We start from the raw sequence: 108,170 nt of genomic DNA, 5'->3' as shown, positions 1-108,170 counted from the left end.
GCCCTGTGCGTGAAAAGCTCACGGCCCAAGTGGCTGCTCTCGGCAACACCAAGGCCTACGACTTCCAGGCGCCCCTGATTGCGCTGAAAGCAGAAGACAGCAGCAACCGCTGGAAGCATCTGCGCGAGGTGGATGCAAGTGATCGCACCTATCCCCTGCTCAGCGCCGATGGCGTGGATGGATTCCGCAGAGAAGCGCACCGCGATATTCAAGAGGTGATCCGCAACACATTCCCTTCTTTGGCGGAAACCGACAAACCCGAGCTCTCTGACGACTAGAACTGGGGCAGTGGCCCCGCCGAAGACCATGTCTCACCGCTTCGAGACCCTGCAGCTGCACGCCGGGCAGTCCCCGGATAGTGCAACCAACGCGCGGGCGGTTCCCATTTATCAGACCAGCTCCTACGTCTTCAATGACGCCGAACACGGAGCCAACCTCTTCGGTCTGAAGGAATTCGGGAACATCTACACCCGCCTGATGAACCCCACCACCGACGTGTTTGAAAAACGCGTCGCCGCCCTTGAAGGCGGGGTGGCCGCACTGGCGACAGCCTCAGGCCAGTCGGCTCAGTTCCTGGCGATCACCAACTGCATGCAGGCGGGAGACAACTTCGTTTCAACGTCTTACCTGTACGGCGGCACTTACAACCAGTTCAAGGTGCAGTTCCCTCGCTTGGGAATCGACGTGCGCTTTGCCGAAGGCGACGACGTCGCGAGCTTTGCAGCGCAAATCGACGACAACACCAAGGCGCTCTACGTGGAAGCGATGGGAAATCCCCGCTTCAACATCCCCGACTTTGATGGTCTTTCAGCGCTTGCCAAAGAGAAAGGTATCCCCTTAATCGTCGACAACACCCTGGGAGCCTGTGGAGCTCTGCTGCGACCAATTGACCACGGCGCTGATGTGGTCGTTGAAAGTGCGACCAAGTGGATCGGGGGCCACGGCACCAGCCTGGGGGGCGTGATCGTGGACGCCGGCACCTTCAACTGGGGCAATGGTAAGTTCCCGTTGATGAGCCAGCCCAGCGCGGCTTATCACGGCTTGGTGCACTGGGATGCCTTTGGCTTCGGCAGTGACGTTTGCAAAATGCTTGGCTTGCCCGATGACCGCAACATCGCCTTCGCCCTGCGGGCCCGGGTGGAGGGCCTGCGGGATTGGGGGCCGGCCGTCAGTCCGTTCAACAGCTTCCTGCTGCTGCAGGGTCTGGAAACCCTGAGCCTGCGCGTTGAGCGCCACACCGAAAACGCCATGGCGCTGGCCACCTGGCTGCAGGACCATCCCGCCATCGCCCATGTGAGCTATCCCGGTCTGGCCAGTGATCCTTACAACGCTGCCGCGAAGAAATACCTGACAGGCCGTGGCATGGGATGCATGCTGATGTTCTCCCTCAACGGTGGCTATGACGATGCGGTTCGCTTCATCGACAGCCTCAAGCTGGCCAGCCACCTCGCCAACGTGGGCGATGCCAAAACGCTGGTGATTCACCCCGCGTCCACGACACACCAACAACTCAGTGAGGCGGAACAAGCTTCGGCTGGCGTGACCCCCACGATGGTGCGGGTCTCCGTGGGACTCGAGCACATCGACGACATCAAGGCCGACTTCGAACAGGCCCTCGCCGTTCTCAGCTGAATGACGTCCCAGCTTCCATGGCGCTGATCCTTCCTGGCAATTACCACAAAATTGCGGAGGTTGAACGCAACCGGATTTCCTGGATTGAGCCCGAACAGGCTGAACGCCAGGACATCCGGCCCCTGCGGATCGGCATCTTGAACATCATGCCGCTGGGCAAGCAGTACGAGTTCAACCTGCTGCATCCGCTGGGCCTATCGGTTCTGCAGATCGAACCGATATGGATTCGGCTCAACTCCCACGCCTACAAGAGTTGGGATCAGAACCATCTCGAGCAGCTCTATGTGAGCTGGGATGAAGCCTTGTCCCAGGGTCCCCTGGATGGCTTGATCATCACCGGTGCCCCCGTGGAACACCTGCCCTTTGAACAGGTCAGTTACTGGAACGAACTGGTCCAGTTGATCGAGGAAGCGCGCAGCACCTGTGCCAGCACCCTCGGACTTTGCTGGGCCGGTTTCGCCCTCGCTTACCTTGCGGGCGTCGACAAGGTGGCCTTCCAGCAGAAGCTGTTCGGGATCTACCCGATGCGCAGCCTTGTCCCGGGGCATCCATTGATGGGAACCCAGGACGACCATTTCGTCTGCCCCCAGAGCCGTCATGCCGGACTACCGGATGCCGCGATGGAAGCCGCCGAACGGGACGGACGTCTTCGCTTGCTCGCCCATGGCGAACAGGTGGGCTACACCATTTTCGAGACACCGGATCAGCGGCAGCTGATGCACCTCGGCCACCCCGAGTACAACGTGGGGCGGATCCTCGGAGAAATGGAACGCGACCGAGCCCGCGGAGATGTTCCGCCGCCCGAAAATTTCGATGCGGCCCAACCCCAGACCCTCTGGCGCTCCCACCGGAACCTTCTTTTCCAGCAGTGGCTCTGGTTCTGCTATCAGCGGGTCAGCCTCAAAGCCTGATCAGGCTTGGTTGCAGCAACACCCCCTTAGCTGTGTCGTTTCGGAGTGGGTTCCAGATTGGCCGAAGGCTCCTGAGCGACGGCCTCTGGACGCTCAGCGGATTTGCGATTGAGTTCCCGCTCCAGCGAGGCGATGCGTCTCTCGCGAAGGCAATGACGGCATCCACCCAGGGTTTGCAGATGCTTCTCCGGTGTGATCGTGATTGGTTGAACCGGATGGGCGTTGCAACGGATTTGAACAGGACTCTTGTAACTCCGCCAGCGGATCAAGCTGTAATCGAATTGATCACCGAAGCGCTGCACGGCGCGCTTGAGAAATTCGTCTTGGGTGATTCGGGCTCCCATGCCACCGAATGTATGGGACAGTCTCGGGACCGAACCGACCTCGTCATCCGACGTCACGAATGACCATCCATCCAGCTGCAGCTGAAACGGACTGGTCCCTGCATGAGGGTTGGCTGAAGCCAGAGCTTGCCAGGTACTGGCAAACACAGCTTGAACACCAGCTCCAGTGGGAGCAGCCCGTGGTTCAGGTCTATGGGAAGCGCCACCCGGTGCCCCGACTGACGGTGTTTCTTGCCAATGAAGGAATTCACTACCGCTACAGCGGTGCCATTCACACCGGTGATGGCTGGCCTGCATGGTTCAAGCCATTGCTGCACCAGGTGAATGAAGCCTGTGAGACCAACTTCAACGGATGCCTGCTCAATTGGTATCGCCATGGCGATGACCGCATGGGTTGGCACGCCGATGACGAACCGGAAATTGATCAGCGGGCTCCAATTGCCTCCCTTTCACTCGGGGCAACGCGGGATTTTCAGCTCCGCCACCGCAAAACTGCACACCTAAAAATGTCTCTGCCATTGGCCGATGGTGACCTTCTGGTGATGCACCCGGGCTGTCAGAGCCGATGGATGCACAGTGTTCCTCAGCGGCGCAAAGTGCAGAGCACCCGCATCAACCTCACCTTTCGCCGTTTTCAGAACTGAGATCGCAGCAGCACACCCCATGCAGGCGCTGAAATTAGGGCCAGCAACGTGCTCCAAAACACCAGCCCTGCGGCCCGCTCCTGATCAGCACCCACTGATTCTGCAATGAGCAAAAGAGAGATTGCCGTCGGCGCGGCGCCTTGCAGAGCAACCGCCTGAACCATCAAAGGCTTGAACTGCAGCAGAGACGCCAGAAGCCAAAGCAGCAACGGGTAGAGCAGCAGCTTGGCCACCAGTGGCTTAAGAAGCTTCAGGGGACGTGCTTCCGGCGCAATGCCCTGGCGATGAATGCTGCCCAGGCGCATGCCCACCACCATCAGAGCCAGCACAATCACGCAGCGTGAAGGCCACCACAGCGCATCGGCCACCGACGCAGACCATGGGGTCGCCTGAACCAGCAAAACGCCGATGAGCCCGCGGGTTGCCGGACTCCCAGCAACGCTGCTCAGCAACCCTCGCAACCGCTGAGATCCATCGACCTGCCCCCCAATCAGCAGCGGTCCCAGGCTCCAGACCAGCAGAGTCGCCCCGAGGTCGTAGCCAATGCTGATGGGCAGAGCCTCATCGGGAAGGAAAGCCAGGGCGAGAGGAACCCCGAAATAGGCCGTATTTCCGGTGCAGCTACCAAGCCGCAGCGTGGGAGACGCCAGCTCAGCCAATCCCGGCAGGCGCGCGGCACCCACAAGAACAAGACCCATGGCAAACACCGCAAGGCCTGCGGCCTGCAACATGTCGCTGCTGAGGCCACCCTTCAACAGCAGGCCCATCACACTGATCGGCACACCGAACCTCACCAGCGGTGCGGCCAAGCGAGTGGACAGGGTTTCATGGCGACGACCAGCCCAGAACCCAATCAGAAGGGAGGGCACAAGCTCCAGCAAGAACCGAAGAATGGACACCTCCATCAGATCAATCGACCCTAGAAAGCTGTGGTGACTGATGCCTCAGCCCCAGGCTTAATCTGACTTTTGATTGGCCGCGTGGATTCAGCTGATGCAACCAGCTTCACGCCATCGCATCGTGCGCAGTGATCAATCAGAGGATCAGCTGACAAGGCTGCGCTTTGACAGCTACAACGCTGCCTACGATGAACTCGAGCGTTACTACGGGGATTTTTGCTGCTCTGATGATGATCGTGTCGAGTACACGATCGTTTGTGAACCCTCAGACAGTGCTGAGGTTTAAACCACTGAGGACGCCTCAACATCAGCCCGCAAGCTTCATCGCAGGAGAGCAGTCTCAAAAGCCAGACCACAGAGACGCATCCCTAGATACAAACCTTTCAAAGCACTGAGCCTTGGCAATATCGGCTCGATTGATTGACATCCAGCCAGCCAACCAGTTATGAACTATGTATCCATTGAGACGCATTTAAAATGCTGACCGGTTCCGAGCTGCTTGCCAAGGTCAAAGAACTTGGAGATGTTTCCAAATCCGATCTGGTAAGAGCTTGCGGATACGTCTCTGACAAGAAAGATGGTGGCGATCGCCTGAATTTCACAGCGTTCTACGAGGCCCTGCTCGAGGCCAAGGGCGTGAATCTGAGCAGCGGTGGTGCTGCGATTGGCAAAGGTGGTCGCAAACTGAGCTACATCGCCAAAGTTCAGGGCAATGGCAATCTGCTGATCGGCAAGGCTTACACCGCCATGCTGAACCTCGAACCCGGCGACGAGTTCGAAATCAAGCTCGGAAAGAAAGCCATCCGTCTGATCCCTACGGGTGCAGCTGCGGAGCACAGCGAAGCTGCCGACCAGGTTGACGAGTGATCAACTGATCCATCACCCCAAGCCGAATTCCTTACAGCCCCTCCCCTACCCGGAGGGGCTTTTTTTTGCGCAACGAAGCAACCGAGGCCCTGAGGCAACCACACTGGGGCTGCCATCACAATTGTTGCTCGGTAATGTGAGTCGGATTGGCGCGACAGAGTTGAAATCCTTCAAGGCAACCGTCGCTTCGTTCCTGAGCAATACGTTTCTGTTGGGGGGCTCAGTCGCCCTGTCCATCCATGTCGTGCTGACCTTCTTTCGGATGCACGGATTAGCGCTGACCCTTGCTTTTGTGGCGTTTTGGCTGATCTGCGTAACGGCCTACTTCCGTTGGCAGGGCAAGCAGTCGATGCCTCGGACGGTCAGCAAAAATTCAACGCAGGGCAAGCGCAGCCGAAAGCCCACTGAGGCTTGGAGAGAACGACAATCGGCCTGAAGCACGTCACACGGTTGGGCAAACCATTCAGTGCTGCATCTGATTGAGGAACCTGCGGCTGCGTTCCTCCCTGGCATTGCTGAAAAAGGTCTCTGGATCGGAGGTCTCCACCACCTGGCCCCGATCCATGAACATCACCCGATCCGCCACCTCACGGGCAAAGCCCAGTTCGTGGGTGACCACCACCATCGTCATGCCGCCTTTCGCCAGCTGGCGCATCGCATCCAACACCTCCTTCACCCGCTCCGGATCCAAGGCACTGGTGGGCTCATCGAACAGCATCACCTCAGGATCCAGGGCCAGAGCCCGGGAGATCGCCACCCGCTGCTGCTGACCACCGCTGAGCTGCGCCGGGTACTTGTGGGCCTGCTCGCGAATGCCCATCTGATCAAGGAGATCCATTGCCCGCTGCTCGGCAGCCGCCTTGGCATGCTGTTGCACCTTGATCGGGGCAAGGGTGATGTTGTCGAGGATGGAAAGGTGAGGGAAAAGGTTGAACTGCTGAAACACCATCCCCACGCGCTTGCGGATCTCCCGCACCTGACGTTCTGCATGGGTGGCGTCCAAGCGAACCCCAAGCACATCCAAGGCGCCGCCATCCAACGACTCCAGACCGTTGAACGTACGGATCAGCGTGCTCTTGCCGGAGCCGGAAGGCCCCATCACCACCAGCACTTCGCCGCTGTTCACCTCCAGGGTGACGCCATCGAGAGCTCGAACCCCTTGGGAATAGCTCTTGACCAGATCAGTGGCACGAATGGCGACAGTCATGAAGCGGAGCGAGCAGGGTCAAGCTGAACTTCCAGGTGGCGGGCCAGCAGCGCCATGGCGGTACACGCCAGCCAGTAAACCGCAGCAAGCCAGAGGTAGACCTCCAGATAGCGGCCGATGAAAGCAGGATTCGCCAACAGGCTGCGGCTGATGCCCAGCAATTCCACCAAACCGAGAATGGCCATCAGGCTTGTGTTTTGCAGCAGACCCACCGCCTGATTGGTGAGCGATGGAAGTGCAACCCGCAGCGCCTGAGGCAGCACCACCAATTGCAGCACTTGGCGTGGCGACAGCCCCAGCACGGCTGCAGCTTCCCGCTGGGTGGGCGGAATCGCCTGCAGGCCTCCGCGAACATCCTCTGCGATGTAGGCCGCTGCAAACAAGGCGAAGGCCACAACCGCCCGCAGAACTCGATTGATCTCAAGCCCTGGAGGCAGAAACAACGGGATCAGCAGTTGTCCAAAGAACAGAACCGCAATCAAGGGCACAGCCCGCATCAACTCGATGTAAGCGGCGCTGCTCCAACGCAGCACCGGCAGCTCACTGCGCCGGCCGAGGGCCAGGAGGATCCCCAACGGAAGCGCCAAAGCTCCACTGCCTCCAGTGAGCAGCAGCGTGAGCGTCAGACCACCCCAACTGCGCGTCCCCACCGGCAGCAGACCCAAACCTCCGGCCAACAGCCAGAGCCCCAGCGGTGCCATCGCGATCCAAACCAACGGCAACCAACGGCGAACCCAGCCACGCTTCGGACCAGTGAGGGTCAGCAGCGTCAGCGTGATCAGTGCTGCCATCCACAGCAACGGACGCCAGCATTGATCCGCAGGGAAACTGCCCACCGCATACAGCGGGAGATTGGTGGTCACCACAGACCAGTCGGCTGCCACCAGCAGCCAATGCAGCATGGACCAGCCAGCCCATCCGAGCAGAGCCAACAGCAGCAGGGTGATCCCGCGATCCAACCAACGGTTCATCAGCGGCTCCTGTTCAGACGACCCAGCACGGCACGGTTGAAGGCAGCCATGCCGCCGCTGATCAACAGATTCAGTAGCAGAAAGCTGAGCAACAACAGCAGGAAGCCCTCAATGGCGCGGCCGGTTTGGGTGATGGTGGTGTCACTGACGGCGTAAAGATCGGCGTAGCCCACGGCAATGGCCAGGGTGCTGTTCTTGGCGAGATTGAGGTACTGGCTCGTGAGCGCAGGAAGAATCGCCGGCAGGGCCTGAGGCAACACAATCCGACGCAGCCCAAGCCCTTCTCCAAGCCCAAGGCTCCGGAAGGCCTCCCACTGGCCCCGCGGCACCGCATTGATGCCACCGCGCACGATCTCGGCAATCGATGCACCCGTGAACACCGTCAGCCCCACAAGAACCGCACAAAATTCAACGCTGAGGTTCAGGCCCAACAGCTGAATGCCCTGATTCGAAAGCCGGATCAACCCACCGATCGGCACCGAGGGAAGGCCAAGGAAGGCAACGAAATACCAAAACAGCAACTGCAGCAGCAGAGGAATCTGACGAATCAAGGCCACGTAGCTTCCGGCCAGGCTGCGCAGCAGACGGTTGTTGCTACCGCGGGCTGCACCGGCAGCCACACCCAGGCCGGTAGCCAAGACCAGGCCAGCCGCGATCACCTTGAGGCTGTTCAGCCAACCAATGGTCAGGGCCCAGAGGTAGCTGTCAGATGGGGCATAGGGGAGAGCTGTTTCCGCCAGAGCAAAACCAGCGGGTCGGCCCAGCCAGCCAAAACCCAGTCCCAAGCCCGTTCGAATCAGGTTGACCGCCAGATTGTTGACCAGCAGAGCCACAAGGCCCAGCAGTACGGCGGCGACAGCAACCTGAACCAGAAGACGATGCTGCCGCATCAGGTGAACGGTGGAGAAATCATCAAACCACCTTCACCGGACAGCCGGTTCGCCCCCCGGGGAATCGCCACGGCACTGTCGGGTCCGAGATGACGGTTGTAGATCTCGCCATAATTGCCGGTGGCGCGGATCACCTGAACAACAAAGTCATCGGCGAGTCCGAGTTTGCGACCCAGACCTGGGTCCACCCCCAGGAAACGCCGCAGAGCGGTCTGGGAGGGGTCAGCTGCGGCTTGCTTCACCACCGCATCAACATTGGCTTGGGTGATACCCCGTTCCTCGGCTTCGATTAGAGCGTTGATCACCCAGGTCATGGCATCACCCATGGGCTGATCCCCACCCACCACAGCTGGAGCCAGAGGCTCCTTGCTGATCCGGTCGTCGAGGATCTGATGCGCCTGGGGATCACTGAACCCTGAGCGTGCCGCCGCCAGTTGCGAGCGATCAGACGTCATGGCTGCGCAGCGCCCCTGGAGGTAGCCGCCCACCACCTGATTGAGATCTTGATATTTGATCGGTGTGTAGGGAAGCCCCTCGGAGGCGAAGGCGTCGTTGAGGTTTTGCTCGGTTGTGGTGCCCGATCCCACGCAAATGGACTTACCGCTCAAGTCAGCCAGCGAACGCACTCCGCTGGCGGCATTCACCATCAAGCCCTGTCCGTCATGGAACACCACAGGTCCAAAGCGCAGCCCATTGCCCCCCACAGCATCGCGGCTGAGGGTGTGGGTGGTGTTGCGAGACAACAGATCGATCTCGCCCGATCGCAAGGCCGTGAACCGCTCGGGCGCGGTTAAAGGCCGGTATTGAACCTTCTCGGCATCACCAACGAAAGCGGCAGCCATGGCACGGCAGATGTCGATATCCAGGCCGGTGTAACGACCATCAGGACTGAGAAAACTGAAGCCTGGAATCTTGCCGCTCACCCCACAAAGCAACTCACCACGCGCTTTGACCAGATCCAGACGCGAGCCAGCTGCACTGTCCAGTGACGCGCAGGACGCCAGGAACGAAGACAACCCGGCCAACGCAACGATCAGAACACGTGAACTTGATCGGAACATCAGCGTTGGTACGGATCGGGTGGGATTGTCCCAGATCCCCAGCACATCCCCCACATCCGACCTACGTTCATGGCAATCAGCCTGGCTGCAATGAAGGTCTGGGCCTGCCTTTTGGCCGGACTGATCGCTGGAAGCACGACTCTCTGTGCTGTCGCGGGGGACGAGCACGACCGTGGGACCTACAACAACAAGATGGCGCTGTTGGGCTTCCTTCTAGAGAGTGCTCAGCAACGGGCCGGACGTGATGTTCAAACCCTTTGCCTGTTGATGAGCATCAGCAACGACGTCACCGAGCAGTACGTGGAAACCAACCCTGAGGACGTGCAGATCAAGCAGCGGCTCATGGCGATGCGCCAAGACCTCAGGGCCTGTCTTGCCAACCAAGCCGATGCTCATGCATGGGCTGATTCCTGACCACCGATCCGCTCGAACAGATCAAGGCTTTCCTCGTTCAGGCCAATCACGCTGACCACAGATCCACCGCTGCGGTATTTGCGGATGACCTGATCCAGCGCAGCCACGCCGCTCTGGTCCCAGATGTGGGCTTGGGAGAGGTCAACCGTGATGCGCTCGGGATGGTCATGAAGATCAAATCCCTGGAGGAAGTACACCTTGCTCACAAAAAACAGCTGCCCCTGCACCCGGTACAACCGCTCCTGATCGCTGATCTCGACGGCCTCCACCTGAATCACCTTGGCCACCTTGCGACTGAACAGAATTCCTGCCAGCGCCACGCCTGCCAACACGCCAAGGGCGAGGTTGTGCGGGGTGGTGAGCATGGTGACGGCAAAGGTCATCAGCATCACCGAGGTGTCGCTCTTGGGGATGCGACGCAGGTTGCGCAGACCGTTGATGTCAGCAGTGCTGACAGCGATGCTGATCATCACGGCCACAAGAGCCGCCATCGGAATTTGCTTGAGCCAGGGCCCAGCCAGCAGGATCATCGCCAGCAGGCTCACCCCCGAGAACAGGGTGGACAGTCGCGTGCGGCCGCCGTTGTCCACATTCATCACGGACTGACCCACCAGGGCACAACCGGCCATGCCACCGAACAGGGAGGAAACGATGTTGGCGATGCCCTGGCCCCGGGCCTCAACGTTTTTGTTGGTGGTGGTGTCGGTCTTGTCGTCGAGGATGTCCTGGGTCAGGAAGGTTTCCATCAGACCCACCAAAGAGATGGCCAAGGCGGTGGGAAGCACCAAGCCAAGGGTGTCCAGACTGAAGGGAACACCACCTTCACCAAAGGGAAGGCTGAAGGAGGGCAGACCTGCAGGAAGGGTGCCGAGGCTGCTGACCGTGGGGATGTCGAAGCTGAATCCCACGCTGATGGCGGTCAACACGATGATGGCCACCAGCTGTGAAGGCACCACCCGGGTAATCCGGGGAAGGCCATAGATGATCACCAGGCCCAGCAGGACCAAGCCCCAGACGACGGGGATTTGGCCGCCGTGGGGGAGCAACGACGAGGCCCCATGGTCACCATCTCCAGCATGAAGGTTGAGACCGAGCTGGGGCAGCTGGGCCTGAAAAATCAGCAAAGCCAGCGCATTAACGAAGCCGCTCAGCACCCCTTGGGGAACAAAGCGCATCTGATAGGCAAGACGCAGATACCCCCAGAGGATCTGCAGCAGACCCGTCACCAGCCCCGCCACCATCAGGTACTGGACCCCCAGGCCTGGCCCCCGGGCTTCACCGGTGGCCACAAGGCCTGTCATCAACAGGGCGGTGGAGCCCGTGGCTGAGGTAATCATGGCCATGCGACCACCCACGACGGCGATGGTCAGCGACAGGCAGAAGGCTCCGAACAGGCCCACTTTGGGGTCCACCCCAGCGATCCCAGAGAAGGCAATGGCCTCGGGAATCATCGCGAAAGCCACCACCAGACCCGAGAGCAGATCTTTGCTGGGGTTGGCCAACCACTGATTCATCAGGGTTGGGCTGGATCGTTTGGCCATCAAAGGATGCCGATTAGGGGCGACCGTAAATCAGAGCGTCGGCAGGGTGCCTGCTGGATCCAAGCGCTGTTTCAGCTTTCGCAACTCGGGCAACCAGGGGCCGAACGCCGCCTCCAACTCCTTGTGATGGAAGGGCAGATGGTCATGAAACTGCGCCAGATGCACACCAGGGCAGACCGACTGAAGGACCTGCCAGACCTCCTCCAACCAAGCAAGACTGCGTCTCTGGCCCGGGGCATCTCCAGGAGTCCAGGCGGCGGTGATCCAGGGCTTCCACTCGGCAGTGCGATGCACGAACGAGCTGGCCTCCGCGGCAACCTGTTGCGTTGCCGCCCCCAGCTGCTGACAGGCCAGGCTGCAGAAGGGATGAGGACGATGCTGCAGCAAACGGCATAAATCCGGCATCACGGCCCTCCAGAGCTCAGCAGCTGCCGGCCCCAGCAAGCCAACCACCTCCGTGTGAGATCGCGAAGGCATCGGAGCCGATCCCCGCAAGGGTGGGAGCTGGTGCAACCCTTCGATCTTCTGCGCACCGGTCCAGGGGGCATCGGCAATCCGGAGCAACTGCACAGCGTCAGCCCTCTCCCAATGCCACTGCAGGCTGGTGCTGGCGTTTGATGCTTCGGCCCTGAGCATGAGCTCTGGCAGTTGATCCGGAGACACCACGCACTGCTCCAACCACAGCGGCAGGAGCGGCTGGGTGGCCATGCGCAGCGCGCTCACCACCCCCAGAAACGGGGCTGCACCGCAGAGGCCTCTCCACTCCAGCGAACCGGCATGGTCAACCCGAGACAGGGCAAAGGGGCTGCCATCACCCCAGACCCCATGGATCTCGAGCACTTGATCCACAGCAAGCCCCACCTGCCGGCTCAGCGGTCCCATGCCACCCGTGAGCACATAGCCAAGCCCAGGCAGACCCGACAAACCAGCCGCCACGGTTCGGCCGTGGGGAAGCAAGGCCTCCAGCACGTCCCCCATGCGGCAGCCTGCGCCAATCCAGACCGACTGATCCTCGGACTGCCACTCCACACGTTGGAAATGGGTTTGAAGGTCCAGGGTCCAGTGGTCGGCCACGGCAGCCCGAGATGTGGTGCCCCCGCCACAGAGACGCAGCGGCCGCGGGCCGGTCCAGTTCTGTACCAAGGCCGCCAACTCCGCTGGTCGAGGGGAGACCAGACCGGATCGCCTCGCATCAGCCGCCTGCGCGCTGAAGAAAACGGGACGGTCTGAATCCATTGCGATGCGACCGATATCGTCAAACCATTGGAACAGCAGAGCGACCTTTTGGCCGAACAGCACGCGGAAACCGGCAACGAGCGTCTTGGCGTTCTGATCTGCGGCCACGGGAGTCGCAACCGACTGGCCGTGGAAGAGTTCGCCCAGATGGTGGACGCCCTGCGGCCTCGGCTGGCCCCGATGCCGGTGGAACACGGCTACCTGGAATTTGCCCGCCCCATCCTTCGGGATGGTCTTGAAGCGCTCCGCGAGAAAGGCGTCACCAAGGTGCTGGCCATTCCCGCCATGCTTTTCGCAGCGGGGCATGCCAAGAACGACATCCCCTCCGTTCTGAACACGTACACGGCCGAAACGGGGTTACCGATCGATTACGGCCGGGAGCTGGGGGTGGACCGGTTGATGGTGTCGGCCGCCGGGGCTCGCGTTCAGGAGTGCCTGAATGCCGCTGAGCACGACGTTCCCCTGGCCGAAACTCTCTTGGTGGTGGTGGGTCGAGGCTCCTCGGATCCAGACGCCAACTCCAACGTGGCCAAGGTGACGCGGCTGCTGGTGGAAGGATTTGGTTTCGGCTGGGGAGAAACGGTGTATTCCGGTGTGACCTTCCCCCTGGTGGAACCGGGGCTGCGTCACGCCGTAAAACTGGGCTTCCGCCGGGTGGTGGTGGTGCCCTATTTCCTCTTTTCAGGGGTTCTGGTGAGCCGAATCCGCCAACACACCCAGCTTGTGGCTGCCGATCACCCCGAGGTGGAGTTTCTCTCTGCGGGCTATCTGGGCGACCACACACTCGTGGTGGACACCTTCAAGGAACGGGTCGAGGAGGTGCTGCGGGGGGACACCGCCATGAACTGCTCGCTCTGCAAGTACCGCGCCCAGGTGCTGGGCTTCGAACAGGACGTGGGACGCGCCCAGGAAAGCCACCACCACCATGTGGAAGGCCTTGCGGAAAGCTGCACGCTTTGCGAACTGGAGTGCACGGGTGCCTGCCAACCCGACGGCATCCCGATTGCCCATGACCACAGCCACTCTTCAGATCACAGCCATGGCTCAGACCACAGCCATGACCACCATCACCCCCCTTATCCCCACGCCGACCATCCCCTGGGCCCTACCACGTTGAAGCGCAACAACGGCGCGCCTAAAGATTGATTCCATGGATCCAAAGAGAACCTGCTGATGGCTTGTCGCCAATGACACGGTTCTCGAAAGCGACAGCAGCGACGAAGCAAAGATCAGGTTTTCTTATCGAAATTGCTTCGCCAGGGTTCACCCCCTTTTTCCACACAAAAAAACGTCGTTTTCCACAGGCTGAAGTTGGCTCGCCGGCTGTGACGGTCAACCTGTGAATTTCCGAGGGAATCGCACCACCGGGTTGACAGACCGTCTATTCGGCCTAAAGCAACCGCGCCTCGTCACTTCCCGTACTCCCAAACCCAGTCACTGACGGCTGTCTCATCTCGTCTCACCCGCAATTCAACAAATGGCGACGGCTTTGACGCAAGCGCCGGTTGTGTGGCTTTCTTGGTGGGCGTTGAACAGGGACAAGCTGGACGGAATGGATCGAAATCACCTCGAGCGATGTCATGAAATGGGAACCACGGAGCGCGGAACTGCTTCAAAAGCCAGCTACGTGAGCCTTGAGACGGAAATCCCCGAGGTGCTCTATCGAGGCATGAAGGATTTCATCGGAGAGCACCCCAACTGGGACCAATACCGCGTGATGAGTTCTGCTCTTGCCCACTTCCTGTTTCAGAACGGCTGTGACGACCGCGCCGTGACCGAGCGCTATCTCGACGATCTGTTCATCCGCCCCGACCACTGAGGGCCAGCAGGCAGGCCCGACGGCTCAAGGCCATCATCGTCAGCGTTGGGCTCTGCCAGGCCGACGTCGGCCAACAGGCGCCATCCACCACAAGAACGTTGGGCGCACGCCAAAGACGGTTGGAGGAATCAACGACGCTGCTGGTCTCGCTTCCCCCCATCGCAGCCCCTCCCACCTCATGGATGTAGTACCCAGGGGGGGCTGCACCTTCAGACAGCGCAACAGCACCCTCCAGGAAAGGTTCAACCAAGGGGAGGTGAAAGAGGTCTTTGATCGATTTGGCTTCGCCTCCGGCGGCAGCGATGCAGGCCTGGATCGAGGTACGCATGTGCCTGACCATGGCCAGTTCATTGCTGCTCCAACGGCAGGCAATCGAGGGAACACGCACACCCCAGCGATCCGTGCGCTCACTCAGGGTCACCCTGTTGTCAGCCCTGGGAAGAACTTCGCCATGACCAATCAGAAACCCGGTGATGCTTGAAGGGCGACGACGTAACCATCGCGGCGGATCAAACCGTCCAATGCCACCCCAGAGGCCATAGCCGCCCTGAAAATCAGCCGATGGCAGGTGTCGGCCAAACGGAACGAAAAAACTTCCAGCGCCCGTGAGCATGGGCTGTTCCCCCTGAACAGGCTCGGGGAAGGCAAAAAACTGCGATGTGGAGACATGGTCCATCAAGCGTGTGCCCAGTCGTCCTGAAGGGTCGTCCAAACCGTTGCTCTGTTCACCACGACGGGAGCGCAACAGGATGGAGACGGTCTGAATCGTGGAAGCGGCCAAGACCACGAGATCCGCCTTCAACTCCCTGCGGTTGCCATTGGATTGGTCAACGGCAACCACACCAATGGCTTTGTCTCCGCCGGCATCCATCAAGAGATGCTCCACCAGATGAGCAGAGAGCAGCTGGGTGCGTCCTGTGGCCATGGCGCGAGGAAGGCTGCTGCCGCGACTGCTGGAGCGGGGCCAGGCGGGATCTTCTCCCTGCGGCGCCGGACCAAACCCCCTCGAGGGGATCACGGGATAGCCCAACCGTTGCCGCACAGCATCAGCAAAACGCTTTTCCGCCGGCGTCGCCGCCAGAGCCGGTTGCGTTTCACCGTCCGGCAGATGCTGCAAACCATCGCGCCCACCACGAACGCCCAGCCAGCGCTCCAGTTCGGCGTAGTGCGGTGTCAGCTCACCGCTGCGCAACGGCCAACGGACCTGTTCACCCTCCACATCCACACCGGCCAGATCCTCATCCGAGAGACGCAGGGTGATGCCACCCCAGGTGAGGCTGCGGCCGCCAACCTGCAGGCCTCGCGTCCACAGAAACGGCTGATCCGCCGGGTGCTCATAGGGATGCAGACGCTCGTCGGCATACAGACGAGGGTTGGCTTTCCAGTAGCCGGGATGCTGGGACTGCTGGAGATGGCTGCCGCTGGTCAGGCCCACGATCCGACGCAGCAGATTTCCCGGTTCAGCCCCGAAGGCTTGCGTGCTGTTGAGGTCAGGTCCTGCCTCCACCACAAGCACCCGAGCTCCTGCTTCAGCCAGGGTCATGGCGGCCACGCCGCCACTCGCTCCCGAGCCAACAACAATGGCGTCCCAGGGGCCATAGCAGTTCATGGAGCGACTGCTCATGGAGGTACGACAGACAAAAAAAAATCTCCCGAAAGGGAGATTATTGATTCAATCAGAGTTGGTGGCGGGGGGGAGATTTGAACTCCCGACCTTCGGGTTATGAGCCCGACGAGCTACCAGACTGCTCTACCCCGCGGCGACCCAAAAATCATACATGTCGGTGTCGCAGGTGACAGCAAAGTCACGACTGCAAGGCGCCGGACACGCTGAGCTTGACGCTCGGGTTCACGACCAGCACCTGCTCATCGAGCTCGTCTAGCCCCATGGGTGTGAGCCACTCGAGTTGACGCAAGAGATGCAGTGCAACCGCTTGCTTGGCACGACGGGAGCCGTCTTCCACCTTGATGGCTACTCCAAGACCTTCACCCACGCGGCTGAGGCATTGAATGCCCTCTGCACCGCCCTTGCTCAGGACCTGACCGTGGCTGCGCCGCATCAGCTCGGTGTCGAAACGACCCTCACCAGCCACAAGGTCGGGGTGACTAAGCATCGCCCGACTGATCTGCTCGAGTTCAGCATGTTGTGAGGCACCGAGATGGGCATAGAGCAAGGCCATCTGAGCCAACTGCAACACCAGGGTGGGAGCGCCACAGTCATCCCGTTCGGCAACCAATTCCTCAGCAGGCAAGCCGATCAGTTCAGCGACCCTGCGGTTCACTTCGACCTGCAGCGGGTGGTCTTGCTGGAGATAGGTCTCGATCGACCAGCCCATCTTTCGGCTGGTGGCCAGGAAGGCAGCGTGCTTGCCGGAACAATTGTGCTGAAGCGGACTGTCAGCCCCATTCGGCACAGGGCATTGAAGTGATGCGCTGTCCAACTCCGCTTTCCAGAGCAACCGAAAGGCTTCCCGGGCGTGAGCATTGGTGCCCGCATGGGACGCGCAGCTGATGGCGATGCCCCGTTCATCAACATCCAGCTGGTCAGCGGTGCCACTGCTGAGAAACGGCAGGGCCTGAAAGGGCTTCAGAGCCGAACGAATGAAGCTTTCCATGCCTGGATGTCCTGCCGACATCAACACCCGTCCTCGGCCATCACAGACCACGGCATGAACACGGTGCACCGATTCCATGATCGATCCGCGCCGCAAGCAGACCTCAAGAGGGGCTGACCCGGACCGGGCTGCAGGGCTGAAGCCCGAGGGCAAAGTCATCGGAACCCCGATTGGTTCAGAGAGCCTGACAGAGACTGGCACCGGCCAGCATCAAACCCGCTGAGGTAGCCATGGCCCGTCCCAGACGACCCAGGATCGGACGAACCTCATGCCGGGCCACCAGCAGGTCGCGTTCCCGCCAAGACAGAGGCTTTTCCCAGGTCTGCCCGTCGTACCAGCCGGATTCCTCGTAGTCGACGGACTCACGCAGAAGCCGCTGCATGACGTAGGTCCAGCCCAGCCATTGCCGCACCAGCAACAGCAGGGGAAGCACAAGAGCGGCCACAGCGGCTGCGGCCAGGAGCCGGGGCGGATCCTGCTTCAAGGTCCAACTACCACTGGCGATCAGGCTGCACACCGGCAACATCAGCAGCCAGAAGCCTGCTAGGCGTTGGCTCAGGCGAGGTTCCTGACCCGCTGGCCAGGAGAAGAACCACGACTCGCAGAGCTGTTGAAACTCCTCAAGAGGCCGCTGCTCCGGTGGAACCGGGCAGGACACCGCTTCTGGCATGGATCAAGCGGCTACTTCACCGACGGTAAGAAGGTTCTGCTTTCGCCGTGACTCCAGAACGCCTCAAGGTCGTAGTAGCCGCGCTCATCGGGCATCAGCACGTGAACGATCACATCGCCGTAATCAAGAAGCGCCCAGCGCCCCTCATTCAGCCCTTCCTTACGCAAGGGGAGCAGGTCTGCCTCAGTTTCCAGGCGGTCTTCAACCGACCGGGCAATGGCACGCACCTGAACGTCGGACTGACCGCCTGCGATCACCATCCAATCCGCCAGGCTGGACACCTCATCCACACGAATCAGACGGATGTCGGTGGCCTTGCGGTCATCGCAGGCATCGGCCACCAGTTCAGCAAGCTTTTCGCTATCCATAAACGTTCTCGCTGGTAACGGAGCTGCGTGAGCCCTCCTGTTGGGCCATTTCAGCTCTGGCCTTACTGGCACTCTTGCGCAGCGCCTCAAGCCGGTCTTCGTAGTAGCTGCGGCGGCGCTTCTTACGGGTCTTTTCGACCAGCTCCTTCAACGCGCCCCCAAGACTGCGATAGGCATTCGGCACGCTGTAACCAAATCGGCAGGCCAGATCGATAGCGCGCTCGTCTGCACTGATGGCGTCCTGCAGGCGTTTTTCGGAATTGTTCTTCAGATAAAGCCGATACCCCGCAAAACCGGACAGGCCCAGGGCCATCAACAGCAGCAGGCCGTCCTGAACCCACAATTCACCGATGGCACCTCCGAGGCCGATGGCCAGAGCAGCCATCTCCCAACCGTCCCGGGGAATTGTGTCGTTCTGGATCCGACCAACTTCATGCCAAAAAAGCAAATTGCGGTGATCCAACGCCAGGGCATCCCATTCCTCGAGATCCACCTGGATCTCCACTTCATCCCGGCCGATTTCCTCAAGGGTGATCAATGGAGGATCGACTGCAGCAGCTGATTCCACAAACACCCAGCTCTGCATTTCCGGTGGCAGCAGCCCCTTCAGGCGCTGGAGCTCACTCATTGCAACTCTGGTGCTGATCTCCCTTCACCGTAGCGAGGCCAAGTCCCCCAGTTGGGGCGAGGCCGCGTGAGAGGCTTGATCTGTTTGGCCAAGGACGATTTCCCATGCCGAGGCGGTCTGATCTGCGTCGCATTCTCTTGCTGGGATCTGGTCCGATCGTGATCGGCCAGGCCTGTGAGTTCGATTACTCCGGAACCCAGGCCTGCAAGGCCCTCAGAGCCGAGGGATATGAAGTCATCCTGATCAACTCCAATCCGGCGTCGATCATGACCGACCCGGAAATGGCCGATCGCACCTACATCGAGCCGCTCACGCCGGACGTAGTGACACGGGTGATCGAGCAGGAGCGCCCGGATGCTCTGCTGCCGACCATGGGGGGGCAGACCGCCCTCAACCTGGCGGTCACCCTGGCGGAAAACGGCACCCTCGAACGCTTTGGCGTTGAGTTGATCGGTGCCGATCTCAAAGCGATCCAGAAGGCGGAAGACCGTCTGCTGTTCAAGCAGGCCATGGAGCGCATCGGGGTGAAGGTCTGCCCTTCGGGCATCGCCTCATCTCAAGAAGAAGCTGAAGCCGTCGGTGCCGCGATCGGAAGCTTCCCCCGGATCATCCGGCCCGCCTTCACGCTGGGGGGAAGTGGCGGGGGCATTGCCTACAACCCCGAGGAATACGCAGCAATCTGCAAGAGCGGGCTTGAAGCGAGTCCGGTATCTCAGATTCTGATCGAGCAATCGCTTCTGGGCTGGAAGGAATTCGAGCTTGAGGTGATGCGTGATCTGGCGGACAACGTCGTGATCGTCTGCAGCATCGAAAACCTCGACCCCATGGGGGTGCACACCGGGGATTCGATCACGGTGGCTCCGGCCCAGACCCTCACGGATCGGGAATACCAACGGTTGCGGGACCAATCGATCGCCATCATTCGGGAGATCGGTGTCGCGACGGGCGGCAGCAACATCCAGTTCGCGATCAATCCCGACAACGGCGACGTCGTGGTGATCGAGATGAATCCCAGGGTGAGCCGATCGTCGGCCTTGGCCAGCAAGGCCACCGGCTTCCCGATCGCCAAGATCGCCGCTCGCCTCGCCGTCGGTTACACCCTCGACGAAATCCTCAACGACATCACCGGCAAGACGCCTGCCTGCTTCGAACCGACGATCGATTACGTCGTCACCAAAATCCCGCGCTTCGCCTTCGAAAAATTCCGAGGCAGTCCGGCGGTGCTCACCACCTCAATGAAATCGGTGGGCGAAGCGATGGCCATCGGCCGTTGTTTCGAAGAGTCGTTCCAGAAAGCCATGCGTTCCCTGGAAACCGGGTTCTCGGGCTGGGGAGGCGACCGGGAGGAACCGGAACTCACGGATGCTGAGCTGGAACGTCAGCTGAGGACCCCCTCTCCGGAGCGCATCCTCAGCGTGCGAACGGCGATGGTGCGCGGACGCAGCGATGAGGAGATTCATCGGATCAGCAGGATTGACCCCTGGTTCCTGGCCAAACTGCGGCGGATCATTGAGGCGGAGGCCAGGCTGATCAAGGGCAAAAGCCTGGATCAGCTGGATGCCGACAGCTTGTTTGAAGCCAAGCAGCTCGGTTTTTCAGACCGACAGATCGCCTGGCACACCAAAAGCGACGAATTGTCGGTGCGTCAGCGGCGCCATCAGCTCGATGTGCGCGCCGTCTTCAAAACCGTCGACACCTGCGCGGCGGAGTTCGCTTCCTCCACTCCTTATCACTATTCGACCTACGAGCGTCCCTTGCAGACCCTGCAGGCCGACGGATCTCTCAAGCCCCTTCCCGCTTCATCCGAGGTGAGTCGTCGCGAGGACGGCCGCAAGATGATGATCCTCGGCGGTGGACCCAACCGAATCGGGCAGGGCATCGAATTTGACTACTGCTGCTGCCATGCCTCCTTTGCCGGGCAGGATCAAGGGATCACAACGGTGATGGTGAACAGCAATCCGGAAACGGTGTCCACCGATTACGACACAAGCGACAGCCTCTACTTCGAACCGCTCACGCTGGAGGACGTTCTCAATGTGATCGAAGCGGAGCGTCCCGATGGCGTGGTGGTCCAATTCGGTGGACAAACGCCTCTGAAACTCGCGATTCCTCTGCTGCACTGGCTGGACAGCGATGAAGGACGCGCCACGGGCACCAGCATCTGGGGCACCTCCCCTGAATCAATCGACCGGGCCGAAGACCGCGAACAGTTCGAAGCCATCCTCCGCGATCTGAACATCCGCCAACCCCGCAACGGCTTGGCACGCAGCGAAGAGGAAGCACGGGCCGTGGCCACACGAGTGGGCTACCCGGTCGTCGTGCGTCCCTCTTACGTCCTTGGCGGACGGGCCATGGAAGTGGTGTTCGACGAAGAGGAACTCAACCGCTACATGCGCGAAGCCGTCCAGGTGGAGCCCGACCATCCGGTGCTGATTGACCAGTACCTCGAAAACGCTGTTGAGGTGGACGTGGACGCCCTCTGCGATCACACCGGTGCTGTGATCGTGGGTGGGCTGATGGAGCACATCGAACCGGCGGGAATCCATTCCGGCGACTCGGCCTGCTGCTTGCCGTCGGTTTCCCTCGGCGAGGCGGCACTGAACACGATTCGCGAGTGGAGTCGCTCCCTGGCGCAAACGCTCCAGGTGCGGGGTCTGATCAACCTCCAGTTCGCCGTGCAGCGCAACACTGATGGCTCGGAAGTGGTTTACATCATCGAAGCCAACCCCCGCGCCTCCAGGACGGTCCCCTTCGTAGCCAAGGCCACAGGTCAACCTCTCGCTCGCCTGGCAACCCGACTGATGGCGGGCGAAACCCTGGCCGACATCGGCATGACCAGCGAGCCGAAGCCGCCGCTTCAGTCGATCAAGGAGGCGGTGCTGCCGTTCCGGCGCTTCCCGGGGGCCGACACGGTGCTGGGGCCGGAAATGCGCTCCACGGGGGAGGTGATGGGATCCGCCGACAGTTTCGGCATGGCCTATGCCAAGGCTGAGCTCGGTGCTGGAGAAGCGCTGCCCACCCAGGGGACGGTGTTCCTTTCCACCCACGACCGCGACAAACAGGCGCTGGTGCCCATCGCCGCTCGGCTGATCGAACTCGGGTTCGATGTGACGGCCACATCAGGCACGGCTCAGGCGCTCGCCAACGCGGGATTGAAGGTGCAATCGGTGCTCAAGGTGCACGAGGGGCGCCCCAACATCGAGGATCAGATCCGCTCCAATCAGGTGCAGTTGGTGATCAACACACCGATTGGCCGCCAAGCTGCCCATGACGACAAGTACCTGCGTCGGGCAGCGCTCGATTACGCCGTTCCAACGGTGACGACCCTCGCGGGAGCACGGGCAGCGGTGGAGGCGATCTCAGCTCTCCAGCAACAGCCGAGGCTCAGCATCCATGCCCTGCAGGACGTGCACGCCATGCAGCGTTAGGCCACCGGTAGGGTTGCGGGAGCCACCTCAACGCTGTGACAGCCTCCGTTCCCGTCAAGCCTGGAAGCGACCTGCGTGATGACTTCCGTCGCGCCTACGAGAACCGCTACACCTGGGCGCCTGGATTCTCCGGCTATCGCGGCCGCTGCATCTGGCAACAGGGCGATCAACGAGTCGAGGGCACGTTTGAGATCGGTGCCGATCTCAAATCCAAAGTGGACGGCATTGAAAACGAAGAGATCCTCAAGGCGGTGACTTCCCAGCTCTGGGAAGTCGCGATCCATCGCGTGCGTCGCAGCTTCGAGCAGACCCACGGTGAGAACACCTTCACCGCCGGTGACACCAACGAAGTGGGAACCGAAGTGCTCGTCGGCGGCAAGGGTGAAGGGGACAAGTACCGCATCAAAGATGACGTGGTGACCATGGTTCACCGCCACATCCACGGCACCGTCGTGACGATCTACACCACTGATGTCACCGACACGGGTGCGGGCTACCTCAGCCACACCTACACCAGTCAGTACGCCGACCCGGCAACGGGAGAAGCCCGGGGCGGCCGCAGCAGCTTCAAAGACAGCTTCGCTGCTCTTCCTGGAGATGGCCCCTGGGTGCTGACCGAGCGGGTTGTGACCACCGAGGCCCATGGCGATACCCCCGCCGGCAGCCAGACCTTCCGTTTTGAAGATCTCGAATCGCTCTGAGTTGATTGCCGGTGCAGGCCGGCTATGAGACCATCCGCCCAAACCTGTTGAAAGGCATGGGCGGAGTCGAGTCGACCATTCAGGCCATCAATGGCCCGATCAACAGCATCGTCTGGGGATGGCCCACCGTTCTTTTGATTGCCGCGACGGGCATTCTTCTAATGGTGGGCCTGCGGTTCATGCCGCTACATCGGCTGGGCTATGGCATCTCGATGATGCTTCGGCCGGCTGCATCACAAACGGAAGGGGAGATCACCCCCTTCCAAGCGCTGATGACGTCGTTGTCGGCCACGATCGGCACGGGAAACATTGCCGGCGTGGCGGGGGCCATCGCCGTTGGTGGACCTGGTGCCGTCTTTTGGATGTGGATCATCGCGATCTTCGGCATCGCAACCAAGTACGCCGAAGCGGTGCTCGCGGTTCAGTTCCGCGAAACCGATGGAGACGGCAACCACGTGGGTGGGCCGATGTACTACATCCGCAACGGGCTGGGCAGCGGCTGGAGCTGGATGGCTGGCCTGTTTGCCCTCTTCGGCATGCTGGCGGGATTCGGCATCGGCAATGGGGTTCAGGCCTTTGAGGTGTCGTCTGCCTTGAGCCTGATCGGCATCCCGAAGCTGGCGACCGGAGTCGTTTTGGCGGCCCTGGTCTTCGCTGTTGTGATCGGGGGCATCAAACGCATTGCCCAGGCGGCCTCCGCCATTGTTCCGTTGATGTCGATCCTCTACGTCGCGGCATGCCTTCTGGTGTTGCTGGCCAATCTGGGCAGCGTGCCTGAAGCCTTCGCCACGATTTTCTCCAACGCCTTCACCGGCCAAGCAGCTGCCGGTGGGGCCCTCGGTCAGGTGGTGCTGATGGGCTTCAAACGGGGCATCTTCTCCAATGAAGCGGGCCTGGGCAGTGCTCCGATCGCCCACGCGGCTGCCAAAACCGACGATCCCGTTCGTCAGGGCACGGTAGCCATGCTGGGCACCTTCATCGACACACTGATCATCTGCACGATGACCGCCCTGGTGATCATCACCACCAAAGCCAATCTGATCCTGGATGCAGCCGGCGACAAACTCAGCGGCGCAGACCTCTCCATCGCTGCCTTCAACACCGGCATCGCCGGCAGCGGCGTGGTGGTCACCCTGGGATTGGTGGTCTTTGCCTTCACCACCATCCTCGGTTGGAGCTTCTACGGCGAACGCTGCACCACCTACCTGTTCGGTGATTCCGCCGTGCTGCCCTTTCGTCTGACCTGGGTGGCTGTGGTCGTGATCGGTGCTGTCGCCGGAGACCGCGGCGTGATCTGGTCGATTGCCGACACCCTCAATGGCCTGATGGCTCTCCCCAACCTCGTGGCCTTGATCCTGCTTTCCGGAACCGTGTTCAAACTCACCAAGGCCTACAGCTTCAGCGACTGAGCAGAACGAAGAGCACTAAAAAAAGGGGGGGGCTGTTGAGCCCCCCTTTTTTGTTGGCAGTCAATCAACCCTGATCGGGCAACGGAGTCACAGACTTGAGCCTTTCATTGAGCTGAGTCGCCAAGCTCTGACGACCCACCGCCAGAACCTTGAGGGTGTCTTCATGCATCCGCAGTTGAGCATCAGCAACCTGCATGCCACGCACGAGCTCCTTGAGCTCATCGGGAAGCGTATTGAGGTCGTAGCGCTTACCCTCAAAGGTCAAAACAGGGTTGTCGGTTTGCACTGAACTGCTCATTGCTGCTGAAGGACTAATCAAACCTCTAAAGACTAGCCCTGATCTGAAGCACCGGAGCCTGAAACCTTTTTCTCTTGCAACCCTGACTGACTGGATGCAATTGGCTTCAGCCGCTTAAAGAAAAACATCTGAAGAGGACCTAATTCACTAATATTGATTAATTCCCAGGAACTCCTCCCCATCTCGCTCAAAAAATCCTGAAGTTGCTCAGCTGGATGGCGTGGCTGACGAGATTGACGCTAATTTTTATAGAGATCTGGAAATTCTTTTTTAATAAATTCCGGGCTAAGCGAACCTTGTAGTTTTTTTACTCGCCGCTTCTGGATTGGCTTGCCCAGGAGAATCCGCTTGTTTTACGGGATTCATGTTGATATGTATTAACCTGTACTCCCAGACTGACGACAAAGAGGTATCAGCCTGCGGCTTAAAGGGCTTGGAAATATTTTTTTCAGGAATGGATTCTGTCAAGAGTCCTCAACTCCCCGAATAATTTGACGCTCACAGAAATCACGATAACGACCTTTGGAGAGCATTAAGTCCTTATGGGAACCTAACTCAACGATCTGACCACGCTCGAGAACAACGATCTGATCAGCCTCTTGAACTGTCGCCAGACGATGAGCGATCACGATGACGGTGCGATCAGCCATCGCCAGCTTTAGGCCCAACTGAACCGACGCCTCAGCCTCGGCATCGAGTGCGCTCGTGGCTTCATCCAACAACAGCACTGCTGGGTCACCCAAGACCGCTCGTGCGATCGCGATGCGCTGCAGTTGTCCTCCAGACAAGTTGCTTCCACGCTCTTCCAGCAGCGTGTTGAAGCCGTCCGGCAGCGATTGGATGAAGTCGTAAGCATTGGCAAGCCTTGCAGCGTCAGCCACCTGTTCATCGGTGGCGTGACGACCAAAACGGATCGCTTCAGCGACCGTGCCTGAGAACACGGTGGTGCGCTGAGGTACCACCGCAACCCTCTGGCGTAGATCTCGAGCCCTCATGCAGCTGAGGTCGACCCCGTCCAGCAAGATCCGCCCCTGCTGAGCACTGTTGAATCGCAGCAGCAAAGAGAAGAGGGTGCTCTTACCAGCACCAGAGGGTCCCACCAAGGCCAGGACAGATCCAGCCGGAACATTCAGATTCAGTTGATCAAGAACAGGCTGACCAGGGAGATAGGAAAAAGTGAGCGCCTCAAGACGCAAGTCGCCTTTCACATGTCCGAGGGGCACTGCATCGAGCGGATCACTCGGTTCTTGGGGTTGATGCTCGATCTCCCGCAGACGTCGCAGTGATGCCTGACCCTGCTGAAATTCGTTGAAGTTGTTGGTGACGTGGGCGATGGGATCGATCAGCACGATCAGCCCCGTCAGGTAGCTGCTCAGCCCGGCAATACTCAGATCACCGCTCTGGATTCGCCAGGCTCCGAGGGCCAGCACGGCAAACAGACCCACCACCTCGATGGTGCCCACCACCGGATGCTGGAGCGCCACAAGGCTGTAGGTGCGGTGGCGGGCCTGCCGGTGTTGATCGATTTCCGTCTCGAAACGGTCCTGCAGCCAGGGCTCGGCGGCAAAAGCACGCACCAGGGGCAAACCTTCGATGGCCTCACCCAGCAGACCGGCCAGTTCACTCACCTTTTTCTGACTGCGTTCCGTGGCCGCCATCACGCGCGCACCAAACAGACTGATCAGCCAGACGATCACCGGCGCCAGCAGCAGGATGGACAGCGTCAGCTTCCAGTCGAGCCAGAGCATCATCCCCAGCACCGCAATGAGCTGAAGCACGCTGGGGACCGTGTCGTGGATGGTCTTGTAAAGCACCTCGCTGACGCGATCGGCGTCTTCGGTGAAGCGGTAAGTGAGATCACCGGCCGAGAGCTTCTCCAGTGCCCCCAGCTCCACGGTCTGCAGGCGGCGGAACAGATCACGCCGTAAGTCCTGGCTCACCAGCAATGCAGGCCCGGCAAGAAGCGAGTCCTGACCGAACTGGGCGATCTTCTGAACAGCAAAGATCAGCAACGCCAGCCCGATCAGCTGAAGCACGCGAGCCAGGTCACCCGACCCCAGCGCGGGAAACAAGTCCCCGGCCAGCTGCACGAGCAATGGAAAGCTGCCCACGTAAATCGCCATGCAGCAGCCCCCCCAGAGCAGTTCCCGCAGGTGGGGGCGAAGCAACGGCAGCAGCCGGCGGAATCCGGCCTGAGATGGGGTCAGCATCGCGGCACAGTATCAATGGTGAGCTCAAAACTCTGCCCAATGAAGCTGGATCAGTTCCTGAAATGGAAGGGTTGGGTCTCCACCGGCGGTGAAGCGAAGCAACGCATCCAGATGGGTGAAGTGGAGGTGAATGGAAGCGTTGAAACCCGGCGGGGACGTCAGCTTTCCCCGGGAGATCGGGTTGTGCTTGCTGGTGAGGAGTCCGTTGTCGGGGGTGAAAACGCGACCGGGCCGTAAGTTGGCTGCCACATTCCATGGGGAAGCAAGGCGTGCGCAGACCGGTGATCGCTGGCAACTGGAAGATGCACATGACCTGTGCCCAGTCGCGGGAGTTCATGGAAGCCTTCCTGCCACTGATTGCTGACACCCCGGACGACCGCGACCTGGTGCTGGCACCACCCTTCACGGCGCTGTCGACCATGGCGGAACTCAGCCAGAACTCCCGGGTCTGTCTGTCGAGCCAGAACGTGCACTGGGAAGGCCAGGGAGCCTTCACTGGGGAGATCTCCCCAGCCATGCTCAAGGAGCACGGGGTGACCCACACGATCGTGGGCCACAGCGAACCGCGGAAATACTTCAGTGAAAGCGACGAACAGATCAACCACCGGGCCCGCTCCTCACAGTCCAACGGTCTGATTCCGATCGTTTGCGTTGGCGAAAGCGATGAGCAGCGCGAGCGGGGCGAAGCTGAACGGGTGATCCGCCGTCAGATCGAGCAGGGCCTGGAGGGTCTCGATGCCGAGAAACTGGTGGTGGCCTACGAACCGATCTGGGCGATTGGCACAGGCAAGACCTGCGCAGCCGAAGAAGCCAACCGCATCTGTGGTCTGATCCGTAGCTGGGTGGGCTCCCCCGATCTGGTGATTCAGTACGGCGGCTCCGTCAAACCCAGCAACATTGATGAGTTGATGGGCATGAGCGATATCGACGGGGTGCTGGTGGGGGGTGCTTCTTTGGAGCCCGAAAGCTTTGGACGGATTGCCAACTACCAAGCGGCCTGATTCAGGCAGCTGGCCTAAGGGTTGGGGCCAACGCACAGCCGTGATGGGGGTGATCAACGTCACCCCGGATTCCTTCAGTGACGGAGGCAGATTTCTGGCGAGCGAACGAGCCCTTGCTGAAGCTCAACGGCAGCTGAGCCGTGGTGCGGACGTGTTGGATCTCGGGGCGCAAAGCACCCGACCCAGAGCGGAGGAGGTGGGCGCCGAAGAGGAGTTGCGGAGGCTCCTACCAGCGCTGAAGAGCATCCGGCAGCGCTGCCCAGAGGCACTGATCTCCATCGACACGTTTCTGGCGCCGGTGGCCGCCAAGGCACTGGAAGCAGGGGCCAACTGGATCAATGATGTAAGTGGTGGCCGTCGGGATCCCGATCTGCTGAGGGTGGTCGCCGATGCGGGCTGTCCGATGGTGCTGATGCACAGCCGCGGCGACAGCCAAACCATGGATCAGCTCACGACCTATGCCGATGTCGTGGCAGATGTGAAAGAAGCGTTGCTGGAGCGCAGTGAAGCTGCGATTCAAGCCGGCGTTGATGAAAGCCAAATCATCTGGGATCCGGGTCTCGGCTTCGCCAAGACCCACGAGCAGAACCTGCAGCTGCTGAGGGATCTGGAACAACTCACTGCAGGGCCGCGACCGGTGCTGATCGGCCCTTCACGCAAACGCTTCATCGGTGCCGTGCTGGATGAACCCAAACCCAAAGCGCGTCTCTGGGGAACAGCTGCCGTGGCCTGCCGCTGCGCCCAGGCGGGTGCTGCCATGCTGCGGGTGCACGATGTGGGCCCCATCAGCCAGACGCTGCGGATGGCGGCTGCACTCTGGTGAGCTCCACGATCTTTGTTCAGATCGCGGCATACAGGGATCCAGATCTCCCGGCCACACTGCACAACCTGATTCAGCGGGCAGCCCAGCCAGAGCGCCTGCGCTTCGGCATCTGCCTGCAACTGGCGGCTGACGATCCGCCGCACTGGGGAACCAGCGCATTTCCGGATCATCCACACCTGAAGTGCATCAAGTTCGATGCAACTGAAAGCCGCGGAGCCTGCTGGGCCCGTCGACAAGCTCAGGGTATTTACGGCGGGGAAGACTTTCTGCTGCAGATCGACAGCCACATGCGGGCCGTGGAGCACTGGGATGACCTGTTGCTGACGACCTGGAGGGAATGCAGCGATGAGCATGCCGTTCTCAGTGTTTACCCGAACGGCTTTCAACAGCCGTGCCGTTTGCAGACATCAACCCTGCCTGTGATGGCAGCTGCCAGTTTCGATGCCTACGGCATTCTCAAACTGCGAGGCATCAGCCGATTCCAACTGCCAGAAGAACAACCTGATCGTCCCATCCCCGGGGCATTTATCGCCGGAGGATTCCTGTTCGGCCCGGGCTCAATCGTGAGCGACGTGCCCTACGACCCCGAGCTCTACTTCTATGGCGAAGAGATTGCCATGTCGGCACGACTGTGGACTTCGGGTTTCAACATCTACGCCCCGAATCGCCTGCTGCTGTTTCATCTCTACAAGACAGAACATACCGATCAAGAGCATGCAGCCACCCATTGGGGCGATCACAGCAATTGGCACGATTACAACCTTCGTGCACTCAAACGTGTGCACACACTGCTCGGCAGCCTCAACAAAGCACCGGCATCAATCCGCTGCTTGAATGATGAGCATGGCGAACTTAAACCCTTCGGATTAGGGAGAAAACGCAGCCTGGCGATGTATCAACAATGGGCTGGAGTTGATTTCAAAACGGCAGCGATCAGCCAAGCCGCAAGAGATGCAGAATTCAAGGCTTTGAAAGCCTGAGTTGCCCATCATTCATCGCTAATAAAAAAGCCAGAGTCCGGCAGGGACTCTGGCTTTTTTATTCAAAAATTAGTCGACGATCAGTCGGTGACAACACCCTCAATCCGATCCTCAACCTCCTGGTACAGCTCCTGAAGCTGCTCGATGTTTTCATCCGAGGTCTCCCAGTATCCGCGGCCATGCACCTCAAGCAGGGTGCCCACGATCTGACGGAAGCTGTTGGGGTTAAGTTCCAGCAGACGCTTGCGCATCTCAGGATCGTTGATGAAGGTTTCGTTGGCTTCTTCGTAAACGAAGTTGTCAACGGCACCGCTGGTGGCACTCCAACCCAAGGTGAAGTTGAGGCGCTTGGCCACCTCACGCACACCCTCGTAGCCGGAATCAAGCATGCCTTCGTACCACTTGGGATTCAGCAGCTTGGTGCGTGAATCCAGGCGGATGGTTTCACTCAGCGAACGCACCTGCGCGTTAGCCGTGGTGGTATCGGCGATGTAGCTGGTGGGAGCTTTGCCGTCGTCACGCAGGCCAGCGATCAACTTGGTGGGGTCGGAGTCGAAGTAGTGGCTCACATCGGTGAGGGAGATCTCAGCCGAATCGAGGTTCTGGAAGGTGACATCCGCCGTCTTCATCACGTTCTCAAACACCTCCCGCTTCTGATTCATCTCACCGGGGTTGTCGGCATTGAAGGCGAAGGTCTTGCGGGAGAGGTACATCTCCTGCAGCTCACCTTCCTCCTCCCAGGTGCTGTTCTCCACTGCGAGGTTCACGTTGGAGCTGTAGCTGCCGCTGGCGTTGGAGAACACCCGGCAGGCCGCATCACGCAAGCTCGTGCCTTCTTTCTCCGCCTGCTCGAGGGCGTGCTTGCGAACGAAGTTCTGCTCCAGAGGCTCGTCGGCCTCGGCAGCCATCTTCACGGCCTGGTCGATCAGCGCCATTTGGTTGATGAACAGATCGCGGAACACACCGGAGCAGTTCACCACCACATCAACGCGGGGGCGGCCGAGTTCTTCCAGGGGAATCAGCTCAAGCTTGTTCACCCGACCCACGGAGTCCGGCATCGGCTTGACGCCGACGAACCAGAGGATCTGAGCCAGAGATTCGCCGTAGGTCTTGATGTTGTCGGTTCCCCAGAGCACGCAGGCGATGGTTTCGGGCCAGGTGCCCTGCTCCTCGCGCTGACGCTCAATCAACTTGTCGACAACACTCTTGGCTGCAGCAACCGCGGCACGGGTAGGAATCGCCTGCGGGTCGAGGGCGTGGATGTTCTTGCCGCTGGGCAACACACCAGGATTCCGAATCGGATCACCACCGGGGCCCGGAAGGATGTATTCACCATCGAGAGCCTTGAGCAGACTCTCCATCTCCATGTCGGCACAGACCTGCTCAAGGCAGAAACGCAGATAAGCAAAGAGCTTGTCGAGCTCGGTGGCATCGATCTGCACAAAGCCAGCGCTGCAGCAGGCCCGCAGCCAAGGCGAGGGGAGCTTGAAGCCGAACTTGGCAAGCAGGTCGTAGAACCAACCGAAGCTGTTGCGCAGGCTGACGCGACCATCACTGCCGGTGAGGGTGCGAACCATGGCGCCAATGGCAGCGCGGGATGTCTCCGTGATCGTGCGGTTGAGCTCTACATCGGCGAGGACGCCCTCGTCGTTGCCTTTGTAGATGTCTTCGATCGAGCGGCCCATGGCCTCAGCCAGCAGGCCGGGGAGTGAGCGCAACCCATCCTCCTCACGCTCGAGAGCAGCGATGTTCACCAGCGTGGCAACGGCTTCCTCTGCGGTGGGGGGCTTGCCAATGGTGTGAAGGCCACAGGGAAGGAGACGGCTTTCGATCTCCATCAACTGGCGGTAAACGGCGCCCACCAAGGCATCACGTCCCTCCAGGTCGAGGGTCGAGGCATCCTCCTCAGGAAGGTCGACATCCTTATCGAGGTTGCACTGGCGTGCCGTCTCAATGATCGTGTTGACGATCTGAATCCCGCGGCCACCCTCACGCAGCTGCTGGTAGGAGCCCACCAGCTCACCCAGTTCCTTCAGGCCCTTGTAAAGGCCGGCATTTTCAGCCGGAGGGGTGAGGTAGCTGATGGTGGAGGCATAACCCCGCCGCTTGGCGATGGTGGCCTCGGAGGGGTTATTGGCGGCGTAGTAGTAGAGGTTGGGCAGCGCACCGATCAGTGAATCGGGGTAGCAGGTTTCGCTCATGCCCATCTGCTTGCCGGGCATGAACTCGAGAGAGCCGTGGGTGCCGAAGTGCAGCACCGCATCAGCCTTCCAGATCTTCTGGAGATAGGTGTAGTAAGCCGCGAAGCCATGGTGGGGGCTGGCGCTGCGGGAATAAAGCAGGCGCATCGGATCACCCTCGTAGCCGAAGGTGGGCTGAACGCCAACGAAAACGTTGCCAAAGTGGCGACCGAAAACCAGCAGGTTCTGACCATCGCTGTTGAGGTTGCCCGGGGGCTTGCCCCAGTTCTCTTCGAGCCGTTCGGAGTAGGGCGTCAGACGCTCGTACTCCTCAACGCTCATGCGGTGGGCGATTGAAAGCTCCGGAGAGCCCTGCATGGCATCGGCGTCGTTGATGACGGCCTCCAACAGCTCACGAGGCGTGGAAGGCAGGTCCTGCACGTCGTAGCCCTTCGCCTTCATCTCCTGCATCACCCGATGGATGGAGCCGAAGACGTCGAGGTAAGCCGCCGTACCGACGTTGCCCTTATCGGGAGGAAAGCTGAACACGGTGATCGCCAGCTTCTTCTCGTTGCGGGGCTTGATCCGCAGCGAAGACCAGCGGATGGCCCGTTCAGCAATGGCATCAACCCGGTCTTGAAGGGTGTGCGCCTTACCGGTGGCATCGTCGCGACCCGAAAGAACGATGGGCTCGATGGCGCCATCCAGTTCCGGAATGGCGATCTGCAGGGCCACCTGCACCGGGTGCAGGCCAAGGTCGCTCTGTTCCCACTCCTGGGTGGTCTGGAAGACGAGGGGAAGCGCCACCATGTAAGGACGGTTGAGCTTCTTCAGCGACTCAATCGCCTTGGGGTGGTCCTGACGGGCCGGGCCTCCGACCAGCGCAAAACCGGTGAGGGAGACGATGCCATCCACCAGGGGCTGCTCGGGATTCAGCGGGTCATAGAAGAAAGCATTGACCGGCTTGGAGAAGTCGAGACCCCCGCAGAAGATCGGAATCACGCGAGCGCCACGGAACTCCAGCTCCTGGATGGTGGCCACGTAATGGGCATCGTCACCGGTGACGATGTGGCTGCGCTGCAGCACCAAGCCGATCACCGGCCCTTTGCGGGCTTCCTCAGAAAGGTCGGTGCGGCTGGAAGTCCAGTTCAGATATTCCTTGAGGTCCTCGAACATCGAGGGAGCCAGTGGGTGCCAGATGCCGAGGTCGGGGAACACTTCGGGCTCCGCCACCTCCATTCCCGGGCGTTCCTCGCCTTCTGCAGCTGGGAAGACGTATTTGTCTGCCAGCATCAACAGGAAGTTGCGCAGGTTGTCGGGGGTACCGCCCAGCCAGTACTGGAAGCTGAGCATAAAGCTGCGGGCATCCTGCGCCTTCTCAACCGGCAGGTACTTGAGAACGGTGGGCAGCGTGTTCAGCAGCTTGAGCATCGCGTCCTGGAAACCAGCACCTCCGGCTTCCTTCCGCTTCTTCATGAAGCCTGCGATGGCGCTCTTGCTCTGACCGAGCTGGGCCATCGAGAAGCTGCCCAGCTTGTTGAGCCGCATCACCTCCGGCATGGACGGGAAGACCACAGCCGCCTTGAGTCGGTCGCGGTGTGGGGCGACGGCGTCCACAACCTTCTGAGCCAGATCTTCAATGAAGATCAAGGAGGCCACAAAGACATCAGCCTCAGCCACATCGGCACAGAAGCCGGCGTAGTTGTCGTCGTCGCGGAGTTCTTCGATCAGATAGCCGCTGAGCTCGATTCCGAGATCGCCACCGGAGGCATTGAGAGCCGTCGCTGCCTGGGTGAGGGCGTTTTGGTACTGGGGCTCCAGCACCACATAAACCGCCTTCATGACGGACTTGTGGTTCTGGCCCTCCACAGGAGCAACGCGGCGGTCGGCGGAGCGGACCTGTGTGAACATCAGCGCGCTTTGAGCAATGTGAAGAACCTTACGGCGACTGACCCTTAGGACGCGAGAATTTCTGATCGGCCGTTACACGAGCCGACCCATAGGCTTTGGAGCGTCTGCTGCGCTTTCATGACCGCTCCGATTCCCGTCGTTGTTGCCGGTGCCCTGGGGCGCATGGGCGCCGAGGTGATCAAGGCTGTGGTGGGCGCCGAAGACTGCAGCCTGGTTGGCGCCATCGACAACACCCCCGGCAAAGAGGGGGCAGACGTGGGTCTGGAGCTGGGCCTTGGCGAGCTGGAGGTGGCCATAACAGCTGATTTCGAAGGCTGTCTCTGCGCCGTGAGCCAATCGGTGCGGGACAGCGGCAGCGGCGCCGTGTTGGTGGATTTCACCCACCCCTCCGTTGTTTATGAGCACACCCGCGCGGCGATCGCCTACGGCGTTCACCCCGTGATTGGAACCACAGGGCTCTCGCCGGAACAACTCAACGACCTCACCGAGTTCTCGGCCAAAGCGTCCGTGGGTGGGGCCGTGATCCCCAATTTCTCCGTGGGCATGGTGCTGTTGCAGCAAGCCGCAGCGGCAGCGGCACGGTTCTACGACCACGCGGAACTGACGGAACTGCACCACAACCGCAAGGCGGACGCCCCCAGCGGCACCTGCATCAAAACCGCTGAGCTGATGGAGGAGTTGGGCAAGAGCTTCAATCCCGAGGAAGTGGATGAGCACGAATCCCTGGCTGGCTGCCGCGGCGGACAGCGGGACAGCGGCCTGCGGCTGCACTCCGTGCGACTGCCGGGCCTGGTGGCTCATCAAGAAGTGATGTTCGGTGCCCCAGGGGAGACCTACACCCTGCGTCACGACACCATTGATCGTTCCGCCTACATGCCAGGGGTGCTGCTCACGGTGCGCAAGGTGGGCAGCCTCGGCAGCCTTGTGTACGGCCTTGAGCGCCTGATCTGAAGGCGACACCATGCTCATTCCCCTCCGCCCCGGTGAACTGCAACGGCTGATCCCCGCTGTTGCCACCGGCAACCAGTTCCGCTTTGCCCTCGGCAACCCCCAGAAGGTGCTGCAGCGCCTGATGATCGCCGCCATCGGTGGAGTGATCACGTTCCTGGTCTACAACCAGGCGCAGCTCGGCAGCCGCTGGGGCCCCGTCTGGCTGGTGATCAGCGTTGTGTTCTTTCTCTATGTGCTGTGGGGCCCGATCGTGCAAGCCGGCCAGCGCAACGCCACCCTGCGGCGCTATCCCGCGGCTGCCCTGTTTGAGGGCGAGGTGGCGGACGTGCTCACGCGTGAGCGGGTGGAAAACCGCCACGAGCAGGCCGACAGCCGCGGGCGGCTGGAACTCGTGGAGAACCGACGCACCTGGATGCTGCTCGAAGTCGAAGACGAGGAGGGTTACCTCGGCCGTGTGGCCTTTCCGATGGAGAAAAAGCATCAGTCGATCCGCCGCGGCAGCCTGATCCGCTGCCTGGTGCTGAGCGAGCGCAAGGATTTCTCAAAGATCGGAGCCCTCAGCGATGCCTGGCTGCCGGGCATGCGGATGTGGGTTGGCGAGTACCCCTTCCTGCTCCGTCCCGCCTTTGAAGAGCTTTGCCAACTCCGCCTGAACAGCAGGCGCTGAGCAACGAGCGCCGAACAGCCACTGCTGAACATTTCTTAAACCTGGTTTACACTTCTTAGCAATCAAACGGCGGCATCCATGTCCCAGTCCTCTCCCACCACTCCTGTCGTGCGCGGTGCACAGGTCACCACGGAAGACGGCGGCCGCCTCAACGCCTTCGCCACGGAACCCCGCATGGAAGTGGTTGAAGCAACCCAGGGTTGGGGTTTCCACGATCGCGCCGAAAAACTGAACGGCCGCATGGCCATGCTCGGTTTCATCGCTCTGCTGGCGACTGAGCTGGCCCTGGGCGGCGAATCCTTCGTTCACGGGCTGCTCGGCCTGGGCTGATCGCCTCGCGCTGGATCGGGATGGCTGGCCAGACTCCCTGAATGGCTCCATCCCCTCCAGAAATTCATGTTTTGGGCGCTGGTCCCACCGGCGCCCTCACTGCTCTCGCCCTCGGCCTCCGTGGTCAGCGTGTGGTCCTGTTTGACCCGCTGACGGCATCGGAACTTCAAGCCAGAAGCCGGGCGTACGCCATCACCCACTCCAGCCGCCGATTGCTGACCAACCTGGGCCTATGGCACGACCTGCGCGATGTCTTGGTGCCTTTCCGTGACCTGGATTTGCGGGATGGGGCCACCAACGCCCGCGTTCTTTTCAGGGAGGACGACCTGGCATCAGCCAATCGACACCATGACGGCATCGGCTGGATCCTCGATCACCGGCCCCTTATGAAGTTGTTGCTGGCTCGGCTGGAGGCCAATGGCAACGTGGCCATGCACCTGGCCGAACCATGCCCTGATCCAAGCGCTGATGCCCTGATCGTGGCGGCTGACGGACCGAGCTCCCCCACACGGAAGGCCTGGGGCATCCGTCACTGGGGCATGCGCTATCGCCAGGGCTGCCTTACCGCCAAGGTGTCCCTACGGGGACTCCCCCACGACAGGGCCTGCGAGTTGTTTCGCCCGGAAGGCCCGCTCGCCGTTCTGCCCTTGGGGCAGGGCACGTTCCAAGTGGTGTGGAGTGCACCCTGGCAGCGTTGCGAGCAGCGCAGCACACTGCAGCGCAGTGCGTTTCTCGATCAGCTGGCCGCTGTTCTGCCGGAGGGCATTGAACCGGATTTCCTTCTGGATCAACCCCAAGCCTTCCCACAACAATGGCTGCTGGCTCGCCGCTTTCATCGCGGACGGGGCGTGCTGATCGGCGAAGCGGGCCACCGCTGCCATCCCGTGGGAGGCCAGGGGCTCAATCTCTGCTGGCGTGATGTGGAAGGTTTGTTGCGCGCCGTGGAGCGGGGAGGAAGCGCCGCAACAATCGCTCGGCGCTACGGGACGAGCCGCTGGCTCGATGTGCTCCAGGTGGGTGTGGCGACGGATCTTCTGGTGCGGGTGTTCTCCAACCGCCAACCGCTGTTGCTTCCCCTGCGGCGTTTGGCCCTGCTGCTGCTGAAGCAGTTCTCTGGGCTGCGCCAACTCAGCCTGCGGGCCATGAGTGACGGCCCCATGCAGCTCTGGCGGGCCTTGCCAAACTGAGCCAAGCGCGGGTCGCGACCATGGTGATGTCCAGCCAGCGGCAACCCCCAGCAACAGAAGCCTTGCTGCAATTCCTTCAGCGCCGTTTGGGGTTGAGTCCCAGCGCACTGGAGCTAGGGCAACGCCAGGCGGAACTGGAACAAGCCCCACTCCCGATTGTGCTGTGGAGCTTCGGGTTGTTGAGTTTGCAGCAGTTGGAAGACGTCTTCGACTGGCAGAAAAATCAGCCGTAGCGCAACAACGCTTCCACGGGTTGGCCCGCGGACAGGGCCTGACGACCTCCGAGCCCCTCCAGCTCGATCACAAAGGCAAAGCCCACCAAGCAACCGCCAGCCTGCTCCACCAGTTGTCCGGTTGCTGCAGCTGTTCCACCGGTAGCCAGCAGATCGTCCACCACCAGCACCCGGGGTGAATTCTCAAAAGCATCGGCTTGGATCTCGAGCCGATCGGTGCCGTACTCCAGGGCGTAATCCAGACCCACCACCTCACCGGGGAGCTTTCCGGGCTTCCTTACAGGCACAAAGCCAAGCCGTCGGTCGCTGGCCAGGGGTGCCCCAAAAATGAATCCCCGAGATTCGATCCCCACGATCAAATCTGGCTTCACCTGGTCGCAAATCCTCCCCATCTGGCGGATCACCTCGGCCATGGCCTCTGGTGAGCGCAGCAGCGGGTTGATGTCTCGAAACAGAATTCCAGGCTTGGGAAAATCTGGAAATGAGCGAATGTGCGACTGAAGATCCAAATCCAGGTGACGCAATGGCGGTGCCCCTGGCATCATCGCAGCCATGACTGAAGCTCCAGCCCCCAGCGCACCCACCGACGGCGCGCGTCTCAGCCGGCGGGGCGTCGAGCGTCTCGACCTGTTGCTGCTGACCATTGAGGCTCTTGATCTCAATGGTGGCGAGGCGATGGTCTGGACCAGCCAGCAGATGGGCCTGCAGGCGCAATTCCCCAACCGGGTTGAACTCTGGAAGCGGCGCTGTCACAACCCGCTTCGGCGAACCACTCGGCGGGACCAGCTCGACCCGGTGGACGCCGAATCCCTGATCTGCCTGGTGTGCGCCATGGCTGATCGGCTCTACCCAATGCTCCACCAACTCCTCTCGAGCCGCGAACCGGAACAGCTCACCCAACAGCGTTGGCAGTTGTTCCATGAGCGCCTTCGCGACCTCATCGAAGAGCGGATGAATCAACGCCGGGAAGCCGTTCTTCGCCTCCTCACGATGGAGCCGGCGGGCCCTCTGCACCGTCAACTGATCAGCACCCTGGCGCTCTGCGCAGGTCCAGGAGGAATCGATCGACTCCGCGCAACCCTGCTCGACCCCACGCCTTAGGCCGACCATGTTGAAAACGACATACCAATACGAGCAGACCGCAGCACGGCTGGTGGTGGAAGGCTTTCCCGACCTCTCCGCCGGACAGTCCAATGAGGCGATCGGCATCCTGTCGTCCTGGCGGCTGCAGTTGATCGGAGCACCGGAACTGGAAGGAACCCGGGATCATCTCGAGGCTCTGATGGCAGCGGTGATGCCCTACGCCAGGCATCGCTTGTCCGGCGTGCAGCGCCGCTTTGGGCTGGAAGGCGGTTTTGTGAGCATCGCGCCGGATCAAGCCAACCATCAGCTGGAACTGCGCAGCAGCCGAGAGGGCGTCGAGCCGTTGCAGCTCAAGCTCGATGACGCCGAACTGGCTGATCTGGTGCGTTGCCTCGATCGCTTGCGGCTCGACAACCGGGTCAAGCTGACCTGGACGTTCCCCGAGGACCGCCCGTTGAAGCGCCAGGAGATCGTCGATCGCATTCCTCTCCAGAAACGCCTCGGACCACCCCTTCTGGCTGGGGTTGCTCTGGCATGCACAATCGCCACCGCCTGGCTTGTGCCTCTGCCTCAGGAAACCAAGGAGACAGCGCCAGCACCGGCACCGGTGGACAAGCCTGAAACGCAGTCCGACCGTTGACGTGCGGGAAACACGCTTCAGAATCGCCGCAGTGACGGCACCCTGATCACACCGATGCCATGAGGAAGGAGCGCCGAAGCAGCACACGCGATCAACGACGGGTCTTCCGCCCCCGTCGTCGCTTCCCCTTTGGCCCCGTCCTGCGTCAGTTGACAGTTGTCGTGCTGATGCTGGCTGCTGCCGCAGGAATTGCAGTGCTGCTGAATCAGCTGCCCCAGCAGGTGGACATCATGCTGCTGCTGAGCCAGGCCATTGATGACCTGATTGGCGGCGTTCAGCAACTGCTGGAAGCCATGCTCGGGCTCGCCGCCATCGTGCTGATCGCTGCCATCGCGCTTCTGGCGGGCATCCTCTTGCTTGGTGCGCTCTGGAGGTTGATTCGCATCATCCGACTGGTGTTGTCGCCCCCTATTCAAGGCAGGCGCTGAAGCCGAAAGCACCGGACATTCCGTAAAAAATCGGACCAGATCAACCCCGCAGATTGCAGCGCTGGCAGAACTGAACTGGCGATCCACCGAAAGCATGAGCCAGCCCGTCGACCACGACATGACAGCCGTCCTCGAGGCCATCGATCACTACAGCGATGGTGATGTCGACCAACCGCAGGAAATCATGGTGGAACTGCAGGAGGGTTGTTCCAACAAGCACAAACGGCTGAACAAAAAGGTCTATGAAAAAGAGCTGGCCAAACTCCAGACGGAACTGGTGAAGATGCAGTACTGGGTGAAAGCCACCGGCTTTCGCATGATCATCCTGTTCGAAGGGCGGGACGCCGCAGGCAAGGGAGGATCGATCAAACGGCTGACGGAGCCCTTGAACCCCAGGGGATGCCGGGTGGTGGCCCTGGGCACGTCATCAGAGCATCAGAAAAGCCAGTGGTATTTCCAGCGCTATGTGGAGCATTTTCCCAGTGCCGGAGAAATCGTTGTCTTTGACCGGAGCTGGTACAACCGGGCCGGTGTGGAAAAAGTGATGGGCTTCGCGACACGCGAACAAGTGGAGCAGTTTTATGTGTCGTGCCCAAAGTTTGAGCAAATGCTGGTGCAGGACGGAATCCTGCTGCTCAAATACTGGTTCTCCATCAACGATGACGAACAGGAAAAACGTTTCCAGGAACGCATTGATAACGAAGAGCGTCGCTGGAAGATGAGTCCGATGGACATCGAGTCGCGCAACCGCTGGGTGGAGTACTCGAAAGCGAAGGACACCATGTTTGCCAAGACGCATATCCCGGAAGCCCCATGGTTCACCGTGGAGGCCAATGACAAGCGCCGCGCCCGCTTGAATTGCCTGCGCCACATTCTCAGCAAGGTGCCCTATGCAGACATGACACCGCCACCCATCAAGATGCCGAAGCGCCCGAAGCAAGGAAGCTACAAACGGCCTCCTTTCAACGAGCAATTCTTTGTACCCAACAACTATCCATACAAGGACTGAGAAAACACTGCGCAAAAGAGAAAAGCAATAAGTTTAGGTCAATTATCAGCCTGGGCTGCTTCAATCAAGCAGCCCTTTTTCATGCGAAAAATAATTATTTTTACGTTCACTTACTCAAGTAAAAGCCAGCCGACCCGCAAAAAACCACCTCGCTTGGCTTGAGGTCACACAGCAGCACGCTTTAAGGTGAATGACTATCCAGTTCTGCAGGCTTTGCTCGGTTCCTGGCAAGTCCTAATGCGGTGTATCGCCAGCGCGCTTTTCCTGGTGGCCCATGGCCTGCTGGTGCTGGAGCACATCACCATTGGAACGGCACTGCATGGGATTGCGGAGTTGTTCCTTGCCCCCTGGGCCATCCGCCACAAAGCCTGGGACATCATCGTGATCGGACTGATTTTCTGCGTCTTCGACCTGTGGGGAACGCTGCGTCTGACCGGCGTGTTGGTCTAAGGCCCTTCAACCACTCAGCCTCTGGGACCAAAACCCAAACAGTTGCCACGACGACCAGAGAAACATCCCCAGGAAGACCCAGTTCAGCCAAGCCGGACGTCGGTCGTTTTCAAACATCTCTCAGGACAGCGAAAGGCGACACCTGACCTTATCGGTGTCAACCGGATCACTTCGCCGACGAACTCCAATCGGCGGAACGAAACGACACATTGGCGCCACCACTGCGTTTCAGGTCGTGCATGCCCTCCAGCTGGTTGTACACCGACAAGAGCTGCCGCCGCATGTGGTCGGTATGGGGCAGATCAGCGATCAAACGCAGCACATCCTCAAGGGATCGCTTGGCATCGATCACCAAACGACAATCGGGGCTGCCAGGCTCGTCAAGCATGGAATCAGAAACGATTTCATCCATTCAGCAGAAAATCTCTGCTTGCGGGTGTCTGAATCCCTACCAACGCCGCGATATTCAGCAGAAATTCAGAGTTTGGCCCCGTCCTGCTTTACCCATGCCCCGATCAAGTGGCGTTTCGCACAGCAGGAAGCCTGAGGCTGCTGAACCACGACAACAACACCAGCAGGGATGAAACCCAGAGGCAGGCCTGCATGCCCGCGGCTTCGGTTCGGCCGAGCATGAACACTGCCCCCGAGAGCAACGTGCCCACCAAGCGTCCGGCCGCATTGGCCATGTAATAGAAGCCCACATTGAGGCTGACGCTCTCCGCATCGGTGTAAGCCAGCACCATGTAGGAGTGGATCGACGAATTCATCGCGAACACCACCCCAAAGGCGGCAAGGCCTGCGGTGATGGCGACCGCCACATCCACCTGGCGCCACAGCGCCACCGCGATCAGGGCGGGAATGGCGGTGAGCAGAGCACTCCAGAACTGCACAGCAGATGCTCCCGGGGATGTGGTCTGCCCCCAGAGCCGTCTCAGACCAGGCGCTGATCCCTGAACGATGCCGTAGCCAATCACCCAGAGACCGAGGAAGCCACCGATCTCCCAGAAACTCCAGCCCAGGGAGGCCTCAAGGAACACGGGCAAGGCCACCACGAACCAAACATCCCGGGCACCAAACAGAAAGAAGCGCGCCAGGGACAGCACGTTGATGCCCTGGGATTTGGAGAACAGCGACGAAAAGGCCGGCTTGGACTTCATCTTTCCGATCTCCCCGGGCAGCACCAGCGTGAGCAGGAAGGCCAGGGCCAGACCTGCCGCCATCCAGCCCACGGCAGCATTGAAGCCAAAGGCAGTGAGCAGCACCCCACCGAGGAAGAAGCCCACACCCTTGAGGGCGTTCTTGGATCCCGTGAGGATCGCCACCCACTTGAACAGCTGCTGCTGCCCCTGCTGCTGGTCCTCCGGCGTTTCCGAAACCACCGTCTTGATGGCACTCTTGGCGCTCATCTTGTTGAGATCTTTGGCGATGCCGCTGATGGCCTGAGCGGTCATCACATAGATCACGCTCAACAGTTTCGGCCAACTGGCGGCGACGGGCATCAGCATCAACAACGCAAGAATCTGCAGCAGCGTTCCCACCCAGAGGGTGAGCCGAAGCCCATAGCGGGCACCGATCCAACCGCCGTACAGGTTGGTGAGCACCCCAAACAGCTCATAAAACAGAAACAGGAAGGCGATCTCGAGGGTGGTGTAGCCGAGTTGATGGAAGTGGAACACCACCAACATCCGCAGGGCCCCATCGGTGAGCGTGAAGGCCCAGTAGTTGGCGGTGACAATGCCGTATTGCTGCAGAGGGGAGAGCTTCATCCGTCCAGACCAACCACGTGGCAGGTGAGATCGGCCATGCGGCAGCTGTAGCCCCATTCGTTGTCGTACCAGGCAAACACCTTCAACTGGTTGCCATCGACAACCATCGTCGAGAGGGCATCGACAATCGAGCTGCGGTTGTCGTTGGTGTAGTCGCACGACACCAACGGGCGTTCCTCGTAACCCAGGATTCCCTTCAGAGGCCCTTCCGCAGCTGCTTGGAACGCAGCATTCACCTGCTCCACCGTGACGCTCTGCTTGAGCTCGAACACCGCATCGGTGAGCGATCCATTCAGCAGGGGAACACGAACGGCATGACCGTTGAGTTTGCCCTTCAGCTCAGGAAAGATCATCGCGATCGCCTTGGCCGAACCGGTGGTGGTGGGAATGAGTGAGCTGAGCCCGGAGCGTGCCCGGCGCAGGTCGCTTTTGAAGGAATCGATCGGCACCTGGGTGTTGGTGATGTCGTGAATGGTGGTGATCAGGCCGTGCTCGATGCCGAAGCTCTCGTGCACCACCTTCACCACAGGCGCCAGGCAGTTGGTGGTGCAGGAGGCTGCCGTCACCAACTTGTGGCGCGCCGGTTCATAGAGGTGGTGATTGATCCCGTAAACGATGTTGAGCGCGTCCTCACCGGCAACCACACCCTTCACGGGACAGGCAACCACCACCCGTTTGAGGCCCAGCTGATCGAAATAGGGATTGAGCGTCTCCGGCGTTTTGATCTTGCCGCTGGCTTCAAGCACCATCTCCACCCCCCGATCGCTCCAGGGCACGGCGGTGGGGTCTTTCTCGCTGGACCAGGTGAGTGCGGATCCCTCCACGCTGAATCCAGCAGCACTGCTGGTGATGCCTCGATCCCAGCAACCATGCACAGAATCGAACTCCAGCAGGTGGGCCGCCGTTGCTGCATCGCCAGCGGGATCATTGACATGCACCAGTTCGATGCCGGGCCGTCCCCAGAGGGCCCGGAACACCAGGCGACCAATCCGTCCAAAGCCATTGATGCCGATCCGCATACCAGCTCCTTCGATCAATCAAATTATCTTGATCCAAACAGAGCGGGGGACACTGCTCTTGTGATCCAGAACACCCTCAACAGGGAGCAGTCGAGGCAGCTGCTCAAAGCACTGGCCGACCCGATCCGTCTCGACGTGATCCATGCGCTGGCACAGGGGGAACGATGCGTCTGTGACCTCACCCGTGAGCTCAACCTCTCCCAGTCGAAGCTCTCGTTCCACCTCAGGGTGCTGCGAGAGGCGGGGCTGCTGACGGATCGGCAGAGCGGCCGCTGGATCTACTACCGCCTGCAACCGGATGCCCTGGCAGCCCTGGAAGCCTGGCTGGCCGAACTGCGCCGCCACTGCAGCCAGAGCGCTACCCCCTGCCCAAGCTGACAATGGACCAACGGCTTTTCTTCCCGGCCACCGAACGCAACCGCGGCCCCATCGGAGATCTGCTGAAGCAGCTCTTGCCTGGCTCAGGAGCCGTGCTGGAACTGGCCAGCGGCAGTGGTGAGCACGCCGTCTGCTTTCAGCAGCGCTTTCCCCATCTGCGCTGGCAGGCCAGCGATCCGGATCCAGACCATCGCGCCAGCATCAACGCCTGGATCCAGCACCAGGGTCTGAGCCAGGTGATGCCAGCAGCCCTCAACCTCGATGTTGAACACCGCCCCTGGCCCCTGCCCCAGAACCTCCAAGGGGCCGTGAAGGCTGTTGTGTGCATCAACCTGCTGCACATCAGCCCAGCCAGCTGCACCGATGCCGTGCTCAAGGAATCCGCCCTGTTGCTGCCCAGCGGCGCACCCTTGATCATTTATGGCCCATTCATGCTCAATGGTGCTCACACCAGTGCAAGCAATGCCGCCTTCGACCAATCCCTCAGGGAACGCAACCAGCAATGGGGGTTAAGGGAGCTGAATCACGTAACAGCCATCGCCGCCAAGGCTGGCTTCAACACCGAAAACGTGGTCTCCATGCCCGCTAACAATCTGACTTTGGTGTTTCAGCGCGCTTGAGCCCCACCTCGCTTGCCAGCTTCTGGAAGGCCGTCGACAATCACGCAGTATCTCCGGTGTGAGCGATGGATCTGACTGATTTCTTAGCGAAGCTGCTGATCGGTTCAGCCATCACCCTGACCCTGGCGTTCCTTTGTAAGACAGTTTTTCCTCGGTTCACGAAGCGAAGCAAAACCGACTTCGACGACTTCGTGCTCAACGCCTTCGCCGCTTCGGTGGTGCCCTTCGGCTTGGTGGTCACTCTGATCCTTGCCCAGGATGATTTGGGCTTGCCCAACAACATTGCCAGGGCCTACGACACCTCGCTGCGCATTGTCGGCACGATCATTCTGATTCGGTTGGTCAACCGAATCGGAGCGCGATTCCTTTTCGGATTGGTGCGCCGTGCAGGCGCGGATGATCTTCAACAACTGCTCCAAAGTCTGCTCCCGCTGCTGAAAACCGTGGTGTGGGCGATCGGCACCTTGGTGCTGCTGCAGAGCCTGGGCGTGAAGATGACAGTGATCTGGGGTTTGCTCAGTGCCGGCGGAATCGGCATTGGCTTGGCCCTGAAAGAACCGGCCCAGGAATTGTTCGCCTACCTGATGATTCTTCTGGACAAGCCTTTCACCGTTGGGCAATTCATCACGGTGGGCTCCACCTCAGCAACGGTGGAACGCATCGGTGTTCGCTCCACCCATCTGCGCAGCCTGCGCGGCGAACAGGTGGTGATGAGCAACTCAACCCTTACAGGCTCCACAATCCTCAATTTCGCTGAAATGGCGCAACGCCGGATGATCTATTCGATTGGCGTCACCTACAGCACATCGCTCGAGCAGATGAAGGCAATCCCCACGATGGTTCAGGCCGTGATCGACGCTCAGGCCCACAGCACCTTCAACCGCTGCCACTTCACCGAATTTGCTGATTCCAGCTTGAATTTTGAACTGGTTTATTACATCGACACCCGCGATTTCACGGTCGCTCTGAACGAACAGCAAGCCATCAACCTCGGAATTATGGAGGCCTTCGCCCAAGCAGGCATCGACTTTGCCTTCCCAAGCAGGACGCTCTACTTAGAGGGAGACTCACTCGCCGGCAAAGCCTCCTGAGCCGTCGGCACACCAGAGCGCCAAACAACACCACCGATCAACAGGGCCAAGGCCGCCACAGCAGCGGTAAAGGGGATCAGGCGACGACGATCAGGACTCGAAGCACGGGCGACCTGGCTGGAGAGGTTGTCGCGTCGAGATGCAAGAAATGTCCCCTGCCGGCAGCGGGTGCACACCGTGTTGGTGACGCCTGCACTCTTCAACTTGAAGCCGTAACGACCCGGAATCTCAACGGGTGTTCCACAGCTGGAACAAGGGAGAGAAAAAACTGCCATGGGGAAACTGCCCTCAATTCAGATTTATCACCCCGGTTTCACTCCAACGGAACGTCACCCGTGGCAAAAACAGAACCCCAGCAGAGGCTGTGGTCCGCCGTCCAGAAGGGCTGCACCTCCCGCCAGTCCTCGCCCTCACCAACCCGCATCATCATCTGGCCGCTGCCGTCATGGACAAATTCGACGCGCTGCTGATTCCAGGTCAACACCCAGCGCTCTCCAGGACTGGCGGCCACCATCCGACAGGGACTTCAGGCCTGCTGCGCGATCCGGCAGCGCATCGAAGCCGCTGCTGCTGAGCTCCTAGCTGCAGAGCTGCCCAACAGCAGCAGAGCCGCGGTCCAGAGCTGAATGCGAAACACAGACACTGACTCGGCAGCACCCTGGCGAAAGGCCTCCTTTTCACCATGGGGCTGGGCGATGGTCACGCCGTTGAGGCGCACCGGATCTCTTCAGGGTTTGGTGTCTGTCAGGATTTGATCAGACCAGTTGCTGATCGTGCCGCGTTTTCAAGCCCGCGTCCTCGTGCGTCTGCGCCCCTCCGTACTCGATCCAGCCGGAGAAGCCGCGCGTGGTGCCGCTGAACGACTTGGGGTGGAAGGCCTCAGCAAGCTGCGGATCGGTAAAGCCGTGGAAATGGAGATTGAGGCCCCTGATGAGGCCGAGGCCCGCCGCAGGTTGGAACTGCTCAGTGATCGCTTGCTGGCCAACCCGGTGATCGAAGACTGGAGCCTGGAGCTGGATCAGTCATGAGCATCGGGGTCATCGTTTTTCCCGGCTCCAACTGCGACCGGGATGTGCAATGGGCAACCGAGGGTTGCCTTGGGATGAGCACGCGCAGGGTCTGGCATGAGGAGACCGACCTCAGCAGCTTTGACGCCATCGTTCTGCCGGGCGGTTTCAGCTATGGCGACTACCTGCGTTGCGGCGCCATTGCCCGCTTCGCACCAGCCCTGCAGTCCTTGATCGACTTTGCCGCCAAGGGCGGTCGCGTGCTCGGCATCTGCAACGGATTTCAGGTGCTCACGGAACTGGGCCTGCTCCCCGGTGCCCTTACCCGGAACCGGGATCTGCACTTCATCTGTGAAGACACACCCCTCAAGGTGGTGAGCCAGCGCACGGCCTGGATGCAGGGGTACAACGACGGGGCCCTGACCCTGCCGATCGCCCACGGTGAAGGCCGCTACCAGTGCAGCGATGACACGCTGAAGCAACTTCAGGACGACGACGCCATCGCCCTGAGCTACAGCAACAACCCCAACGGGTCTGTGTCCGACATCGCAGGCATCACCAATGCCAGCGGTAGCGTTATGGGCCTGATGCCCCACCCCGAGCGGGCCTGTGATCCGGCCACGGGAGGAACCGACGGCCGCCGCATGCTGGAAGCCCTGCTGGGCTGATGCCAACCCGCCGGACGCTGCTGATCTCAGGGGCATCCACGATCATCACGGCCCTGCTCTCCCCCAGGGCCATGGCGGCCCAGCGCAGGCTGAAACCGTTGAAGCCTGGATCACGCATCCGCGCCGTGAACCCCGGCACCTGGATGGATCCGGACACGGATCTCCAAGCCTTGCGCGAGCGCTGTGATCAACAGCAGTGGCATCTGGAGATTCCCGCAGCCGTCAGCCGTCAATGGCGCTATTTCTCAGGAACCGACCAGGAACGGGTTGAGGATCTGAGGTCAGCCTGGAACGATCCAACGGTGGATGCCGTGGTGACCCTTGGCGGGGGCTGGGGGGCCGCCCGCGTGCTCGAAGCCGGTTTTCGTTTTCCGCGCCATCCCAAATGGAGCCTGGGGTTCTCCGACACCAGCTCCCTGCTGCTGGCCCAGTGGGCCGCTGGCCTGCCGGGGGCCATCCATGGATCCAGCGGCGGCACAGAGGCGCAATGGCAACGCACGGTGGACTTGCTCTGCGGCCGTCCGGTGGCGCCCCTGCTGGGCGAGCCACGACGGCGGGGGATCGCGCGCGGACCCTTGGTGGTCACCAACCTGACCGTGGCGACCCACCTGATCGGCACGCCCTGGCTTCCCTCCCTGAAGGGGGCCATCCTGGTGCTGGAAGATGTGGGCGAAGCGCCCTACCGGGTTGATCGGATGCTGACCCAGTGGCGCAGCGCAGGCCTGTTGCAGCAGTTGGCGGGGGTGGCCTGCGGCCGCTTCAGCTGGGCTGAAGACGACATCCTTCCCGGCGATTTCACGATGGACGAGATCCTGGAGGAACGCCTGGGCGATCTGGGCATTCCACTGGTGCTGAATCTGCCGCTGGGCCATGGACGGCCCAACCAGGCCTTGCCCCTGGGAGCACAGGCACAACTGGACGGCAAGCACGGCCTGCTCAGCCTGATGGCCTGATGTGATGGCCTGGTCAAAACGTGACGCTGCTCACGAGCAGCACCACAAAAAAAGGGGGCCTTTCGGCCCCCAGCGAGTGATCGATTGATCGTGATGATCAGGCAGCGACAGCAGCCTTGGGATCGAGAGCACCCTTGGCGTAGAGGCCGGCGTAGTAGGTGATGCTCTGCTGCTGGATCTTGCTGGCGTTGCCGGCAGCCCAGAACTGCTGATAACGGTCCAGGCAGACCTGCTTCATGTACTTGCGAGCCGGCTTGTTGAAGTGGCGGGGGTCGAAGTTGGAAGGATCGGCCATGGCCGCTTCACGCACAGCAGCGGTGAAGGCGAGACGGTTGTCGGTGTCGATGTTCACCTTGCGCACACCGTTGCGGATGCCTTCCTGGATTTCCTCGACGGGAACGCCGTAGGTCTCGGGGATGGCACCACCGTGCTTGTTGATCATCTCCAGCCATTCCTGAGGAACAGAGGAGGAGCCGTGCATCACCAGGTGGGTGTTGGGGATGGCTTTGTGGATCTCAGCGATGCGGCTGATGGCCAGCACTTCACCCGTGGGCTTGCGGGTGAACTTGTAAGCGCCGTGGCTGGTGCCGATGGCGATGGCCAGGGCGTCGCACTTGGTCTTGGCGACGAAGTCGGCAGCCTCAGCGGGATCGGTGAGCAGCATGTCCTTGGACAGCTCGCCTTCGAAACCGTGGCCGTCTTCGGCTTCACCCTTGCCGGTTTCCAGGGAGCCCAGGCAACCCAGCTCACCCTCAACGCTCACACCCACGGAGTGGGCGAAGTCCACCACCTGCTTGGTGACGTTGACGTTGTAGTCGTAGCTGGCGGGAGTCTTGGCGTCGGCTTCCAGGGAACCGTCCATCATCACGGAGGTGAAACCGTTGATGGCAGCGGAGTAGCAGGTGTCAGGGGCGTTGCCGTGGTCCTGGTGCATCACCACGGGGATGTGGGGATAAGTCTCGGTTGCGGCCAGGATCAGGTGACGCAGGAAGATCTCACCGGCGTAGCTGCGGGCGCCGCGGGAGGCCTGGAGGATCACAGGGCTGTCGGTCTCGTCAGCCGCTTCCATGATGGCCTGGACCTGCTCCAGATTGTTCACGTTGAACGCAGGAATGCCGTAGCCGTTCTCAGCGGCGTGGTCGAGCAGGAGCCGAAGCGGAACGAGCGCCATGGATAAATCCTCGGAGGGTTGGGGTCGTCTAAGACGAATCGCCGGCAATTTTACCGCGTGTTACGCAAGATCCAATGTGCCGCCTGCTGCTTGATCGCAGGCCACTCGACTGGCCACGCCCTCGGCCAGTCCAGGCAGCATCGGTCGCCCACTGCGGATGCTCTCGGCCCACCAGCCCAGCACCCGTGCCACAGGGGCGATGCGGCCATCCGCCCAGGTTTCCGGAAAGGCGAAGTCGGCATCGGCTTCCACGGCGCGGAAGGGCTCACCGAGCGGGGCGTGCTGCAGCTCAAAGCCATGGACGTAGTCCTTCTGATTGGTGCTGCTGAGCAGCAGCGATCCCGACGACCCCACCACATCCAGGCAGAACCCGCGACCGTTGCGCGACACGGAACTGAGGCTGGCCTGCGCCGGCACCGGCAGATCCTGCCTTCCCTGCCAATGGGCCACGGTCTGCAGCAGCGACACATCAGAAGCATCCACGGCCGCCAGACCACCATCGGGATGAGGGCGTTGCTTGATCGAAACGCTGTTCAGGGCCTGGACGGTCCCCAGGGGACCGATCAGCCAGGCCAGCATGTCCATGGCATGGGTTCCGAGGGCTCCGATCACGCCGCCGCCCTGATCCGCCTGGGCATACCAGTTCCAGCCGCGCTGGGGATCGGCACGGCTGCCCATCAACCAGTCGAGCTTCACCAGCCAGGGTGTGCCGACGGCACCGGCCTGCAGAAGGCGTGCGGCCTGCATGAACAGGGGAACAGCGCGGTATTCGTAGTCCACAGCCACCGACAGCCCCCGTGCCAGGGCCAGCCGCTGCAGCTCGCGGACTTGATCGGCATGCAGCGCGATGGGCTTTTCGAGCAGCAGATGCTTGCCCGCCTGCAGGGCCCGGCGGGCAAGGTCGAAGCGGGGTGCAGGGGGTGTGGCGATGATCACCGCATCCACCGCGGGATCAGCCAGCAGAGCGTCCCAGTCACTGAATCCCTTCAAGCCATGGGCGGCCGTGGCCGCATCCAAGCGCTCCTGGCGCGGGTGCCAAAGCGCCACCGCTTCAAGATCCGTGGCTGCCGCAAGGGCCGGCAGGTGCACCTTCTCCCCGAAGCCGAGACCGGCGACGGCAACACCAAGGGGTTGTGGGGACATCTCAGCTGGGGAGGGGTTCGGTGCAGACAGCCTCAATCACGGAGGTGATCAGCCCGTCATCGCCGGCAGGCTGCCATTGGGCACGAAAACGCGGCAAACCATTCACCTGTTTGTCGCGATACAGCTCCTGGGAGCAGTCCAGCTGCATCACATAGAGCTCGCCGGAGGGCTGCTCTCCATCTTCAGTGGCCGCTGGAGTGAAGCGGCTGAGCACGGTGCGGTATCCATCCCGATCGATGCGCACACTGCCGCGGTCCCACCACTGCTGGCCCGCGTCGGTGGCAGGAACCTCAATCCATTCCACGGGGCCCGCCAGAACGGGGGCGACCCAGCAGACCAAGGCCAGGATCAGGACACAACCAGCTCGGATCATGCGCTGGTGAGCTCCATCGGTTTGCAGCCGTGCAGGCGCAGAAGATTGGCCAGGGTGGAGCGCAGCTGGGTGCGGGGAACGATCGTGTCCACGAAGCCGTGCTCCTGCAGATATTCAGCCGTCTGGAAATTGTCAGGCAGCTTCTCCCGCAGGGTCTGCTCGATCACCCGGCGGCCAGCAAAACCAATCAACGCCTTCGGTTCCGCCAGGATCAGGTCGCCCAGCATGGCGAAACTGGCGGTCACACCCCCCGTGGTGGGGTGGGTGAGCAAGGGCATGTAGAGCAGCTCGGCTTCGCGGTGGCGTTCCAGCGCGCCGGAGATCTTCGCCATCTGCATCAGGCTGAGCATCCCCTCCTGCATCCGGGCACCGCCGGAGGCACAAACGATCAGCAGCGGCAACTTGCGGGCGGTGGTCTCCTCGATCAGACGGGTGATTTTCTCCCCGACCACCGAGCCCATCGATCCCCCCATGAAGCGGAAGTCCATTGCTGCCAGGCCCATGGGGATGCCCTCCACCCGGCAGAGCCCGGTGACCACACCATCCCGCAGCCCCGTCGAGGCCTGACTTTCCCGCAGCCGGTCGGCATAGGCGCGCCGGTCTTTGAATCCGAGGGGATCCACCGGTGACAGATCCGCATTCAGCACCTGGAAGCTGTCGGGGTCCGCAATCAGTGCGATGCGCTCAGCACTGTCGATCCGGTGGTGATGGCCGCAGTTGGCGCAAACACTGGCATTGAGTTTCAGGTCTTTGAGATAGACGACCTGACCACACTCCGGGCATTTGCTCCACAGCCCATCACCTTCATCGGGTTCCTGCTTGACGTTGGCGACGTACTGACCCTTGCGGCGATCAGCAAACCAATCGAACAGAGACACACAGGGCCGTCAGCTCACACCATTAAAAGCCGGACTGGGAATCGACGCTGGGGAATCAAGCCCCCAGCAGCATCACCCAGGTGCTCCACCACCACTGCGGACCGGTCAACCAGACCAGCCAGATGCCAAAGGCAATGAAGGGACCGAAGGGGAATGGTTCCCTGGGGCCCAACCGGCCGCTGAGACGAGCGGTGCTTCCGACCAAGGCTCCCGAGACAACCGCAAGGGCCATCGCCGCTGCGATGCCCCCGGGGCCCAGCCATGCCCCACCCAGCGCCGCCAACTTGGCATCGCCAAGGCCCAGCGCAGGCTGTCCCAACAACCGTTCGGCCAGGGCACTGAGGCCTTCCAACAGCAGCAGGGCCAGCACCACTCACCAGCGGCACAGGGGCTCCGGCAACCAAAGGTGATCCAGATCGATCAACACCAGCGGCAACAGAAGCGCGATCAGGGGGAAACCAGCCCAGGGGAGCCAGAGATCAGGCAGCCCCCCACCAGCACCAGGCCACACCAACAGCGCCGAGATCCAGAGGCCGGCACTCAGGGCCTCCACAGCGGGGTAACGCCAGCTGATCGCTGCATCACAGTCGCGGCAGCGGCCCCTCAGCAGCAGCCAACCCAGCAGCGGGAGATTGTCATGCCAGCGGATGGCATGGCCGCATTTGGGGCAGTGGCTGCCGGGAAAGACCACCGATTCCTGGCGGGGCAAGCGCCAGGCCACCACGCTGGTGAAGCTGCCGACGCAGGCGCCCAGCAGGCCGGTCCAAGCCAGGATCAACCCTTCCATCGGGTCCGACCACGGCTCGTGCGCCCCCGGATCAGATCAATAGCAATGAACTCTTCGTCCGGCAGAAGAACAGGGGTCTCGAAGACCACGCGGCCATCGGGTTCCTGCGGATCCACCACCACACCAAGAGGCTCCTGCCCCGCAGGGGTGCTGGAGAGATAGGCGAAATAAATGCGACGGGCCTGGGCGATCAGCGAGCGGCTGTCAATGCGGTCCCAGCGGGGAGATGAGGGCGCCCCCGAGGCTCCGCGGATTTCAAAGGAGGGCGTTGACAAAGAAATAGAGCCCACCTGATCACTCAGATGGGCCCATTGTAGAGACGATTATTGATAGGAGAAGAGATCAGCTGAGCTTGTTCTTCTCTTCGATCATGCGGTGAATGATCGGAGTGAGGATCAGTTCCATGGCGAAGCCCATCTTGCCGCCGTTCACCACGATGCTGGTGGGGCTGGACATGAAGGAATCGTGGATCATGTTCAGCAGGTAACCGAAGTCGATCCCCCACTTCTCACGAGCACCCTTGCGGAAGTGGATGATCACGAAGCTTTCATCCGGGGTCGGGATGTTCCGACAGATGAAGGGGTTGGAGGTGTCCACGGTGGGAACACGCTGGAAGTTGATGTCGGTCTGGCTGAACTGCGGGCAGATGTGATTGATGTAATCAGGCATCCGGCGCAGGATCGTGTCAACGATCGCTTCAGCGGAATAACCACGCTCAGCGTTGTCGCGGTGGATCTTCTGAATCCACTCAAGGTTGGTGATCGGCACCACACCCACCAGGAGGTCGGCCAGGGCGGCCACGTCGTAGCCCTCGCCCTTCACACCGCCATGGAGGCCTTCGTAGAACAGCACGTCAGTGCCGGTCGGGATGTCTTCCCAAGGCGTGAACTGACCCGGCTCGAGGTTGACGCCAAGACGGGCGTTGTGTTCAGCCGCTTCTTCAACGCTGTGGAGGTAGTAGCGCTTCTGACCAGCACCGGTTTCGCCGTAGGTGCGGAACAGTTCCTCGAGCTTGTCGAACAGGTTGGCCTCAGGGCCGAAGTGGGAGAAGTTCTCACCCTTGGCCAGGGCATCCGCCATGGCCTGTTTCATGGGCATCCGCTCGTAGCGGTGGTAGCTGTCGCCTTCCACCACTGCAGGGGTAATGCCTTCCCTCGCAAAGATGTGCTCGAAGGCGCGCTTGACGGTGCTGGTTCCAGCTCCGGAAGAACCGGTAACAGCGACAACCGGATGACGCTTCGACATCGACGCAGGGACTACGGGCCCGGCGATCCTGCCAGATCAGGGCCCGATTGCACCAATCTCTGGCTTACAGAGCTTTGAGCAATTGCTCACCCATGGCGCGACAACCCAGCTGGGTGCAGCCTTCTGCCATGAGATCACCGGTGCGGAAGCCACCGGCCAGAACGGCATCCACAGCGGCCTCAAGATCATCGGCAGCCGCGGCCTGTTTGAGGCCGATGCGCAGCATCATTGCGGCCGAGAGCACCATGGCCATGGGATTGGCCTTGTCCTGACCGGCGATGTCGGGGGCTGAACCGTGCACAGGCTCAAACAAACCAGGGCCCTCACTGCCGAGGGAGGCGGAGGGCAGCATGCCGATGGAGCCGGTGAGCATCGCCGCCTCATCGCTGAGGATGTCGCCGAAGAGGTTGCCGGTGAGCAGCACATCGAACTGGCGGGGATCACGCACCAGCTGCATCGCAGCGTTATCCACATACATGTGGCTCACCTCCACAGCGCCATAGCTGGGCGCCATGGCATCCACGCGGTCCCGCCAGAGCTGGCTCACATCGAGCACATTTGCCTTGTCCACGGAGCAGAGCCGGCCCCGCCGCTCCTGGGCGATCTCAAAGGCCACCTTCGCGATCCGATCCACCTCCGAGGCGGAGTAGGTCATGGTGTTGAAGCCGCGCTCGTCCCCCTCGGTCTCAATGCGTCCCTTGGGCTGACCGAAGTAGATCCCCCCGGTGAGTTCCCGCACCACCATCAGGTCCACCCCCTCGATCACCTCACGCTTGAGGCTGCTGGCATCGATGAGGGCCGGAACAATCTTCACCGGCCGCAGATTGGCGAACAGCTCCATGCCGGCGCGCAGGCAGAGCAGGCCGGTTTCCGGGCGTTTCTCGCGGGGGAGGCTGTCGAAACGGGGGCTGCCGATGGCGGCGAGCAACACCGCATCGGCTGCCTTGCAGGCTTCGAGGGTGCTGGCGGGCAACGGCTCACCGGTGGCATCGATGGCGCTGCCACCGATGGGCTGCTCCTCAAAGCTCAACGAAAAGCCATGGCGCTGGCTCACCACCTCCAGCAGCTGACGGGCGACAGCGGTGATCTCGGGGCCGATGCCATCACCGGGCAGGAGAACAACGCGGTGCTGAGCCATGACGGTGCGGTACGGCAGGTCGACCGCTGAGGTTACTGAGGGGTGTCCCGCTTGAGCTCCCGCAGGGTCTTGGCCATCTCCGGCAGCTTGCTGAAGGTGGTGGCGCAGCGCAGCCAGAGGCGATTCGGAATCGCGGGAAAACCACTCACCACCGCTCCGGGGGCCAAATCAGTGTGAATGCCGCACTTGGAGCTGGCGATGGCGCGATCGCCGACGACAACACGATTGGCGACCCCCACCTGGCCCGCCAGGATCACCCCCTGGCCGATGTGGGCGCCGCCGGCGATGCCCACCTGGGAGGCGAAGGCACAGCCACGGCCGGTGGTGACGCCATGACCGATCTGCACCAGGTTGTCGATCTTGGTGCCGGCACCAATGCGGGTCTCACCGACGGAAGGGCGATCAATGGTGGTGCCGCTACCCACCTCAACGCCGTCTTCAAGAACCACCTGGCCGGTCTGCGGCATTTTTCGCCAACCTTTGGCCGTCGGCACGAAGCCAAAGCCCTCAGAGCCGACAACGGCATTGGAATTCACCACACAGCCACGCCCGAGACGGCTGCCGGGGTGGAGCACGGCATTGGCGTGCAGCTCACAGCCATCACCCACCACCACGTTGTCGTAGATCACCACCCCGGGGTGAACGATGCAGTCGGCACCAAGACGGCTTCCCTCCCCGATGCAGACCCGCGGGCCCACCGCTGTGCCGGGGCCCACCACAGCCCGTTCATCGATCACCGCCGAGGGGTGAATTTCCGCCAAGGGCCGGCGGCGGGGATGCAACTGATCGAGGGCTTCAGCAAAGGCCAGACGCGGATCCGCGAAGACCGCAAAGGCGATGCCACGCTGCGAAGCCAGATCAATCAGATCCTGTTGATCGGGCAGCAACAGGGCACCCACGCCGCTGGTGCCCAAGGCCGCGGTGAGGGCGTTGCCCTTCTCCAGAAAGCTGAGCTGCGCGGCTGAGGCCTGATCGAGTGAAGCGGCACCCTCAAGCCATGGGTCCAAGCCCGGCTGGCTCGAGCGCAGGCCTGCATCACCGGTCTGCAGAACCTTGATCAGGGTGCTGAAACGCATGGAGGCCAGGGCAGTCCGGCGGATCGTAGACGTGGTTAACGGCTGCGAAGCACCAGACCATCGCGATGAACCACCACCGGGGAGGACTCCCCCGGCGATGGGTCATTCATCGCGGCCCGCAGCTGGTCGCTGTCCATCGAACAGAGGCCACGGCCCAGGTCCTCCCCATCGGGGTCCAGCAACTGAACGGGTTGATTGGCGGCGAACTCACCCCGCACCGCCGTCACACCCACCAGCAGCAGGGACGCACCACGGTGCTGCAGCGCAGCACAGGCCCCCGCATCCAGCTGCAGTTCACCCTCAGGCTGAAGCACGTGGGCCAGCCAACTGCGTCGGTTGCCCAGGGGTTCGGGATGGGGATGGAACACCGTCCCCCCCCGTTCCCCCTGCAACAAAGCCTCGAGGCGTGCAGGATCGCGGCCATCGGCGAGCTGCACGGTGATGCCACTGGCGGTGGCGATGCGGGCTGCCGCCAGCTTCGTGGTCATGCCCCCGGTGCCCCAGCGCCCCCCGTCACCGGCCCCCTGTTCCAACGAGTCCAGCTCCCGAGGATGGCGAACATCCGAGATCGGTTCGGCGTTGGCATCCACCCGCGGATCCGAGGAATACAGGCGATCAACATCCGTGAGCAAGATCAGTTGCTGGGCTTCAACGGCGGCGGCCACCAACGCCGAGAGGGTGTCGTTGTCGCCGAAGCGCAACTCCGCCGGCGAAAGGGCATCGTTCTCGTTGATCACCGGCAGCACCCCCCAACTCAGCAGCTGCCGCAAGGTGCCCGAAGCGTTCTGATACCGACGGCGATCGGCCAGGTCGGAGCGGGTCAACAGCACCTGCGCCACGGAACGACCATGGCGTTCCATAGCCCGTTCGTACAGCGCCATCAGCGCGCCCTGGCCGATGGCTGCAGCCGCCTGCAGAGCCACCACCGTGTCGGGGCGGTTGGTGAGGGCCAGCTTCTGGCAGCCCAGGCCAACGGCACCACTGGTGACCAGCACCACCTGGTCACCGCGGTCCATGGCCCCCGCGAAGCAGCGGGCGTAGCCATCAATCGTGGTGGAGGTCTCCCCCCGAAGCAGGCTGGTGCCGATTTTCACGACCCACAGGGTCATGCTGCAGGCGCCCCCATCACGCGGGCCATGGCGCGTTCAAACCGCTGAACACGGTCATGGCGGCAGGGCTTGCCGTCGTCTCGAACCGGGCGAACCAACACCGTGTAAAGCCCCATCCGGTTGCCGCCGAGCACATCCGTGAACAGGCGGTCGCCGATCATCGCGATCGCCTCCGGGGGCAGCGCGAGATCACGAACCACGCTGCGAAGGGCGCCACGGCGGGGCTTGCCGGCACCAAAGGTGAAGCTGACCTGCAGCTGATCAGCCACGGCAGCAATCCGATCGCGGGAGGGGTTGTTGCTGAACAGATGCAATTGAAGGCGACGGCCGGCATCCACCAGCCAGTCGCGCACGGGCCCTGGCAGTGTCACGTCACGACCGGGCAGAAGGGTGCGGTCAACGTCGATCACGGCGGCCTTCAGGCCGTGGGCCGTGAGGTGGGGCAGCGAAAGCTGGGCAATGGTGAGGTGGGGATCCCAATCGGGGGTCAACCAGTGCTGTGCCGTCAATCCGGCCATTCACGCTCCTCCAGTTCCGCCTCAATCAGGGGTTGAACGCGGTCGAGCTCATCGTCGCTCAGCAGCACCGCCTGGCCATCCACCATCCGCACCAACACCAGGAACGGGTCGAGGGGGATGTAGAGGCCGTATTCCTCCGCGTCGACCATGAAGCTCACCAGCAGCTCAAAGGTCTCGGCGTCCTCATCAACGTCGTCGTCCTCTTCCAGCTCGTCGAGCTCGTCCTGATCCGGCTCCTCCAGTTCACCACTGACGGTGAGGGTGATCGCCGATCGCACCAGCACCAGGTCGTGCTCCTGGAGCACCACATCAGCCACCGAGAGAATCGGCTCGCTGCTGGCAACTTCCGTAATCGGCACCGGCTCTGCATCGTCATTGAGCCGAAACAGCGACACAGGTGTGTCGACCGGCGAGAGCAGGGCGTAGTCCTGCCCCTCGATGGGGATCAGATGCTCGAGGAAGCACAGCAGGTCATGGCCCTCGCGGTCGCGGACCAGCAGGGTGGGGTGATCACTGCTCTTACCGGGGCCCGACTCAGACATCGACGCGGCTCTGACTGGGCTCAGGATCCACCATCGCCCGCCCCGGTGCCCGACCTTGACGCACTCTGTTGGGCCGGTTTGAGCTCCGGCCCCTCCGCCAGCCATTGCTCCAGCAGCAGGGCAGCGGCTGCACTGTCCAGACGTCCGCTGCGATCGCCCGTCAGCCCGAACTGTTCACCGGCCGCCCAGGTGCTGCTGTGTTCATTCACCCAGGCCAGGGGCAGATCGAGGGCGGCAGCCAGGCGCAGGCCGTAACGCTGGCAATGCTCCGCCTGGGCCGTGGGCTGGCCCGCGGCATCCAGAGGCAAACCCACCACAAGCCCCTGCACCGACCGTTCACGGCAGTGGGCCCGCAGAACGACCAGATCCGCATCAAAGCGACCACGACGCAGGGCAGAGAGGGGCGTGACACTGATGCCCAGGGCATCGCAGCCGGCCAGGCCGATGCGCCGCCGGCCCACATCGAGGCTGAGGATCGAACAGGGACGCGGCCGCATCAGTGCCGATCACCCAGGCTTGGTGTGGGCAAGGGTGTGCCCTGGGGCCGCAATCGGCCCAGCACCTGATCGAGCGATCGGGTCAGCTGCAGGTTGCGCTGGGGTGACTGACGCCGCCACATGCTGCGTCCGAGCAGCAGCTGCTCGTCGCCGCGGGTCCAGCCCTCCGCCTCCAGGATCCGGCTGAGGGGGGCATCGTCAAAGGCCGTGAGCAGCCCGCGGGGGAGGCCACGCTGAAGGATCCCGTTCAAAACCTGGGGAAGGGCCTGATCCAGCCGGGGATCCCAGGCGACGTCGCGCATCAGTTCCAGGAACCCTGCCTCTCCCGCATCGGGAAGGCGGATGCAGCCCGCCAACACAGCATCTCCAGCCATCAGCACGCCGCAGCCGGGGCCGTTACGGTCCAGCAGATCCAGCCAATGGCGATCCGTGATCTGACGCAGGTGGCTGTGGCTGCCGCCCTGCTCGATCGGCCAGAGCAACTGGGCGGTGCGGCGGTTCAAGGCCGCCCAGCGCAGACCCCCTGGCAACTGATCGGTGCCCTTTGGATCAACCCCTGCCCCTGGTGGACACCAGCACTGATACGGACGAAGCGGTTGAAAGCCCAGCTCCCGCAGCAGGGCAATGGCATCGGCATCGGTGGCCGGGCAGCGGATCACCCAGCTGCAGATCTGAGCAGTCCACGACTGCAGAGCCTGCTGAAGCAGGGACTGCTGAATGGTGCGATGGCTGTAATCGTCCAGCGGGCCCAGCAGCTCCGGCAAATGAAGAATCCAGCAGCTGCCGCGGCGGTTGAACGGCCGGGCCACCACACTGGCCACCGGGCGATCTCCCGCGAGGGCGATCAGGCAACGGGGCGAACGGCTGGGGAGCAGATCGGGAAAGCGCTGCTCAACTCTCGAGAGCCATTCACCGATCAAAAAGCCCTGAAACCGTGAGAGCTGATCAATCGGCGCATCCTGAACCCACTGGGCCAGGTGGGCTGGATTGAGGGGCTCAATGCGGATGGAGGTGGTCTTGGGTTCTGTCACCGGAGACCCTCCAACCCCAACTGCTCACAATGTATCGCTCATTCCAGGCCTGGCCGCACCAACACCAGGGGGGTGCGCTCATTGGCATTGCCGGCGGGATTGGGACGCAGGGCCCGGCCCAGCAAGCCCTCATCACAGCCGGGGCTGGAGGCCAGCACCTTCACACGGCCGAGGTCGTTGACGTCGACGATGGCAACGTCGACCCCGAGTTCGGCAGAAGCATCACGACAAAACTGCTCAGCCCGTGATGGCCCCAGAACAATGGTCTGGTCATAGGGCGGTGTGGTGCCAGTGATGTCGTCGATCAAGCGAGCCTGGTCACCGGCGAGGCGATAGAAGCCACCGGGGATGCCCACCAGCTTCATCAGCAGACCCCCCAGCCAGGCGGCCAGCACCCGGGTGGGCCCCACCAGATCGATCAAGGTCTGCATGCCGCAGGCCGTGGCCAGGCTGCTGGTGGGGTGAAACACACGGCAGGCCAGGCGCGCCACCATGCCGGGTTCCACCTCACTGGGATGGCGGTAGCGACCCTGGATCACAGCCACGGGGGTCTCGCCGATGGTGAGGATGTCGCCGGGCTGCACCAGATCAGCGGCGTAGGTGCGCAGGACGTCGATGGCGTCGTCCAGGGGACCGAGCAGGTGGGTGCGCAGCGGCAAGACGCGGCAGCCTTCCCCCTGGCGGAAGTGGGCTTGATCGGCCTGCAGGGGTTGGGGACGGATCAAGGGAACCAACACGCCCTGACGGCGCTGCAGACGACCGAAGGGTCCGTAATTCACCCAGTGGGCATCCACCCAGAGGCTGTCGACCCGAGCGGATGGAGTCGGGCCGGTGATCTCGATCGAGACCCGGGCACGCGTGGTTTTGCGTCCTTTGACGATGTAGGCAGCCCAGTAGCCATCTGCGCGGGTCTCCTCGTCGGGATGGTCGGCAATGATCCGCGTTTTCACCTCCAGACCGGCGGGATCAGAGGACCCCAGCAGCACGGGCTCGACCCGCAGCTCCGGCACAAAAATCTCCATGCGGGGGTGAGGATTGCTGATCTCCAGCACACCCTCGACACGAAGCCGCCCGCCCAGATCATCAACCCGCCAGTCGCGAGGGGTCATCCGCAACGGTGAGGCGGGCCTGAGGCGATGGCGGAGCTCCAGCCAGGCCACAGCAAGTCCTAGGCCGAGCGGAGCAAGCAGCAGCGACACAGCGGATCCGGCTCAGCTACCGGGACAACTGGCCGGCAGCGTAAGCGCCATGGCGGTGGGCGTCTCAGTTGGCGGTGACTTCGATGTTCACTTCGTTGAAGCTGCCTTCCTGATCAATGCGTCCCAGATCCGGAGCGGGAAGACCGGTGGAGGCGCTGATGGCGTCGTTGATCGCCGCCAGGGGAACCTGTCCGTTCTGGTCGAGCACAACCCGGCCATCGGTGCCGATCACCACCACCTGCGGAATGGTTCCCGACCAATAGGTGGCTGGATCACCCGCACCCAGGGATTCACGGCCCTGCAGCGGATCGGTGGAGAGGGGAAGCAGATCGATGCTGCGGCCCCAAAGCCGTTGCAGTTCCGACACCACCGGAGCGAAGCGTTTGCTCACGGCGCTGTCGTCCAGGTAGTAGACGATCACGGCTGTGCGTCCCTCAGCGAGGGACTCCTCCAAGGTGCTGGCGGGAGGGACCAACGAGCCATTGCCGGCGTAGAGGGCGTAGATGTTGCCGTCGTAGCTGTCGCTGTTCAACACAGCGGCGGCTGGTGCGACATGGAGCAGCAGCGCGATCGAAACGGTGATCAGACAGCGCACCAAAGCAAGCATCAAGCCGAAGCAGCGGATTGCCATTGTGGACCCAGGGGCCTAGCCGCGGCCGAAGCTGCGTCCCATGCCCTGGGCAATGCCACGCCCCACCAGACCGATGGCGCGCCCCAGCACCTGGGTGAGCAGGATCACGGCAAGGTCGCCGATGCGGCGCACCAGGGCCTGCACCTGGGGTGCGAGGGCATCACGGGCTTCCAGGAGCAAGGCCACTTGCCGCTGCCACCAACCCAGTTGATTGAGCTCCTTGTCGCGGGGCTCCGTCAGCAGCAGCGGTTCGATGCGACCGGAGCGCAACTGAAACAGGGTGCGCTGGCTTTCGTAGAGCTGAATGGGGCGCTCCACCCAATCCGCCCAACGCAGCTGGGTGTTCAAGCGGTTCCTGAGCCGGTCGAGTTCCCGGGTCGCCAGGAGGGGGTCCCGCAGCAGGTAACGGCGCAGCTCCGGCCAGTCACCACAGGCATCGAGCAATTCGGCACCAATCAGTTCCGCCGTCCTCACCAGCCAATTGCTCACCAGGGTTTCCAGTTGCAGGAAGGCCCTGGGGTCATCGGCCGGGAGCAGCAGGCCGTTCACCAGCATCGGTTGATCGGCCACCAGCGGCGCCAGCATCCCGGTTGGATCGGGCAGCTCGCCGTCGGCACCGGTGAGATCAGCACGGCTGAGCAGCGAAGCCACCACCGGCTGCAGCTGGCCATCGCAGGGGATCTGGACGTAACTGCCGGCCAGGGCGGTGAGGGCCTGCTGGCGCAACTCGGGCTGCAACGAATCCCAGGCCTGAGCAATCGCCGTGGCGTCCTGGCGGCTGCGCAGGCGCTGCAAGACCTGATCAAGCTGTTGCAACAGGGCCAGCAGCAACTCCCGGCGGCGATCCGGGTGCAGGCCCTCAATCGCCAGCAGTCGGCCGGTGGAATTGGTCAATCCAGCCTGAACCGATGCATCGATGCGGTCGCGGATGGCATCCCATACGGCAATGGCATTGCGTTCGCGCAGGCTGATCGCCGTGGTGGTGGGTGATCCATCGCTGGATACGGAGGGGCCCAGGGGTTCTGCATGCTCGAGGCCCATCTGCAGCGGTCCCCAGAGCCAGAGCAGCAAGCCCTTGGCGAAGCGCAATTCGCGGCGGCGCCCCTGCAGCAGCAGGAACAGCAAGGGCTGCTCCGGGGGCGGATTGAGCAGGGCCTCCACCCGTTGCAGGTCGCGGCTCACCTGCTGCAGGCCACTCACCAGCAACCACTGGCCCAGGCCCATGGTCTGCTGCTGGCTTGGCGTCTCCGGCGCAGCCTCCAGGCGAATGTCCCTGCCGCCCTGCAGCAGGGTTTCGATGGCGTTCTGCAGGCCCTGGGCATCAACGTTTTGCAGCAGGCCAGCCGCCGGCAGCTCCAGCAGCTGCTCCCGCGACAGGCGTAACTCGCTGGGCAGCAGCAGCAGCACCGGGGCGGGCTGCCAGCGCTCCTGCAGGGCGAACAGCTCTTGCTGAAGCGACGCCAATGAGGCCACGGTGTCGATCGACCAGATCACCAACGCTGGGGCACCCGTCAGGCGCTCAGGGCGAAGCACCACCTCCCAATCGCCCCGGGCGGAGGTGAGTTTCAGCGCCAGCGACTCCCCGAGCAGATCCGGAGCGAGCAGCAACATCCGCACCGGCGAAGGGGAGACCAAGGGTTGAACCCGAAACAGTTGGGCTCAAGGTAACGAGCTTCTGCTCAGTTCTCCAGGGTGCGCCGACCGTTCAATTGCAGGGTGTACGACTCAATGCGAAAGCCGGTGCGCTGTTCGATCTGACGCAACAGGTCGTCGGGAAGAACAACGTCGATGTCTTCGATCGAACCGCTGTCCAGACAGGTGAGATGGCTGTGGGGATCACTGCGGTAGCCGTAGAGGCGACCACTGGCGCGGTCGAGACACTCGATCACCCCAGCCGACTGCAGGGCTTCGAGGTTCTGATACACCGAGGTGTGGCCGATGCTGCGGCCCCTCAAATTCAGCTGTTCGAAGATGTCGCGGGCGCTGAGGTGGCTCTTCTCGCTCCAGAGCAGGTCGAGCACCATGCGCCGCTGACGGCTGAGGCGCATCCCCAACCGCCGACACTGCTCAAACACCTCCTGCAAGCTGCCCGCGGGGGACGGCGTGCTGCTCTTGCCAGCGGCTGCTTGTACCACAGAAGGTGCCTGCTTCTTGAACCATAAGGCCCTAGGCCAGCTCAGGCGATGTCTGCCGCCACGGCGGTGACGTCTTGAAGCCTTGCCTCACCCAACGCGGCGATGGCCTCCGCCAGGTCGACACGGCCGTCGTAGAGGGCTCGGCCAACGATCACCCCCGTCACACCAAGGGGCTCCAGGGGCAGGAGCGAGAGGAGGTCGGCCATGCAGCCGATGCCACCGGAGGCGATCACCGGAACGGCGCTGCACTGCGCCATGGTTCGCAGGGCCTCAAGGTTGGGGCCGGCGAGGGTGCCATCGGTGGCGATGTCAGTGGTGATGATCGCCGCGATGCCGGCGACACTGAACTGCTTGGCCAGATCGGTGGCCAGAACATCGCTCTGCTCGATCCAGCCCCGGGTGGCCACCCGGCCATCGTTGGCATCAATGCCCACCACGATGCGGCCGGGATGGCGTTGGGCCAACTCCTGAACCAACTCCGGCTGTTCAATCGCCACCGTGCCGAGGATGACGCGATCCAGGCCACAGGCGATCAATTCTTCGGCGCGCTCGAGCGAGCGCACACCACCACCGAGCTGAACAGGGATGTCGAGGGCGGCGGTGATGGCCCGCACCGCTGCGTCATTGAGCGGCTCACCCCGTTTGGCGCCATCGAGATCCACCAGGTGCAAACGGGTTGCCCCCTGGCTCTGCCAGCTGAGGGCCTGCGCCACAGGATCCTCACTGAATCGGGTCACCTGGTCGTAATCCCCCTGGTGAAGCCGAACACAGGCTCCATCGAGCAAATCAATGGCGGGAATGATCTCCATCGGGGTCGGACCAGAGACCCTCCATCCTGCAGCGCCACGCTTCAATGGCTGCGCTTTTCGGGCCCAACTGCATGAAGATCCTGGTGATGGGGGGAACCCGCTTCGTGGGCCGGCCCCTGGTGGCCCGCCTGCAGGCCCAGGGCCATGCACTCACCCTGTTCACCCGCGGCAAGAACCCCGTCCCCGCCGGCGTGGAACACCTGTGTGGCGATCGCAGCAGCGATGAAGGTCTCAGCGCGCTGCAGGGCCGCAGCTTCGATGTGATCGTCGACAGCTCCGGACGCAAGCAGGAGGACAGCAGCCGGGTGGTGGCCATCACCGGGCCTCCCAGCCATCGCTTTGTGTATGTGAGCTCAGCCGGGGTGTACGCCGATTCGGAGCAGTGGCCCCTGGATGAATCCAGCCCCACCGATCCGCAGAGCCGTCACGCCGGCAAGGCCGACACCGAGGCCTGGCTGCGCAAGGAAGGCATCCCCTTCACCAGCTTCCGGCCCACCTACATCTATGGACCGGGCAACTACAACCCGGTGGAACGCTGGTTCTTCGATCGCATCGTTCACAACCGCCCGATTCCGCTGCCCGGTGACGGCAGCACGATCACCCAACTGGGCCATGTGGAGGATCTGGCGGAAGCGATGGCCCGTTGCATTGAGGTGGATGCTGCCGCCAATCGCATCTACAACTGCTCCGGCAAGCAGGGCATCAGCTTCCGGGGCCTGATCCGCGCCGCCGCCGTGGCCTGCGGCCGCGATCCCGATGGCCTCGAACTGCGCAGCTTCAACCCCAGCGACCTGGACCCCAAGGCGCGTAAGGCCTTCCCGCTGCGGCTCAATCACTTCCTCACCGACATCACCCGGGTGGAACGCGAACTGGCCTGGCAACCCAGCTTCGACCTGGCGAAGGGCCTGGCCGACAGCTACAGCAACGACTACGCCCTGAACCCAACCGCAGCGCCAGACTTCAGTTCTGATGAGGCGCTGATCGGGGCGTGATGTAGCCCAGAGCTGAGCTCAGAGCCAGGGCGAGGGAGGGCCAGAACAGCCACCAGCCCAGGCTCTGAAGCCCGGCAGCAGCGATCCAGCCGGAGGGCCAGAGCATCAGCAGCAGGCTGAGGAACTGAAGGATTGTCTTGGCTTTGCCCGACAGCGAAGCCGGCCCACCATCACTGGCCTGAGACCGCCAACCCGAGATCAGCAATTCACGGGCCAGCAACAACCAAACCGCCCAGAGCGGCAGCACAGCCGACGACGCCAGCCAGAGCAACGGTGCCGCGATCAGCACCTTGTCGGTAAGGGGGTCGAGGCGAGCGCCCCAGCTGCTGCCACCCCCGGCGCGCCGGGCCAGCCAGCCATCGGCTGCATCACTGAACCCGGCCAGCAGCAGCAACCACCAGGCCCAGCCCTGCCAGCCGAACTGCAGGGCAAGGATCAGCGGGAAACCGGCAACGGCTCGTGCCATGGTGAGCCCGTTGGCAATCGAACGCAAAGACAGAAACAACGCTCAGAATGTGAGGAGCTGAACCTTGATCATGGTCCTGCAGCTGACGGTGGCTGATGTGATGACCCAGCCGGTGCTGACGGTCACGCCCGACACCCCGTTGCAGCAGGCCGTGCAGATGATCAGCGACCACCACGTGAGTGGTTGCCGGTGGTGAATGCAGAGGGACGTCTGATCGGCGAGCTTACGGAGCAGGATCTGATGGGTCGGGAGAGCGGTGTTGATGCCGGCCCCTACGTGATGCTGTTGGACAGCGTGATCTACCTGCGCAATCCCTTGAACTGGGACAAGCAGGTGCACCAGGTGCTCGGCACCAAGGTGAGCGATCTGATGCGCAAGGACTCCCATAGCTGCGATACGGCGTTAGCGCTGCCCAAGGCGGCATCCCAGCTGCATGAACGGGGCACGCAACGCCTGTTTGTTCTGGACGGCAACCAATGCCCCGTCGGCGTGATCACCCGGGGCGACGTGGTGCGTGCCCTCGCCGCCCATCAAGCCGGCTGATTCAACTCATCCTTCGTTCCCCCTTTCCAGGCCGATGCTGCGCTCCTTACTCATGGCCTGTGTGCAGGTGGTTGTTCCCCTGTTTGGGCATGCCAACCCCACGGCTGAGACCGAGACCGAGGAAATGGATTTCCTGGACCTGGTGGATGGCGAGGGAAACGTGCTGATCCAGGCCCGAGGCGTTGATGCCGTTAACGCCGAAGCCCGGGCCCAAGGCCTGGCTTTTCCAGCTCTGGGGTACTGGTCTGTCGAGGGGCACTGCTTTGTGAAACCTGCTCCAGGCGACTGCAACGGTGTGTTCAGGCGCTAGGGGCGTTCCGCGGTTTGCGATGCCGGAGCAGGCGGCACGCGGTTGTCCACGCGCAACGGCGAAAACAACACGAGGTTGCCCGCCACCAAGCCGGCGGTGACAACAACAGCCGCGAGAACCTCTAAGCCTTCCGATGTTTTGGCTTGCATGCTTCGAGCATGCGCCGCTGGGTTGCCCATGGCGAGGCCTTGTTTGGCTTTCAACGTGTGCGAACAAACGGAGTCAGTTGATACGTCAACCGTCGAACCAGGAGAGTTACGACGGAGCAGTTGATGCGCCCAATCCTGTGTCGCTCATCTCACGATTTCACGACGACACAGGTGATGTACCTCCGATCAAGTTCGAGACCGGGCATCAGGGCAAGGAGGCAGAACGCCTGACTCGATTCATCTGGAATCAAGTGATTCAACTGCTGCTGGCTGGCAAGGAGTTAGAAGCCAACTCTCTGTTGGAAGAATTTGATGAACCACCGCTTTGGGACGACCCACTCGACTGACACGCCATGGGAACGCCACTCACGCAATGGCTTCAGCTGGTGGGCTGGGTGGTGCTCGCCACAACCCTAATTTGCCTGAGTGCAACCGGGGTTTTCTGAGTTGAGCGGTTGAATCAAAACACCCTCAACAGCAATAAGGCTGACTTGCAAAATCAGTGATCAAGAACATCAAAATCAATCCGGTATGACTTGCTACATCGATCCCGAAGTCTTCCTTGAATGCATCAGGAGCGGCATCCAATTGGATTTTTGATTGATGCATGCATTGATTAAGCCAATGGCTTCGTATCAAATCACGATCACCACATCGGAAGGCTCCTCCAGCTTTGCCTGTGCCGACGATCAGTACATCCTTGATGCTGCAGAGGAAGCGGGCGCGGATCTGCCCTATTCGTGTAGAGCTGGCGCCTGCTCCACCTGCGCAGGCAAGCTTTCGAGTGGCTCTCTGGATCAATCGGATCAGAGCTTTTTGGACGACGAACAGATCGCCAAAGGCTTTGCCCTGCTTTGCGTGGCCTACCCAACAAGTGATTGCCAGATCAAAGGAGAAGCCGAAGAAGACCTCTGAGCTGACCAACCCGATCTTCGAGGTTCAAGTCCGAAAACTCCCACCGGGGAACAATCGACGCCTGTTCCCTTTTTTGGACCAGCTCCATCTATTCCATTCAGCAACCACCCGATTCGCCCAGGCTGAATTCACCAGGAATAGGCGCCCAATGCCGCCATGCTTCTCCTGTCGATTTACACCTGCGAGGAGCGGCGAAGCTAGCTTCCAAGGGCGTGGCTTCGCTTGCCAAGCAAGGCTCGCCGCCAGGATTAGACACCAAAGAAAGCAAGGACTGCTTCTAAGGCTCCGAGACCCAACAGAAAAACACCAGCAAGCAAGGCAAAGTCTTTTTTGGAGTTAGCCACAGATGCAACGGTTGCTCCGACGAACGCCAACAGGACAAACCTAAAGAGAATCGGAAGGGCAAACATTGCGGAGGATGTACGTCTCCGATGAGTTATGTAAACCCGCTGCGGTGCAGTGAGTTAACGGCTTGATACCAACGTTGAGTTACTTAATTTCTCTCAAAGGAGGCAATCAGGATCACGAAAGGCAACCCTCCTAAAAACTGCTCTGGCTTTGCCCAGCGAAGCGGCCGGCATAGTGCTCTTCACCATCCATGCGCTGAAAGATGAACTGACAGATCAGCGTGCCCGGCACCACCGCCAGCGGAGCTGGACCGAAGTTGCTCATTTCCAGCACCTGCTGACTGTCGATCCCCGGCCCCATGAACGGTGCACTGATGTGCACCATCAGCCCCAGGCGAGCAAAGCGGCTGCGACCCTCAAGCCAACCGCAAAGGCCAGGCCCGAGCCTGACCCGTTCGCGGGTGATCCCCAGCACGGTCTCCCCCGGCATGATCAGGATGTGGCCGCCCTCAGGGATCTCCAGCTTGTCGGTGCATTCGCGGTAGTCGGTGTGATCGCGAACCTCGATCACTTCATGCACCTTGCGGAACACCCGAAATGTGGAGCCGAGGGTGAGGTCCACCGATGCCGGCCCTACATGGTCGGCATTGAAGGGCGTGATCCCGATCAGGTCATCGTCAATCGCCTGAAGAATGGCCTGACGTCCAAGCACCGCCATGGGTCAATCCCTTGCTGGGCCAAGAGTATGGACGGCTCAGACGCCGGGGTGCTCAAACAGAACCGTCGACCATTCTGACTCGCTCACTCGGCAGCGCCTTGTTTCTGAGGCTGCTCAAGCGGTGCAGCATCGGGAAGCCGAAAGGCTTTTTCGAGGTCTGTCTTGATGGCACCAAAGGGGTAGGTCATAAAAAAAGAGGACCGCCCACAGCCACCTCGGAACGACTTGACGACGCATCCCTGCGCCTCCGTTACATTAATCAACAAAGTTTTGTAACGAGAGTCGTGGCCTTCGCCACCCAAGACCTGCTCATCGCCTTCGGCAGCTTCGGCATGGCCCTCTTCGCCTTAAATCTCTACAAGTTGACCAAACCGGCCAACGGCTGATCAAACCAGACACTTGAAAACCCTGAGCCGGCGCCCCTCATCCGTTTGAACGTGCCCTGACCGGACGCAACCCAGCTCTGCTGGCGGCAACCGCGAACCGATGTGGGTCGTGAAACGCTCGGTGCTCTTCTCTCCAGTCGCCAACACCAACGCACAAGCCGCGATTGAGAGGAGAACCGTGAGCAGCACTTGCATCCGCAGGCAAGACAAGGAGTTCCAGTCTGCTCGGGTGAAACAGTCGGTGGTGGGCCGCGGAGAAGAAATGCCTTCTTAGGCTTTGCTGGGGGGAGCGAGCCAATGGACAACACCAGAGAGCCGGCTGGTCATCTCAGCGCGATCATCGGGATTGGCCTCTTGCTGATTGGCCTCGTTGTCTTTGGAGTGGTCCAACAGAAAGCCTGGAGCCATCAAGCGGAACTCACAAAGCGCTTTGAAGCATGCATAGAGAGCGCTCCCTTCAAACAAGCTCTAAAGGTGCCGCGGCCAGAAGCTGTACTCACAGACGAGCAACTCCAGGCCCACTTTGACGCCTTTGATCAACTGCTCAAAGAAACAGGTTTACCGCCGACCTGGAATGGCAAAACCTTGGTGCCTTGGAAGGAGTTCCACAAAAACTCGATTGAATTCGCAAGCCAATGCCATGGCCAGCTGGGCATCGATCAGCCTCAACAACAACTGAAGGGCACCTACGCCAAACCCGTCTGGGATCCCCACTCTTCCATCTGGCGGGAGGCTGATTGATGAGCACGCGTCGGTTCAAAGGGCTCTACCTGCAAGCCACCGGTGATCCCTGCTGCTTTTCCTTTGTGACCTACACACCACAAACCAGAGAACAAATGCTGGCTTGTGGGGATCTGGATGAAAGCGAAGAATATTTCAATCCAGTGATTTTCGATTTTCTCTTGTTCGCCTCAGAGGCCGCCCTTCGAGCACCAGCCGGAGACTCATTCCCCATCACCTACGACGACGTTTCAATCATCACATCAAGGCAAAGAGGCTCAGGCATTCAGCACGAATATCTGATCAGACTCTCAGACCACGACTGGAATGATGCAAAGCAGTCTGCAGTGGATCAACTCCAAGAGGTGTTATCGAGTGAGCGATGGAATGGAGCTCGGCTCAGGGATTGGCGCGATTGAAACAGCATCAAACCGCCGAGGGTGAGCTGAGTCCTTTAGCTTGCCGGCTTCAACAGACCGTCAAATGATTCCAGAGCCCCACGAGCCCTTTGACATCAACCGCAAGGAGGACTCGATCTTCCTGCTGGGTTGCATGTTCACGGTGATCTTCCTCTTCCTGCTCTAAAGAGAAAAGACGGATCCTCAGCATCAATCAAAAAGCACCTGCTCGAATCGAACAGGTGCTTTTTTGCTATTGGTTTGATATCAAAGAACCGTTGATTATCAGTTCAATCTCAGCGGCGCGGCAGGCTCACTTGATACATCGTGTCGTCAGCAGGCTTCCACTGCACAAGGTGGAGCCGGTCGATCTTGTTGTTGTCCAAACAATCCCAGATTGTGGCCCCAGACAATGTTGTCATCGACCACACATCGCCCTGACTCTTCATCTGCTTGCGGTTGCGATCTTTCCATTCCGTCCAGTTGATTTTTGGGTATGAGCCAACCTGCTCACTCAGAATCACCACCGTGAATTCCACCGAACGCGAACCAAAACCGGCCGGAATTCTAAGTTGCTGAACCGCAATTCCCTGGTTCAGCCAACGGGTTTGCGCCAGATCCGCCACACCAGCCAGCCCGTCACCCCGAGCCAGAGGAACGCCACAGCCGAAAGGATCGGCACGACGATCAGATAGCTCCACACCCCAAGGGCCACCCAGGCGAGCAGAGACGTGATCAACGCCTTCTGAAAGTTGTTGGCCTTGGCGAGACGTTGCTGCAAAAGAGATCTCACGCTGTTGCTCGATGCTCCATCCCTTCCTCTAGCCACGGATGCCCTCAGCGACCGCAACGCTGAAGCCCTCCTGGGTCCAGAGGCGGAGGGAATAACGCGAACCATGCAGCCATGCCGCGGCCCCGTCCGAAGCGATGGTCACGTTGGCGAGTCCGCCACCCAGCCCCAGACCCGCGGCCTTCAACACAGCCTCCTTCGCCGTCCAGGCCTGAATCAGCGTCCAATGCTCCAGGCAGTCCGTCGCTTCAGCGTTCGAGGCAAACATGCGCCGCGTCAGGAGGTCAGAGGCCACACGCAACGGCCGGTCGAGCGCTTCCACATCAATGCCAATCGGATCCGCCCCCACCACTCCGATGCTGAGGGATCCGGTGTTGGAAATGCTGTGGTGCAGCGGGGAATTGCGCAGCTGCGGCTTGCCGTAGATCGTGCGGCCGATGTCATCACCAGAAACCATCTGGCCTGCATCGGCAAACAACCGGCAGGTGAGGCTGTCGCTCAAGGCCCGCTGCTCAGCGCGCGACGGGGGCTGAGCGAGATGGGCCACCAACGCCCGACGTTGCGTGCTGGGGATCGACCACCAGGACCAAACGGCGTCCAAGCTCAATCTTGAACAGGCGGCACGGGCACCGGCGGCAGCGGCGGCAGAGCTGGCGGCGGCATCACCGATGGGGCTGGCTCATCCAGCAGAACCTCGGCGGGGTTGAGCATCGGCTCATCGAGCACAATCGGCGGCGGCAGATCGGGGGGCAACGGCACAAACAGCTGCGGCTCTGTCCAGCTGGCATCTGAGCTGCCATCGGAACCGAGTTCAGCCGGCTCCGGCTCCCGGATCACAGCCTTTGGCTCGCGCAACACCAAAGGATCCGCCGTGATCGGGGGTTCCCTCAAAGGCGCACGGTCCAGATCTACGCTGCGGTCGTCGGCATCCGCGGGCAAACCCGGCTTGGTGAGGTTGTTAGCGGGCCCCCAGATCATCCGGGCCAGGGGTTCCACGCCCCGTTCCATCACCCGGTTCAAGCCCGCCAGGGCGCGATCAGCGAGGTGATTGCCAAAGGACGACACACAGTCGAGCGCGCCATCGCAACCCTCATCCAGCACCAGCTTGGGCGTCAGCGCCGCGATCAAATTGCCCTGCAGGGGGATCTGGCGGGGGCTCAACCGCAGCAGGTAGGGCACATGCACAAAGCTGGTGGCACCGCCGCTGATCCAGTTGGCGTCTTCTTCGGTGAAGCCCTTCACCCCAGGGATGATCAAACGACTCTTCGAGGCATGGTCGGGCATGTAGGCCGCCAGATAGCCCCGGCGACGGGCGAGGTCTTTGGTCTGCTCGAGGGTCAGGCCATCACGGCTCATCAGCACCTCCATCTGGCCGTCCTGACGCAGGCCCATCACCATGCGGATCCGCGGCAGGTAGTAGCGGATGCGCTGGCCCATGCTGATGCTGTAGGCCCCCTTGTAGCTCTCCGGCGGAGCCTCGATGTCGTTGTAGAGGCTGTGCAGGCCGCCGATGAAGGTGTCGTAGGTGCGGCTGCGCTCATCGGTGAGCTCCCCGTAGCCGAAATCAATGCTGCCGTCATGGCGGATGCCGACGAAGGCCCGTTGGCGTGAAGCCGAGCGGTTCCGTCCGCGCCAGACCTGCTTGCCGAATTTCAGATCCCCCAGGGGGACGGTGATCTCGCGGCCATCGTCGTCCACATGGCGTTCGTACATCGGGCCGGACACGTAGGCCAGGGCAGCGCTGTCCTGGTAGGCGTCCTGTTCGCGATCCCAACCCTCCAGCAGCCCGAAGCGCACCCGCCGTGGATCGAGATCCAACGCGTAGACCTCATCGTCGGGGATGTAGCGGAACGGCTTGGCATCCCGGCCGCGCTGCTGGGCCGAACGAACAGCTTGCTCCTGCAGCTCGGAGCGCTCAGGTGCCACAGGCGCCAAGGCGATCAGGCCGCCGAACACCACAAACGGCATGGCCAGCAAGAGCCAGCGCTTGCGCAGACGGATCCTGCGCTTGGGTCGGGGTCGGGGTCGCGGCGCAGCAGGCTGAGTCACGCGACCCTTCGCTCTCGGTTGTTGGGGGTTGGGTCGAACCAAGGAACGATGGAGCCTTCGGCCACCAGCCATTGCTGGTAACGCTCGCCGCAGTCATGGCCTCCCGTCAACTGCCCGAACGAAGGAATCACCAGACGCGGCCCCTCCGGATCAAAGGCGAAGCAGGGCAAACGCAACTGATCGGAACGGCTGCGAATCCGGGTGGTGGGGTGCAGGTGACCACACACGTTCAACAACCCCGGCTCCGGCACCCGTTCGGGCATGTGGCTCAACCAGAGATGGCCCAGACGCTGAGAAGGCTGCTGGGGTAAGCCTTCAATCCAGCTGTCCTGGTCATGGTTGCCACCGATCAGCACCACCGGACAACCGCAGAGATCGGGCAGCGCCAGCAGGGTTTCGCGCAGGGGAGCGGTGATGCCGATCCGGGCATGCACGAGATCACCCAGCACGAACAAGCGCTGCGGTGACCAGGCATGGCAGAGCTCCAGCAGCGGATTCAGGGTGCCTTGATCCCCATCGCTGGGCATGGGGATGCCGTGGGCCTGGAACACCTCGGCCTTGCCGAGATGCAGATCGGCAACAAACAGCTCCCGCCCCTCAGCCCGCCACAGGGCCCGCTGGGGCAGGAACGTGAGTGGGCTGTCGCCCCAGGTCCACTCCAATGCGCTCATGAACAGTGCAGATCGCAGCTCTTTAGCGCTGGCTGCATTGGGTGGCTGACGTCGTGCCGCAAGCTTCGGAGGCCTCCTGAAAATTCATTGTGGCGCGGAGCAATGGCCTCCACCAGGTCGCGAGTTCAACCCTGCGCACGCTCGAACAACGCTTGAGCCTGCTGGAAGAGGAAGGCCGTTTCGAATGTGCCTACGCCCTGAGGATGGAAGTGGCCGACTGGCTGCTCGGGGCGAGGGATGCCAACCTGAGCGCACCATCGTTGTCCTGAGCCTTCCATGACCATTGCCCTGCTGATCGCGCTGGCGGGTTCCCTGGCGGCAATGGCCGTGATCGTGCGTCGTCTGGAACAGCGCTGATGCGAGGAGTCCGGCGCTGGTCCGTCGTTCTCGCGCTGGCCTGCTTCGGCAGCGCACTGCCCCTTCAGGCCAATCAACTGAAGGTGGGGATCAGTGGATCGGCCCCCTTCGTGATCAAGAACGGCGATCAGCTCAGCGGCATCAGCCTCAACATCTGGCGCCGCGTCGCCGAAGACAACAACCTCAGCTACGAGCTGGTGGAGCAGCCATCCCCCAAAGCCGGAATTGAGGCGGTGGATGACGGTGAGATCGACGTGCTGGTGGGCCCGATCAGCATCACCTCACGCCGCCTGGCCATGCCGGGCATTGACTTCACCCAGCCCTATTACCTGGGCAAATCCGGGGTGTTGCTGCCGATGCGCCCGCCCTCGATCCTGAGCCGCGTTCAGGTGTTCTTCGGCTGGGCGGTGATCTCCTCGGTGCTTGTGCTGATCAGCGTTCTGCTGGTGGTGGGCAGCCTGATCTGGCTGGCGGAACGCAACCGCAACAGTGAGCAGTTTCCGCGGGACTGGCTACCGGGCATCAGCAGCGGCATGTGGTTCGCCCTGGTGACCTTGACCACGGTGGGCTATGGCGACAAGGCGCCGATCACACGAACCGGCCGGGGCATCACCGGCGCCTGGATGGTGATCTCCCTGATTGCGGTGTCGTCCCTCACCGCCAGCCTTGCCTCGGCATTCACCCTGTTCCTCTCCGGTGCCACCGAATCAGGCATCAGCGCTCCTGCACAACTGAACGGGCGTCGGGTTGCTGTGGTGGAGGGCACCAGTGGCATGGAGCTAGCCCAACGCGGCGACATGCGGATCGTTAGCGCCACCAACCTCAGGAGCGCCGTTCAACTGTTGGTTAATCAGCAGGCCGATGCCTTGATTTTTGATCGACCGGCCATTCGCTACCACCTCAAAAACAATCCCGATCTCGCCCTGCGCCTCGCCCCCTTCACCCTGTCGGAAGAGACCTACGGCTTCGTGATCAAACCGGACAGCCCCCTGCGCACGCCCATGGACGTCTCCATCCTCAAATTGCAACGGCAGGGAAAGGTTGCAGCCATTGCCAATCGGCTGCTGGATTGAAACGGAAACCTCAGCCCACTCAGCCCAGAGGGCGATGACGACGCAGGGCCTCTTCCAACAGATAGGCGGCCAGATTGCCGCAACTGCGCCCTTCAGCGAGGGCATGACGCTTGAGGTCATCCATCACCCCGCGGGGCAGAGTGACGTTGATGCGCTCGGAGCCGGCGGCGTCCGCCACCGCAGCCGTGCTGGGAGCCGCGACCTGGCCTTCAATCCGCTGCTGCAACTCCTGAACCAAATCCTGAAGAAGAGACACGATTTCGTGAAAATATGCTCACATCAAATAAACGATATCGTGCTAGACAAGATTGCGTAATCTTGGACACACTTTTTGAGGCGCCATGCAACCCCTGCCGCTGAAGCTTGCTCCCGGCAGTGATCTGCGCCTCAGCCTCGAAGAACTGGCCCAGCGAGACGGCATCAGCGGCTTTGTGCTCGGCGTGGTCGGCAACCTGACCAAGGCGTCGTTCCAGTGCCCCGGCCAGGCAGAGCCCACCGTGCTGGAGGGCGATCTTGAGGTAATCACCCTCAATGGAACCTTTTCCCCCGAGGGCGTGCACCTGCACCTGAGCCTCTCGGATGGGGCCTGTCAGGTGTGGGGAGGCCACCTGGAGCCCGGCACGATCGTGCAGAAGGGCGTCGATCTGCTGATTGGCGTGCTGGAGCAACGCGAAGGCCGCCCCGCGCGTCAAACGGCAGCAGCAACTCCAAGGTTTGAGATCGCCGTGCTGCCGGGATGCCCCTGGTGCAGCCGCGCCCTGCGCATCCTTAGAACCCTGGATCTGCCCCACAACGTCACCACCATCAACGACGACGCAGCCTTCCAGGCCGTGCAGCAGCGCAGTGGGATGACCACCTTCCCCCAGGTGTTCATCGTCGGATCAGTGATTGGTGGCTACGACGATCTCGCCGCCATGCAAGCCGCCGGTGAACTCGACGCCCTCCGCTGAACCTCCGGAGCAGCCCCCTCAGAAACAGCCTCCCTTCTGGTCGCTGAAACCCTGGTGGTGCCAGCCCTGGTCGATCATCTGCACAGGAGTGCTGATGGTCGGCGGGTCCTGGGTGCTGCTGCACCGCCTCTGGATCAGCCTTCCCCTGGCCCTAGGCGTAGTGGCCTGGTGGCTGCTGTTTCTGGTGCTCGTGCCCGCCGCCTACCGGTCGTCAGCGGAGCCGAATCAATAACGTTCTCGCCCTTTCGCCGCATCGACCCGCCCGCGATCATCCGTCGGCCAACTTGATGTCCCGCAAACGGGCATCAATCGATGCGAGGAGTTGCACTGCAAACATCGGCGTCTCCTGAACCGCAAACAGGAACTTGTCGCGGTTCATGGCAATCAAACGGCAATCACTGGTGGCCGTGGCGGTGCTCAGACGCTGATGGTCCTCCATCACCAAGGCCCCTGCGCCGAACACATGACCCACAGGGATGTCTTCATGTCCCTCATGGCCTGCTGAATCGATCCAGGTGAGCCGCACCGATCCCTCCAGCAGGCCGTACATGCAGGTGCCGGTTTCGCCGGTACGAAACAGCACGTCACCCTGATTGAGATGAATCACTTCGGCCTTGCTGGCCAAAGCACGCATGGTGTCGAGGGCATGCATGGAACCAGCGCGACTCAGACAGAGGTCAGAGTCAGTGCTGCGCCAAAGCCTTGGCGCACGTCCTCCTGAGAGATCAGGCCGTCGTGGTCCTGATCGAGGGCATCAAAAATGGCATCACTTCCAAGCCATTCGTCGCGGGTGATCGAGCCATCGCCGTTCATGTCGTTGAGCATGAAGATCTCGGAAACGGCGTGGCGGAAGGCGGATCCACCCTCCAGTTCAGCCAGACGATGGGCCAGTTGATGCTCCAGGGTTTCAATGGCTTTGCTGAAGCCTTTAATGCCCTCGGTGAGTTTGTCGCTGGCCATCCGATCGTCCTGCATCAGTGCATCAAAGGTGGCGCGATCAACGTGGATCTTGGCTTCGCCATCGGTGGGATGGGTGGCATCCAATTTCTGGGTCAGCACAGCATCAGTCTCACGGAGCTGATCCAACAACTTCGGTGAAATCGTGAGCAGATCACAACCGGCCAACTCCGTGATCTCATCGATGTTGCGGAAGCTCGCCCCCATCACCTCCGTGCCGTAGCCGTGGGTCTTGTAGTAGTTGAAGATCTTGGTCACCGAAATCACACCCGGATCCTCAGGTCCGGGGTAGGAGTCGCGCCCGGTTTCAGCCTTGTACCAATCCAGGATGCGCCCCACGAAGGGGGAGATCAGAGTGACGCCGGCTTCGGCACAGGCAACGGCCTGACCGAAACCAAACAGGAGGGTGAGGTTGCAGTGAATCCCCTCTTTCTCAAGCACCTCGGCAGCTTTGATGCCTTCCCAGGTGGAGGCAATTTTGATCAGAACCCGATCGTTGCTGATGCCGGCATCGTTGTACAGACGAATCAGCTTGCGCCCTTTTTCAATCGTGGCGTCGGTGTCAAAACTCAGGCGAGCATCCACCTCCGTTGACACACGACGGGGAACAATCTTCAGGATCTCCTTGCCGAAGATCACACTGATCTCATCGAGCGCTTCCCGCACCACGTCTTCCACCGCTGCATCACTGCCCATCAACTTGCGCGATGACCGCAAAGCCTCATCAATCAGGCTCTGATAGGCCGGAATCTGTGCAGCAGCCAGGATCAACGACGGGTTGGTGGTGGCATCCCGAGGGGTGAACTTGCGGATCGCCTCCAGATCACCCGTGTCGGCAACGACCACGGTCATTTGTGAAAGCTGATCGAGCAGGCTGGCCATGATGTACGACGGCTCAATACCCGTAACGTAGCCGCGCTTTTTGATGCGTCAGCTGTTCAAAAGCTTGTTCAATTCAGCAGGTTTTGAGGGGGCGATGCGCTCCACAACCAGCAAGGCATCAATGATCTGTTTGGCGACAGGAACGGCCACGGTGGAGCCATAGGCGTGTTCGCCTTGGGGCTCATCCACCACCACAAACACCACATAACGGGGATCCTCAATCGGCAAGGTCGCCACAAAGCTGCAGATCTTGGCTCCTGGGAGATAGATCCCATTCAGGGCCTTCTGCGCCGTTCCTGTTTTGCCACCAATTCGGTAGCCGGGTGTTTTCACACCCTTGCCACTGCCCTGATCCACCACAGATTCCATCCACTGGAGCACCGTGCGGGTGACCTCCGGGTTCAGCAACTGCTGACCACTGGGTGCCGCCGCCGGAGCCAGGGCATCACCCGAGCGAAAGCCACGGGTGATGTGGGGACTGATCAACTTGCCACCGTTGGCCAGCATCCCGTGGAGCTGCACCAGCTTGAGCGGTGTGAGCGAAAACCCCTGGCCAAAGGCCGTCGTCGCCGGCTCGATCGGCTGACTGGTGAACTGCTTCTTGCTCTTGAGCTGACCAGCCACCGCTCCAGGGAGGTCGGTGTCAGGACGCTGATTGATGCCAAGACGCTCCATCCAGTTCCAGTAGGCGTCGTCGTCGAGACGGCGCATGGCCTGGACCATGCCGACGTTGCTTGACACCTGCAGCACGGTGGCGAAATCCACCAAACCATGGGCTTTTTTGTCGTGGTTGTTGATCGGCCAACCACCCACCATCAACTTGCCCACATCATTCACCCGATCCGTGGCCTGAATGGCACCGTCCTGGAGGGCCAGAGCCAGGTTGATCGGCTTGAACGTTGAGCCTGGTTCATAGAGATCCTGAACGGACCATTCACGAAACCGCCCCGTGGGGAAGTCCCAGTAGCGGTTGGGGTCATAGGTGGGTGTCGATGCCAGCACCAACAACTCACCGTTGGTGGCATCCATCACGATTGCGGCGCCCTTCTGGGCTTTCCACTTGGCAACCTGCTCCGCAAGAGCTTTGAGGGCCACCTGCTGAAGCCTGGAATCCAGAGTCAGCTGCAGGCGCAAATCATCGCCATAGAAGGCTCCCGGGGCGAGGTTGGCCGGCAATGGCGTGCCATCAGCACCCCGGCGGAGGTATCGGGTTTGCTCATGGCGAGCCAGATCCCCATCACGGCTCTGCTCAAGACCCGCTTGAGGTTGCCGCTCCGCATTGAGAAAACCCACCACGTTGGCGAACAACGACGCCTGGGGGTACACCCGCTGGGGATAGGCCTCCAGATCCAGGCCGCTGATTCCAAGGGCCCGGATGCGATCGGCCGTTTCCGGATCCAGCTCCTCAGCCAATTTGATCCCCGAGGCCTGGGTTCCCATGGCCCTCAGCAGCGCAGGCGCAGGACGAGCCAAGGGATCGGCCAACACCGCCGCCACATCTTCGGCAGGGCGGACAAGGTTGGGGGCATCTCCCGGCATGTTGAAGTAGCGGGGATGGGCCCAGAGCCGGAACCGCTTTTCATCCATCGCGACCAAACGGCCGGTGCGATCGACGATCGGACGGCGTTGCCCCAAGGGTTGGGTGCGCTGGGTTTGCAGCTGACGGGCACGCTGCTCCAGGTCGGGGGCTTGCACCAACTGCAGCCAGGCCATGCGACCCACCAGCCCCAGCAAGCCTGCCGCCAGGATCCAGAAGATGATCCAGAGCCGCTTGGGGGGAACCTGGGTCAGGGGAACGACCCGCGCGCGGGAGCGGCGCGAACGGATGGGTCGACGCCCTGACACCCGCGTCATCAGTACCCCGCCCGGATGGGCTGATTCCCCAGGGCCTGGAGCGATGCCATGGGCGAGGAGGCGGAGGCTTGCGCCGCGCCCAGATCAGGGCGATCAAGATGCACCAGATTGGCCACCTGCGTTGGCACCAGACGGTTGGGCTGCTGAGAACGCAGCAACAGGTGCTGCTCCATCACAGCGGTTGATTCCGTCAACCGGTGCGCCTGGGTTCGGGTTGCCTCCAGCAGGCGGAAGGCCACAGTCCAGCGATGCTGCCAGTGCAGCGTTAGACCAGCCAGAACGGCAACCGCCGCAATTAACCCCAGCAGCGTGCCGTCCATCAGGCGATGGAGCCCCCCAAGAAGAGGCGAGCGTCGTGCAATGCGTCCGGAGGACAGTGACCCTTGAATCAGCTCGAAAGCTGTGGTCGATGCACGCTGTTCCGGAGCGGCAACCACCGGGATCACAGGCGAATAGGCCAGTGAACCACCTGCAGAAAGGCGGGGCAAGGTTCAGAGCAGCAGCAGGTTCAGGAACGTCACGGCGTTCCAGAGCCCATGCATCAGCACCGAGGGCCACAGGCGTCCGCTGCGCAGCCGCACCAAACCAAGCCCAACCCCCAACACCGTGAGCGGCGCCAACTCGCCAACACTGATGTGGGCCATGGCAAACAACAGGCCACTGATCAGGACCCCCGGGAGGGGACCGAGTCGCATCGCCAACACCGGCAGCAAGGCACCGCGGAAAATCGTCTCCTCAAACAGCGGGGCCAGCACAACCGCAGTGAGGGCAAGCAAGGCCAGGGCAAGCGGATCACGGCTGCCGAGCACCAACTCCAACAGCGGATTGCTGCCCCCGGGATCACCGACCAGGCGCACGAGCAACCACCCCGTGAGCATCACCACCGGCGTCACCATCAACCAGCCCGCCAGGGCATCCCGCAGAGCTGAAAGCAGCGGACGCACGCGCCACTGCATCCACCCCCCCAGCGGTGCCCTCTCCCCGGGCAAAGAACGCAGTTGCCGCCAGAGGATCAGCAGGCTCGGCAGGGCCATCACGCCGTAGTTGATCACCACACTCACGGCTTCACGACGAGGGCTGCCCAGCCCCGCCGTCAGTGCACCCACCAACGGAAACGCCACCAGCGGAACGCCAACGGCACTGATCACCACAAAGCCACCGGCCACCAGCAGGGCCATATCAACCAGGGTCAGCTCCGGCCCCTGAACATCGGGCCAGGCCATCAGCCGACCTCGCAGCAGACGCCAGGCCTGACCAAGCAGCAACAGTCCACCGAGCAGGGCCGTCACCAGGGGCAGCACCGTGCTGACGGCCAAACGGAACGCCGCTTGCCCCGCGGCTGCAGCATCGATGCAGAGCGTCGGATCAGAGGCGCCCGCTTCGCAATGCAGCTGCTGGAGCAACGGGTCGTTGCCTTGGCGATCGAGCTCCGCGGATGCGGAACCTTGGCCCTGCAACAACAGAAGCATCTGTTGCTGCCGCTCATTGCGCTCCTCTGGGCTGATGCCCTCCAGGGCCTTGAGCAGCGCATCCCGCGGCGACTCCCCCAAGAGAGCGTCCCGCAACGGAGGCGGCACCGCTGGTTCAGCAAGAAGCGTCAGCTCCTGCTGCTGAAGGCTCAGGGCCGGTGCCACCGAAGGTCGCGAGAGGCTGTCCATCAAGCCCGACAACCAGATGAAACCGGCCAAAGCGAGGGACAAGGCCGCCAGAAGTCCCTTCCAGCGCGGGGAAACCGGTTGTGGGGAACTGGGCACCAGCGGGCTTCAACTGCCCACGATTGTCCCCCCGAAAGGCCGCTTCCATACGATGGCCGCGCCCTGACGCTGAACCGTGCCCCTTCGTCTTCTTCTGGTCCGCCACGGTCTCAGCAGTTTCAACAAGGAACGGCGGATCCAGGGCCGCGATGATCTCTCGAACCTCAGCGAGGAGGGGCATGAGCAGGCCCGGGCCCTGGGCCGCTCGCTTCAGGACGTGAGCATCCAGGCCGTCTACAGCTCCCCCCTGCAGCGGGCGGCTGCGACGACGGCGAGCCTGCTGGAGTCCCAAGGCGGCCGGGCCCCAGATCCCGTCTTTGATGACGGACTGCTGGAAGTGGATCTTGAGCCCTGGTCCGGCCAGACCATCGACGAGCTGATGCAAGGCTCAACGGAGGCTTACAAGATCTGGAAGCAGCGGCCCATGGAGCTGGAGCTCCAGCGTCGTGATGGTTCGAGCTACAAGCCACTGCCTGAGCTGATGGAACAGGCGCGGGGCTTCATCAGCACGCTGTTGGAGCGCCATCCCGCCACCGGCAACGACACGGTGCTGGTGGTGGCCCACAACGCCATGCTGCGCTGCCTGATGCTGGTGCTGCTGGGGGAACCCGACCACGGCTTCCGGCGTCTCCGCGTCGACAACGCCTCCCTTTCGGTCTTCAACATCCGGCCAGGAGACAACGGCCCCCAGGTGCAGATCGAATGCCTGAACAGCACCACACACCTGCAACCGCTGCCGGAGAAGGGCAAAAACGCCAGGCTGATTTTGGTGCGCCACGGCGAAACCGACTGGAACAAAGCCGGGCGCTTCCAAGGGCAGATCGATATTCCGCTGAATGAGAACGGTCGCCGTCAAGCCGCGGCCGCCCGCGATTTCCTCAAAGAGATCCCCATCGATCGGGCCTGGAGCAGCACGCTGTCGCGTCCAACCGAAACGGCCCAGATCATTCTCGAGGCGCATCCCGATGTGCCCCTGACCCAGATCGACGGACTGGTGGAGATCGGACACGGAGTCTGGGAAGGCAAGCTCGAATCCGAAATCAGAGAGGACTGGTCGGAGCTGCTGGACACCTGGAAACGGGCTCCGGAAACCGTGCAGATGCCTGAAGGGGAAACCATTCAGGACGTGTGGGCCCGTTCCGTCCGGAGCTGGGGAGAGATCGCTGCCGAGCTGAAGCCTGAGGAAACGGTGCTGGTGGTGGCCCACGATGCCGTCAACAAAACGATCCTCTGCGACCTGTTGGGGCTGACCCCGGCCGACATCTGGGCCGTCAAACAAGGCAACGGTGGTGTCACGGTGGTCGACATCGCCGCCGATCCAGGCCAGCCTGCAGTGGTGACCTGCCTCAACCTCACCTCCCACTTCGGAAGCGTGATTGACCGCACGGCAGCAGGCGCTCTCTGACGTCATGAACGACACCTTGCTGCTGGATCCGGTGCGCGTCCTGCGTGGCCCCGGACATTCAGTGCAGCTCGGTGCAGTCCTGATCAACCAGGGGGTGCTCGTCGGCTTTGACGACGAGGCCCGGCAGCAGGCCTTGGGCCTGGGCATCAAGGCCAGCCCAGCACCGGATCAACTGGTCGCCCCCTGCCTGGTGGATCCCCATTCCATCCTTGAGACCCCCTTCAGTGGCGATCAAGAAACAGCCGTGAGCCTGCGCCACTGTGCCGCCGCAGGGGGCTATGGCCAGATTGGCCTGCTTCCCCGCAGCAGCAGCTGGCGCGACTGTCCGGAGCGGCTCCAGGGATTCAGCCTCGAGCAAGATCAGACAGCAACGGTTCGTCTGCATCTTTGGGGAGGCTTCAGCCGCAGCGGCAAGGCGGATGAACTCGCCCCCCACGGCGATCTTCTCGAACACGGTGCCATCGGACTGGCGGATGATGACGCCGTGGTTCCAACCCCGTTGCTGGAACGTGGACTGCTGCTCGGAGAGATGGGGGGATGCCCAGTGCTCGTGGCACCCCGGGATCCCGCGCTGCAGGGGGAGGGGCTGGTGCGGGAAGGCGTGGAGACGCTGCGGGCCGGGTGGCCAGCGGATCCAATCACCAGTGAGACCGTTCCCCTCAGCCAGTTGCTGCTGCTGCATCAACGCCATCCGGAACGACAGCTGCGGCTGATGAACCTCTCCACAGCAGCAGCGGTGCAGCAGCTTTCAGGCTGCGAGTTCCCGCCCCTGAGCAGCGTGAGCTGGTGGCATCTCCTCAGCGACCGCAGCATGCTGGCCAGCAGCGATCCGGGCTGGCGCGTCTGCCCCTCCCTCGGTGGCCCGGACGACCGCGAGCAGTTGATCCAGGCCGTTCAGCAGCGAACGATCACTGCCGTGGCTGTGCATGCTATTCCTCTGGATGCTGAGGACATGCTGTTGCCGGGCGACCAGCGCCCCGCAGGCCTCAGCGGCCACCATGTGGTGCTTGCTGCGCTGTGGAATGCCCTGGTGCGGCCGGGCCGCTGGACCACGGAAGATCTTTGGCAGGCCCTCAGCTTTGGGCCTTCGGCTCTGATCGACCAGCCGCCTGAACAGCTTGAGCAGGGCAGCCGGCGCTGGCTGCTGTTCGATCCCGATCAACGCTGGAGCATCAGCAGCAACACTCCCGGCGCACCGCGTGCCGCCAACATTCCCTGGCTGGGCCGCGAGCTTCAGGGACGCGTTGTGACCTGTGGCCTCAATTGCTGAGCGAACCGATGCGCGAAGGGGGCCAGAAGCGGAAGACGGCACGGCCAATGATCTGATCGTCTGGCAAAAATGGGCCGCCTGGCCAACGACGGGCGTCCTGACTGTTGCGGCGGTTGTCGCCCAGAACAACAACGTTGCCTTCGGGGACCACGGCATAGAGGCCCTTGCAGCCAATCATTCCGTCGCGATCGGAGCAGAAGTTGGTGACGTAGGGCTCGTTGAAGGCCGTGCCGTTGATGCTCACGGCACCACGGCTGTTCACCTCCACGACATCACCAGGAACACCCACAACCCGCTTGATCCAGGCCTCACATTCGGGATAACGCTGCAACAGCACACGATCCACAACCCAGCTGATGCCCGGGAAGGTAACGAAGCCGCACTTCAGTGGATTGGGTTGCCCCCCCTCCAATTTCCAGACGGGATCAAAGGCACTGGGGGAATTGAACACAACGATCTCCCCCCGCTGAGGAGGTCGGGAGCGGTAGGACAGCTTCTCGACGATCAACTTGTCGCCCACCTGAAGCCCTGGCAGCATCGACCCCGAAGGGATGTAGCGGGCTTCAAAGGCGAACTGCCGGAGCAGGAGATACAGCGAAACCGTGAACAGAAAAGGGGCCCAGAACTCCCAGATCGCGCTGACTCTGCCCTTCACATCGGAAGGTTCTCTCTCCGCGTTCAATGTGGGCAGGCTCAATCTTTCGACCCACGATAGGGGGAGCCTGCAGGCCCCATGATCCGTCCACGCTGGCAAGCCCTCAAGCCCCAACACGGCCTGTTCAGCTGGCGCCGGTGGGACCAGGCCATTGCTGTCATCGCCGCAGTCAATCTCACCTGGGTCGCCATCGACCTCACCTACATCCCCCTGCGCAACTTCTGGCTGCAGCGCAATCTTTATCCGGTGCCATCGCTTCCCCTGGTGGTTCCCCTGCCCTGGCTGCCGGACATCACCCCGTGGCTGGATCCCCTCAAGGGCATCGAACCCCATCGCGACACCGAGGCTTACCTCAAGGCCTACACCGCCCTGGATCGGGCCCTGCAGCAGAACGGCTCGCGCACGGCGGAAAGCACCGATCTGCTGCAGCAGCAGGTGGTGCTCACCACAGCGCTGATGGACAGCAACCCGTTCATCAGTTCAGGCCAAGCCGGCGCCCTTGAAAAATTCAAGAACCGACTGCGCGCTCGCACCGGCCTGGAATCAGCCCGTGACTCCGCCAACCTTCTCCTAAGCCCAGAGCATCTGGAACGCTCCCCCTGGAGCCAGGAGCGTCAGTTCTGGAGCCAGCAAATCCTGCCGCTGGTGGAGAGCAACTACTGGCGAAGCATCGATGAAAACGGACGCCCCAGCGATTTGAGCTGGCGCATCGACACGCCATTTCAACTGCTGTTTCTGCTCGACATTCTTCTGCGTGCCTGGCGCCTGAAACAGCGCTATCCAGCGATCCGCTGGCGCGATGCCCTGTTACGCCGCTGGATCGACCTGCCCCTGCTGCTGCCGTTTGCGCGCTGGCTCCGGGTGGTTCCGGTCACAGAACGGCTTTGCGGAGCGGGCCTCCTGCAACTCGAACCGCTGCGTGCCGTGATCAGCCGCGGCGTGGTGGCCCTGTTGGCTGTGGAGCTGTTTGAAGTGATCGCCGTCAGGGTGGTCGATGCTCTGCAGCAACTGATCCGATCACCACAGCTGCCGGAGAGGGTTCGCGGACTCTGCAGCTACCAGAGCAGTGATCTGAACGATGAGCGGGAGGTGATCGAGCTGCTGCGGTTGTGGCTTCCCCTTCTGCTCACCCGCATTGGCCCGGCCATGCGACCGCAACTGCAAGCCGTGATCAGCCATCTAGTGCAGCAGAGCTTGGACCGGAACGTGGTGCCGGATGCCCTGCGGCGACTGCCTGGACTGCAAAACGCCGAATCGGAATTCAGCCGCCAGCTGGCAGAAAGCATGGTGACCTCCGTGCTCGACCTGTCCAAGGGAGCCGGAAACCGCATCGGTCAGCGGGACCCTGTTCTGGAATCGCTTGGATCCGAGGCCTTGGATCGGCTCTGGGAGGAGCTGGCCCACACCCTGGAACAGGGGCCTGTGCTGAGCCGCAGCCAGGATCTGCTGGTCGCCCTCCTGGAAGAGATCAAACGCTCAAGCTTCCGTCAGATCCGCGACCAAGGCGATGTGGACGCCCTGATCAGCGAATTGGATGGCTTGAACTTCAACCCTGGAAGGCCGACTCCCAAAGATCAGGCTTGAAGCCGGTGAGGTATGTGGAGGAATTCACCTCCACGAACGGTCTTTTGATCAACTTTCCATCAGCAGCCAAAGCCTCGAGAGCCTTGTCATCCGACAGAGCCTTCACTGCTGCCGCGCCCATGGCGCGATAGCTCTGGCCGCTGGTGTTGAACAGCAGTTTCCTGTCACCGAGGGATTGGTGAGCGGCCACCAACATCTCCTTGGACGGTGGAGTCAAGGTGATGTCGTGCACCTCATGGGCAATGCCTCGCTCAGTGAGCCAGGCCAATGCCTTTCGACAGGTGCTGCAGCGGTTGTAGCTGTAAACCTGAAGGGTTCCGGCCAAGGCTCAGCGGCCGAACAGGGATTTGATCGCACCAACGAGGCTGTTGGAGCCGCGGCCCACACCTTCAGCGGGGCGGGTGCGAACGGTGACATCACCAAACACTGTGGTGCGGCAGCTCAGGCGGAAGTTGGCAGGACGATCGGCCAGATAGACCTCTTCAACATCGCTGCGGGGGGACAGGTTGGCTTGCCCTTCAACCACCTCCATCACGCAGGTGCCGCACTGACCAACGCCACTGCAGTTATTGAGGTTATTGAGGCTCTTGTAGGGATTGACGCCCGCATCAAGTGCAGCCTTACGCAGATTTGCGCCCTCGATGCAGCCAACCTGCTGGCCTTCCTGCTCGAATCGGATGGTGGGCACGGGTTCCGCAAATCTCAGTGCGCACCAACTTACAAGCATCCGGCCTGATCAAGGGGCTCTTACCTGAGATCAATCGGCTGCATTGATGCAGGAATCAAGCAATGGCTGAACCGCATCGAGGTCGCGCCATCCATCAATCGATACGACGCTGCCCTGCAACGTGCGGTATGTCCTGAAGAATTCCGCGACATCCTCCAGCTGGGAGGCAGCGATCTGACGAATGCTGCGGATCTCGTCCTGACGGGGGTCTGCGTCCGGGACACAGAGAATCTTCCCGTCATAAACATCCTTGTCGTGGAGGTCCAACACGCCGATGGGGCGAGCCTTAATCAGGCAACCAGCGAACGTGGGTTCAGCCATGATCACCATGGCGTCGAGGGGAGATCCATCCTCCGCCAGCGTGTTGGGGATGAAGCCGTAATCAAAGGGGTAACGCACCGAGGAGTGCATCACCCGATCCAGAACCATCACGCCGGCTTCGGCGGAGTACTCGTATTTGTTTCTGCTTCCTGCCGGAATCTCAACGATGAGATTCACCAAGCCTGGCGAAGGTGACGGGGGAAGCTGATGGAGATCCATGCCGATCCGAGGCGGTGGGGATCAGTCGCGGAGAAGGGAAGGCTCGGTCCGTGATCACAGCCACAAGTGGAGCACTGAAACTGACAACAGCAATCAGCAGTCCTTTGATGGCCGTCAACGAGGCGCGACGACTGAACGGCTCATCCGCCTCCGAAGACGCGATGGCGTCGTCGTGAGACGGGTGGGGAACATCTGAGGCCATAAAACGGGGGGCTTGAGAAAGCTCCCTCTTTCGATCACAACGTTGTTGAACTCATTCTGTCACTGCAAAAAGCAGGACGCACCGATCATTAAGCAGCGGGCCGGTCCTGCTGGTCGAGTCGTGCGCTCAGATCAGAAGGGGATGCCCCACTCGCCTCGAGATGGGTACGGATCAGCCGAAGCTCCTCAAGGATCGATCCCAGGATTTGCTGCGTCGCCGTTGATGGAGAGTTCAGCACCTCAACAGTGACTTCTTTGATGCGGAGAACATCTTTGGCGAAGCGCGCCACCTCATTGGGGTGGAACATCAGCGGATCTTTCTGATCGCTGCGGTACTCCGGGTTCAGCTTGCGGGGGTTGAACGGAGGGTTGAGGTTGCGAGGGTCTGTGTTGGTGTAGCGATACACCGAAGCGCGGGAGCGGTTCAGGGATTTCTGAACGTCGTCGATCCCCACCAGGGCCTCGGCTTGAGCTGACGCATGGGCCGGATCCATGGAAAGTTCGGTCGCTTGTTGAACGCTTGTCGCCACAGATTCAACGGACCGAGGAAACATGAGACGGGCCTAGGACAGGCTGGATTGAGCTGGACGGTAGCAGTCGAGACTCAGGGCGCCCAGGGGAATTCCAGCAAAATAGACACTTCCGCGATCGGCATGTCGCCGAAGCGGTGATAACTTCCAAATCCCATTTTGTTGCGATTGATGCGCGTCTCCCGCCTGCTGCTGGTGACGCTTCGGGATGTTCCCGCCGAAGCGGAGATCACCTCGCATCAGTTACTTCTCAGGGCCGGGTATATCCGTCGCGTGGGATCAGGGATCTACGCCTACCTCCCCTTGATGTGGAGGGTGCTGCAAAAGATCACCGCCGTGGTGCGCGAGGAGATGAATTGCGCCGGCGCCCAGGAAACCCTGCTGCCGCAGCTGCACCCTGCTGAGCTCTGGCAGAAGAGCGGGCGTTGGCAGGGCTACACCGCTGGCGAGGGCATCATGTTTCACCTCGAAGACCGCCAGGGCAGAGAACTGGGTCTCGGTCCGACCCATGAAGAGGTGATCACCAGCCTGACAGGGGAGCTGCTGAGGTCATACCGGCAGCTCCCGGTGAACCTCTATCAAATCCAGACCAAATTTCGCGACGAGATCCGTCCCCGCTTTGGACTGATGCGAGGCCGCGAATTCATCATGAAGGACGCGTACTCCTTCCATGCCAGCGAAGCGGATCTTCGCGAGACCTATGGCGTGATGGATCAGGCCTACCGCCGCATCTTTGAACGTTGTGGTCTGGATGCCGTCCCTGTCGATGCCGATAGCGGAGCGATCGGCGGTGCCGCCTCCCAGGAATTCATGGTGACGGCGGATGCCGGGGAAGACCTGATCCTGATCAGCGATGACGGCCAATACGCCGCCAACCAAGAGAAGGCTGTTTCGATCCCATCCACCGCATCTCCTCTTCCCGACGGCCCGGAGGAATCGATTCCAACCCCTGGCTTGGGCAGCATCGAAAGCCTCTGCGACGCCAAAGGCTGGGATCCGAGCCAGGTGGTGAAGGTGCTGCTGTTGGTGGCGACCCTGGACGATGAGACCCTCCAACCGCTGTTGGTGAGCCTCCGTGGTGACCAGGAGCTCAATCCCACCAAGGTCGTTAACGCGGTCAGCCGAACCCTCAACAAGGGTGTTCTCGATTGCCGCCCGATCACACCAGAGGACAACAACCGTCAGCAGATTGGTCCGCTCCCCTTTGGATCGATCGGGCCCGACCTCTCCGATGACGTTCTGAAGGGAGCCAAGACCTGGGAGCCAACATTTCTGCGCCTGGCGGATGAAACCGCGAGCGAACTCGGCAGCTTCATCTGTGGTGCCAACACGCCCGATCTGCACCGTTTCAACACCAGCTGGACCGCCATCGGTCAGAAGCCAACCAGCCTGGATCTGCGTAACGCACGAGCCGGCGACGTCTGCCAACACAACCCGGAATCACGCCTGACGGAAAAAAGAGGCATTGAAGTCGGCCACATTTTTCAGTTGGGCCGAAAATATTCTGAGGCCATGGAGAGCCGTTTCACCAACGAGAACGGCAAGACCGAACCGTTCTGGATGGGTTGCTACGGCATCGGCGTTTCGCGATTGGCGCAGGCTGCCGTCGAGCAGCATCACGATGACAGCGGCATCTGCTGGCCGACGGCCATCGCCCCGTTTGAAGCCATCGTGGTTGTTGCCAACATCCAGGACGAGACCCAGGCCCAGCTGGGGGAAGCGCTGTACTCGGAGCTTCTGAACGCTGGGGTGGATGTGCTGATCGACGACCGCAAAGAACGCGCCGGCGTCAAGTTCAAAGACGCGGATCTGATCGGCATCCCTTGGCGGATCGTGGTGGGACGCGACGCCAGCGAAGGCACCGTTGAACTGGTGTGCCGCAGCAGCCGCGAGGTGCAAAAGCTTCCCCATGCTGAGGCTGTGACCTGCCTGATCAAGGCACTCCACCCCTAAAGTCCAATGACACTGAAGGGTTTCATGCTCTCCGCACTGACACGCCTGCTTCGCCCCCTCAGCCGGGCCGCCGTAGCCCTCGGCCTCGGGTTATGCCTCCTTCTGACGGCCTGCAGTGGGGACGCTGAAGCTCGTCTGAGCGGCGACTACGTGGAGGACACCGTGGCGGTCTCCCGCACTCTGCTGACGGTGATCGACCTGCCTCAGGACGATCCCACCCACGCCGAAGCTGAGGCCGACGCCCGGGCCCTGATCAACGACTACATGTCCCGTTATCGGCCCCAGCCCCGTGTGAACGGACTCAGCTCCTTCACCACGATGCAGACCGCGCTGAATTCGCTGGCTGGTCATTACGCCTCCTACGCCAATCGCCCCCTGCCGGAAGCGCTGCATGACCGCATCGCCAAGGAACTCAACAAGGCTGAGAAATCAGTGGTCCGGGGCAGCTGAGCCCCCCGAAACCAGCTCGGTTTTGACGAGGCCACCCGAGATCTGAGATACTCGCGGATTGTGCAGATCTGCGGCTTCGGGCCGCCGTGTTCTTGGCCAACGTTGTCGTCATCGGAGCGCAGTGGGGTGACGAGGGAAAAGGAAAGATCACCGATCTCCTGAGCCGCTCCGCCGATGTGGTGGTTCGCTATCAGGGTGGTGTGAATGCAGGCCACACGATCGTTGTTGACGATCGTGTGCTCAAGCTGCACCTGATTCCTTCTGGAATCCTCTATCCCGACACGATCTGTCTGATCGGATCCGGCACGGTGGTGGATCCCAAGGTGATGCTCGGTGAGCTGGACATGCTCATCGCCAACGACATTGATATTTCAGGGCTTCGCCTGGCATCCACAGCCCACGTGACGATGCCCTACCACCGCCTGCTCGACCAGGCCATGGAGAAGCAGCGGGGAGCACGACGGATCGGAACCACAGGCCGTGGAATCGGCCCCACCTACGCCGACAAGTCGCAGCGCAGTGGCATCCGTGTGATCGACCTGCTGGACGAACAGCGGCTGAGGGATCGCCTTGAAGGCCCACTGCAAGAGAAGAATGAACTTCTTCAGACCATTTACGGCGTTGAACCCCTGAACGCCGAAGACGTCATCCAGGAATATCTGGGATACGGCAAGCGCCTCGCTCCCCACGTGGTGGAGTGCACCCAGACGATTCATCAGGCAGCGCGAGATCGCAAGAACATCCTGTTCGAAGGTGCCCAGGGCACGCTGCTGGACCTGGACCACGGCACCTACCCCTACGTCACATCCTCCAACCCCGTTTCCGGCGGGGCCTGCATCGGTGCAGGCGTGGGCCCAACCCTGATTGACCGCGTCATCGGCGTTGCCAAGGCCTACACCACCCGCGTGGGTGAAGGCCCCTTCCCCACTGAGCTGAGCGGAAGCTTGAATGACCAGCTCACGGAGCGGGGTGGCGAATTCGGTACTACCACGGGCCGCCAGAGGCGCTGTGGCTGGTTTGACGGCGTGATCGGTCGCTACGCCGTGCAGGTCAATGGCTTGGACTGTCTGGCCGTGACCAAGCTGGATGTGCTGGACGAACTGGACGAAATTCAGGTCTGCGTGGCCTATGAACTCAACGGCGAGCGAATCGAGCACTTCCCCAGCAGCGCCGATGACTTCGCCCAGTGCAAACCCATCTTCGAAACACTGCCTGGCTGGCAGTGCTCCACCGAGGAATGCCGCAGCCTTGAGGATCTCCCCAAGCCAGCCATGGATTACCTGCGCTTCCTCGCTGATCTGATGGAAGTGCCGATCGCCATTGTCTCCCTGGGGGCCAGCCGTGATCAGACCATCGTTGTCGAAGATCCGATCCATGGCCCCAAACGAGCCCTGTTGAGCGCCTGAGCCGCTGACGTTCATACTTCGGGGCTGCTTTCCACGCCCCGATGTCATCAGAGACCCGTTTCCCCAGCGACTGCAGTCTCGATGTCGTTGGCATCGGCAACGCCATCGTTGACGTTCTGGTGCAGACGGACGACGGTTTCATCGCTGAACACGGCCTCCAGAAAGGGGGCATGGCGCTGATCGATGAACAACAGGCCGAAGCTCTCTACAAGGCCAGTGGAACGGGCCTCGAGACCTCCGGTGGATCGGTCGCCAACACGATGGTGGGCATCGCGCAGCTCGGCGGACGCGCTGGTTTCATCGGCCGCGTCCGGGATGACCAGCTCGGCAGCATTTTCAGCCATGACATCAGGGCCGTTGGGGCACGCTTTGAGACCCCAGCAGCCACCAGTGGAGCCACAACGGCGCGCTGCCTGATTTACGTCACGCCCGATGCCGAGCGCACCATGTGCACCTTCCTGGGGGCGTCCACCCAACTGGAGCCCGAGGATCTCGACCTCTCCATGGTCAAACAGGCCAAGGTGCTTTACCTGGAGGGCTACCTCTGGGACAGTCCAGCCGCCAAACGGGCCTTCATCGCCGCAGCCGAAGCCTGCCGTAAAGCAGGCGGGAAGGTGGCTCTTTCTCTTTCAGACGGCTTCTGTGTGGATCGGCACAGAGCGAGTTTTCTCGAGCTGGTGAATGGCCACGTCGATGTGCTGTTCGCCAATGACATTGAAATTCAGTCGCTCTACGAGACCGACGATTTCGACCAGGCCCTCGAGCGGGTGCGCGGCTGCTGCTCAGTGATTGCGATCACCTGTGGTGCCCAGGGGTCCGTAGTGCTGAGTGGAGACCAGCGCTGGGATATCGGCATCTTCGGCCTGGGAGATCTGGTGGACACCACGGGAGCAGGCGACCTCTATGCCGGGGGATTTCTGCATGGCTTCACCCATGGCGAGTCACTGGAGCGCTGTGGTGAGCTCGGAGCCCTCTGCGCCGGCCAGATTGTGACCCAACTGGGGGCTCGCTCCCAGGTCTCCCTCAAGCAGCTGGCGGAGACGCATCTGAACTGAGCTCAGCGATGGCCCAGGCCCCATAGGCCGGTGATGCCGTCACCGGCCAGCACAACCACTCGGGGGTGTCGTAGCTGTGCAGCTCGGAGACGGCCAAGCGCAGCGCGTCCACATGCTGAGCTGAGGTCTTCATCAGCAGTTGGACCTCATGGGACGCCTGCAGCGAGCCCTCCCAGCGATAGAACGACTGAACGGGGTGGATGGACACACAGGCCACGAGATGGCGCTCCAGCAAGGCCTCTGCCAGCTGTTTGGCGCGCTCAGCGTTCGCTTCCGTGGTGAGGGCCAGCACGAACCCACTCGCTTCAATCACGCTCAAGCCGATCCATCAGGCTGCTGACATCCTCGACGCATTCCATCCCGTCGGGGGGGGAGGGACGCCGCAACAGCAGCAATCTCAGCCCCAGATCTTTGGTGAGTTGATGCCAGAGCTGTTCCGTCACACCACCGGACTGGCGGCAGAGCACCACGCCAATGCCCCAGCGACGGCAAAGAGACCGCTCGATCGCCCCCGGCACCTCCCCTTGCAGAGGGCGCACCACGGCCAGGTGATCCGGGGGCAGACCTGCCCGCAAGGCGGCGCGCAATCCATCGGGGGATGGAAGCGCACGGCCATAGGGGATGGCTCCAGCGCGGCACACAGCAGCAGTCAAGGCCGGAAGATGACGGCCTCCAATGGCCAGCAGCAGGCGTTGGCCCTGCAGCGGTTGGGCCGCCAATGCATCGGCATTAGCCAGGAGAGAGGCCGCTCCCAGCGGTTCAAGGCGACGCTCATAACGCAGCAGCGGTTGGCCGAGATCTGCACAGGCCGTGACCAGGTCATGGCTGATTCGAGCCGCAAAGGGATGCGTGGCATCCACCACCCAACGGAAAGGGCCGGCCTGATGCAGAGCTGCCTTGATCCCACCAACGCCCTGCAGAGCACCAATTGAGATGCGCTCCACCGGCAATCCCGCGTAGGCCTTCGCTGCAGTTGCCGTCACCACACTCACGCTCACACGCCAATGGCGGCGGGAGAGCTCCTTCAACAAGCGCGGCCCATCACCGGTTCCAGCCAGCAGCAGGACACGACGCTGGTCATTCGCGGGGCCTTGCATCAGGATGTGCGCCGACACCAGCTCAAGCCATGAACCATTGCGTGCTCGAAGTGGAGGTGATCGACGCACCGACGGTTCGATACACCCAGGACAACCAGACTCCCATTGCGGAGATGGCCGTGCGCTTTGACCCCCTTCGGGAGGGTGATCCGCCAGGTGAATTGAAAGTGGTGGGCTGGGGCAACCTGGCCCAGGAACTGCAGAACCGTGTGCAGACCGGGCAGCGGCTGCTGATCGAAGGCCGGCTGCGGATGAACACCATGCCCCGGGGCGATGGCATGAAGGAAAAACGGGCTGAATTCACCCTGGCTCGGCTTCATCCGATCGGCGCGGCAGCCACGGGTGCAGCTCCTTCCGGCAACCCCTCAGCCCCGGCCCCCAGCCGCCAGGCCCCCGCTGCTGCACCGACCAAGGTGGCAAAAGAGCCCGAACCGGCCAGCTGGAATGCGGCGCCCCTGGTGCCCGACACCGACGACATCCCCTTCTGAATCAGAGGACAATCACGGGTCGTTGCCGCTTAACGGCCCGCTTCGTCCTGCAGCTCTGAAGCTCGGGTGATCAGTTGCCCGAGCTCCCGTTCAAGGGCGGCAAGATCCAGCCGCAGCTCGGGCCAGCGGCCCCCATCGATCTGCTGCAGCAACCAGCTGCGATCACGGTCGAGCTGCTGGAGCAGATCATCGATCCCGGTCGACGATGGATCTGGCATCTGGCTCGGGGTAGTGGATCTCCATCCTGATGGCCTAGAGGTCAAAATGACGATCAAGCCAAGGCCTTCATGAAGGATTTCTTCTCCCCCGGCAGCCTCGTCACCATCGCCGGAGGCGTGCTGACCGTGGTTGGTGCCACCGCTTACGCCACCGGAAGCGCCAACCTCAGCCTGCCCACGATTTTCTACGGAATCCCGATCTTGTTGGGGGGGCTGGCCCTGAAATCGTCGGAGCTGCCACCCGCCATCCGGGTGACACCGGTGAAGACGTTTCAAAAGGAACGCGAAGCTGCAGCCCCAGAACTGGGCAAATTGCTCGGCGATGTGACGCGCTGGCGCTACGGCCAGAAGGCCCACCTGGAGTCGTCGCTGGAAGCACTCAAACTCTGGGATGAAGACACCCCACCGCAGTTGGAAGAGATCGAAGAGCTGCATTCCGACAGCGGCTATGGCCTACGGATGCGTTTCCTGCTGGGAGCCGTTCCCCTCGAACGCTGGCAAGAGCGGCAGGAGCGGCTGGGGCGTTTCTTCGCCAAGGGGATGCGAGCGGAACTCAAGGAACTGGATGAACAACGGCTGGACGTTGTTCTGCTGCCAGCGGGTGAGGCCTAAGCCATGGCCCAATCCACCCAGAACAACGATGACGCCCTCAGGGTGTCGGTGCTCAGCGAAGCCCTCCCCTACATCCAGCACTTCGCCGGTCGGCGCATCGTGATCAAGTACGGCGGGGCCGCCATGGCCCATGCCGAGCTGCGGGCGGCTGTCTTTCGCGACCTGGCTCTGCTGGCCTGCGTCGGCGTCCAACCTGTGGTGGTGCATGGGGGCGGGCCCGAAATCAACCAGTGGCTTCAACGTCTGGAAATCCCCGCCGAATTCCGCGACGGATTGCGCGTCACTGACGCCGACACCATGGACGTGGTGGAGATGGTGCTGGTGGGCCGCGTCAACAAGCAGATCGTGAATGGCCTCAATCAGCTCGGCACCCGTGCGGTTGGTTTGAGCGGAAGTGACGGAAGTCTTGTGGAGGCACGCCCCTGGGGGAATGGCAGCCATGGGCTGGTGGGGGATGTTGCCCGCGTCAATCCCGATGTGCTCGAACCGCTGCTGGAGAAGGGTTATGTGCCCGTCATTTCCAGCGTTGCCGCAACCCCCGATGACGGGCGAGCCCACAACATCAATGCCGACACGGTGGCGGGAGAGCTGGCGGCGGCCCTAGAAGCCGAAAAACTGATCCTGCTGACCGACACCCCCGGCATCCTTGAAGATCGCGATGACCCCGACTCGCTGATCCGCAAACTGCGCCTCTCAGAGGCGCGACAGCTGATCGAGGACGGCGTGGTCGCAGGGGGCATGACGCCCAAAACGGAATGTTGCATCCGCGCCCTGGCCCAGGGCGTGTCAGCCGCCCACATCATTGATGGCCGGGTTCCCCATGCCCTCCTGCTCGAAGTCTTCACCGACGCCGGCATCGGCACCATGGTGGTGGGACGCGGCTAGGGGTGAGCGAGCAGGACGCAGCACTGGACCTCTCTGAAGCGGAGGCAGCCCTGGAGCGCGGGGACTACGGCCAGGGCCTGGAGCTGCTTCTGCCCCTGGCGGAGCAACACCCGCTCAACAGCCCGGAGGGGCCGGGCCTTCGGCTCCTGATGATCACCGCCTGGATGGGCCAGGGGCAGGACGAGAAAGCCATCGCCACCTGCAGGCTGCTGAGTCGCTGCCGCGATCCCAAGTTGCGCCAGCAGGCCAAACAACTGCTCGGGGTTCTTGAAGCCCCAAGCCTGGATCGTCCGGAACGCTGGTCGATGCGCATGCCGCAACTGGAGCTGAATGGCTCCGGCAGCGGGCAGACCTCCACCATGCGGCGGCGGCGGTCGCGGCGTCCCGAACCCCCGCCCCCGCCACCACCACCGACGGGGCCGACGCGTTCACCGGCGGCGGGTTTCGCCGTGCTGGTGATGGCGGTTCTGCTGGGGATCACGCTGTTGCTGAGTGGTTGCGTCCGAATCGAGGCTGATCTCGACCTTCGCGGCCCGGATCGACTGGCCCTCACCTGGGACGTGCGGAGCACCCAGCAACGCCCGCTGCCCTGGCAGGAGCAATTCGAGAGAGACCTGCAACGGGAAGTGCCCGGGCTGAAGATCGAACAAACAGGCCCAGGACGCCAACAGATCAGCAGCCGTGTTGCCTCGTCGCACGAGCTGGCGCAACAGATGGCGGCCGTGGTTGCCGTGGCTGGTCGCGCGGCTGGAGTCTCAGTCCCGCCACCGACGCTCAAGCTCGAAGAACGCAACTGGCTGCTGGGGGTGCAGCAGCACGTGCAGCTGATGGTGGACCTCAGCGATCTGCCCGAGATCCCCGGGCTCGACGTTCATCTGAGCCTGAACCACGGGCAGGTGGAGCGCACGGCTGTTACCGGCACCACCACCGAAGTCAGCTGGCAGGGCTGGCGCTGGAATCCGCTTGGCCTGGGGGGAGTGGTGATCCTGATGCTGCTGATCAGCAGCATGGTGCTGCAGGTGGTGCGTCGGAAGCTGGGCTTTGGCTTCCCTGAACTGCCCTCCTGATCAAAGCTGCTGCGGGTCGGGATCCACAGTGAGCGCCACACCCTTGGGCAAGCCATCCCAGAGGGCCTGTCCCGGAGGCAGCGGAAGCGGGGAGCCCGCCGGACCGTGCAGCAACAGCTGCCATCGGCTTCGGCCAGCAACCCGGGCCACAGGTGCCGGAGCAGGACCCAACAACCACCAATTCTGGAGCTGACAAATCGGCCGGATCCGCTCCGCCAGCACCGCTGCCGCCGTTGCTGTTTTGCTGGGGGAATCTCCAGACAGGCGGAGCAAACAGGCACGACTGAAGGGCACCAGACCCGCCTCCTTGCGGAGGGCCACCTCCTGGGAGAGGAACGCTTCATAGCGACCATCCACCAGGTGTCGAATCACCGGGTGCTCTGGGGTGTAGGTCTGCACCAACACCTGCCCCGGTCGCTCACCTCGCCCGGCACGGCCCGCCAACTGCAACAGCAACTGCAGGGCCTGCTCTCCTGCGCGGAGATCGGGGCGGTGCAGAAGCCCATCCGCCGCGAGCACCGCCGCCAGGGTGACCCGCGGCAGATCCATGCCCTTGGCCAGCATCTGCGTACCGATCAAGACGTCGGCTTCTCCAGCAGCGAAACGGTCCAACAGGCGTCGATGGCCATCCCGCCCCCCGGTGGAATCGCGGTCAAAGCGGAGCAAACGAAGGCCTTCGAGCTCCTGAGAGAGCAGTTCCAACACCTTCTGCGTCCCGGCCCCAAACGGCTTGAAGGCCGTGGAACCACAGTGACTGCAACGGTTCTCCAGCTCTTCACGATGGTCACACCAGTGGCAACGCAGCCACTGACGCCCGGCCTTGCTGCGGTGAACGGTGAGCGCCACATCGCAGTGGGGGCACATCACCACCTCGCCGCAACTGCGACAGCTCAAAAAGGGGCTATATCCCCGACGAGGCACCAAAACCACGGCCTGTTCGCCCTGCTCCGGCAGCGCCGCAAGACGATCCATCAAGGCGCGACTGACCAGACGCTTGTGTCCTTCGGCCAACTCATGGCGCATGTCGATCACATGCACAGGCGGTAGGGACTGCCGGGAAATCCGCTGGGTCAGGCGCACCAATGTCAAGGCACCATCCGAGCCCGATTGAATCCAGCTCTCGAGCGACGGCGTGGCGCTGCCCAGCACAAGCCGTGCCTGTTGCATCACAACCCGGTCCAAAGCCAGGTCCCGGGCGTGATAGCAAGGCATGGGTGCGTCTTGCTTGTAAGAGCTGTCGTGCTCCTCATCCAGAACGACCAGCCCCAGCGGCTTCAACGGCACGAACACCGCGGAGCGGGTTCCCACCACCACCAACGGCTGTTCGGCAGCAAGACAGCGGCGCCAGGTTCGAACCCGTTCGGCGTCACCACAACCGCTGTGGTACTCCACAACGCGCGAGCCGAAGCGTTTGCGGCAACGGTCAACGAGTTGGGGAATCAATCCGATCTCGGGGGTGAGCAGCAGCACGTGCCGGCCCCGCTCCAGCTCCTGGGCAGCCAGCTGGAGGTACACCTCGGTCTTGCCGGAGCCGGTGATTCCCCAGAGCAGCAGCCCTCTCCCCGGAGACAGCTGTTGGTAGGCCTTCACCACGTCCTGCTGCTCAGCCGTCAAGGCCTGGGGAAGCTCCTGGGGGCCAGAACCAGCTGAGGAGCCCTTGTCCTCACAACGACGCTGCTCACGCACCAGGTAGCCCTGCTGGATCAGCGGCGGCAGCAATTGCGCCCCAAACCCACTGGCCACCAGGTCCCGTTGCCAAGCACCATCGCCCTGGCACTCCAACCAAGCCAGAAGCTCCCGCTGGCGAGGGGTGGGTGGGTTCGCTGCATCAGGGGGGACCCGGGCCTGAATCCACCACATCTGACGCCCGCCGGCCAGGGAACGCTGGCCGGCCTGACCAATCCAGCCCGACGGCAAAGCCGCCTTCAAGGTGCGGAAGACACTGAGATGGCAACGGTCCGCCACCCGCTCAAGCCAGCTGTACCAATCCGAATCGACAGCAGCTCGCTGCAGGAGCGATTCCACCGGTTGCAGCTCCTGAGGATCCTGCTCAGCCCACTCCCGCTCCGCCACCACCAATCCATGCATGGCTCGACCCCGGAGGCGCACCCGCACCAGATCTCCCGGCATCAATCCCATGCTGGGATCTGCGGCGTAACTGAAGGAGCGTCCTTCCCGCCCAGCCTCCAGCCAGACCTCAACGCATCGCCGCGAATGCGACAGGACCTTGCAAACTTCGGAAGACTTCATTAACGTGGACAGGTTGGACAGTTTCTGCCAACCCTGCGCTCGATCCAGAGGGAAGACACAGAGTCTGAAGTCAAGGTCTTGTTCCTTGCCACTTTGACCGGTCTGAGACCACCCCGGACAGCACAGACACAATCAGTCCAAGCGTTTCGTCGACTCGCGGACACCACCATCAGCCCATGAACTCCGTCTCAGCGTCAGCTGTGTCGTTCTCTTTCGTTTGAACGGAAGTTCCAGGTTCCGGCCATTGCCGTTGGTGCGCTGTTGCCGCTGTTGCATCTCCCCTCTATCCGACTTCGACTAACACCATGACCCCTGCTGCCACCAAAGCTGCCAAGCCGGACATCGTTCTTCTGGCCAATGCTGACGGCAAGGTGAAGGAAGTCGACAAGAGTTCCGACAAAGAGGCCAAGAAAACCCCTGCACGCCGACGAACCAGCAAGGCGAGCGCCAAGGACCTGAGCGCCGCAGCCGACGAACTGCTCGCCGCTGCAGATCAAGCCAAGGCCTCGGGAACCACCAAAAAGGCTGCAGCGAAAACCACCAAGGCCAAAACCACAACGAAAAAGGCCACCACAACCAAGAAGGCAGCCACCGCCAAGAAGACCACGACTAAATCTTCAACAGCCAAGGCAGCGGCAGCGAAGCCAACCGCCGAGGAGAAAGCCAAAACCGCAGCTGCTGAGAAGGAAGCCAAGGCCAAAGCCCTGGCCAGCATCAAGATCGGCCCCAAAGGCGTCTACACCGAAGACTCCATCCGGGTTTATCTCCAGGAAATTGGTCGGATCCGCCTGCTGCGTCCCGACGAAGAGATCGAACTGGCCCGCAAAATTGCCGATCTTCTCTATCTCGAGGAACTGGCCGCTCAATTTGAAAGCGACAACGGCCGGGAACCCGACAACAAAGAGTGGGCGGCCTTGGTGGAAATGCCGCTCATCCGCTTCCGCCGGCGCTTGATGCTGGGCCGACGGGCCAAGGAAAAGATGGTGCAATCCAACTTGCGCCTGGTGGTCTCGATTGCCAAGAAGTACATGAATCGGGGCCTGAGCTTCCAAGACCTGATTCAGGAAGGAAGCCTTGGCCTGATTCGTGCAGCCGAGAAGTTCGACCACGAAAAGGGCTACAAGTTCTCCACCTATGCCACCTGGTGGATTCGCCAGGCCATCACACGCGCCATCGCCGATCAGAGCCGCACCATCCGCCTGCCGGTGCACCTCTACGAAACGATCTCCAGGATCAAGAAGACCACCAAGGTTCTCTCCCAGGAATTCGGCCGCAAGCCAACGGAAGAGGAAATCGCGGAATCGATGGAAATGACCATCGAAAAACTGCGCTTCATCGCCAAGAGCGCCCAGCTGCCGATCTCCCTGGAGACCCCCATCGGCAAGGAAGAGGATTCCCGCCTGGGTGATTTCATCGAAGCCGACATCGAGAATCCCGAGCAGGACGTTGCCAAGAACCTGCTTCGTGAAGACCTGGAAGGTGTGTTGGCCACCCTCAGCCCCCGCGAGCGCGATGTGCTGCGCCTGCGCTATGGCCTGGACGACGGGCGGATGAAGACCCTCGAGGAAATTGGTCAGATTTTTGATGTGACCCGTGAACGGATCCGTCAGATCGTAGCCAAGGCCCTGCGCAAATTGCGCCACCCCAACCGCAATGGGGTACTCAAGGAATACATCAAGTAAGCCCGCATTACCCCCGTGATCAAACGGTCACGGGAGTAATACATAAGTACATTCCCCCTAGCTGAATGGAGCAGAGGGCTCCTATAAGAGTGCTTGAGGGAATTGAGACGCCCTCCTCACACGGAAGAGATCAAACCCCAGTCCATGACTGGGGGTTTTCCTTTAATAAATAGAAAGAGACCGTGCGAAAGGTTCACGGGTTTGCATCGAAGGTCTCCATGAATTCCTGAAAAGCACGCTTCAGGCGCTCCACCGGAGTTTCCTCCAAAGGACACTCCTGGCGAGTTTCGAGTGCATAGGCCTGGAGCAGGCGAGCATCCGGTTCAAGCACGGAAGCAACCGCCCCCTTGAACAGCACCAGATTGTGCTGCGACGTCAGCCCCTCCAGGTAAGGCTGAAGCAGCCAACTGGGCTGAGCATCGTGTGAGGCATCTGCGGCTGAACGCACCAGACGGGGCCGCAGCAGTTGATACGCGTGATCTCCATCGCGATCGGTGGTGTGGCGCAGCCGCGCCATCAGCACATCGCCACTGCACAACAGGATCAGACGGATGGAACCCTCAGCCACCAAGGGGAGCATGGCCTCCTGCTCTTGCGAGTCGGGGGCAACAGAGCCAATTGCTCCGGCCTGACGAACGCCATTGACGACGGGTCCGGGCATGACTGTGCTGCAACGCCCGCAAATGTTAAGCGTTCTTCATAAAGAGATCTTCCCTTTCGAAGCTTCACAAACTCGTGAAGGCGAACCAAAGAATCCAAGGCCAAAAGCGTAGGCTGGGCGGCTGATTCGCCCTTTCCATGGCCCTCACCGAACTGCGCATCGCCTCACGACGCAGCCAGCTGGCCATGGTGCAAACCAACTGGGTGAAAGCGGAACTGGAGAAGGCCCATCCCGGCCTGAAGATCACGGTGGAAGCCATGGCCACCCAGGGCGACAAGATCCTGGACGTCGCCCTGGCCAAAATCGGCGACAAAGGCCTGTTCACCAAGGAACTGGAAGCCCAGATGCTGGTGGACCGTGCGGACATCGCCGTCCATTCCCTGAAAGACCTGCCCACCAACCTTCCTGAGGGGCTGATGCTCGGCTGCATCACCGAACGAGAAGACCCGGCCGATGCCCTGGTGGTGAACACCAAGAACCAGGTTTACAAACTCGACACCCTTCCCGAAGGCTCTGTGGTGGGCACGAGTTCCCTGCGCCGCCTGGCTCAACTGCGTCACCACTACCCCCACCTGATCTTCAAGGACGTCCGGGGGAACGTGATCACCCGCCTGGAAAAATTGGACAGCGGCGATTACGACTGTCTGATCCTGGCTGCGGCAGGCCTGGGCCGGCTTGGCTTCGGCGATCGGATCCACCAGCTGATCCCCGGCGACATCTCTCTGCACGCCGTTGGTCAGGGCGCCCTGGGGATTGAATGCGTGGAGGGCAAGCCCGAAGTGCTTGAGGCGATCAAAGTGCTGGAGCACACCCCCACATCCCAGCGCTGCCTGGCCGAACGCGCTTTCCTGCGGGAACTGGAAGGTGGCTGCCAGGTGCCCATCGGCGTGAACACCCGCTTCGAAGGTGATCAACTGATCCTCACCGGGATGGTGGCCAGCCTTGATGGCAAACGCCTGATCCGCGACCAGGCCAGTGGCGCAGCAAGCGACCCCGAAGCCATCGGCATCGCTCTAGCCAACACCCTCAAAGGTCAGGGTGCTGGCGAGATCCTCAAAGAGATCTTCGACACCGTCCGCCCGGAAGCCTGATCAACTGCGAATTTCCAGACGCGTTCCCACGTCCACAGCATCAAACAGCTGCCGGATGTGGCTGTTGAGCATGCGCACGCAGCCCAGGCTGACGGCAGCGCGAATCTGAACCCAGTGCGGCCACGCCGTTCCATGGATCCCAAACTCGCCTCGGCCATTGCGGTGAAAAGCCATGTAGCGATCACCAATCGGGCTGCTGGGTCCGCGAAGCTCCCGCCGCTGACCCGACTTATGGGTCACATAGATCGGATTGACCTTCTTGTTGAGGATGGCGAATTCCCCTTTTGGAGTGGGGGTTTTGGGATCTCCGATCGCCACAGGCCAGGCCCCAAGCTGCTGCTCGCCCCGCATGAGGGTGATCTGTCGCTTGCTGAGGTCAAGCACGATGCGCGACGCATGAGCGGGTTGCCGCAATGCCAGCTCAACAGGTTCAGCAGCAAGGCATGGAGCAACAGACCCAGCCAACAGGCCAGCCAACAGCGCCGGCATCAATGACCACTTCATGAGACGCACAAGACCCACTGGTCTCAACGTATTCATTGCTGCGAGAAAAACAGCAGCAGCATTCTTGGAGCTGAACTCTTCAGAATCTCTTTGGTCTCATAGTCGAGATCAAAGAGCCGACTTCGTCCTCCTTCAGCTCTGTTATCTCACGAGAGGTGTCCATCCCAATCAAAGGATCTTCGATGCTGCTGAGCCGGACGCTGAGCCATGAAAAAGGCGGGGGAGTGTCCCCCGCCTGATCAGCAGTCGATCGCCGACGCGTTCAGTCGACCAACTTGGGATCAATCTCAGCCATGTAGCGAGCCTCGCAGCTCTTGATGATCTCAACGGCCTTTTCAGTGCCGAAGAAACCGTTCACCGAGCAGGTGCCAGGCTTCTTCAGATCCTTGTAGTGCTCCCAGTAGTAGGTGGTCTCTTTCTTCCAGTGCTCACCGAGATCTTCCCAGCTCTTGATGTGATCCATGCGCTTGTCGTCGGCAAGCACAGCGATCACCTTGTCGTCGACTTCACCACCATCGTCGAAGGTCATCACGCCGATGATGCGGGCTTCCACAATCGAACCGGGAATCAGGGGCTCGGTGACACCAACGATTTCGATGTCGAGGGGATCGCCATCTTCATCCCAGGTGCGGGGAATGCATCCGTAGGCGAAGGGATAAGCCAGCGAGGAGTAACCAACGCGGTCCAGCTTGAGATGGCCGGTTTCGGTGATCAGCTCGTACTTGTTGATCGTGTTGGAGTTGAGCTCCACGATCGTGTTGAGACGAAGTTCAGCTTCATCAGCGAAGGCCGGCAGCACGTGCAGCAGGTTGGGCATGCTGCGGCTGGGTGCCTGATCGAGGTTGGCCATAAACGGCGATGGACAGCGCGGCGCATCCTACGGGCCGCCTCAGCCCGTCAAGTTGCACGCGGCTAGGAGGCCGGTTGAAGCCGATCAAGCTTGTTCTCCAGATAGTCGAGGAAGGCGTCGGTGCTCAGGGGCCGACCGGTGACCCTTTCCACCAGTTGATCGGCATTCACACTGCGTCCGAGCGGGTGAACGTGCTCACGCAGCCAAGCCAGCAAGGGCGTGACATCGCCGCGCTCCACATGCTCCTCCGGAGACCCGATGGCCTCCGCCATCGCTTCGCTCAACTGTGCACTGATCAAGTGCCCCAACAGATACGAGGGGAAATAGCCAAACAGGCCTTCACTCCAGTGCACATCTTGAAGGCATCCCTCGGCATCGTTCATCGGCCGCACCCCCAGGAGTTCCTGATAGCGCCGGTTCCATTCGTCTGGGAGATCGTTCACCGCCAAACCCTGCTCCAGCAGAGCAATCTCGAGATCCGTGCGGATCAGGATGTGCAAGCCATAGCTGAGTTCATCAGCCTCCACCCGGTTCAAACCAGGCGCCATCGGATTCATCGCCTGCCACATATCCTGGGTTCCGCTGAAGGGAGCCCCCACCTGCGCAAAACGCTTCCACCACTGCTCTGCGAACGGACGGCTCCGGGCAACACGGTTCTCCCAGAACAGCGACTGACTTTCATGCACCGCCATCGAGGTGGCCTGTCCCAGAGGCCAGGCGAACCATTGGTGGCTCTGGTCCGGCAACCCCTGTTCATAGAGGGAATGGCCCCATTCATGGGCCGTAGCCAGGAAGCACGACAAGGGCTGGCCAGGCACCACACGCGTGGTGATGCGGTAATCCGCCGGTCCCAACGTGATCGAGAAGGGGTGAGGCGAACGTGCCATGCAGGTGATGGCGGGATTGCGGCCCCAGGCACCGAGCAGCTCATCACAGAGATTTTGCTGGCTGGACTCCTCGAGATCCCAGTCCGCTGATCGTGGGCGTGGCCGGGTGGATGCCTGAGCAACCAATTGCGGCAACCGTTGTCGCAGCGGAGCAAACAAGGCCTCGAGACGCTCCAGACGCAGATCCGGTTCGAAGGGTTGCGCCAGGGTCTCCCAACAGGAGCGCGGCTCATCCAGCTGTTTGGCCTGCTCCTGACGCAAATCAATCAGGGTCTGAAGCGCCGGTGCGAAGAGGCTGAAATCAGAGGCCGATCTAGCCTGCTGCCACCGGTTGTAACCCTCGGCCTTGGCCTTGGCCAAGGCGGCGACGAGGGCTGGATCGAGGGACTGCTGCCGCTGCAGGTCCTGTTCCAGCAGATCCAGATTGCGGCCCTGCTCAGGGCATCGCTCAGCGGAATTCCAATGCTGACGCGCTGCGGCCAGCAGTTCCGCATAGGCAGCAGAGCTCTGACGAGCATGAAGCTGGGTCGCCAGCAGCGTGAGCTGCTCACCTCGCCAGGACGCCCCGGCAGAAGGCATGCGGGTGTTCTGGTCCCAATACAGGGTGCTCTGAATCGAGCCGAGCAGCTGCGTCTCTCTCAGATGGGCGCCCAGCTGCCCCCAAGCCGTTGCGGCAGAAGCCATCTCGCCCCCCATTCCCATCATCCTAACGACACCTGGAGTGGCATCGAAGCAGCGATGCAGGCCATGGTGAAGCGGTTCAGACGTTCTGGACCCATGCGCCGATTGATGCTGCAGCTGGCCCTGGGTATCGCCCTGCCCATGGCTCTCTGGCCGCTCAAGCTGATCTACCGACAACCGCAGACCGTTCGATAGGAACGGGTCAGTTCAGCTCACAGCGGCCTTGGCACAGGGTCTCAAGGTCGGCGCGCCCGGTGATCTGAAGCCGCCGGGCGGCCCAAATCCCATAGACCCAATCGACCACGCTGCCGATCAAAGGCCAGCGGGTCGGTGCGTAAAGCCACCCCAGACCAATCAGGCGATACGCCTCACGGAAGACGGCCACATCCCGCAGCACCTCCCCGGAGCCTGTGATGGCATGAATGCGGCCCATGGCCACCCGGTAACTGATGCCGGCATGGGCCGCTGCGTCGTAATCAGAGGCGTCAATGTCGACAAAAGCCAGCCGGGCCTGACGGTCACGCTGCTGCAGAAAGCGAACTTCGCGCACACACAACGGACAACCTCCGTCAAACAGCAGGGTCAAATCGGGGGCAGATGGGCTGGCCATGGACTCAGACGGTGCTGCAGCACGCAAAGTAAGGAAAGAACGCTGGAGAGCGGTGGGCGTGCAGCAGATCCTGCATCAGATGACAGTGGCAACCCCGGGACGAGGATTCACCCGACTGGACGGGCGGATGAACACTTGGATCCGCAGCACGGGTCTGGACCAGGGCGTTCTGCATCTCACCTGCCTGCACACCAGCGCCAGCCTCACCATCAACGAGAACGCCGATCCACGGGTGCTGCAGGACCTGGATGCATGGATGGCCGATGCCGTCCCAGAACACCGCCGTTATCTCCATGACGACGAAGGAGCTGATGACATGCCGGCCCACATCCGAACTGCGCTCACCAGCCAAACCCTGAACCTGAGCGTCAGCAGGGGGCAACTGCTGCTGGGCACCTGGCAAGCCGTTTACCTCTGGGAGCACCGCAGCGCTGCTCACACCAGAACGATCGCCTGCCACCTATTCGGTGAATCCTCCAGCCGCCCCACACCGCAAAGCACCACGCAGAACACTTCAGCCACGCCGCAAACCCTGTTGAGCCTGCGCAATGGCGAACGGATCAATCAAGCCATTCAGGCCCGACACAACCCCAACGCCTGGGAAACCGACGACGGCATCGATACCGACACCGATCTGATGATTGATCGATTGCATGACCTGAGCGACTGATAACCGGCTCCAGCCACGATGGAGAGGTGATTCAGGGCTTCCATGCCAGTTGAACCTCTCGATGCCGCCCAGAAGTCGGCACTCAGCACAACCCTGCCCAATTGGGTTGTGAACGGAGACAGGCTGCACCGCGATCTGCAGTTCAACAGCTTCGTGGAGGCCTTTGGATTCATGGCACAGGTGGCCTTGCTGGCCGAATCCAAAAATCACCATCCGAACTGGAGCAACGTCTACAACCGCGTTTCAATCGACCTGACCACCCATGATCTCGGCGGCCTCAGCAGCCTGGATGTGGAGCTGGCCAGCGCCATTGACGCTCTGCTGCCAGCATGAGTCGAGTGGGTCCTTGCGCATGACCACCGCACCAGCCAGTCCCGGCGTCCCGGTCACCATTCTCAGCGGCTTCCTCGGAGCGGGAAAAACCACGCTGCTGAATCACA

129 protein-coding genes, 1 tRNA gene and 2 pseudogenes (1 of these 132 running past the window's edge) are annotated in these 108,170 nt (G+C 61.6%); 60 read left to right on the top strand and 72 right to left on the bottom strand.

Going from position 1 to position 108,170, the window contains the following annotated elements; genetic code table 11:
* The 3 genes in view from DXY04_RS08900 to DXY04_RS08890 are tightly spaced (at most 28 nt apart) and all read left to right on the top strand, a layout consistent with a single transcriptional unit that may run on beyond the window.
* On the top strand, nt 1-278 hold the final stretch of the coding sequence (locus tag DXY04_RS08900; RefSeq protein WP_115161788.1) for a hypothetical protein. It extends 394 nt beyond the left edge of the window; the window shows 278 of its 672 coding nt (coding positions 395-672); its start codon lies off the left edge, out of view; the stop codon is at nt 276-278.
* Nucleotides 279-306: 28 nt separating this feature from the next.
* On the top strand, nt 307-1,632 hold the full coding sequence (locus DXY04_RS08895; protein WP_115161787.1) for an O-acetylhomoserine aminocarboxypropyltransferase/cysteine synthase family protein: 1,326 nt from the start codon (nt 307-309) through the stop codon (nt 1,630-1,632).
* A gap of 17 nt (nt 1,633-1,649) precedes the next feature.
* Nucleotides 1,650-2,543, top strand: coding sequence for a homoserine O-succinyltransferase (locus tag DXY04_RS08890; RefSeq protein ID WP_115161786.1), 894 nt, complete (start codon nt 1,650-1,652; stop codon nt 2,541-2,543).
* Between the two features lie 26 nt (nt 2,544-2,569).
* Here the strand turns inward: DXY04_RS08890 and DXY04_RS08885 are convergent, their stop codons facing one another.
* A complete protein-coding gene (locus DXY04_RS08885) occupies nt 2,570-2,887 on the bottom strand; it encodes a hypothetical protein (protein ID WP_115081774.1) in 318 nt (105 codons plus the stop codon).
* Between the two features lie 59 nt (nt 2,888-2,946).
* Between DXY04_RS08885 and DXY04_RS08880 the strand changes: the two genes are divergently transcribed.
* Nucleotides 2,947-3,531, top strand: a complete 585-nt coding sequence (locus DXY04_RS08880) for an alpha-ketoglutarate-dependent dioxygenase AlkB (protein ID WP_115161785.1) — start codon at nt 2,947-2,949, stop codon at nt 3,529-3,531.
* On the opposite strand, the gene DXY04_RS08875 is transcribed toward DXY04_RS08880, so the two are convergent.
* Nucleotides 3,522-4,436 (bottom strand): AEC family transporter, encoded by a 915-nt coding sequence (locus DXY04_RS08875; RefSeq protein ID WP_115161784.1) that lies wholly within the window; start codon nt 4,434-4,436, stop codon nt 3,522-3,524. The genes DXY04_RS08880 and DXY04_RS08875 overlap by 10 nt on opposite strands.
* An 88-nt stretch (nt 4,437-4,524) precedes the next feature.
* On the opposite strand from DXY04_RS08875, the gene DXY04_RS12370 reads away from it, so the two are divergent.
* The 3 genes from DXY04_RS12370 to DXY04_RS08860 all read left to right on the top strand — a co-directional run bounded on the left by DXY04_RS12370 (nt 4,525) and on the right by DXY04_RS08860 (nt 5,733).
* Nucleotides 4,525-4,716, top strand: coding sequence for a hypothetical protein (locus DXY04_RS12370; protein WP_115162202.1), 192 nt, complete (start codon nt 4,525-4,527; stop codon nt 4,714-4,716).
* A 191-nt stretch (nt 4,717-4,907) separates the two neighbouring features.
* Nucleotides 4,908-5,297, top strand: a complete 390-nt coding sequence (locus tag DXY04_RS08865; RefSeq protein WP_006849603.1) for an AbrB family transcriptional regulator — start codon at nt 4,908-4,910, stop codon at nt 5,295-5,297.
* Entirely contained in the window at nt 5,287-5,733 is a 447-nt protein-coding gene (locus DXY04_RS08860; protein WP_115161783.1) for a hypothetical protein, read from the top strand. Before DXY04_RS08865 ends, DXY04_RS08860 begins: the two co-directional genes overlap by 11 nt.
* Before the next feature lie 27 nt (nt 5,734-5,760).
* On the opposite strand, the gene DXY04_RS08855 is transcribed toward DXY04_RS08860, so the two are convergent.
* From DXY04_RS08855 to DXY04_RS08840, 4 genes are read right to left on the bottom strand one after another with little or no spacing between them, the layout of a single operon-like run.
* The gene (locus tag DXY04_RS08855) at nt 5,761-6,504 is read right to left on the bottom strand and encodes an amino acid ABC transporter ATP-binding protein (protein WP_115161782.1); all 744 of its coding nucleotides are present in this window, start codon (nt 6,502-6,504) and stop codon (nt 5,761-5,763) included.
* Nucleotides 6,501-7,475 (bottom strand): amino acid ABC transporter permease, encoded by a 975-nt coding sequence (locus DXY04_RS08850; RefSeq protein ID WP_115161781.1) that lies wholly within the window; start codon nt 7,473-7,475, stop codon nt 6,501-6,503. Before DXY04_RS08850 ends, DXY04_RS08855 begins: the two co-directional genes overlap by 4 nt.
* Nucleotides 7,475-8,365, bottom strand: coding sequence for an ABC transporter permease subunit (locus DXY04_RS08845; RefSeq protein ID WP_115161780.1), 891 nt, complete (start codon nt 8,363-8,365; stop codon nt 7,475-7,477). The genes DXY04_RS08850 and DXY04_RS08845 overlap by 1 nt, the downstream gene beginning before the upstream one ends.
* Nucleotides 8,365-9,426, bottom strand: a complete 1,062-nt coding sequence (locus DXY04_RS08840; protein ID WP_115162201.1) for an amino acid ABC transporter substrate-binding protein — start codon at nt 9,424-9,426, stop codon at nt 8,365-8,367. Before DXY04_RS08840 ends, DXY04_RS08845 begins: the two co-directional genes overlap by 1 nt.
* Nucleotides 9,427-9,495: 69 nt before the next feature.
* Here DXY04_RS08840 and DXY04_RS08835 point away from each other — a divergent pair, with 69 nt between their 5' ends.
* Entirely contained in the window at nt 9,496-9,840 is a 345-nt protein-coding gene (locus tag DXY04_RS08835; protein WP_244278636.1) for a hypothetical protein, read from the top strand.
* Here DXY04_RS08835 and DXY04_RS08830 read toward each other — a convergent pair.
* The gene (locus DXY04_RS08830; RefSeq protein WP_115010208.1) at nt 9,819-11,381 is read right to left on the bottom strand and encodes a SulP family inorganic anion transporter; all 1,563 of its coding nucleotides are present in this window, start codon (nt 11,379-11,381) and stop codon (nt 9,819-9,821) included. The two genes, DXY04_RS08835 and DXY04_RS08830, sit on opposite strands and share 22 nt — an antisense overlap.
* Before the next feature lie 30 nt (nt 11,382-11,411).
* Nucleotides 11,412-12,725 carry an FAD-binding oxidoreductase gene (locus DXY04_RS08825; protein WP_244278635.1) on the bottom strand — a complete coding sequence of 438 codons (1,314 nt, stop codon included), beginning with the start codon at nt 12,723-12,725 and terminating at the stop codon, nt 11,412-11,414.
* Here DXY04_RS08825 and DXY04_RS08820 point away from each other — a divergent pair.
* Both DXY04_RS08820 and DXY04_RS08815 read left to right on the top strand, forming a co-directional pair.
* Nucleotides 12,666-13,763, top strand: a complete 1,098-nt coding sequence (locus DXY04_RS08820; RefSeq protein ID WP_115161779.1) for a sirohydrochlorin chelatase — start codon at nt 12,666-12,668, stop codon at nt 13,761-13,763. The two genes, DXY04_RS08825 and DXY04_RS08820, sit on opposite strands and share 60 nt — an antisense overlap.
* A gap of 406 nt (nt 13,764-14,169) precedes the next feature.
* Nucleotides 14,170-14,436, top strand: a complete 267-nt coding sequence (locus tag DXY04_RS08815) for a DUF2811 domain-containing protein (RefSeq protein WP_115161778.1) — start codon at nt 14,170-14,172, stop codon at nt 14,434-14,436.
* Here the strand turns inward: DXY04_RS08815 and DXY04_RS08810 are convergent.
* From DXY04_RS08810 to DXY04_RS08785, 6 genes are all read right to left on the bottom strand, one after another.
* A complete protein-coding gene (locus DXY04_RS08810) occupies nt 14,417-16,060 on the bottom strand; it encodes a GMC oxidoreductase (RefSeq protein WP_170951379.1) in 1,644 nt (547 codons plus the stop codon). The genes DXY04_RS08815 and DXY04_RS08810 overlap by 20 nt on opposite strands.
* A gap of 59 nt (nt 16,061-16,119) precedes the next feature.
* Nucleotides 16,120-16,196, bottom strand: a tRNA-Met gene (locus DXY04_RS08805).
* 45 nt (nt 16,197-16,241) lie between these two features.
* Nucleotides 16,242-17,210 carry an asparaginase gene (locus DXY04_RS08800; RefSeq protein WP_115161776.1) on the bottom strand — a complete coding sequence of 323 codons (969 nt, stop codon included), beginning with the start codon at nt 17,208-17,210 and terminating at the stop codon, nt 16,242-16,244.
* A gap of 16 nt (nt 17,211-17,226) precedes the next feature.
* Entirely contained in the window at nt 17,227-17,721 is a 495-nt protein-coding gene (locus DXY04_RS08795; RefSeq protein ID WP_115010212.1) for a CGLD27 family protein, read from the bottom strand.
* Nucleotides 17,722-17,732: 11 nt separating this feature from the next.
* The gene (rsfS, locus tag DXY04_RS08790) at nt 17,733-18,089 is read right to left on the bottom strand and encodes a ribosome silencing factor (protein WP_038554011.1); all 357 of its coding nucleotides are present in this window, start codon (nt 18,087-18,089) and stop codon (nt 17,733-17,735) included.
* On the bottom strand, nt 18,082-18,717 hold the full coding sequence (locus DXY04_RS08785; RefSeq protein WP_115132050.1) for a DUF3318 domain-containing protein: 636 nt from the start codon (nt 18,715-18,717) through the stop codon (nt 18,082-18,084). The genes rsfS and DXY04_RS08785 overlap by 8 nt, the downstream gene beginning before the upstream one ends.
* A gap of 104 nt (nt 18,718-18,821) precedes the next feature.
* On the opposite strand from DXY04_RS08785, the gene carB reads away from it, so the two are divergent.
* The 3 genes from carB to DXY04_RS08770 are packed head-to-tail and all read left to right on the top strand — an operon-like array spanning nt 18,822 to nt 24,255.
* Nucleotides 18,822-22,145 (top strand): carbamoyl-phosphate synthase large subunit, encoded by a 3,324-nt coding sequence (carB, locus tag DXY04_RS08780; protein WP_115161775.1) that lies wholly within the window; start codon nt 18,822-18,824, stop codon nt 22,143-22,145.
* Nucleotides 22,146-22,180: 35 nt separating this feature from the next.
* Entirely contained in the window at nt 22,181-22,846 is a 666-nt protein-coding gene (locus DXY04_RS08775; RefSeq protein WP_115161774.1) for a DUF3386 domain-containing protein, read from the top strand.
* Nucleotides 22,847-22,902: 56 nt separating this feature from the next.
* On the top strand, nt 22,903-24,255 hold the full coding sequence (locus DXY04_RS08770) for a sodium:alanine symporter family protein (RefSeq protein ID WP_115162198.1): 1,353 nt from the start codon (nt 22,903-22,905) through the stop codon (nt 24,253-24,255).
* 64 nt (nt 24,256-24,319) lie between these two features.
* On the opposite strand, the gene DXY04_RS08765 is transcribed toward DXY04_RS08770, so the two are convergent.
* Entirely contained in the window at nt 24,320-24,553 is a 234-nt protein-coding gene (locus tag DXY04_RS08765) for a DUF6447 family protein (RefSeq protein WP_115161773.1), read from the bottom strand.
* Nucleotides 24,554-25,017: 464 nt separating this feature from the next.
* Nucleotides 25,018-26,763, bottom strand: coding sequence for an ABC transporter ATP-binding protein (locus tag DXY04_RS08755; RefSeq protein ID WP_115161772.1), 1,746 nt, complete (start codon nt 26,761-26,763; stop codon nt 25,018-25,020).
* 39 nt (nt 26,764-26,802) lie between these two features.
* On the opposite strand from DXY04_RS08755, the gene DXY04_RS08750 reads away from it, so the two are divergent.
* The 4 genes from DXY04_RS08750 to DXY04_RS08735 are packed head-to-tail and all read left to right on the top strand — an operon-like array spanning nt 26,803 to nt 29,567.
* Entirely contained in the window at nt 26,803-27,000 is a 198-nt protein-coding gene (locus tag DXY04_RS08750; RefSeq protein WP_115161771.1) for an RNA-binding S4 domain-containing protein, read from the top strand.
* A 32-nt stretch (nt 27,001-27,032) separates the two neighbouring features.
* On the top strand, nt 27,033-27,764 hold the full coding sequence (gene tpiA / locus DXY04_RS08745) for a triose-phosphate isomerase (RefSeq protein ID WP_115010249.1): 732 nt from the start codon (nt 27,033-27,035) through the stop codon (nt 27,762-27,764).
* 43 nt (nt 27,765-27,807) lie between these two features.
* Nucleotides 27,808-28,587 (top strand): dihydropteroate synthase, encoded by a 780-nt coding sequence (folP, locus tag DXY04_RS08740; RefSeq protein ID WP_244278634.1) that lies wholly within the window; start codon nt 27,808-27,810, stop codon nt 28,585-28,587.
* A complete protein-coding gene (locus DXY04_RS08735; RefSeq protein ID WP_115161769.1) occupies nt 28,584-29,567 on the top strand; it encodes a GlcNAc-transferase family protein in 984 nt (327 codons plus the stop codon). Before folP ends, DXY04_RS08735 begins: the two co-directional genes overlap by 4 nt.
* A gap of 80 nt (nt 29,568-29,647) precedes the next feature.
* Here the strand turns inward: DXY04_RS08735 and DXY04_RS08730 are convergent, their stop codons facing one another.
* Nucleotides 29,648-33,658 (bottom strand): magnesium chelatase subunit H, encoded by a 4,011-nt coding sequence (locus tag DXY04_RS08730; RefSeq protein ID WP_115161768.1) that lies wholly within the window; start codon nt 33,656-33,658, stop codon nt 29,648-29,650.
* 117 nt (nt 33,659-33,775) lie between these two features.
* Between DXY04_RS08730 and dapB the strand changes: the two genes are divergently transcribed.
* From dapB to DXY04_RS08705, 5 genes are all read left to right on the top strand, one after another.
* Nucleotides 33,776-34,609 (top strand): 4-hydroxy-tetrahydrodipicolinate reductase, encoded by an 834-nt coding sequence (gene dapB / locus DXY04_RS08725; protein ID WP_115161767.1) that lies wholly within the window; start codon nt 33,776-33,778, stop codon nt 34,607-34,609.
* Between the two features lie 10 nt (nt 34,610-34,619).
* Nucleotides 34,620-35,276, top strand: coding sequence for a hypothetical protein (locus tag DXY04_RS08720; RefSeq protein ID WP_115161766.1), 657 nt, complete (start codon nt 34,620-34,622; stop codon nt 35,274-35,276).
* Between the two features lie 78 nt (nt 35,277-35,354).
* A complete protein-coding gene (locus tag DXY04_RS08715; protein WP_114987899.1) occupies nt 35,355-35,606 on the top strand; it encodes a high light inducible protein in 252 nt (83 codons plus the stop codon).
* A 41-nt stretch (nt 35,607-35,647) separates the two neighbouring features.
* Nucleotides 35,648-36,793 (top strand): FAD-dependent monooxygenase, encoded by a 1,146-nt coding sequence (locus DXY04_RS08710; protein ID WP_115161765.1) that lies wholly within the window; start codon nt 35,648-35,650, stop codon nt 36,791-36,793.
* A 20-nt stretch (nt 36,794-36,813) separates the two neighbouring features.
* Nucleotides 36,814-37,026 (top strand): DUF2949 domain-containing protein, encoded by a 213-nt coding sequence (locus DXY04_RS08705; protein ID WP_115161764.1) that lies wholly within the window; start codon nt 36,814-36,816, stop codon nt 37,024-37,026.
* On the opposite strand, the gene DXY04_RS08700 is transcribed toward DXY04_RS08705, so the two are convergent.
* On the bottom strand, nt 37,017-37,571 hold the full coding sequence (locus DXY04_RS08700; RefSeq protein WP_115162197.1) for an adenine phosphoribosyltransferase: 555 nt from the start codon (nt 37,569-37,571) through the stop codon (nt 37,017-37,019). The genes DXY04_RS08705 and DXY04_RS08700 overlap by 10 nt on opposite strands.
* A 7-nt stretch (nt 37,572-37,578) precedes the next feature.
* On the opposite strand from DXY04_RS08700, the gene DXY04_RS08695 reads away from it, so the two are divergent.
* The 5 genes from DXY04_RS08695 to DXY04_RS08675 all read left to right on the top strand — a co-directional run bounded on the left by DXY04_RS08695 (nt 37,579) and on the right by DXY04_RS08675 (nt 40,636).
* Nucleotides 37,579-38,127 (top strand): DUF3038 domain-containing protein, encoded by a 549-nt coding sequence (locus tag DXY04_RS08695; RefSeq protein ID WP_115161763.1) that lies wholly within the window; start codon nt 37,579-37,581, stop codon nt 38,125-38,127.
* Nucleotides 38,128-38,134: 7 nt separating this feature from the next.
* Nucleotides 38,135-38,749, top strand: a complete 615-nt coding sequence (locus DXY04_RS08690) for a DUF4335 domain-containing protein (RefSeq protein ID WP_115161762.1) — start codon at nt 38,135-38,137, stop codon at nt 38,747-38,749.
* Between the two features lie 59 nt (nt 38,750-38,808).
* The gene (locus DXY04_RS08685; RefSeq protein ID WP_115161761.1) at nt 38,809-39,177 is read left to right on the top strand and encodes a hypothetical protein; all 369 of its coding nucleotides are present in this window, start codon (nt 38,809-38,811) and stop codon (nt 39,175-39,177) included.
* Nucleotides 39,178-39,271: 94 nt separating this feature from the next.
* Nucleotides 39,272-40,186: a polyphosphate kinase 2 gene (ppk2, locus tag DXY04_RS08680; protein ID WP_115161760.1), complete on the top strand. Its 915-nt coding sequence runs from the start codon at nt 39,272-39,274 to the stop codon at nt 40,184-40,186.
* A 237-nt stretch (nt 40,187-40,423) separates the two neighbouring features.
* Nucleotides 40,424-40,636 carry a hypothetical protein gene (locus DXY04_RS08675; RefSeq protein ID WP_011364797.1) on the top strand — a complete coding sequence of 71 codons (213 nt, stop codon included), beginning with the start codon at nt 40,424-40,426 and terminating at the stop codon, nt 40,634-40,636.
* Nucleotides 40,637-40,802: 166 nt separating this feature from the next.
* On the opposite strand, the gene DXY04_RS08670 is transcribed toward DXY04_RS08675, so the two are convergent.
* The 3 genes from DXY04_RS08670 to DXY04_RS08660 form a co-directional block, all read right to left on the bottom strand.
* Nucleotides 40,803-41,024, bottom strand: coding sequence for a hypothetical protein (locus tag DXY04_RS08670; protein WP_115162196.1), 222 nt, complete (start codon nt 41,022-41,024; stop codon nt 40,803-40,805).
* A gap of 127 nt (nt 41,025-41,151) precedes the next feature.
* Nucleotides 41,152-42,402, bottom strand: coding sequence for an organoarsenical effux MFS transporter ArsJ (arsJ, locus tag DXY04_RS08665; protein WP_115161759.1), 1,251 nt, complete (start codon nt 42,400-42,402; stop codon nt 41,152-41,154).
* Nucleotides 42,399-43,421 carry an ArsJ-associated glyceraldehyde-3-phosphate dehydrogenase gene (locus DXY04_RS08660; protein WP_115161758.1) on the bottom strand — a complete coding sequence of 341 codons (1,023 nt, stop codon included), beginning with the start codon at nt 43,419-43,421 and terminating at the stop codon, nt 42,399-42,401. The genes arsJ and DXY04_RS08660 overlap by 4 nt, the downstream gene beginning before the upstream one ends.
* A 60-nt stretch (nt 43,422-43,481) precedes the next feature.
* Between DXY04_RS08660 and DXY04_RS08655 the strand changes: the two genes are divergently transcribed.
* The 3 genes from DXY04_RS08655 (at nt 43,482) to DXY04_RS08645 (ending at nt 45,510) form a co-directional block, all read left to right on the top strand.
* A complete protein-coding gene (locus DXY04_RS08655; protein ID WP_115161757.1) occupies nt 43,482-43,799 on the top strand; it encodes a metalloregulator ArsR/SmtB family transcription factor in 318 nt (105 codons plus the stop codon).
* Between the two features lie 2 nt (nt 43,800-43,801).
* Nucleotides 43,802-44,419 (top strand): DUF938 domain-containing protein, encoded by a 618-nt coding sequence (locus DXY04_RS08650; protein WP_115161756.1) that lies wholly within the window; start codon nt 43,802-43,804, stop codon nt 44,417-44,419.
* A gap of 65 nt (nt 44,420-44,484) precedes the next feature.
* Complete coding sequence (locus DXY04_RS08645) at nt 44,485-45,510, top strand: mechanosensitive ion channel family protein (protein WP_115009480.1); 1,026 nt, start codon at nt 44,485-44,487, stop codon at nt 45,508-45,510.
* On the opposite strand, the gene DXY04_RS08640 is transcribed toward DXY04_RS08645, so the two are convergent.
* The 3 genes from DXY04_RS08640 to DXY04_RS08630 are packed head-to-tail and all read right to left on the bottom strand — an operon-like array spanning nt 45,471 to nt 46,228.
* A complete protein-coding gene (locus DXY04_RS08640) occupies nt 45,471-45,785 on the bottom strand; it encodes a Tat pathway signal protein (protein WP_115161755.1) in 315 nt (104 codons plus the stop codon). The genes DXY04_RS08645 and DXY04_RS08640 overlap by 40 nt on opposite strands.
* Nucleotides 45,786-45,823: 38 nt before the next feature.
* The gene (locus DXY04_RS08635; protein WP_115161754.1) at nt 45,824-46,024 is read right to left on the bottom strand and encodes a hypothetical protein; all 201 of its coding nucleotides are present in this window, start codon (nt 46,022-46,024) and stop codon (nt 45,824-45,826) included.
* 12 nt (nt 46,025-46,036) lie between these two features.
* Entirely contained in the window at nt 46,037-46,228 is a 192-nt protein-coding gene (locus DXY04_RS08630) for a hypothetical protein (protein ID WP_115161753.1), read from the bottom strand.
* 55 nt (nt 46,229-46,283) lie between these two features.
* Here DXY04_RS08630 and purS point away from each other — a divergent pair, with 55 nt between their 5' ends.
* Genes purS through DXY04_RS08615 form a run of 3 tightly spaced genes read left to right on the top strand, consistent with a single transcriptional unit; the run spans nt 46,284 to nt 48,138 of the window.
* Nucleotides 46,284-46,538, top strand: coding sequence for a phosphoribosylformylglycinamidine synthase subunit PurS (purS, locus tag DXY04_RS08625; RefSeq protein ID WP_115162195.1), 255 nt, complete (start codon nt 46,284-46,286; stop codon nt 46,536-46,538).
* Nucleotides 46,535-47,185 (top strand): phosphoribosylformylglycinamidine synthase subunit PurQ, encoded by a 651-nt coding sequence (purQ, locus tag DXY04_RS08620; protein ID WP_115161752.1) that lies wholly within the window; start codon nt 46,535-46,537, stop codon nt 47,183-47,185. Before purS ends, purQ begins: the two co-directional genes overlap by 4 nt.
* Entirely contained in the window at nt 47,185-48,138 is a 954-nt protein-coding gene (locus tag DXY04_RS08615; protein WP_115161751.1) for an LD-carboxypeptidase, read from the top strand. Before purQ ends, DXY04_RS08615 begins: the two co-directional genes overlap by 1 nt.
* A gap of 97 nt (nt 48,139-48,235) precedes the next feature.
* On the opposite strand, the gene fba is transcribed toward DXY04_RS08615, so the two are convergent.
* The 19 genes and pseudogenes from fba to hisA all read right to left on the bottom strand — a co-directional run bounded on the left by fba (nt 48,236) and on the right by hisA (nt 64,420).
* Nucleotides 48,236-49,309 carry a class II fructose-bisphosphate aldolase gene (fba, locus tag DXY04_RS08610; RefSeq protein WP_114987921.1) on the bottom strand — a complete coding sequence of 358 codons (1,074 nt, stop codon included), beginning with the start codon at nt 49,307-49,309 and terminating at the stop codon, nt 48,236-48,238.
* Nucleotides 49,310-49,369: 60 nt separating this feature from the next.
* A complete protein-coding gene (locus tag DXY04_RS08605) occupies nt 49,370-50,452 on the bottom strand; it encodes a Gfo/Idh/MocA family protein (RefSeq protein ID WP_115161750.1) in 1,083 nt (360 codons plus the stop codon).
* A gap of 1 nt (nt 50,453) precedes the next feature.
* Nucleotides 50,454-50,825: a hypothetical protein gene (locus DXY04_RS08600; RefSeq protein ID WP_115161749.1), complete on the bottom strand. Its 372-nt coding sequence runs from the start codon at nt 50,823-50,825 to the stop codon at nt 50,454-50,456.
* On the bottom strand, nt 50,822-51,703 hold the full coding sequence (gene accD / locus DXY04_RS08595) for an acetyl-CoA carboxylase, carboxyltransferase subunit beta (RefSeq protein ID WP_115161748.1): 882 nt from the start codon (nt 51,701-51,703) through the stop codon (nt 50,822-50,824). The genes DXY04_RS08600 and accD overlap by 4 nt, the downstream gene beginning before the upstream one ends.
* Before the next feature lie 55 nt (nt 51,704-51,758).
* Nucleotides 51,759-52,490, bottom strand: a pseudogene (locus tag DXY04_RS08590) (A24 family peptidase).
* Entirely contained in the window at nt 52,478-52,765 is a 288-nt protein-coding gene (locus tag DXY04_RS08585; protein ID WP_115161747.1) for a hypothetical protein, read from the bottom strand. Before DXY04_RS08585 ends, DXY04_RS08590 begins: the two are co-directional and overlap by 13 nt.
* Before the next feature lie 67 nt (nt 52,766-52,832).
* Complete coding sequence (locus tag DXY04_RS08580; RefSeq protein WP_114987927.1) at nt 52,833-53,735, bottom strand: phosphoribulokinase; 903 nt, start codon at nt 53,733-53,735, stop codon at nt 52,833-52,835.
* A gap of 64 nt (nt 53,736-53,799) precedes the next feature.
* Nucleotides 53,800-54,873: a 3-isopropylmalate dehydrogenase gene (gene leuB, locus DXY04_RS08575; RefSeq protein WP_115161746.1), complete on the bottom strand. Its 1,074-nt coding sequence runs from the start codon at nt 54,871-54,873 to the stop codon at nt 53,800-53,802.
* Between the two features lie 32 nt (nt 54,874-54,905).
* On the bottom strand, nt 54,906-55,949 hold the full coding sequence (lpxD, locus tag DXY04_RS08570) for a UDP-3-O-(3-hydroxymyristoyl)glucosamine N-acyltransferase (RefSeq protein ID WP_115161745.1): 1,044 nt from the start codon (nt 55,947-55,949) through the stop codon (nt 54,906-54,908).
* A 35-nt stretch (nt 55,950-55,984) separates the two neighbouring features.
* Entirely contained in the window at nt 55,985-57,058 is a 1,074-nt protein-coding gene (gene proB, locus DXY04_RS08565) for a glutamate 5-kinase (RefSeq protein WP_115161744.1), read from the bottom strand.
* Entirely contained in the window at nt 57,055-57,576 is a 522-nt protein-coding gene (locus tag DXY04_RS08560; RefSeq protein WP_115161743.1) for a YqeG family HAD IIIA-type phosphatase, read from the bottom strand. The genes proB and DXY04_RS08560 overlap by 4 nt, the downstream gene beginning before the upstream one ends.
* On the bottom strand, nt 57,564-58,118 hold the full coding sequence (locus tag DXY04_RS08555; RefSeq protein WP_115009429.1) for a DUF3727 domain-containing protein: 555 nt from the start codon (nt 58,116-58,118) through the stop codon (nt 57,564-57,566). The genes DXY04_RS08560 and DXY04_RS08555 overlap by 13 nt, the downstream gene beginning before the upstream one ends.
* A 20-nt stretch (nt 58,119-58,138) precedes the next feature.
* Nucleotides 58,139-58,615, bottom strand: coding sequence for a Holliday junction resolvase RuvX (ruvX, locus tag DXY04_RS08550; RefSeq protein WP_115161742.1), 477 nt, complete (start codon nt 58,613-58,615; stop codon nt 58,139-58,141).
* Nucleotides 58,615-59,646: a hypothetical protein gene (locus tag DXY04_RS08545; RefSeq protein ID WP_115161741.1), complete on the bottom strand. Its 1,032-nt coding sequence runs from the start codon at nt 59,644-59,646 to the stop codon at nt 58,615-58,617. Before DXY04_RS08545 ends, ruvX begins: the two co-directional genes overlap by 1 nt.
* A gap of 38 nt (nt 59,647-59,684) precedes the next feature.
* Nucleotides 59,685-60,845 carry a F420-0:Gamma-glutamyl ligase gene (locus DXY04_RS08540; RefSeq protein WP_115161740.1) on the bottom strand — a complete coding sequence of 387 codons (1,161 nt, stop codon included), beginning with the start codon at nt 60,843-60,845 and terminating at the stop codon, nt 59,685-59,687.
* A gap of 64 nt (nt 60,846-60,909) precedes the next feature.
* Nucleotides 60,910-61,476 (bottom strand): thylakoid membrane photosystem I accumulation factor, encoded by a 567-nt coding sequence (locus DXY04_RS08535; RefSeq protein ID WP_115009433.1) that lies wholly within the window; start codon nt 61,474-61,476, stop codon nt 60,910-60,912.
* 15 nt (nt 61,477-61,491) lie between these two features.
* On the bottom strand, nt 61,492-63,087 hold the full coding sequence (locus DXY04_RS08530) for a DUF3685 domain-containing protein (protein ID WP_115161739.1): 1,596 nt from the start codon (nt 63,085-63,087) through the stop codon (nt 61,492-61,494).
* Between the two features lie 68 nt (nt 63,088-63,155).
* A complete protein-coding gene (locus DXY04_RS08525) occupies nt 63,156-63,524 on the bottom strand; it encodes a Fur family transcriptional regulator (protein ID WP_226424454.1) in 369 nt (122 codons plus the stop codon).
* Between the two features lie 128 nt (nt 63,525-63,652).
* Nucleotides 63,653-64,420 carry a 1-(5-phosphoribosyl)-5-[(5-phosphoribosylamino)methylideneamino]imidazole-4-carboxamide isomerase gene (gene hisA / locus DXY04_RS08520; RefSeq protein ID WP_115161738.1) on the bottom strand — a complete coding sequence of 256 codons (768 nt, stop codon included), beginning with the start codon at nt 64,418-64,420 and terminating at the stop codon, nt 63,653-63,655.
* A gap of 71 nt (nt 64,421-64,491) precedes the next feature.
* On the opposite strand from hisA, the gene DXY04_RS08515 reads away from it, so the two are divergent.
* Nucleotides 64,492-65,412 (top strand): NAD-dependent epimerase/dehydratase family protein, encoded by a 921-nt coding sequence (locus DXY04_RS08515; protein ID WP_115162194.1) that lies wholly within the window; start codon nt 64,492-64,494, stop codon nt 65,410-65,412.
* On the opposite strand, the gene DXY04_RS08510 is transcribed toward DXY04_RS08515, so the two are convergent.
* Nucleotides 65,381-65,917 carry a CDP-alcohol phosphatidyltransferase family protein gene (locus DXY04_RS08510; RefSeq protein WP_115161737.1) on the bottom strand — a complete coding sequence of 179 codons (537 nt, stop codon included), beginning with the start codon at nt 65,915-65,917 and terminating at the stop codon, nt 65,381-65,383. The genes DXY04_RS08515 and DXY04_RS08510 overlap by 32 nt on opposite strands.
* A gap of 31 nt (nt 65,918-65,948) precedes the next feature.
* Between DXY04_RS08510 and DXY04_RS08505 the strand changes: the two are divergent.
* Nucleotides 65,949-66,421, top strand: a pseudogene (locus DXY04_RS08505) (CBS domain-containing protein).
* A gap of 34 nt (nt 66,422-66,455) precedes the next feature.
* Complete coding sequence (locus tag DXY04_RS08500; RefSeq protein ID WP_170951378.1) at nt 66,456-66,731, top strand: hypothetical protein; 276 nt, start codon at nt 66,456-66,458, stop codon at nt 66,729-66,731.
* On the opposite strand, the gene DXY04_RS12155 is transcribed toward DXY04_RS08500, so the two are convergent.
* On the bottom strand, nt 66,728-66,880 hold the full coding sequence (locus DXY04_RS12155; protein WP_170951377.1) for a hypothetical protein: 153 nt from the start codon (nt 66,878-66,880) through the stop codon (nt 66,728-66,730). The two genes, DXY04_RS08500 and DXY04_RS12155, sit on opposite strands and share 4 nt — an antisense overlap.
* Before the next feature lie 137 nt (nt 66,881-67,017).
* On the opposite strand from DXY04_RS12155, the gene DXY04_RS08490 reads away from it, so the two are divergent.
* Together DXY04_RS08490 and DXY04_RS08485 are read left to right on the top strand one after the other, a co-directional pair.
* Nucleotides 67,018-67,227 (top strand): hypothetical protein, encoded by a 210-nt coding sequence (locus DXY04_RS08490; RefSeq protein WP_114987942.1) that lies wholly within the window; start codon nt 67,018-67,020, stop codon nt 67,225-67,227.
* Nucleotides 67,228-67,504: 277 nt separating this feature from the next.
* A complete protein-coding gene (locus DXY04_RS08485) occupies nt 67,505-67,795 on the top strand; it encodes a 2Fe-2S iron-sulfur cluster-binding protein (protein ID WP_025362165.1) in 291 nt (96 codons plus the stop codon).
* A gap of 540 nt (nt 67,796-68,335) precedes the next feature.
* Here the strand turns inward: DXY04_RS08485 and dcd are convergent.
* Nucleotides 68,336-68,860, bottom strand: a complete 525-nt coding sequence (gene dcd, locus DXY04_RS08480) for a dCTP deaminase (protein ID WP_115161735.1) — start codon at nt 68,858-68,860, stop codon at nt 68,336-68,338.
* 575 nt (nt 68,861-69,435) lie between these two features.
* Here dcd and DXY04_RS11820 point away from each other — a divergent pair.
* Both DXY04_RS11820 and DXY04_RS08465 read left to right on the top strand, forming a co-directional pair.
* Nucleotides 69,436-69,987, top strand: a complete 552-nt coding sequence (locus tag DXY04_RS11820) for a hypothetical protein (protein WP_136975381.1) — start codon at nt 69,436-69,438, stop codon at nt 69,985-69,987.
* The gene (locus DXY04_RS08465; RefSeq protein ID WP_115161732.1) at nt 69,987-70,385 is read left to right on the top strand and encodes a hypothetical protein; all 399 of its coding nucleotides are present in this window, start codon (nt 69,987-69,989) and stop codon (nt 70,383-70,385) included. Before DXY04_RS11820 ends, DXY04_RS08465 begins: the two co-directional genes overlap by 1 nt.
* Nucleotides 70,386-70,660: 275 nt before the next feature.
* On the opposite strand, the gene DXY04_RS08460 is transcribed toward DXY04_RS08465, so the two are convergent.
* From DXY04_RS08460 to pdeM, 5 genes are all read right to left on the bottom strand, one after another.
* Nucleotides 70,661-70,990 carry a hypothetical protein gene (locus DXY04_RS08460; protein ID WP_371634531.1) on the bottom strand — a complete coding sequence of 110 codons (330 nt, stop codon included), beginning with the start codon at nt 70,988-70,990 and terminating at the stop codon, nt 70,661-70,663.
* Entirely contained in the window at nt 70,960-71,145 is a 186-nt protein-coding gene (locus DXY04_RS08455) for a hypothetical protein (RefSeq protein ID WP_115009445.1), read from the bottom strand. Before DXY04_RS08455 ends, DXY04_RS08460 begins: the two co-directional genes overlap by 31 nt.
* A gap of 40 nt (nt 71,146-71,185) precedes the next feature.
* Nucleotides 71,186-71,755 (bottom strand): 4'-phosphopantetheinyl transferase superfamily protein, encoded by a 570-nt coding sequence (locus tag DXY04_RS08450; RefSeq protein ID WP_115161731.1) that lies wholly within the window; start codon nt 71,753-71,755, stop codon nt 71,186-71,188.
* Between the two features lie 2 nt (nt 71,756-71,757).
* Complete coding sequence (locus DXY04_RS08445; RefSeq protein ID WP_371634537.1) at nt 71,758-73,122, bottom strand: hypothetical protein; 1,365 nt, start codon at nt 73,120-73,122, stop codon at nt 71,758-71,760.
* A 77-nt stretch (nt 73,123-73,199) separates the two neighbouring features.
* A complete protein-coding gene (pdeM, locus tag DXY04_RS08440; protein WP_115161729.1) occupies nt 73,200-73,874 on the bottom strand; it encodes a ligase-associated DNA damage response endonuclease PdeM in 675 nt (224 codons plus the stop codon).
* 89 nt (nt 73,875-73,963) lie between these two features.
* Between pdeM and DXY04_RS08435 the strand changes: the two genes are divergently transcribed.
* Nucleotides 73,964-74,143 (top strand): hypothetical protein, encoded by a 180-nt coding sequence (locus DXY04_RS08435; RefSeq protein ID WP_115161728.1) that lies wholly within the window; start codon nt 73,964-73,966, stop codon nt 74,141-74,143.
* Nucleotides 74,144-74,230: 87 nt separating this feature from the next.
* Nucleotides 74,231-75,304 carry a transporter substrate-binding domain-containing protein gene (locus DXY04_RS08425; RefSeq protein WP_115161727.1) on the top strand — a complete coding sequence of 358 codons (1,074 nt, stop codon included), beginning with the start codon at nt 74,231-74,233 and terminating at the stop codon, nt 75,302-75,304.
* A gap of 19 nt (nt 75,305-75,323) precedes the next feature.
* Here the strand turns inward: DXY04_RS08425 and DXY04_RS08420 are convergent, their stop codons facing one another.
* Entirely contained in the window at nt 75,324-75,560 is a 237-nt protein-coding gene (locus DXY04_RS08420) for a CopG family transcriptional regulator (protein ID WP_114987954.1), read from the bottom strand.
* An 85-nt stretch (nt 75,561-75,645) separates the two neighbouring features.
* Here DXY04_RS08420 and DXY04_RS08415 point away from each other — a divergent pair, with 85 nt between their 5' ends.
* Together DXY04_RS08415 and DXY04_RS08410 are read left to right on the top strand one after the other, a co-directional pair.
* Nucleotides 75,646-76,254, top strand: a complete 609-nt coding sequence (locus DXY04_RS08415) for a PCC domain-containing protein (protein ID WP_115161726.1) — start codon at nt 75,646-75,648, stop codon at nt 76,252-76,254.
* Complete coding sequence (locus DXY04_RS08410) at nt 76,232-76,486, top strand: DUF6737 family protein (protein ID WP_115161725.1); 255 nt, start codon at nt 76,232-76,234, stop codon at nt 76,484-76,486. The genes DXY04_RS08415 and DXY04_RS08410 overlap by 23 nt, the downstream gene beginning before the upstream one ends.
* A gap of 36 nt (nt 76,487-76,522) precedes the next feature.
* Here DXY04_RS08410 and DXY04_RS08405 read toward each other — a convergent pair whose 3' ends face one another.
* The 5 genes from DXY04_RS08405 to DXY04_RS08385 are packed head-to-tail and all read right to left on the bottom strand — an operon-like array spanning nt 76,523 to nt 81,701.
* Entirely contained in the window at nt 76,523-76,906 is a 384-nt protein-coding gene (locus DXY04_RS08405; RefSeq protein ID WP_115132113.1) for a cyclic nucleotide-binding domain-containing protein, read from the bottom strand.
* Between the two features lie 14 nt (nt 76,907-76,920).
* Nucleotides 76,921-78,093 (bottom strand): transaldolase, encoded by a 1,173-nt coding sequence (locus DXY04_RS08400; protein WP_114987958.1) that lies wholly within the window; start codon nt 78,091-78,093, stop codon nt 76,921-76,923.
* Nucleotides 78,094-78,141: 48 nt separating this feature from the next.
* Nucleotides 78,142-79,947 carry a penicillin-binding protein 2 gene (locus DXY04_RS08395; RefSeq protein WP_115161724.1) on the bottom strand — a complete coding sequence of 602 codons (1,806 nt, stop codon included), beginning with the start codon at nt 79,945-79,947 and terminating at the stop codon, nt 78,142-78,144.
* The gene (locus tag DXY04_RS08390) at nt 79,947-80,435 is read right to left on the bottom strand and encodes a hypothetical protein (protein ID WP_244278630.1); all 489 of its coding nucleotides are present in this window, start codon (nt 80,433-80,435) and stop codon (nt 79,947-79,949) included. Before DXY04_RS08390 ends, DXY04_RS08395 begins: the two co-directional genes overlap by 1 nt.
* 3 nt (nt 80,436-80,438) lie before the next feature.
* A complete protein-coding gene (locus tag DXY04_RS08385) occupies nt 80,439-81,701 on the bottom strand; it encodes a CPBP family intramembrane glutamic endopeptidase (RefSeq protein ID WP_115161723.1) in 1,263 nt (420 codons plus the stop codon).
* Between the two features lie 76 nt (nt 81,702-81,777).
* On the opposite strand from DXY04_RS08385, the gene DXY04_RS08380 reads away from it, so the two are divergent.
* Together DXY04_RS08380 and DXY04_RS08375 are read left to right on the top strand one after the other, a co-directional pair.
* Nucleotides 81,778-83,106 carry a histidine phosphatase family protein gene (locus DXY04_RS08380; protein ID WP_115161722.1) on the top strand — a complete coding sequence of 443 codons (1,329 nt, stop codon included), beginning with the start codon at nt 81,778-81,780 and terminating at the stop codon, nt 83,104-83,106.
* Nucleotides 83,107-83,110: 4 nt separating this feature from the next.
* Nucleotides 83,111-84,376 (top strand): dihydroorotase, encoded by a 1,266-nt coding sequence (locus DXY04_RS08375; protein WP_115162190.1) that lies wholly within the window; start codon nt 83,111-83,113, stop codon nt 84,374-84,376.
* On the opposite strand, the gene lepB is transcribed toward DXY04_RS08375, so the two are convergent.
* Nucleotides 84,366-85,031: a signal peptidase I gene (gene lepB / locus DXY04_RS08370; RefSeq protein ID WP_115009459.1), complete on the bottom strand. Its 666-nt coding sequence runs from the start codon at nt 85,029-85,031 to the stop codon at nt 84,366-84,368. The genes DXY04_RS08375 and lepB overlap by 11 nt on opposite strands.
* A 78-nt stretch (nt 85,032-85,109) precedes the next feature.
* On the opposite strand from lepB, the gene DXY04_RS08365 reads away from it, so the two are divergent.
* Nucleotides 85,110-86,615, top strand: coding sequence for a hypothetical protein (locus tag DXY04_RS08365; RefSeq protein ID WP_115161721.1), 1,506 nt, complete (start codon nt 85,110-85,112; stop codon nt 86,613-86,615).
* Here DXY04_RS08365 and DXY04_RS08360 read toward each other — a convergent pair.
* The 5 genes from DXY04_RS08360 to DXY04_RS08345 form a co-directional block, all read right to left on the bottom strand.
* A complete protein-coding gene (locus DXY04_RS08360) occupies nt 86,578-86,940 on the bottom strand; it encodes an arsenate reductase family protein (protein WP_115161720.1) in 363 nt (120 codons plus the stop codon). The genes DXY04_RS08365 and DXY04_RS08360 overlap by 38 nt on opposite strands.
* Nucleotides 86,941-86,943: 3 nt before the next feature.
* Entirely contained in the window at nt 86,944-87,303 is a 360-nt protein-coding gene (locus DXY04_RS08355; RefSeq protein ID WP_114987966.1) for a 2Fe-2S iron-sulfur cluster-binding protein, read from the bottom strand.
* Between the two features lie 69 nt (nt 87,304-87,372).
* Nucleotides 87,373-87,882 carry an inorganic diphosphatase gene (locus DXY04_RS08350; protein WP_115132120.1) on the bottom strand — a complete coding sequence of 170 codons (510 nt, stop codon included), beginning with the start codon at nt 87,880-87,882 and terminating at the stop codon, nt 87,373-87,375.
* Nucleotides 87,824-88,084, bottom strand: coding sequence for a hypothetical protein (locus tag DXY04_RS12150; RefSeq protein WP_170951375.1), 261 nt, complete (start codon nt 88,082-88,084; stop codon nt 87,824-87,826). The genes DXY04_RS08350 and DXY04_RS12150 overlap by 59 nt, the downstream gene beginning before the upstream one ends.
* Before the next feature lie 88 nt (nt 88,085-88,172).
* The gene (locus tag DXY04_RS08345) at nt 88,173-88,577 is read right to left on the bottom strand and encodes a resolvase (protein WP_244272863.1); all 405 of its coding nucleotides are present in this window, start codon (nt 88,575-88,577) and stop codon (nt 88,173-88,175) included.
* A gap of 207 nt (nt 88,578-88,784) precedes the next feature.
* Between DXY04_RS08345 and DXY04_RS08340 the strand changes: the two genes are divergently transcribed.
* The 4 genes from DXY04_RS08340 (at nt 88,785) to DXY04_RS08325 (ending at nt 93,477) form a co-directional block, all read left to right on the top strand.
* Entirely contained in the window at nt 88,785-90,566 is a 1,782-nt protein-coding gene (locus tag DXY04_RS08340; RefSeq protein WP_115161719.1) for a proline--tRNA ligase, read from the top strand.
* 24 nt (nt 90,567-90,590) lie between these two features.
* Nucleotides 90,591-91,016 carry a photosystem II protein Psb27 gene (psb27, locus tag DXY04_RS08335; RefSeq protein WP_011363694.1) on the top strand — a complete coding sequence of 142 codons (426 nt, stop codon included), beginning with the start codon at nt 90,591-90,593 and terminating at the stop codon, nt 91,014-91,016.
* A gap of 86 nt (nt 91,017-91,102) precedes the next feature.
* Complete coding sequence (locus DXY04_RS08330; protein ID WP_170950485.1) at nt 91,103-92,422, top strand: adenylosuccinate synthase; 1,320 nt, start codon at nt 91,103-91,105, stop codon at nt 92,420-92,422.
* Between the two features lie 41 nt (nt 92,423-92,463).
* The gene (locus tag DXY04_RS08325; RefSeq protein ID WP_115161718.1) at nt 92,464-93,477 is read left to right on the top strand and encodes an adenosine kinase; all 1,014 of its coding nucleotides are present in this window, start codon (nt 92,464-92,466) and stop codon (nt 93,475-93,477) included.
* Here DXY04_RS08325 and cutA read toward each other — a convergent pair.
* Both cutA and DXY04_RS08315 read right to left on the bottom strand, forming a co-directional pair.
* Nucleotides 93,446-93,790, bottom strand: coding sequence for a divalent-cation tolerance protein CutA (gene cutA / locus DXY04_RS08320; protein ID WP_115161717.1), 345 nt, complete (start codon nt 93,788-93,790; stop codon nt 93,446-93,448). The genes DXY04_RS08325 and cutA overlap by 32 nt on opposite strands.
* A complete protein-coding gene (locus tag DXY04_RS08315) occupies nt 93,783-94,574 on the bottom strand; it encodes a precorrin-6A/cobalt-precorrin-6A reductase (RefSeq protein WP_115162189.1) in 792 nt (263 codons plus the stop codon). Before DXY04_RS08315 ends, cutA begins: the two co-directional genes overlap by 8 nt.
* Before the next feature lie 29 nt (nt 94,575-94,603).
* On the opposite strand from DXY04_RS08315, the gene DXY04_RS08310 reads away from it, so the two are divergent.
* A complete protein-coding gene (locus DXY04_RS08310; RefSeq protein ID WP_025362150.1) occupies nt 94,604-95,062 on the top strand; it encodes a single-stranded DNA-binding protein in 459 nt (152 codons plus the stop codon).
* 29 nt (nt 95,063-95,091) lie between these two features.
* Here the strand turns inward: DXY04_RS08310 and DXY04_RS08305 are convergent, their stop codons facing one another.
* The gene (locus DXY04_RS08305) at nt 95,092-95,280 is read right to left on the bottom strand and encodes a hypothetical protein (RefSeq protein WP_115132126.1); all 189 of its coding nucleotides are present in this window, start codon (nt 95,278-95,280) and stop codon (nt 95,092-95,094) included.
* Nucleotides 95,281-95,349: 69 nt separating this feature from the next.
* Here DXY04_RS08305 and DXY04_RS08300 point away from each other — a divergent pair, with 69 nt between their 5' ends.
* Genes DXY04_RS08300 through DXY04_RS08290 form a run of 3 tightly spaced genes read left to right on the top strand, consistent with a single transcriptional unit; the run spans nt 95,350 to nt 97,844 of the window.
* Nucleotides 95,350-95,892, top strand: a complete 543-nt coding sequence (locus tag DXY04_RS08300; protein WP_115132127.1) for a DUF2854 domain-containing protein — start codon at nt 95,350-95,352, stop codon at nt 95,890-95,892.
* 3 nt (nt 95,893-95,895) lie between these two features.
* Nucleotides 95,896-96,777 (top strand): acetylglutamate kinase, encoded by an 882-nt coding sequence (argB, locus tag DXY04_RS08295; RefSeq protein WP_115161716.1) that lies wholly within the window; start codon nt 95,896-95,898, stop codon nt 96,775-96,777.
* A 2-nt stretch (nt 96,778-96,779) separates the two neighbouring features.
* Entirely contained in the window at nt 96,780-97,844 is a 1,065-nt protein-coding gene (locus DXY04_RS08290; protein ID WP_115161715.1) for a DUF3153 domain-containing protein, read from the top strand.
* Here the strand turns inward: DXY04_RS08290 and priA are convergent, their stop codons facing one another.
* Nucleotides 97,845-100,094, bottom strand: a complete 2,250-nt coding sequence (gene priA / locus DXY04_RS08285) for a primosomal protein N' (RefSeq protein ID WP_115161714.1) — start codon at nt 100,092-100,094, stop codon at nt 97,845-97,847.
* Between the two features lie 305 nt (nt 100,095-100,399).
* Between priA and rpoD the strand changes: the two genes are divergently transcribed.
* On the top strand, nt 100,400-101,776 hold the full coding sequence (rpoD, locus tag DXY04_RS08280) for an RNA polymerase sigma factor RpoD (protein ID WP_115161713.1): 1,377 nt from the start codon (nt 100,400-100,402) through the stop codon (nt 101,774-101,776).
* A gap of 193 nt (nt 101,777-101,969) precedes the next feature.
* Here rpoD and DXY04_RS08275 read toward each other — a convergent pair whose 3' ends face one another.
* The gene (locus DXY04_RS08275; protein WP_115161712.1) at nt 101,970-102,437 is read right to left on the bottom strand and encodes a hypothetical protein; all 468 of its coding nucleotides are present in this window, start codon (nt 102,435-102,437) and stop codon (nt 101,970-101,972) included.
* A gap of 137 nt (nt 102,438-102,574) precedes the next feature.
* On the opposite strand from DXY04_RS08275, the gene hemC reads away from it, so the two are divergent.
* A complete protein-coding gene (hemC, locus tag DXY04_RS08270) occupies nt 102,575-103,528 on the top strand; it encodes a hydroxymethylbilane synthase (protein ID WP_115161711.1) in 954 nt (317 codons plus the stop codon).
* Here hemC and DXY04_RS08265 read toward each other — a convergent pair whose 3' ends face one another.
* The 4 genes from DXY04_RS08265 to DXY04_RS08250 form a co-directional block, all read right to left on the bottom strand.
* On the bottom strand, nt 103,529-104,032 hold the full coding sequence (locus DXY04_RS08265) for a L,D-transpeptidase (protein ID WP_244278629.1): 504 nt from the start codon (nt 104,030-104,032) through the stop codon (nt 103,529-103,531).
* Between the two features lie 262 nt (nt 104,033-104,294).
* The gene (locus DXY04_RS08260) at nt 104,295-104,882 is read right to left on the bottom strand and encodes an inorganic diphosphatase (protein WP_114987983.1); all 588 of its coding nucleotides are present in this window, start codon (nt 104,880-104,882) and stop codon (nt 104,295-104,297) included.
* 62 nt (nt 104,883-104,944) lie between these two features.
* Nucleotides 104,945-106,453, bottom strand: coding sequence for a carboxypeptidase M32 (locus DXY04_RS08255; protein ID WP_115162188.1), 1,509 nt, complete (start codon nt 106,451-106,453; stop codon nt 104,945-104,947).
* A gap of 199 nt (nt 106,454-106,652) precedes the next feature.
* Nucleotides 106,653-107,060, bottom strand: a complete 408-nt coding sequence (locus DXY04_RS08250) for a thiol-disulfide oxidoreductase DCC family protein (RefSeq protein WP_114987985.1) — start codon at nt 107,058-107,060, stop codon at nt 106,653-106,655.
* A 52-nt stretch (nt 107,061-107,112) separates the two neighbouring features.
* On the opposite strand from DXY04_RS08250, the gene DXY04_RS08245 reads away from it, so the two are divergent.
* From DXY04_RS08245 to DXY04_RS12650, 3 genes are all read left to right on the top strand, one after another.
* On the top strand, nt 107,113-107,730 hold the full coding sequence (locus tag DXY04_RS08245; RefSeq protein ID WP_115161709.1) for a secondary thiamine-phosphate synthase enzyme YjbQ: 618 nt from the start codon (nt 107,113-107,115) through the stop codon (nt 107,728-107,730).
* 42 nt (nt 107,731-107,772) lie between these two features.
* Nucleotides 107,773-108,063, top strand: a complete 291-nt coding sequence (locus DXY04_RS08240) for a 4a-hydroxytetrahydrobiopterin dehydratase (protein ID WP_115161708.1) — start codon at nt 107,773-107,775, stop codon at nt 108,061-108,063.
* Between the two features lie 19 nt (nt 108,064-108,082).
* A partial coding sequence (locus DXY04_RS12650; RefSeq protein ID WP_136975398.1) for a GTP-binding protein occupies nt 108,083-108,170 on the top strand: 88 nt, incomplete at its 3' end.

Source organism: Synechococcus sp. UW86, from assembly GCF_900474085.1.
Classification (GTDB): Bacteria; Cyanobacteriota; Cyanobacteriia; order PCC-6307; family Cyanobiaceae; genus Parasynechococcus.
This window is presented reverse-complemented; position numbering and strand designations above follow the sequence as displayed.

Coding starts and splice junctions, on each gene's coding strand:
- DXY04_RS08895 (WP_115161787.1), top strand. CDS start 307: ATGTCTCACCGCTTCGAGACCCTGCAGCTGCACGCCGGGCAGTCCCCG.
- DXY04_RS08890 (WP_115161786.1), top strand. CDS start 1,650: ATGGCGCTGATCCTTCCTGGCAATTACCACAAAATTGCGGAGGTTGAA.
- DXY04_RS08885 (WP_115081774.1), bottom strand. CDS start 2,887: ATGGGAGCCCGAATCACCCAAGACGAATTTCTCAAGCGCGCCGTGCAG.
- DXY04_RS08880 (WP_115161785.1), top strand. CDS start 2,947: ATGACCATCCATCCAGCTGCAGCTGAAACGGACTGGTCCCTGCATGAG.
- DXY04_RS08875 (WP_115161784.1), bottom strand. CDS start 4,436: ATGGAGGTGTCCATTCTTCGGTTCTTGCTGGAGCTTGTGCCCTCCCTT.
- DXY04_RS12370 (WP_115162202.1), top strand. CDS start 4,525: ATGCAACCAGCTTCACGCCATCGCATCGTGCGCAGTGATCAATCAGAG.
- DXY04_RS08865 (WP_006849603.1), top strand. CDS start 4,908: ATGCTGACCGGTTCCGAGCTGCTTGCCAAGGTCAAAGAACTTGGAGAT.
- DXY04_RS08855 (WP_115161782.1), bottom strand. CDS start 6,504: ATGACTGTCGCCATTCGTGCCACTGATCTGGTCAAGAGCTATTCCCAA.
- DXY04_RS08850 (WP_115161781.1), bottom strand. CDS start 7,475: ATGAACCGTTGGTTGGATCGCGGGATCACCCTGCTGCTGTTGGCTCTG.
- DXY04_RS08845 (WP_115161780.1), bottom strand. CDS start 8,365: ATGCGGCAGCATCGTCTTCTGGTTCAGGTTGCTGTCGCCGCCGTACTG.
- DXY04_RS08840 (WP_115162201.1), bottom strand. CDS start 9,426: ATGTTCCGATCAAGTTCACGTGTTCTGATCGTTGCGTTGGCCGGGTTG.
- DXY04_RS08835 (WP_244278636.1), top strand. CDS start 9,496: ATGGCAATCAGCCTGGCTGCAATGAAGGTCTGGGCCTGCCTTTTGGCC.
- DXY04_RS08830 (WP_115010208.1), bottom strand. CDS start 11,381: ATGGCCAAACGATCCAGCCCAACCCTGATGAATCAGTGGTTGGCCAAC.
- DXY04_RS08815 (WP_115161778.1), top strand. CDS start 14,170: ATGGATCGAAATCACCTCGAGCGATGTCATGAAATGGGAACCACGGAG.
- DXY04_RS08810 (WP_170951379.1), bottom strand. CDS start 16,060: ATGAGCAGTCGCTCCATGAACTGCTATGGCCCCTGGGACGCCATTGTT.
- DXY04_RS08800 (WP_115161776.1), bottom strand. CDS start 17,210: ATGACTTTGCCCTCGGGCTTCAGCCCTGCAGCCCGGTCCGGGTCAGCC.
- DXY04_RS08795 (WP_115010212.1), bottom strand. CDS start 17,721: ATGCCAGAAGCGGTGTCCTGCCCGGTTCCACCGGAGCAGCGGCCTCTT.
- rsfS (WP_038554011.1), bottom strand. CDS start 18,089: ATGGATAGCGAAAAGCTTGCTGAACTGGTGGCCGATGCCTGCGATGAC.
- DXY04_RS08785 (WP_115132050.1), bottom strand. CDS start 18,717: ATGAGTGAGCTCCAGCGCCTGAAGGGGCTGCTGCCACCGGAAATGCAG.
- carB (WP_115161775.1), top strand. CDS start 18,822: ATGCCGAGGCGGTCTGATCTGCGTCGCATTCTCTTGCTGGGATCTGGT.
- DXY04_RS08770 (WP_115162198.1), top strand. CDS start 22,903: ATGGGCGGAGTCGAGTCGACCATTCAGGCCATCAATGGCCCGATCAAC.
- DXY04_RS08765 (WP_115161773.1), bottom strand. CDS start 24,553: ATGAGCAGTTCAGTGCAAACCGACAACCCTGTTTTGACCTTTGAGGGT.
- DXY04_RS08755 (WP_115161772.1), bottom strand. CDS start 26,763: ATGCTGACCCCATCTCAGGCCGGATTCCGCCGGCTGCTGCCGTTGCTT.
- DXY04_RS08750 (WP_115161771.1), top strand. CDS start 26,803: ATGAAGCTGGATCAGTTCCTGAAATGGAAGGGTTGGGTCTCCACCGGC.
- folP (WP_244278634.1), top strand. CDS start 27,808: ATGGGGGTGATCAACGTCACCCCGGATTCCTTCAGTGACGGAGGCAGA.
- DXY04_RS08730 (WP_115161768.1), bottom strand. CDS start 33,658: ATGTTCACACAGGTCCGCTCCGCCGACCGCCGCGTTGCTCCTGTGGAG.
- dapB (WP_115161767.1), top strand. CDS start 33,776: ATGACCGCTCCGATTCCCGTCGTTGTTGCCGGTGCCCTGGGGCGCATG.
- DXY04_RS08720 (WP_115161766.1), top strand. CDS start 34,620: ATGCTCATTCCCCTCCGCCCCGGTGAACTGCAACGGCTGATCCCCGCT.
- DXY04_RS08715 (WP_114987899.1), top strand. CDS start 35,355: ATGTCCCAGTCCTCTCCCACCACTCCTGTCGTGCGCGGTGCACAGGTC.
- DXY04_RS08710 (WP_115161765.1), top strand. CDS start 35,648: ATGGCTCCATCCCCTCCAGAAATTCATGTTTTGGGCGCTGGTCCCACC.
- DXY04_RS08705 (WP_115161764.1), top strand. CDS start 36,814: ATGGTGATGTCCAGCCAGCGGCAACCCCCAGCAACAGAAGCCTTGCTG.
- DXY04_RS08700 (WP_115162197.1), bottom strand. CDS start 37,571: ATGATGCCAGGGGCACCGCCATTGCGTCACCTGGATTTGGATCTTCAG.
- DXY04_RS08695 (WP_115161763.1), top strand. CDS start 37,579: ATGACTGAAGCTCCAGCCCCCAGCGCACCCACCGACGGCGCGCGTCTC.
- DXY04_RS08690 (WP_115161762.1), top strand. CDS start 38,135: ATGTTGAAAACGACATACCAATACGAGCAGACCGCAGCACGGCTGGTG.
- DXY04_RS08685 (WP_115161761.1), top strand. CDS start 38,809: ATGAGGAAGGAGCGCCGAAGCAGCACACGCGATCAACGACGGGTCTTC.
- ppk2 (WP_115161760.1), top strand. CDS start 39,272: ATGAGCCAGCCCGTCGACCACGACATGACAGCCGTCCTCGAGGCCATC.
- DXY04_RS08675 (WP_011364797.1), top strand. CDS start 40,424: ATGCGGTGTATCGCCAGCGCGCTTTTCCTGGTGGCCCATGGCCTGCTG.
- DXY04_RS08670 (WP_115162196.1), bottom strand. CDS start 41,024: ATGCTTGACGAGCCTGGCAGCCCCGATTGTCGTTTGGTGATCGATGCC.
- arsJ (WP_115161759.1), bottom strand. CDS start 42,402: ATGAAGCTCTCCCCTCTGCAGCAATACGGCATTGTCACCGCCAACTAC.
- DXY04_RS08660 (WP_115161758.1), bottom strand. CDS start 43,421: ATGCGGATCGGCATCAATGGCTTTGGACGGATTGGTCGCCTGGTGTTC.
- DXY04_RS08650 (WP_115161756.1), top strand. CDS start 43,802: ATGGACCAACGGCTTTTCTTCCCGGCCACCGAACGCAACCGCGGCCCC.
- DXY04_RS08645 (WP_115009480.1), top strand. CDS start 44,485: ATGGATCTGACTGATTTCTTAGCGAAGCTGCTGATCGGTTCAGCCATC.
- DXY04_RS08640 (WP_115161755.1), bottom strand. CDS start 45,785: ATGGCAGTTTTTTCTCTCCCTTGTTCCAGCTGTGGAACACCCGTTGAG.
- DXY04_RS08635 (WP_115161754.1), bottom strand. CDS start 46,024: ATGGTGGCCGCCAGTCCTGGAGAGCGCTGGGTGTTGACCTGGAATCAG.
- purQ (WP_115161752.1), top strand. CDS start 46,535: ATGAGCATCGGGGTCATCGTTTTTCCCGGCTCCAACTGCGACCGGGAT.
- DXY04_RS08615 (WP_115161751.1), top strand. CDS start 47,185: ATGCCAACCCGCCGGACGCTGCTGATCTCAGGGGCATCCACGATCATC.
- fba (WP_114987921.1), bottom strand. CDS start 49,309: ATGGCGCTCGTTCCGCTTCGGCTCCTGCTCGACCACGCCGCTGAGAAC.
- DXY04_RS08605 (WP_115161750.1), bottom strand. CDS start 50,452: ATGTCCCCACAACCCCTTGGTGTTGCCGTCGCCGGTCTCGGCTTCGGG.
- DXY04_RS08600 (WP_115161749.1), bottom strand. CDS start 50,825: ATGATCCGAGCTGGTTGTGTCCTGATCCTGGCCTTGGTCTGCTGGGTC.
- DXY04_RS08580 (WP_114987927.1), bottom strand. CDS start 53,735: ATGTCGAAGCGTCATCCGGTTGTCGCTGTTACCGGTTCTTCCGGAGCT.
- leuB (WP_115161746.1), bottom strand. CDS start 54,873: ATGGCTCAGCACCGCGTTGTTCTCCTGCCCGGTGATGGCATCGGCCCC.
- lpxD (WP_115161745.1), bottom strand. CDS start 55,949: ATGCGTTTCAGCACCCTGATCAAGGTTCTGCAGACCGGTGATGCAGGC.
- proB (WP_115161744.1), bottom strand. CDS start 57,058: ATGACCCTGTGGGTCGTGAAAATCGGCACCAGCCTGCTTCGGGGGGAG.
- DXY04_RS08560 (WP_115161743.1), bottom strand. CDS start 57,576: ATGGCCGGATTGACGGCACAGCACTGGTTGACCCCCGATTGGGATCCC.
- DXY04_RS08555 (WP_115009429.1), bottom strand. CDS start 58,118: ATGTCTGAGTCGGGCCCCGGTAAGAGCAGTGATCACCCCACCCTGCTG.
- ruvX (WP_115161742.1), bottom strand. CDS start 58,615: ATGCGGCCGCGTCCCTGTTCGATCCTCAGCCTCGATGTGGGCCGGCGG.
- DXY04_RS08535 (WP_115009433.1), bottom strand. CDS start 61,476: ATGGCAATCCGCTGCTTCGGCTTGATGCTTGCTTTGGTGCGCTGTCTG.
- DXY04_RS08530 (WP_115161739.1), bottom strand. CDS start 63,087: ATGTTGCTGCTCGCTCCGGATCTGCTCGGGGAGTCGCTGGCGCTGAAA.
- DXY04_RS08525 (WP_226424454.1), bottom strand. CDS start 63,524: ATGCGCCTCAGCCGTCAGCGGCGCATGGTGCTCGACCTGCTCTGGAGC.
- hisA (WP_115161738.1), bottom strand. CDS start 64,420: ATGGAGATCATTCCCGCCATTGATTTGCTCGATGGAGCCTGTGTTCGG.
- DXY04_RS08515 (WP_115162194.1), top strand. CDS start 64,492: ATGAAGATCCTGGTGATGGGGGGAACCCGCTTCGTGGGCCGGCCCCTG.
- DXY04_RS08500 (WP_170951378.1), top strand. CDS start 66,456: ATGCTGCGCTCCTTACTCATGGCCTGTGTGCAGGTGGTTGTTCCCCTG.
- DXY04_RS12155 (WP_170951377.1), bottom strand. CDS start 66,880: ATGCAAGCCAAAACATCGGAAGGCTTAGAGGTTCTCGCGGCTGTTGTT.
- DXY04_RS08485 (WP_025362165.1), top strand. CDS start 67,505: ATGGCTTCGTATCAAATCACGATCACCACATCGGAAGGCTCCTCCAGC.
- dcd (WP_115161735.1), bottom strand. CDS start 68,860: ATGGCGGTGCTTGGACGTCAGGCCATTCTTCAGGCGATTGACGATGAC.
- DXY04_RS08465 (WP_115161732.1), top strand. CDS start 69,987: ATGAGCACGCGTCGGTTCAAAGGGCTCTACCTGCAAGCCACCGGTGAT.
- DXY04_RS08445 (WP_371634537.1), bottom strand. CDS start 73,122: ATGCCGTTTGTGGTGTTCGGCGGCCTGATCGCCTTGGCGCCTGTGGCA.
- pdeM (WP_115161729.1), bottom strand. CDS start 73,874: ATGAGCGCATTGGAGTGGACCTGGGGCGACAGCCCACTCACGTTCCTG.
- DXY04_RS08425 (WP_115161727.1), top strand. CDS start 74,231: ATGCGAGGAGTCCGGCGCTGGTCCGTCGTTCTCGCGCTGGCCTGCTTC.
- DXY04_RS08415 (WP_115161726.1), top strand. CDS start 75,646: ATGCAACCCCTGCCGCTGAAGCTTGCTCCCGGCAGTGATCTGCGCCTC.
- DXY04_RS08405 (WP_115132113.1), bottom strand. CDS start 76,906: ATGCATGCCCTCGACACCATGCGTGCTTTGGCCAGCAAGGCCGAAGTG.
- DXY04_RS08400 (WP_114987958.1), bottom strand. CDS start 78,093: ATGGCCAGCCTGCTCGATCAGCTTTCACAAATGACCGTGGTCGTTGCC.
- DXY04_RS08395 (WP_115161724.1), bottom strand. CDS start 79,947: ATGACGCGGGTGTCAGGGCGTCGACCCATCCGTTCGCGCCGCTCCCGC.
- DXY04_RS08375 (WP_115162190.1), top strand. CDS start 83,111: ATGAACGACACCTTGCTGCTGGATCCGGTGCGCGTCCTGCGTGGCCCC.
- DXY04_RS08365 (WP_115161721.1), top strand. CDS start 85,110: ATGATCCGTCCACGCTGGCAAGCCCTCAAGCCCCAACACGGCCTGTTC.
- DXY04_RS08350 (WP_115132120.1), bottom strand. CDS start 87,882: ATGGATCTCCATCAGCTTCCCCCGTCACCTTCGCCAGGCTTGGTGAAT.
- DXY04_RS12150 (WP_170951375.1), bottom strand. CDS start 88,084: ATGGCCTCAGATGTTCCCCACCCGTCTCACGACGACGCCATCGCGTCT.
- DXY04_RS08345 (WP_244272863.1), bottom strand. CDS start 88,577: ATGGATCCGGCCCATGCGTCAGCTCAAGCCGAGGCCCTGGTGGGGATC.
- DXY04_RS08340 (WP_115161719.1), top strand. CDS start 88,785: ATGCGCGTCTCCCGCCTGCTGCTGGTGACGCTTCGGGATGTTCCCGCC.
- psb27 (WP_011363694.1), top strand. CDS start 90,591: ATGCTCTCCGCACTGACACGCCTGCTTCGCCCCCTCAGCCGGGCCGCC.
- DXY04_RS08325 (WP_115161718.1), top strand. CDS start 92,464: ATGTCATCAGAGACCCGTTTCCCCAGCGACTGCAGTCTCGATGTCGTT.
- DXY04_RS08315 (WP_115162189.1), bottom strand. CDS start 94,574: ATGCAAGGCCCCGCGAATGACCAGCGTCGTGTCCTGCTGCTGGCTGGA.
- DXY04_RS08310 (WP_025362150.1), top strand. CDS start 94,604: ATGAACCATTGCGTGCTCGAAGTGGAGGTGATCGACGCACCGACGGTT.
- DXY04_RS08305 (WP_115132126.1), bottom strand. CDS start 95,280: ATGCCAGATCCATCGTCGACCGGGATCGATGATCTGCTCCAGCAGCTC.
- DXY04_RS08300 (WP_115132127.1), top strand. CDS start 95,350: ATGAAGGATTTCTTCTCCCCCGGCAGCCTCGTCACCATCGCCGGAGGC.
- argB (WP_115161716.1), top strand. CDS start 95,896: ATGGCCCAATCCACCCAGAACAACGATGACGCCCTCAGGGTGTCGGTG.
- priA (WP_115161714.1), bottom strand. CDS start 100,094: ATGAAGTCTTCCGAAGTTTGCAAGGTCCTGTCGCATTCGCGGCGATGC.
- rpoD (WP_115161713.1), top strand. CDS start 100,400: ATGACCCCTGCTGCCACCAAAGCTGCCAAGCCGGACATCGTTCTTCTG.
- DXY04_RS08275 (WP_115161712.1), bottom strand. CDS start 102,437: ATGCCCGGACCCGTCGTCAATGGCGTTCGTCAGGCCGGAGCAATTGGC.
- hemC (WP_115161711.1), top strand. CDS start 102,575: ATGGCCCTCACCGAACTGCGCATCGCCTCACGACGCAGCCAGCTGGCC.
- DXY04_RS08265 (WP_244278629.1), bottom strand. CDS start 104,032: ATGAAGTGGTCATTGATGCCGGCGCTGTTGGCTGGCCTGTTGGCTGGG.
- DXY04_RS08260 (WP_114987983.1), bottom strand. CDS start 104,882: ATGGCCAACCTCGATCAGGCACCCAGCCGCAGCATGCCCAACCTGCTG.
- DXY04_RS08255 (WP_115162188.1), bottom strand. CDS start 106,453: ATGGCTTCTGCCGCAACGGCTTGGGGGCAGCTGGGCGCCCATCTGAGA.
- DXY04_RS08250 (WP_114987985.1), bottom strand. CDS start 107,060: ATGGCCAGCCCATCTGCCCCCGATTTGACCCTGCTGTTTGACGGAGGT.
- DXY04_RS08240 (WP_115161708.1), top strand. CDS start 107,773: ATGCCAGTTGAACCTCTCGATGCCGCCCAGAAGTCGGCACTCAGCACA.